The organism is Bombella apis, from assembly GCF_018221685.1.
Classification (GTDB): domain Bacteria; phylum Pseudomonadota; class Alphaproteobacteria; order Acetobacterales; family Acetobacteraceae; genus Bombella; species Bombella apis.
Window position 1 is genome coordinate 114,425 of record NZ_JAGJTM010000004.1, and the last position, 114,942, is coordinate 229,366.

The window sequence follows — 114,942 nt, forward strand, 5'->3', positions numbered from 1 at the left end:
AGGAAGAAAGGTGCATGATGAGCGGGCAGGATTCTGGCCGCCGTCTGGAGCGTGGCAGCGAGATTGTTCTGGCAAGTCACAATGAAGGCAAGCTGCGGGAATTTTCTCTCCTGCTGGCAGAGAGCGGCATCACGGTTCGCTCGGCTGCCGAACTGAACCTGCCAGAGCCTGAAGAGACGGCTGCCGACTTTGAGGGCAATGCGCTCATCAAGGCGGAAGCCGCTGCCAGGGCAACGGGCCTGCCGGCACTGGCCGATGATTCCGGCTTCTGCGTGGCGGCATTGGATGGCAGACCGGGCGTCTATTCTGCCCGCTGGGCAGGCCCGCAGCGGGACATGATACTGGCGATGAACCGTGTGCATGAGGAGATGCAGGCCAGCGGGTCGGCTGACAAGGCAGCGTCGTTTGTGGTGGTGCTGTGTCTGGCATGGCCGGATGGGACGCATCGCTTCGTACGGGGTGAGTGTCGGGGGCAGGTCTCATGGCCACCGAGGGGGACGCATGGGCATGGTTATGACCCCATCTTCATTCCTGAAGGAGAAAGCCGCACGTTTGCCGAGATGGCCGAAACGGAGAAAAACCGCTTCAGCCATCGTGGGCAGGCGATGCAGCAGTTTCTGAAAGAGTGCGTAGCCTGATTGTAATAGTGGCTGTGTAGGGGATGGGTACGGCACCATTGGTGGCTGTGCCCATCTTTTTTTTGGCCATGGGAACGTGATGGATGAGAGAAAAGTTAATTCACGTCTTCACATGGGTAATAAAATGAGATTTAATAAAAATAACTATTATTTAAAGTAATAAGTGAGCCGCTCATGCAGACAGGCAGGCCATCGTGGCGAGTGACGATGCAGGAAAGACCGGACCTGTCTCTGAGGTGTGTCAGCCTGTTGGGGCGGACGGGCAGGTTTTTGCGGTCCCCGGTAGTTCTTGCCGTACTGTCTGTTGCTGCAGGGCTGGGACAGGCGGAAGCGCAGATCACTGAAAAGGTTCCCCCTGCCGTGGAGACCATGCCGGGAGCCGGGGTGATCGGCCAGCCACGCCGTGTCACGCTGGAGGAGAACCGGTCCCGCAAGCGGCATCAGGGAGACTGGGGAGCCTTCAACTGGGGGAATGGTGAATTTGCCGGGTTCGGGCCGGTTGGTGTCTACGGGGTCGCCCCCTGGGCCGAGGACTGGAGCAGCAAGAAAGACCCCAGGAATTACACGGATTTTCTTGATCCCCTGAAGGCCATCCGCCTCAATGAGTCGGGCAGCATCTGGCTGTCGCTTTCCGGTGAATCCCGGATACGCAACTGGTATGAGTCGAGTCCCATGCTGGGGACGGTGAACAGGCGTCATTCCGGCCGGTTTACGGTACGCAACCTGCTGGGGGCGGACCTTCACCTTGGCCCGCACTGGCGGATATTCGGGCAGCTGAACAATGGTGAGGCGGCCGGATGGAACTATTACGGCTATAATGCGACATGGCGGCGCAGGCTGGGGGTGCAGCAGCTCTTTGTCGGGTATGAGCGTAAACTGTTTGGTGCAAAGACCGGCGTGATGGTCGGGCGGCAGCAGTTTCTCGATGCTCCTTCATGGCTCGTCTACATGCGGGAAACTCCCAACGTCCCGCTTTCGTGGAATGGTGTCCGTGGCTATGCGCTGTGGAACCGGATCAGGCTGGACCTGTACAATTTTGTCGCTACACAGGTGACGAGGGATACCATCATGGGGGGCGGGTTTGATGATGGCACCCGCCTTTATGGGGGGAATGTCGGGATCGCCCTGCGGCCCTTTGCCATTGGGGGGGAGCAGGTCCATTCCTTTCTGGACCTCTTCTGGATGGGTTTCCGTGATGAGGGGAAAACGGCAGCCGTGGCCCGTTACAAAGGGTCGGAGGCGGGAACGCAGACACGACAGAATGGTGGCTTCCGCTGGTATGGTTCGGCACCGTCTTTCGAATATGAGCTGGGGGGCGTGTATCAGGGGGGACGGTTCCATCCCGGCACGTCATCCATTGCCAGCCGCCCCGTGAGTGCCTGGGCCGTGCGGGGCGTGCTGGGCTGGCGTCATTCCTCATCCTTTCTGCATCCCTTTCTGGGCGTGCAGGCGGAGGCTTACAGCGGAGGAGACAATCGCCGGAAAGAGGGAACCGTGGGCACGTTCTCGGCCCCGTTCTCACCCCGTAATGGAACGTTCGACCTGACACGCACCATTGCGAGGGCCAACATCGTGAGTGCCGGCCCGCTGGCCAGCATCGCACCCCGGCCTTTCATGAACATCCGTATCCGGGTGCCTTACCTCTGGAGGGAGAGCATGAATGACGGGCTGTATAATTCATCATCGCCCTTTTCTTTCCTTTCAGGGCCGAAGCTGCGGCAGGCCGGGCGGGCCGTGGGGTTGCAGCCGCAGGGGCAGGTGCAGTTCCAGCTTCAGCAGCACGTCAACTGGCAGATTGATGGGGGAGCGATTCTGCTGACACATCGCATGAGGCAGGCCGGGGGGAAGAACGGGACCTACATGCTCTCGACCCTCACGCTGCGTTTCTGAGCCTTCTGATAAATACGATTTTGTATTGTGAAAAAGAATGGCGGTCTCAGAGGCGATTTTCCGCCGTTTCCTGCCGGAGATCAGGCTTCCTGATTCTCTGGAAAGCTCATAATGACATTCTTATATCCTGAAAAATTGATGATTTATCAAAAATCATCATTGAAGCCCGTTAAATATGTAATTAGTTTCTTTCTTATCGTATTTTCCGAAGGGAGCAGATCACATGGCAATATCGGACGATGAGTTCCAGGCCCTGCCCCGGCAGGAAGACGTGGCTGCCTCGGAGGAGGAAACGGGCCGTGTACTGTCCTCCGTTCTGGCCCGTTTTCCGGGCCGTGTGGCGGTGATTTCTTCCTTCGGTGCCGAGTCTGCCGTGCTGCTGGCGCAGGTGGCGGCACAGGACAGAGCCGTGCCTGTCTTTTTTCTCGATACGGAGCGGCATTTCCCGGAAACGCTGGCCTATCGGGATGAGCTGACCCGTCATCTGGGGCTGGAGGATGTCCGCACCCTGCGCCCTGCCCGTGCCGAGGTGGAGTATCGGGACCCGGAGGGTCAGCTTGTGGCTTTTGACCCCGATGCCTGCTGCGCCCTGCGGAAGGTGGAACCGCTGGAGGTGGTTCTGCCGGAGTTCGACATCTGGGTGACAGGCCGCAAGCGGATGCAGGCGGCCACCCGGGCGGCCCTGCCCGTGGCGGAACGGCAGGAGGATGGCAGTGTGAAGCTGAATCCTCTGGCTGGCTGGAGCGAGGCGCAGATCGCCCGTTTCATGGAGGAGAAAGCCCTCCCGCCGCATCCGCTGGTGGCGCAGGGTTACCGCTCCATCGGCTGTGAACCCTGTACGAGGCCCGTGGGAGCGGGAGAGGACAGCCGTGCCGGACGTTGGGCCGGACTGGCCAAGACGGAATGTGGCCTGCATCGGCCCGTTTCCACACCGCCCGACGCCAATGTGGAAGAAATCTCAGCTGCTGCCCTGATTGCAGAGCGGCCCGCACGATAAGACCGGGCCGCATGGCCCATCAGGAAGGAAAGGGAGCAGTCATGGCTCTGGAAGACGCACATATCATGGATGGTCTGGACCAGCTTGAGGCCCAGAGCATCTTCATCCTGCGGGAGGCCTACCGCAAGCTGAAGCCCCTGGCCCTGCTCTGGTCACTGGGCAAGGACAGCAACGTGATGGTCTGGCTGGCCCGCAAGGCCTTCATGGGGCATGTGCCTTTTCCTGTCATGCATGTGGATACGGGCAAGAAATTCCCGGAGATGTATGCCTTCCGGGATGAGTACGTCAAAAAGTGGAATCTGGACCTTGTTCTCGGGGAGTGTCCCCCGGTCGAGGACATGGACCCCTCCCTGCCACCGGCGGCCCGGTCTGCGGCCCGCAAGACGGCTGGTCTGGCAAACCTGATCGACCAGCACAAATTCCGGGGTGTTGTTGCGGGCATCCGGCGTGATGAGCAGGCCACCCGTGCCAAGGAGCGTGTCTTCAGTCCCCGTGGTGCCGGTCACCAGTGGGATGTCCGCAACCAGCCACCGGAATTCTGGGACCAGTACGCCACGCCTTACGAGGAGGGGATGCATGTCCGTGTCCATCCGCTGCTGGCGTGGCGGGAGCTGGACATCTGGCGGTACATCGAGCGTGAGAAGATTCCGCTCGTGGACCTCTATTTTGCAAAGGATGGCAAGCGTTATCGCTCACTGGGCGATCAGGACATCACCAGCCCGATCGAGAGCAATGCCTCCACCGTGGCGGAAGTGATTGCCGAGCTGGAGACAAGCCGTACCTCCGAGCGTGCGGGCCGTGCCATGGATCATGAATCGGAAGATGCCTTCGAGCGTCTCCGTGTTGCCGGTTATCTGTGAGGGGACTTTTTCGATGACACAGACTCATTCACCATCATCGCAGGTCCGTCACGGTGTCAGCACGCCGATCGTGATCGTGGGCCATGTGGATCACGGCAAATCCACCCTGATTGGCCGCCTTCTGTATGATACGGACAGCCTGCCGGATGGCCGCCTCGTCCAGATCGTGGAAAGCAGCCGGAAGCGTGGTCTGGCCGTGGAGTGGAGCTTCCTGCTCGATTCCCTCCAGATCGAGCGGGATCAGGGTGTGACGGTGGATTCCACCCGCATTCCGTTCCAGCTGGATGGCCGGGATTTCGTCATCGTGGATGCGCCGGGCCATCGGCAGTTCCTGCGCAACATGATTACCGGTGCTGCCGATGCCGAGGCCGCCGTGCTGGTGGTGGATGCCGCCGAGGGTGTGCGGGAGCAGACACGCCGCCACGCCATGCTGCTGCGGCTCATCGGCATCAATCATGTGATCGTCCTGCTGAACAAGGCCGACAGCATCGGGTTTGATGAAGCCAGACTGAAGCAGGTGGAAGGTGACATCCGCCAGCTGCTGGGGCGGCTGGAGATCAACGTCAACCAGGTCATTCCGGCCTCGGCACGGGATGGCGACAATATCGCCACACGTTCTGAAAAGGCCGACTGGTACAGGGGGCCGACCCTGCTGGAGGCCCTGTCTCTCATCCAGCCTCCGGCATCCCGTCATGCCCTGCCATTCCGTATGCCGGTGCAGGACGTGTACCGTTTCGAGGGCATCCGCTATGTGGCGGGACGCATCGAGCGTGGCACGGTGCGGGAAGGAGACCTGCTGGAAATTGGCGGGCAGGGGCAGGAGGCCACCGTGGCCGAGGTCTGCCGCTGGCATGCTCCGCATCATCCTGTGGCCGGAGCTGGTGAATCCATCGCCCTGCGGCTGGAGCCTGATCTGGTGCCGGATCGTGGGGACCTGCTGTTCCCTGCCGGTGATGAAGCCGCAGCCCCGCTGAAGGCCGCCCGTCTCAGGACACGGCTGTTCTGGCTGCGTGGTGAGCCGCTGCGTGTGGGGGAGAGTTTCCGGCTGCGTCTGGCCACGGCAGAACATGATGTCACCGTGGCTTCCATTGATGCCGTGGTGGACCTTGATGATCTCAGCCTGAGTCCGGCGGATGAGGTGCCACCGGACGGCTTTGCCGAGATCACCCTCGCCGTGGCCCGCAACGTCCTCTTCGATCCCTTTGCGCCGGGAATGCCGGACGGGCGTGGTGTTCTGGTGGACCGCCATCAGAAGATCGTTGGCGGTGCCCCGCTGATCGGTCCGGCGGCCCTGCCGGAGGGAGCCAAGGCCATCCATCCGACAGCCAGCGGCGTGAGGGATGCCGTCCGGGCTGGCCTGCGGGGGCATGGTCGGGCCGTGTTCTGGATGACCGGTCTGCCCGGTGCCGGAAAGAGCACCATCGCCCGCCATGCCGAGGAGGCCCTTAGCCGTGAGGGGCTGCATGTTACCGTGCTGGATGGCGATACGGTTCGCTCCGGCCTGTGTAGCGATCTTGGCTTTTCGCCGGAAGACCGGCGGGAGAATATCCGCCGTGTGGCCCATGTGGCCCGTATTCTGGCGGATGCCGGGCAGATCGTGCTGGTGGCTCTGGTCTCTCCGCTCATCCGGGACCGGGCGATGGCCAAGGCGATCATCGGGGAAGACTGGCACGAGGTCTTTGTGGATACGGCCCCCGAGCTGTGCCGCCGCCGTGACCCGAAGGGCCTGTATGCTCAGGCGGAAGAAGGCCGGATTGCCGAGTTTACGGGTGTGTCTTCGGCTTATGAAGCACCGGAAAAGCCGGATGTTGTCGTCCCCGGTGATGGTGACGTGGCCCGGAGCGTACGGCACCTGACGGACGCCGTTCATAAGGTCGTGCGCTGACAGACGGTTCTGCCGGGCCTTCCTCCATGAGGTGAGGCCCGGCGGGTCCCGGTTTCTGAAAGAACATGGAACAGGAACCCGGTTTTTCCAGCAGGAAAAGGCCGGTGGGGGAGGCTTTGTCTGAAAAAGGCTCTTTCCGTTCTGGGAGAAGGATAAGGTGATGGGGCATCTGGCTTATGTCATCTCCGGCGCATTGGTCGGGTTTCTGGTCGGCATGACAGGCGTGGGTGGCGGATCGCTGATGACGCCGCTGCTCATCCTGCTGTGTGGGATCCACCCCAAGGCTGCCGTGGGGACGGACCTCGTCTATGCCGCCGTGACGAAACTGTTCGGGACAGTCCTGCACAGGCGGTGCGGGCCGGTACGCTGGTCCATCGTGCTGTGGATGATGGCAGGCAGCCTCCCCGGTGTGGCGGTGGCTCTGCTCTGGCTGCGGCATCTGGGGTCGCCGCAGGAGATGGCGCATGTCATCCGCCTGTCGCTGGGCATCTGCCTGCTGGTGACGGCCCCGGCCATCCTGTTCCGTTCGACGCTTAAAGCGTGGGTGCTGCGGCATCAGCTGGGGGGACCGGTACAGTCACGGGTTCTGACGGTCGTGCTGGGTTTCGTGCTGGGCTGCATGGTCAGCCTGTCCTCCGTCGGGGCCGGGGCCATCGGCATGGCCGTGCTGGTGATGCTGTATCCGACCCTGCCCCTGCGTGAACTCGTGGCCATCGACATTGCCCATGCCATTCCCCTGACACTGATTGCCGGGGCAGGCCACTGGGTGGAAGGGGACGTCATGGTGCCGACCCTGCTGCTCCTGCTGAGTGGCTCCCTGCCGGGCATCTGGCTTGGTACCCATTGCGCCGGGCGATGCCCGGAACGCTGGCAGCGGCTCATTCTGGGAACTCTGTTGTTGCTGATTGGCGTGAAGATGATCTGAGGAAAGGCCGGGACATGTCCCGGCCTTTTTTATGGGCACCGGAAAAGAATGGCTTCACATATGTTATGTTATAACATAACTTGCGATGAACAATCAGACCAGCATGACGAGGACTGGAGAACATCATGGTGATGATGGGACGGGGTGGAGCCATTTATGCGGTGTTGGCCCTGGTGGCGTCTGGCACGCTGTCTCAGGCAGCCCAGGCTGGTGATGTGGAGACGGGCGGGAAGCCGTCAGTCACATCCACGGGAGACCAGCCCCAGAATGGGGGGGATGGGTCTGTCCGTAAGGCGGACAGCAGGGAGGAGCATATTCACGTCACGGCCCGGCGGCTGGATCAGGCCCGTGCGGCTCTTCAGCCTGCCATCGGGGCCACGCAGACGAATTTTTCCCGCAAGGCCATCGAGGCCAATCCCGGTGCCGACAATGCCCCGCTGAACAGCATCCTGTTGCAGGCTCCCGGCGTGGCGCAGGACAGTTACGGGCAGATTCACATCCGGGGAGATCATAATGATGTCCAGTTTCGGCTGGATGGTGTGGCCCTGCCGGAAGGTGTGAGCGTTTTCGGGCAGGCTCTGATGACCCGCTTTGCCCATTCCATGAGCCTGACGACCGGTGTCCTGCCAGCGGAGTACGGCTTCCGGCAGGCCGGTGTGATCGACATCCAGACGAAGAACGGCGTGTCGGATGAAGGCGGAACCCTCTCCGGTTATGGTGGCGTGCGGGACTATGTGCAGCCTGCCATCCAGTATGGCGGGCATTGGGGGCAGTGGGATGGCTTCATCACGGCAGATGCCGTTCACAATCGGGTGGGGATCGAGAACACGACCCCCAGTTACAATGCCATTCACGACCTCTCCAACCAGTATCATGTTCTGGGGCATCTGCGGTATACTCTCCGGCCGGAAACACGCTTCAGCCTGACGGCGGGGCTTTCCAATGCCTGGTACCAGCTGCCCAACAATCCCGGCCAGCAGCACCAGTTTGCCACGCCGCTTTTCAAGGCGGACAATCGGCCTGTGCAGGAGGATGCGCCAGACAGCAGCCATCTGGATGAACACCAGCAGCAGATCACGGATTTCGCCATCCTCTCCTGGCAGGAAGACCATGAGAAGGTCAGTGCACAGACATCCGCCATCCTGCGGTACAGTTCCATGCGCTACTCACCCGACTGGGTGGGGGACCTTGTCTATAACGGCCTTGCCCAGCAGGCAGCCCGGTCGGTGTTTTCCAGCGGTGTGCAGAGTGATGTGACATGGCACGTCAATCGCACGCATACCGTGCGGGGAGGTGTGCAGGCTTATGGCGAGCGTGCTGTGAGCAAGAGCAGCTCACTGGTCTATCCGGTTGATGAAGAAGGGACTGTCAGCCCCCAGACCGTGAAAGTGCATGATTCATCGGGCAAGACGGGTGCTTTGTACGGGGTCTATCTCCAGGATGAATGGCACCTTGCACGGTCTCTTGTCTTCAATGGAGGGGTACGGTTTGATGGTGTGGAGGAATATGTTCATGCCCATCAGCTCAGCCCCCGTGTGTCGCTGGTCTGGACACCATGGCATGGCGGGCGGTTCCATGTGGGATATGCACGTTATCTGACACCTCCGCCTTTCGAGACGATTGGCACGACATCTCTGGACCGTTTTGAGGGGACATCCGCCGCACCGGCCAACTATCAGAATGATCGTGTGAAGGCGGAGCGGGACAATTATTATGATGTCGGCTTCATGCAGCAGCTGACACGCCATTGGCATGTCGGGCTGGATGCGTACTGGAAGCAGGCGAAAAACCTGATTGATGAAGGGCAGTTCGGCGCCCCTGTCATTCTGACAGCGTTCAATTATCACCGGGGCCGTGTCCGTGGTGTGGAGCTGACGACTGATTACAGCACAGGCCCCCTGACCCTCTACGGCAATCTGGCGGTGTCACGGGCCACGGGCAAGGAGATTACGTCAGCTCAGTGGAATTTTGACAGTGACGACCTCCATTACATGAGGAATCACTGGGTCCATCTGGATCATGACCAGCTGATCACGGCCTCTGCCGGTGGCTCCTATGCTTTTTTCCACAGGACGAATCATCCCCTCCAGTTTTCGGGCACCATGATTTATGGCAGCGGCCTGCGGAAGGACAGGGAAACAGCCGAAGGTACCATCCCTAATGGGGCGCATGTGCCGCAATATGTCACCTTCAATCTGGGGCTGGTGCAGGCGTTACGGCATATGCCCTGGCTGGGCGGACACACCATGCAGCTGCGGCTGGATGTCATCAACCTGTTCGACCGGCGATACATGTTGCGTGATGGCAGTGGGGTCGGTGTTGGTGCCCCGCAATATGGTCTGCGGCGCAGCGTGATGGGGGGCGTTGCCTTGTCACTGTGACGATGGAACATCATCACAGGGCTGCCATCCTGTAGAGATATGGTTGGGTGGTTTCTTTTTGGTGGGTTAGCCCTTACCCTTGGCATGACGCCATAGCGGCCGGAGTGTCAGGGACAGGGATTGCATGAGGAAGATACTTTTTACATCGGGCATCGTACTGGCCTTTCTGGGGTATGCGTTTTTTTCCATCAGTGATGCCTGCTCCAAGGGGTTGGCCGGGCGGCTGGACCCGTTCGAGGTAGCTTTTTTCGGCGGTGTGTTCGGCCTGTTGATCGTTCCGCTGCTGAAGCGCCCGAATGAGTCTTATCGGGCGCTGGTGTTGTCCAGTCATCCGTGGCTCTGGCTCGTGCGGGCGGCGGCGGTCTTCGTGGCCACGGCAGGCAGTGTGGAGGCCTTCATGCTTCTGCCCATGCCAGAAGCCCTCTCCCTGATGTTCCTGATGCCGTTTTTCGTCACCATCGTCTCCGTGCTGTTCCTCAAGGAACAGGTGACGGGATGGGCGTGGCTGTCTGTCCTGCTGGGTTTTGCAGGTGTGATGATCGTGCTGCGCCCCGGTGTGAAGGCGCTTCAGTTCGGGCATCTCTGTGCCATTGTGGTGGCCATGGCTTCGGCTGTCAGCGTGATTGCCTACCGTTTTGCGGGCAAGGAAACATCCCGCCTGACGCTGTACGGCTCCAGCCTGTGCGGGCCGCTGGTGGGGGATGGCATCCTGATGGTGCAGCATTTTGTCGTGCCACATGGGGTGAATGAATGGCTGCTGCTGTTTGGCTACGGGTTTCTGGCCGCAGCCGGGCAGCTGCTGCTCATGCTGGCCGCCTCCATTGCTCCGGCCAATCGTGTGGCCCTGCCGCAATACAGCCAGATGGCCTGGATCGTGGCTTTCAGCTACTTCATTTTCAACCAGCCCGTGGACATGTGGGATGGTATAGGCATTGCCGTCGTTACCCTGTCCGGAATGTTGAACTGGCTGCGGCAGAAGATCCGTTTCGAGAAGATGCTGCATCGTGGCTGGTGGTGGCGGCGCAAGCCTACACCGGAGGTCATTGCCGCCACTCCTGCCGCCGTCATCACCCCGCCGCTTGAGGACAAGCCCCACGAGTGAGGGGAAGCGGGGCCTTGTGACAGGCCCCGGTGACCGGGATTACTCGTGGAAGGTATCCAGGTCTCCAAAGCGGGTGAATTCACCTTCAAAGTAGAGATGGACAGTGCCGGTCGGCCCGTGGCGCTGCTTCTCCAGAATCAGCTCGGCCTTGTTGTGGACGAGCGACATCTTCCGCTGCCATTCTTCCAGGGCGATCTGGTATTTGTCCGGACTGGGGAAGGAGGCTTCCTTGGGTTTGCGCTGTTGCAGGTAATATTCGTCACGATAGACGAACATGACAGCATCGGCATCCTGCTCGATGGAGCCGGATTCACGCAGGTCGGAGAGCATCGGGCGCTTGTCGTCACGGGATTCGACCTGACGGGAGAGCTGGGAGAGCGCAATGACGGGCACTTCCAGCTCTTTGGCGATGGCTTTGAGGCCCTGCGTGATCATCGAGATTTCCAGCACGCGACTGTCCGGTCTTGTGCCAATGGCCGGGCGCATGAGCTGGAGATAGTCCACCACCACGAGGTTCAGCCCATGTGTGCGGGCCAGCCGGCGGCAGCGTGTCCGCATGGCGGAGAGGGAGATGGCTGGTGTGTCGTCAATATGCAGGGGCAGGCGTTGCAGCTCCGTGGCAACACGGACGAACCGGTCGAACTCCTTCGGCCCCACATCGCCACGGCGGATGCGCTCGCCTGAGACCTCGGCCTGTTCGGAGAGGATACGGGCGGCCAGCTGTTCGGAGGACATTTCCAGTGAGAAAATGGCCACACTGCCACGGGGTGGCTCACCTTTTTCTTCTGCCTCCCGCAAGAGGGACTGCGCTGCGGAGAAGGCGATTTTCGTAGCAAGGGCGGTCTTGCCCATGGCAGGACGGCCAGCGAGGATCAGCAGGTCGGACGGGTGCAGGCCACCGGTTTTCTTGTCGAAATCCCGCAGGCCAGAGGTCAGCCCGACAATGTCGCCCGTATGCTGGTAGGCCTGGTCGGCAATGTCGAGAGCCTTCTTCAGGGCCTGGGAAAATACGAGAAAGCCGCCTTCCTGTCCCTTGTCCGTTGCCAGGTTGAAGAGGGCTTCTTCCGAAGCGGAAATCTGTTCCGGCCCGTCCAGATCAGGTCGGGCACCGTGAGCGTTATTGACGATGTCCGTGCCGATGCCGATCAGCTGGCGGCGGACCCAGCAGTCATGGATGACCTTGCCATAATCACGGGCATTGACGATGCCCACCATGGCATTGAGCAGTTTGGCCACATAGTCGGCCCCTCCGGCCGCAGCCAGAATGGGGCTGGCCTCGAAGTCGCCCCGCATCGTGATGATGTCGACGCCTCCCTTGCCGCCATTACGCTCGATGCGTTGCGTGATCATCTCATAGATGTGGGCATTGACGGCATCGGCAAAATGGGAGGGGTGCAGGAAGTCCGAGACGCTCTCATAAGCCTTGTTGTTGGTCAGGATGGCCCCCAGAAGGGCCTGCTCCGCTGGCAGGTTGGCAGGTGGAACACGCTGGAGCATTTCATGGAGGCTTCCGCCGGGTTCCGCTGCGGGGCTGGGTTGGGGGGCAGGGGACTGGTCGCTCATGCTGGTCCGTTTCGCTCTGTCATTGGGGTGTGTCCACACAGTGGCAGGGTGCGGACGGGGAAGGGGAAAAGTGTGATCCCCTATTCAGTGTGGGGAGGCGCCATCCAGCGCCAGGGCGCACCCTGCCAGATAGAGGCTGCCGCAGATCAGGACTCGGGCTGGTCTGTCCGTGGGGTTGGCGCTGTCACGCAGGCGTTTCAGGGCGGTGCGTATGTCCGGCCCGGGCAGGGCTGTGCCGCCTGCCGCCGCTGCGGCTTCCAGAATGGTCTGGACAGGCATGGCCAGGTGCTGTCCGTCTTCCGCCACGGCCTGTATGGAGGTGGCATGGGGGATCAGGGGGCGCAGGAACCCCTGCACGTCCTTGCTGTCCTTCAGCCCGACGATGAGATGCAGGGGCCGGTCCTGCCATGTTTTGAGAACATCGGCCAGAACGGTACCGGCCCCGGGGTTGTGGCCACCATCCAGCAGCAGTTCCCAGCCTGGGGGCATGTCATGGGTAAGGGTGCCATGCAGCGTCTGGAGGCGGGCAGGCCAGCATGTGCTGGCAATGCTGGCAAAGGCCGTGTCTGGCAGGTTCAGGCCGGCATGGCGGAGAGCTGCCACGGCCAGGGCCGAATTCTGTGCCTGATGGGGACCATGCAGGGCTGGAGCAGGCAGTGTCAGCTTTCCGGCCTCGTCCTGATAGAGCAGGCCGTCCTGTCGCGGCGTGATGGTGAATTCATGGCCCAGCCGGTAAAGTGGGGCTTCGTGGGTTCTGGCAATCTCTGCGATGGCTGCCATGACATCATCCGGCTGTGGAGCCACGAAGACCGGTACGCCCCGCTTGATGATTCCGGCCTTTTCCCGGGCAATGCCTGCCAGATCATCGCCCAGAAAGGCCTGATGGTCCAGGCTGATGGAGGTAATGATGCAGGCCCGGGCCGTGGGGATCACGTTCGTGGCATCAAACCGGCCACCAAGCCCGACCTCCAGAACCAGAAGGTCAGCCGGAACACGGGAAAAGAGGAGGAACCCGGCGGCTGTCAGTACCTCGAAGACGGTGATGGGGGCTCCATCATTGACCTGTTCAATTTCTTCCAGAGTGGCCACGAGCTGATCTTCACTGACAAGCTGTCCGGCCAGACGGAAGCGCTCCGTCACGTCCAGCAGGTGCGGGCTGGTCATGACATGGACCTTCAGTCCCGCAGCTTCTCCAATGGCTCGCAGATTGGCACAGGTGCTGCCTTTGCCGTTGGTCCCGGCAACATGGATGGTCGGTGGCAGGGACCGTTCAGGATGGCCGAGGCGGGCGAGCAGGACTTCCAGCCGGTCCAGAGAGAGGTCGATCAGCTTGGGGTGCAGTTCCTGGAGGCGGCGTACTACCGCCCCGGTCCGCCCGTGGAATTCACTTTGCGGGGTGCTGGTCTGCTGGCCTGTTGCCATGATTGCGTAATCCGGTTGTCTCAGGGGGGGACGGCAGGAGAGAGGCATCGTCCCGCCCTGCTGTCAGCCGCGGGGCAGCAGGGCAGGGACACGTTCAGGAAGCCCGGGCAGCCTTGGCGTCCCCGTTGGCGGCGGGGGACAGCATCCCGATCAGACGCCCCAGAAGGGCGGGGAGTTCGGCACGGCTGGCAATGATGTCCACCATGCCGTGGTCTTTCAGATATTCGGAACGCTGGAAGCCTTCCGGCAGTTCCTCACGCACCGTGTCACGGATGACACGGGGGCCGGCGAAGGCGATCAGGGCATTGGGTTCAGCGATGTGGATGTCGCCCAGCATGGCGAAGGAGGCGGACACGCCACCCGTCGTCGGGTTGGTGAGGACTACCAGATAGGGCAGCCCGGCCTCACGCAGCATTTCCACGCCGATGGTGGTGCGGGGCATCTGCATCAGGCTGACAACCCCCTCCTGCATCCGGGCCCCACCGGAGGCCGTGAAGATGATGAGCGGTGCCTTGCGCTGGATGGCCTCCCGGCAGGCTGTCAGGAAAGCCTCCCCAAGGGCGCTGCCCATCGTCCCTGCCATGAACTCGAAGGCCATGACGGCCACGACGGCTTCCCGCCCGTCGATCCTGCCATGGGCGACAAGCAGGGAATCATCAAGACCCGCCTTGGAGCGGGCAGTTTTCAGGCGGTCCGTATAGCGTTTGGAGTCCCGGAAATGCAGCGGGTCGGCCGGGACGGCGGGCAGGTCGATGGTGGTATACTGGCCATCATCGAAGGTCCATTTCATCCGCTCATGGGCTGTGGCACGCATATGGTGCCCGCAATGGGGGCAGACCTTCTTCTTGCGGACCAGCTCCTTGGTGAGCATCATCTGCGAGCATGATTCACAGTTGGTCCAGAGATTGTCTGGCACATCCCTCTGTAACAGGCTCCGCAGTTTGGGACGGACATGTTCGGTCAGCCAGCTCATGGTGTTCTGTTCACTCTCCAGCAGTGGTGCATCATCAGGCGGACCCGGGCCTGCCGGAGGGCCATCGGAGTGGTGCATCCCGGTACGGGGGCACCATGGCACTGGCCGGAAGGGGGGCTTCATGGTCGGGCGACTTTATCCGGGCTTGCCTGAAGATGCCAGCTTTCTCTTCACCGGCTGTGTGACTTCCTGCCCAGCGGGAGGGTTTTCAGGGCTGGAATGGCGGTAGAGGGCTGTCTGTCTTCAGGGGGCGGAGGGCGATGTAGGATTTCACGTGGCCGATCGTGTCATGCGCCAGCAACTGGTCTGTAACGAAAGTGGAGAGGCTCGGCAGGTCTTTCGTCACGACTTTGAGGATGTAATCGGCATCACCGCTGACGGCATGGGCTTCCTGGATCATGGAGGTACTGTTTATGAGGGCCTGGAAGCGTTCGAAGGCCCCGGCAGCATGGCCCTTCATGATGACCTGGACGAAGGCCATCACGCCCAGCCCCATGGCCTGCCGGTCCAGCGTGACACTGTACCCCCGGATGACACCGGCCTTCTCCAGCAGGAGTCGGCGGCGGGAACACTGGGACGGTGAGAGGCCGATGGCCTCGCCCAGCTCCCGGTTGGTCAGACGCCCGTTGCGGTGCAGGGCGGACAGGAGCTTCCAGTCAAGATGGTCCATGATGTGCGCTTTCATGCGTGATCCGTGCGGAGAAGGGGGCATGATAGATCATATTTGCACACAGATTGCATATATATTGCAGTATGATCGAGGGCCGAACGGGGTTTCGTGCGAGGCGGGTATTCTGCCTGTACGGGAGTACGCCCTCTTCACAGGTTTTAGGAATTTGTTCATGCGCATGCAGATCGGGGCCTATCTGGCCCGCCGCCTCGTCGAGGCAGGAATCAGCCATCTTTTCGGTGTTCCGGGGGATTTCAACCTTTCTTTTCTGGAGCAGGTGGAGGCTGATGCGTCCCTGACCTTCGTGGGAAACTGCAACGAGCTGAATGCCGCCTATGCCGCCGATGGCTATGCCCGCACCTCCGGCCTGTGCGGCCTGGTGACGACCTTTGGCGTGGGTGACCTCGGGGCCATCAGTGGCATTGCCGGGGCCTATGCCGAGCGTGTTCCGTTCGTGCACATCACCGGGATTCCACCGCTTCATGCGGTCGAGGGGCGTGCCCTGCTGCATCATACGCTGGGTGATGGCGGGTATGGCAACATCGGGCGGTGCATGGCGGAATATACGGTCGCCCAGGCCCGCCTGACGCCGGAAAATGCCGTGGAAGAAATCGACCGTGTCCTCCAGACCTGCTGGCGGGAGCGGCGGCCTGTCCATCTCCAGCTGCCATCCGACATCACCCATCTGAACATCGAGGTGCCCGAAGAGCCGTTCCGTTTTGCCCTTCCGCAGGGTGATGCGGAACAGGTGGCCCTGGCGGCCGGGCACATCGCCACACGTCTGGCTGCGGCCCGCTCGCCGGTGATGATTCTCGATTCCGATGCCGACCGCTTCGGCGTGGCCGGGCAGATTGCCGTGCTGGCGGAACGCTGTGCAATCCCCTGTGTGGCGGCGGCTCCGGCCAAGGCCGTGCTGGATGAGACAGCCCCCTACTATCTGGGTGGCTATGTGGGTGGGGCCAGCCGCCCGGACATCAGGGAGCTGGTCAGCCAGTCAGACTGCGTGATCGGGGTCGGCCTGCGTTTCACGGAGCTCAACACGGGCTTCTTCACGCATGAGATCCGCCCGGAGGCGTTCATCAATCTTCAGGCCCATGATGTGAGCCTTGCAGGCCGGTCCATTCCGGCTGCCCCTGTCGGGGCCGTGCTGGAGGCCCTGCTGGCGCAAGTGACGCCGTCTTCCCGTACGCTGCCTGCCCGTCCGGCGGATTCTGCTGCGTCCCTGCCCGGTGAGGCGGCGGACCGGCTGACCCATGCGACCCTCTGGCCCCGTGTGGCCCGTTTCCTGAAGGAAGGGGATGTCGTGGTCGGTGAGGCGGGGACGAGCAACACCGCCCTGCTGGGCACGCCTTTCCCCCGGAACAGCCATTACATTTCCCAGCCCATATGGGGGGCCATCGGCTATACCCTGCCAGCCCTGTTCGGCTCCCAGCTTGGCAGCCCGGACCGGCGGCACCTGCTCTTCATCGGTGATGGTTCCTTCCAGCTGACAGCGCAGGAGCTCTCCACCATCCTGCGGCATGACCAGAAGCCCATCATCTTTCTGCTCAACAACAGGGGCTATACGATCGAGCGCCTGATTCTGGGGGAACATTCCCGGTACAACGACATTGCCAACTGGCGTTATGCTGACCTGCCCCGGGCGTTCGACCGGGAGGACAGGGCCCTGTCCCTCGTGGTGGAAACGGTCAGCGATCTGGAGCAGGCCCTGAAACAGGCAGAACAGGCCGACCGTGCCGTGTTCATCGAGGTCCTTCTGCCGGAGATGGATGCTCCGGATGCCCTGAAGAGATTTGGCATGGTCGTGGCGGATTATGATTACGGCCCGCAGGGCCCGCGTAATGCCAGCATGAAGACCAGTGCGAAAAAAGGATGAAGCAGTCCATGTTCCAGTCTGTTGAACTGTCTCCGGGAGATCCCATCCTGTCGCTGGTGGAGGACTTCAAGCGGGATGACCGGGTGAAGAAGGTCAATCTCAGCATTGGCCTGTATTATGATGAGGCAGGTCATGTCCCGCAGCTGGCCTGCATCCGCAAGGCGCATGAAAGGCTGGCCACCCAGCAGGACAGGCCGGACCTCTACCTGCCGATGGAAGGTCTGGCTTCCTACAGGCAGGCTGTCCAGCACCTGCTGTTTGGCTGTGGCAGCGAGCCGGTGCAGACCGGCCGCATCGCCACGGTCCAGAGTCTTGGTGGGTCTGGCGCACTGAAGGTCGGGGCAGATTTCCTGCACCGCTATTTTCCGCAGGCCGAACTGTGGGTCAGTGATCCGACATGGGAAAATCACATTTCCATTTTTGCCGGAGCCGGTTTCAGGACACAGGCCTATCCCTATTTTGACCCGGCAACGGGTGGTGTGAATTTTGAGGCCATGATGGCCTGCATCCGCCAGATTCCGGAACATCATGTCGTCCTGCTTCATCCCTGCTGCCATAATCCGACAGGGGCCGATCTGACGGCTGACCAGTGGGATGAGCTGATCCCTGTCCTGAAGGACCGGAAGCTGATCCCGTTTCTGGACCTTGCCTATCAGGGGCTGGGTCATGGGCTGGAGGCAGACGTGTATGCCGTGCGGGCCATGGTGGATGCGGGGCTGGAGTTCCTGCTCAGCAATTCGTTCTCCAAGATATTTTCCCTGTACGGGGACCGCATCGGGGCCCTGTCGGTCGTCTGTCGGGATGGTGATGCGGCAGAGCGGGTGCTGAGCCAGCTCAAGGTCACGGTGCGGCGGAATTATTCCAGTCCGCCCGTCCGTGGGGCGCAGCTTGTGGATGCCGTTCTGGGAGATCAGGCCTTGGCGCAGCTCTGGCGGGAGGAAGTGGCAGCCATGGGGGCCCGCATCCGTGTGATGCGCCAGAGGCTTCATGAGCAGCTTTCCGCCCGTCTGCCGGGGCAGGATTTCCGGTACCTGCTGAAGCAGCGTGGCATGTTCAGCATGATGAAGCTGTCACCCGCTCAGGTGGACCGTCTGCGGGAGGAGCATGGTGTCTATGTTCTTCGCAGTGGCCGTGTCTGCATGGCGGGGCTGAATGAGCACAACCTGCCGCCTGTTGTGGAGGCTCTGGCCGCCGTTCTGGCTGGTGTGTGAGGAGGAGAGGCCGGGGGCAGGGCATGAAGGCCCCGCCCCCGGCCAGGGTCTCAGACTTCCGTGCTGGTCTCGGTTTCCACGACCGTGCGGAGGCGTCGCAGCCGTAACGTGTTGCAGAGCACGAAGATGCTGGAGAGCGCCATGGCCCCTGCGGCGAAAGGGGGGGACAGCAGCGTGCCAGTGAATGGGTAGAGCACCCCTGCGGCAATCGGCAGCAGCACGATGTTGTAGGCGAAAGCCCAGAAGAGATTCTGCCGTATGATGGTCATCGTGGCCCGGGACAGGGCAAGGGCATTGGGCACGGTCATCAGGCTCTCGCCCGTCAGGACGAGGTCTGCGGCCTCTATGGCGATATCTGTTCCATGGCTGATGGCAAGCCCGGTGTCAGCCTGTGCCAATGCCGGGGCGTCATTGATGCCATCGCCCACGAAGGCCACGGAACCGTGTGTCTTCTGGAGGGTCCGTATGGCCTCACCTTTTTCATGCGGCAGGACCTGGGCGATGACTTCCTCGATTCCGGCCAGGCGGGCGATATGCCGGGCTGTAGGTTCGATGTCCCCGGTAATCATGGCTGTCCGTATATTCTGGGCCCGCAGGGCTGCAACGGCTTTCATGGCGGAGGGGCGGATGGGGTCCGCCACGCCCATGAGGGCCACGATCTGCCCCCCATGGGCCATGAAGAGGGGGGACGTGCCTTTCTGGCTCAGCTCTGCAGCAAGCCGGTTGGCTTCTGCATTATGGAAGCCCAGAGCCCTCATGCAGGCCTGGCTGCCAAGATGGATGCTCTGCCCGTCTTCATCCTGCGCTTCTATGCCCAGTCCGGGCATGATGCGGGCATGACGGGTCTTTACGGAAGGCAGGTCCCGTTCCTGCGCAGCTGTGACGATGGCCCGGCTGACAGGGTGGTCGGACTGCGTTTCGACCGAGGCGGCAAGAGCCAGCAGGGTGTTCTCGGCCTGCTCAGGATGGTCGGAGGTGTTCTTGTCCAGCAGGTAGAATTCTGTCATCCGGGGCTGGCCGGCCGTCAGGGTGCCGGTCTTGTCGAAGGCAACCAGAGTGGTGGATTCCAGCGTCTGGAGGGCTTCGCCCTTGCGGAAGAGGATGCCCATTTCCGCCGCTTTGCCCGTACCGACCATGATGGCTGTTGGCGTGGCGAGGCCCATGGCACAGGGACAGGCGGCGATCAGTACGGCAATGGCATTGACGAGAGCATGGCCCAGCGCCGGGGCAGGGCCCAGAAACAGCCAGATGAGGAATGTCAGCACGGCCAGCAGAATGATGGCTGGGACAAACCACAGGGTCACTTTGTCCACGAGGGACTGGATGGGCAGTTTGCCACCCTGGGCCTGTGCGACCATGCTGATGATGCGGGCCAGCATGGTGTCGGCTCCAGTGGCCGTGGCCTGGACCGTCAGTGTTCCTTCCTGGTTGATGGTCCCGCCGATGACGGTATCGCCGACCTGCCGGAGGGCTGGCATGGGCTCGCCTGTCAGCAGGGATTCATCCAGATGGCTTTCCCCTTCCAGTACGATTCCATCCAGTGGAACCCGCTCGCCGGGGCGGACAAGAAGCCTGTCGCCCGTCTGTATCTGGGCGACAGGGACAATGCGGCATGTTCCTTCAGTCAGCAGATGGGCATGCTGCGGTTGCAGATGGGTCAGTTTTTCCAGCGCTGCGGATGTGCGGCCTTTTGCTCTGGCCTCCATCATGCGTCCCAGAAGAACGAGCGTCAGGATGGCCAGGATGGTGTCAAAGTAGAGATGCTGTGTACCGGCTGGCATCAGGGTGGGGCAGAACACCACGAGGCTGGAGTACAGATAGGCGGCTCCGGTCCCCAGTGCGACCAGTGAGTTCATGTTTGGTGCCCGGTGCAGCAGGGCCGGTATCCCGGCCTGGTAGAAGCGCCGGCCCGGCCCCAGCAGGGCGACACTGGCCAGTGCCCATTGCAGCAGGGGCTGTATGGCAGGTGGAATGAGACCAAACCCGTGTCCCATAGTCATGAACAGGATGGCCAGCCACAGCAGGGCAGACATCATCAGGTCCCGCCACTGGGTTTTCATGGCCTGCTTCATGCGTTGTTTCTGTGTCAGGGCATTTTCCAGCCCTGTCTCTCCCTCCAGCAGCGAGGCGGCGAATCCCATTTTCTGGATGGCGCTGATGAGCGCCTGATGTGTGGCTGTCCCGGTTACCTGTGCGGTGGCGGTTGCCAGATTGACGCTGGCCATCCTGACGCCGATGACGTCCTGAAGGCTCTTCTCCACCCGTGTGGAACAGGCAGCGCAGCTCATCCCTTCAATGCGTAATGTGATGGGCGGGGACGGGACATCATACCCGGCCTGTTCGACAGCCTGGATGAGAGCCGTGCGGGAGGCCGTGCCTGTGACGTGGGCCGTGGCAGTTGCCAGATTGACGCTGACCTGTTCAACGCCTGGAACGGCCCGGAGGGCTTTCTCCACCCGTGCGGAGCAGGAGGCGCAGCTCATCCCTTCTACGGGAAGCGTCTGGGATGATGGTGAAGCAGGCATGGGGCTCCCCTGTATGGTGGTGTCAGGCTGGCATATCGTGCAGTAGCATGTGGAACAAAAGTAGCATTTGCTGGGCATGGATGAAGAAAAAACGTTTTTCTGCATGGGAGTTAGACGGACATATGCAGAAAAGACGAGGCTCCCATGAGAGAAATTTGCTGAATGGTAAAATGATCAGTGGTATGTTTACCGGCAGTCAGTAATTTTCTGGCGCAAATGCAAGATTTGATCTGCCAGACCGGTTGTTCCGGTACAGTGGCGGATTCAGGGAGGAATATCCATGGCGGACGCTATCAATGTTGATGAGCTCAAGTCCAAGGCTGAGGAAATCGTCAACCCCGATGAACTGAAAGCCAAGGCTGAGGAATATGCCAGCCGTGCCCAGGAGGCATTCCAGTCCATCAGCAAGGACCTGAAGCCCAAGAGCCGTTGCCAGTGTGTTGGTCAGACGCTGCTGTGGAGTGGTGCCATTGTGGCCGCTCTGGCTGGCCTGTGTGCCATTGGCCGCTGGCTGAAGAAGTAAGCCTTCAGAGCCAGTTCTGCAAAAAGATGCAATCGAAAAACCCCCAGTCCTGTGGCTGGGGGTTTTTCGTGTCCGGTTTCAGCTGCGCACCGCCCTGGCAAGGGAGCGGATTTTCTCCAGTGCCGTGGGGATGCTTCTGGCCGTGGCGTGGCCGTGTTCATCATAGGTGGCGGCCATCTCCTTGATGATGGCGGAGGCCACGACGGCCCCGTCGCTGATGCGGGAGGCTGCGCGGGCCTGCTCCGGCGTGCTGATGCCAAAACCGGCCACGACGGGAAGGTCCGTGGCGGCCCGAAGGCGGGTCATGGCGGCTTTCAGCTGCTCTTCCGTGGCGCTGCGTGTGCCTGTGATGCCCGTGATGCTCACATGATAGACGAACCCGCTGGCCTTCCTGAGGATGGTCTTCAGCCGGTCATCCGGGGTGGTGGGGGCGGTCAGGGTGATCATGTCCAGCCCTTCCGCTCTGGCGTGGGGGGCCAGCTCCTCGGACTCCTCAGGCGGCAGGTCCACCACGATCAGCCCATCCACACCGGCGGAGCGGGCATCCTTGCAGAATCGCTCCACACCGTAACTGTCGATCGGGTTGTAATAGCCCATCAGGATGATCGGCGTATGGTCATTCTCCTTGCGGAAGTCCCGGATGAGCTCCAGCGTTCCCTTCAGGGTGGCCCCGGCCTTCAGGCCACGCCGTGCGGCTAGCTGGATGGTCGGGCCATCGGCGGAGGGGTCGGAGAAGGGCACGCCGACCTCGATGAGATCGGCCCCGGCCTCGGGCATCTGGCGCAGCAGGGCCAGGGATGTCTCCCTGTCCGGGTCGAAGGCTTCCAGATAGGGCAGCAGGGCACCACGGCCCTCTTTTTTCAGGCGGTCGAAACAGGTCTTGATGCGGCTCATGGTGGCTCTCCTTACAGTTTCACGCCCAGATGGGCCGCAACGGTGGGTACGTCCTTGTCACCCCGGCCGGACAGGTTGACGATGATGGTCTGGTCTCTGGTCATGGTCGGGGCCATGACGATGGCATGGGCCACGGCATGGGCACTTTCCAGCGCCGGGATGATGCCCTCCAGCTTCGTGAGGGTCTGGAAGGCGTCGAGGGCCTGATCGTCCGTGGCGCTGACGTAGTTCACCCGGCCAATATCCTTGAGCCATGAATGTTCCGGCCCGATGCCGGGATAGTCCAGCCCCGCACTGATGGAGTGGGCCTCCGTGATCTGCCCGTGTTCGTCCTGTAGCAGGTAGGTGCGGTTGCCATGCAGGACGCCGGGCCTGCCACGGGCGATGGACGCTGCCGTCTTGCCGCTGTCCAGCCCCAGCCCGGCGGCCTCCACGCCGTAAAGCGGGACATCGGCATCATCGAGGAAGGGGTGAAAAATCCCCATGGCGTTGGACCCGCCCCCGATGGCGGCGATGACGGCATCCGGCAGGCGGCCTGTCTGTTCCTGTATCTGCTCACGGGCTTCCGTCCCGATGACGGACTGGAAGTCCCGCACCATGGCCGGGTAAGGATGTGGCCCTGCCACCGTGCCGACAAGGAAGTAGGTGTTCTCCACATTGGCCACCCAGTCCCGCATGGCCTCGTTCATGGCATCCTTCAGCGTGCCGGCTCCCGCCGTGACGGGATGGACCTTGGCTCCCAGCAGGTGCATGCGGAAGACATTGGGCTTCTGCCGCTCCACATCGGTGGCCCCCATGTAGATTTCGCAGTCCAGCCCGAAGAGGGCACAGACGGTGGCCGTGGCCACGCCGTGCTGTCCGGCCCCGGTCTCGGCCACGATGCGGGTCTTGCCCATGCGGCGGGCCAGAAGAATCTGGCCCATCACGTTGTTCAGCTTGTGGGAGCCCGTGTGGTTCAGCTCTTCCCGCTTGAGGTAGATCTGCGCTCCGCCGAGCGTCTCGCTCAGCCGTCTGGCGTGCCAGAGCGGGCTGGGACGGCCCACATAGTGGCGGAGGTAATAATCCAGCTCTTCCTGAAACCGCGGGTCAGTCTTGGCGTGGTTGTAGGCTTTTTCCAGTTCCAGCATCAGGGGCATGAGGGTTTCGGCCACGAAACGCCCGCCGTGGATTCCGAAATGCCCCCGTTCATCCGGTCCGGTGCGAAGGGAATTGAGCTGGCTGGTGATGGGTTTGTCTACTGGCATGATGTGTGTCTTTACGTCTTGAATGAAGGATCAGTCGATGGATGGGGAGGCGGCCTCCAGCCCCAGGGCCTGCCGGATGAGCGTTTCCTGCTCGGCCTGGTGGATGCCGGGCAGCCCGGTGGCGGGTGAGGCGGAGGCCTTGCGCCCGGCATAATGCGGGCGGGTGCAGGCATGGCCGATCTCCCGCAGGCAGGCTTCGATGCGCCGGTCCACGAACTGCCAGGCCCCGCCATTTTCCGGCTCTTCCTGACACCAGATGACGTCTTCTGCCTGGGGGTGATGACCCAGCTCTTCGGCCAGGGCATGATGGGGGAAAGGATAGAGCTGCTCCAGCCGGATGATGGCGCAGTGTTTCAGTCCGGCGTCTTCCCTCTGCTGGATGAGGTCGTAATAGACCTTGCCACTGCACAGGATGGCCCGCCGTGCGCCACCGGCGCAGGTGGCATCGGCAATGACGGGCGCAAAGCGTGTCTGCGGTCCCATCTCGCTGAGCAGGGAGACGGCCTGCTTGTGCCGCAGGAGCGACTTGGGGCTGAACACGACCAGCGGCTTGCGGCAGCGGCGGGCGATCTGCCGCCGGAGCAGATGGAAGAAGCTCGCCGGGCTGGAGGGCATGCAGACCCGCATGTTGTTCTCGGCACAGAGCTGGAGGAAGCGCTCCGGGCGGGCGGAGGAATGTTCCGGCCCGGCTCCCTCATAGCCGTGGGGCAGGAGCAGGGTCAGGCCGGATGTCCGCAGCCATTTTGTCTCTCCGGCTGCAAGGAACTGGTCGATGATGATCTGCGCCCCGTTGGCGAAGTCGCCAAACTGGCCTTCCCACAGCACCAGCGCATCCGGGTTGCCCAGAGAATAGCCATACTCGAACCCCATCACGCCATATTCGGAGAGGGGGGAGTTCCACACGTTCACGGGAGCCTGCCGGGGGGCGATATGGGCCAGCGGCGTGTAGTGATGGCCCGTATGCTGGTCCGTCAGCACGGCATGGCGCTGGCTGAAGGTTCCCCGGCCGCAATCCTGCCCGGAGAGGCGTATGGCGTGGCCATCAAGGGCCAGCGTGCCAAAGGCAAGGGCCTCTGCCGTGGCCCAGTCCACCGGGCCGCCCTCGGCCAGCGTGGCCTGCTTCGCCCGAAGCTGCCGGGCTAGACGGGGATGGACGGTGAAATCCGCCGGAATGGCTGTCATCGCTTCCCCAACCTGCTGGAGCCGGGGCAGGGGCACGCCCGTCATGGGCTGGATGCGTTCGGGCGTGTCCAGCAGGCGGGTGGGGTCCTGCGGGCTGTAATCCAGCCAGTCGGTCGGGTCCGGCTGGTAGGTGTCGGCATCCTCGAAGGCCTGATGGAGCTGGGCCTGCACATCATCCCACAGGGCCTCCACCTCGGCAGGGTGGATGTCCGTCTCGGCCAGAACCTTCTCGGCATAGAGGCGGCGGAGTGTCGGGTGCTGGCTGATGGTCTGCACCATCGCAGGCTGCGTGAAGGCGGGGTCGTCCGTCTCGTTATGGCCGTGGCGGCGGTAGCTGATGATGTCCACCACGATGTCGCTGGCAAAGGTCTTCCGCCATTCATGGGCAAGGGCGGCACAGCGGGCCACGGCCTCGGGGTTGTCGCCATTCACGTGCAGGATGGGGGCCTGCACGGTCTTGGCGATGTCGGTGTTCCAGATGCCGGAATGGGCCGAGTCCGGGCTGGTGGTGAAGCCCACCTGATTGTTGATGATGAGATGCACCGTGCCGCCGGTACGGTATCCTTCCAGCCGGGACAGCTGGAGTGTTTCATACACCACGCCCTGCCCGGCGAAGGCGGCGTCCCCGTGGACGAGAATTCCCAGATGCTTCTGGCGGTCCTCATCCCTGTCCCTGTCCTGGGCGGCCCGGACCCGGCCCAACACGACCGGGTCCACCGCTTCCAGATGGGACGGGTTGGGGAGGAGGGAGATGCGGATCTCGTGGCGGCCCTGCCGGATGGTGGTCGTGGTGCCCAGATGGTACTTCACGTCCCCGGAGACCCGGATGCCTTCCGGGTAGAAGGCCTTGCCTGCGAATTCGCTGAAGATGGCGGCATAAGGCTTGCGCAGGATGTTGGCCATGACATTCAGCCGCCCCCGATGGGGCATGCCGAGCGAGATGGAGCGCACGCCGTCCCGTGCCGCCTCATTCAGCAGGGCCTGAAGGGCGACGATGAGGCTTTCTCCGCCTTCAAGGCCGAAACGGCGCATCCCGGTGAAACGCTGCTGGCAGAAGGTCTCGAAACCTTCGGCACGGGTGAGCAGGCTCAGGATGCGTTCCTGCGAGAGGGGCAGGGCGGTGGCCGGTTTTTCTTCCAGATGGTCGATCCACCACTGCCGCTGCTGGCTGTCCTGAAGATGCATGAACTCCGCCCCGATCGGCCCGCAATAGGTCCGTTTCAGGCGGGCCAGCAGGGTGGGGTCGGTCTGGCTGTCGGGGGTGAGGGCATCGATCTGGCGGGCAGGGCGCAGGCCCAGCGGGTCCAGCTCTGCCTGGAGATGCCCGCAGAGGCGGAAGGCCTCCTTCAGCCGTTCATCCCGCAGGCTGACGTCCGGGACCGTGGCGTGCGGGCCTGTCTCATGTCTGGCAGGGTCGCCCATGGTGGCGAACAGCGTGTCATAGTCGGAAGGGACGGAGGCCGGGTCCTCCAGCCACTGGGTGTACAGCTCACCGAGATAGGCGATGTTTTCGCCATTGATCGCATTCTGGTGGTTCGGTGAGCCCGTCATGATGGCATCTTTCCTTCTTGCCTCGCTGGGAGGGTATTTTTAACCGATCGTGCCGGGAAGGCAAAATCTTCCCTCACCTTGTCGTCAGAGGGGCCGGGACGGCTTGCCTGCCCTGCCGGAGGGCGGTAGCGTGACTGTCACCATGAGTACGATTTCTATCAATTACGAGGCTGTCAGGCGGGCCGTGGTCAGCCGGGTGCCATGTCCGCACATTGTGGTGTCGGATTTCCTTGCAGGGCCGTCGCTGGCCCGGGCCGTGTCCCTGCTGCCGGAGATACGGGCGGGCGGGTCTTTCCCCATCGGGGCGCTGGAGCTCCATCCCGAGCTCAAGGCCATGATGGAAGACTTTGCCGGGCCCCGGCTGAAAGAGATCGTCTCTGAGAAATTCGGGCTGGATGTCCGTTCTGCGCCCAGCATGGTGACCATGCGGGGCCAGACACGGGCCAAGGATGGCCGCATACACAGGGACAGTGCCTCCAAGCGTGTGACCATCCTGCTTTATCTCAATGACCCGGAAAAGGATTGGGATCACAAGGGGGGGTGCCTGCGTTTTCTCAACGGGCCTGACGATGTGGAGGATTATGCCAGCGAGATTCCGCCTGTTGGTGGCACGCTGGTCATTTTCCCCAATGGGCCGGACACATGGCACGGCCACCGCCCCTATGTGGGGGCACGCCACACGGTCCAGCTCAATTACATGGCGCGGGATGGCCGTGCCCGGTATGAGCTGGTGCGCCATCATGTGTCCGCCTTCTGCAAGCGGTTGCCTTTTTTCGGGTAGAGACAGCTCTTATAATGAGGCCCGGATGGGTTTCTGAATGAAACGGGGCGGGGTTGGGCCCTGCCCGAGGGAGAATGAGAGAATGGGTTACAGGGTTGCCGTCGTTGGAGCGACAGGGGCTGTTGGGCGTGAGATTCTGAAGACACTGGCGGAGCGTCAGTTCCCGGTGGATGACATCGTGGCACTGGCCTCCGCCCGGTCTGCCGGGCGTGAGGTGTCCTTTGGTGAGAAGAAGGTCCTGAAGGTCCAGAATCTGGAGACGTTCGATTTCACGGGCTGGGATATCGCCCTGTTTTCTCCCGGTGGGGCGGTATCTGCAAAGTATGCCCCCAAGGCTGCGGCAGCGAAATGTCTGGTCGTGGACAACACGTCCCATTTCCGCATGGAGCCGGGCGTGCCGCTCGTGGTGCCGGAGGTCAATGCAGCTGCCCTGAAGAAGGCCCGCAAGGGCATCATCGCCAACCCCAACTGCTCCACCGCCCAGATGATGGTGGCCCTGAAGCCGCTGCATGACCTGTTCCGCATCAGGCGTGTGGTGGTGTCCACCTATCAGGCCGTGTCGGGAGCCGGGAAGTCAGGCATGGATGAGCTGTTCAGCCAGACGAAGGGCAGCTTCGTGAATGACGCACCGACCATTGCCCAGTTCACCAAGCAGATCGCCTTCAACCTGATCCCGCATATCGACCGCTTCATGGAGGATGGTTCCACCAAGGAAGAATGGAAGATGGCGGTCGAGACCCGCAAGATTCTGGACCCGGACATCAAGGTTCTGGCCACCTGCGTGCGTGTGCCGGTCTTCATCGGTCATTCCGAGGCCATCAGCATCGAGTGTGAGAAGCCGGTCGATCTGGAGAAGGCCCGTGCCGCCCTGCGGAAGGCTCCGGGCGTCGTGCTGCGGGACGAGCGGGAAGATGGCGGTTACGTCACTCCGATCGAATGTGTGGGTGAGGATGACACCTATGTGTCCCGCCTGCGCATCGACCCGACCGTGGAGAATGGTCTGGCCTTCTGGTGCGTGTCGGACAATCTCCGCAAGGGAGCAGCCCTCAATGCCGTGCAGATTGCCGAAAGCCTGCATGAGCAGCATCTGATCGGCAAGGACTCGCCGCTCTGGCAGCCGGTTGCCCGCCCGGAAGAGCCGGCGTAAAAGGCGTTACTTTCTGGAAAAGGTTCTGCCTTGCTGGTGGAACCTTTTCATAAGTTACGCCTGTAAAAGAGTGTAAGTGAAATCCTCTTCCCAAAAGGTGGTGCTGTCTCCATAGTGGATGAGCTATGTCTTATTTCACTTACACGCCTCCTCGCACGCCTGTTCCCTCCGGGGGGCGGGTTGGTGTTCTTCTCGTCAATCTCGGCACGCCGGATGATACGGGGTATTTCTCCGTCCGCCGCTATCTGAGGGAGTTTCTTTCAGACAGGCGGGTGATTGAGGCCCATCCCCTCATCTGGCAGCCGATCCTCAACACGCTGGTGCTGGCCCGTCGGCCCTCGGCCAGTGGGGCCAACTATGCCCGCATCTGGGACAGGGAGGAGAATGCCTCCCCTCTGCGTGTCTTCACCCGCAAGCAGGCGGAAGGGCTGGCCGAGCGTCTGGCCCCGGATGGAATCCCGGTGGCCTGGGGGATGCGCTATGGCCAGCCCTCTGTGAAGCAGGCCGTGGCGGAGCTGATGGACCAGGGTTGTGACCGTATCGTCAGCATTCCTCTCTATCCGCAATATTCCGCCACGACGACCGCAACGGCCAATGACCAGCTGTTCCGTGCCCTGATGCGCCTGCGGCTTCAGCCTTCCGTGCTGACGGTTCCTTCCTTCCCGGATCATCCACAGTTCATTGAGGCCCTGGTGGCTTCCGTGCGCCGGGTTTATGAGGGACTGTCTTTCACGCCGCAGCGTCTGGTGGCCTCCTATCATGGCCTGCCGAAAGAGTTCGTGGAGAAGGGCGACTCCTACCGGGATGAATGTGTCCGCACGACGAAAGCTCTGGCGGCGGCTCTGGGTCTGAGCGAGGAGGAGGTTCCGCTGACCTTCCAGTCACGCTTCGGCCCCATGGAATGGTTGCAGCCTTATACGGCCCCTTACATCTCGGCCCTGCCGAAACAGGGGATCACGAAGATTGCCGTCATCATGCCCGGTTTCATGGCGGACTGCATCGAAACGCTGGATGAAATTGGTCGTGAGGTGCGTGAGGAATTCATGGAAGCAGGTGGTGAGGAATTTGCTTTCATTCCCTGCCTGAATGATGCGCCAGAGGCTGTCACGTTGCTGGAGACCCTCTCCCGGCAGGCCATGAAAGGGTTCCAGTTCTGACTGGGTGAAGGAACATTCCGTTCAGGCATGAAAAAACCCGGCCATTTCTGGCCGGGTTTTTCTGTTCACACAGGAACGGTCAGGCATCAGTGAGCCGCAGGCTGTGCGTTACTTTCCGGATGTTCGGCATCGTACCACTGGGCCTTCTGGTTTGTCGCAGCAGCAGAATGGTTGTTCTGCCACCAGCCGGAACCATTCTGCTTGCTGTCGACAGGATGTTCCTTCTCCCACAGGGCAGCTTTCTCGGCGATGCTCTTGCGGTATTTGTGGCGCTGATACATGCCGACGGCGCAGCCGCCTACAGCACCGATTACGCCATGCTTATGGGCAACATGGCCAGCTACGGCCCCGGCGGCACCATATTTCAGGCAACCACCCGGCTCGGCCATGGCTGGAGCAGCAGAACCGGCCAGCATGGCAGCAGCGATGAGAGAGTAAATCTTGCGGGTCATGATCTGATCCTTGCAGAAAAATGAGACTGGCCTGTTGGTCATGGATGAGTGGCGTCCGGTTTCGGCCATCATGATGAAAGGCACGCCCTCTTATTGCTCATAATGGAGAGAGCGTCCATTGCCCCTTCATGATATGGGGAGAGGGACAGGGCTGGAAAGGATGCTAAAGGTTAATCTTTACTTTAATGATACGATCACACTATGGGGAGCGCCAACATGACAAAGGAACCACGCCGGGAAAGACAACCTGCCTGGCCAACGAAAGAAAATGGAATTGTCAGGGGATGAAATGGTCGGAGTGAGAGGATTCGAACCTCCGGCCCCTGCGTCCCGAACACAGTGCTCTACCAGGCTGAGCTACACTCCGACTTTGTGGGGCTATTCCTACCCTTCATCAGGGAAAGGCGCAAGGGGCAAACGGACTGTTTTTATAGAAAAATGAAGCCTTCTTTACAGAAATGGGCATGACACGCAAAAAAACCCGCCTCCCAGAAGGAAGAGCGGGTTTTTGCAAAGAACCGGGCAAAGGGGCGTGTCTGCCTCGCCTGCCGGGTGCCTCAGAGGGCTTTTTCCAGAGCGGGGAGAAGCTCGAAGAGATCCCCGACCATGCCATAATCGGCCACTTTGAAGATCGGTGCTTCAGGGTCGATGTTGATGGCAACGATCACACGGCTGTCCTTCATCCCGGCGAGATGCTGGATGGCCCCAGAGAGGCCGGTGGCGATATAGAGTTCGGGAGCCACGACCTTGCCGGTCTGTCCGACCTGCATCTCATTGGGCGCAAAGCCGGAATCAACAGCCGCACGGGAGGCCCCGATGGCAGCGCCCAGCTTGTCGGCCACTGGTTCCAGCAGGGTATGGAAGTTGCTGGCATCCTTGAGGCCCTTGCCGCCAGAGATGACCACACGGGCCACTTCCAGCTCCGGCCGGTCAGACTGGCTCTGCTCCAGTTTTACGAAGCTGCTTTTGCCGTCATCTGCCGGAGCGTCCAGCACGTCGATGGGGGCACTGCCACCTTCTTCTTCCACGGGGTCGAAGCTGGAGGAGCGGACAGTCATGATTTTGATGCTGTCGCTGGACTGCACGGTAGCCAGTGCATTGCCCGCATAGATGGGCCGCACAAAGGTGGCATCATCCTTGATGGCCACGACGTCGGAGATCGGCTGGGCGTCCAGCAGACCAGCGAGGCGGGGCAGGATGTTTTTGCCAGTGGAGGACGCTGCGGAGAGGATATGGCTGTAAGACTCTGCCAGGCTGGCCAGCAGGGCAGCCGCAGGTTCGGCCAGAGCATGGTCCAGTGCGGGGACATGCAGGACCTTGCGGATGCCCGGCAGTTTGCTGGCGGCCTCTGTTCCTGCCTTGCCCAGAAGCAGGGCATCGACATCGCCAAAGCGGGAGGCAGCGGCAACGGCGGAGCGGGAGCCCTGACGGATCCTGCCGTTTTCGGCTTCAATCAGAACAAGTGCGGTCATCAGATCACCTTCGCTTCCGTCTTGAGCTTTTCGACCAGCTCTTCCACCGTTTCCACAATGACACCGGCCTTGCGTTCCGGCGGCTCCGCCACGCTGACGATCTTCAGGTGCGGCGTCAGGTCCACGCCGAGGGAGCCGGCCTCGATCGTTTCCAGCGGTTTCTTGCGGGCCTTCATGATGTTGGGCAGGGAAGCATAGCGTGGCTCGTTGAGGCGCAGGTCCGCCGTGATGACGGCTGGCAGGCTCAGGGAGACGGTTTCCGTTCCGCCATCGACCTCACGGGCGACCTCGACCCTGCCATCGGCAATTTCCACCTTGCTGGCGAAGGTCCCCTGTGGCCAGCCCAGACGGGCGGCCAGCATCTGGCCTGTGGCGTTCATGTCGTCATCAATGGCCTGTTTGCCCATGGAGACAAGACCCGGCTGTTCTTTCTCCACAACGGCCTTGAGAAGGCTGGAGACGGCACGGGGTTCGACTTCGGCATCGGTCTGGATGAGGATGGCCCTGTCGGCACCCATGGCCATGGCCGTGCGCAGAACATCCTGAGCGACCTGTGCCCCGATGGTAACAGCAACCACCTCGTCAGCCTGGCCTTTCTCACGAAGGCGGAGGGCCTCCTCCAGTGCAATTTCGTCGAACGGATTCATGGACATTTTCACGCCCTGCGTTTCGACACCACTACCATCAGCCGCGACACGCGGCTTGATGTTGTAATCAACAACCCTTTTGACGGGGACAAGAACCTTCATGGTCATCCTTTGTTGCTGTCGCGGCTCAAAGTGAAACTGTCTTCAGACTATCCCCTTTTGTCTCAAAAGTCACATCCCGGAAGGATAGTTGGGCCCGCTGCTGCCCTCTGGCGTGCACCAGGTGATGTTCTGGTCCGGGTCTTTGATGTCGCAGCTCTTGCAGTGCACACAGTTCTGGGCATTGATGACCAGCTCGTCCGTTTCGCTGGTCTCATAGACACCAGCCGGGCAGTAGCGGCTCTCCGGTGCGGCGAAGCGGGTCAGGTTGACCTCTTTCCATGTGGCCATGTCCTGCACTTTCAGGTGTACGGGCTGGTCCTCATCATGGCTCAGATTGCTGAGGAAGACGGACTCGGCCCGGTTGAAGGTCAGTGTCCCGTCCGCCTTGGGGTAGCTGATTTTTGGGGCCTTTTCTGCCGGGATCATCGTCTCGTTGTCGGCATGGCGATGGCGCAGCGTCCACGGGGCCTGCCCGCGGAAGATCATGCTGTCGATTCCGCTATAGAGGGCCCCGCCCAGCATCCCCCAGTGCGAGAAGGCCGGACGGATGTTGCGGGCGGCGTGCAGTTCCTTCCACAGCCACGAGCTTTTGAGGCGGTCCATGTAGGAAGACGCTTCGGCCTGCTCATTCTGGATGGCGTCCATCACCGCCTCGGCAGCGATGATGCCGGATTTCATGGAGGTATGGATGCCCTTGATCTTGGGCATGTTGAGGAAGCCGGCACAATCGCCTGTCAGCACCCCTCCGGGGAAGACCGGATGGGGCAGGGACTGCACGCCTCCCTCAGAGATGGCCCGTGCCCCGTAGATGATGCGCCGGCCACCCTCGAAATGCTCCCGGAAGGCCGGGTGCTGCTTGGTGCGCTGCATTTCCTCGAACGGTGACAGCCACGGGTTGCGGTAATCCAGGGCCGTGATGAAGCCGTAGGAGACGAGATTTTTCCCGAAATGGTAGAGGAAGGCCCCGCCGTAGGTGTGTGTGTCCAGCGGCCAGCCGAAGCTGTGCTGCACGAAGCCGGGGCGGTGTTTTTCTGCCGGAATTTCCCAGACTTCCTTGATGCCAAGGCCGAAGGTCTGCGGGTCGGCCCCCTTGCGGAGGTCGAAGGTGTTCATGGCCTTCTTGCTCAGGGAGCCACGGGCACCTTCGGCCAGAATGGTCTGGCTGGCCCGCAGGATCATGCCCGGCATGTAGTCCGGTTTTTCTTCTCCCTTCCGGTTCACGCCCATGTCCCCGGTGATGATACCGCAGACCCTGCCATTCTCGATGAAGAGGTCAGCTCCGGCGAAACCGGGATAGATTTCGACTCCCAGAGCCTCGGCCTGTTCTCCCAGCCAGCGGCAGAAGGCTCCGAGAGAGATGACGTAATTTCCCCGGTTGTCCATCTGCGGCATGAGCAGATGCAGGGCCGGGACGGGGAGAGCGGCCTTTCTGGTCAGGAACAGCAGCTTTTCACTGCTGACGGGCGTATCCAGCGGGGCCCCCCGTTCTTTCCAGTCCGGGAAGAGTTCGGCCAGCGTTGTGGGCTCCAGTACGGCACCAGAGACGATATGGGCGCCGACTTCGCTTCCTTTTTCCAGCAGACAGACGGAGAGGTCCGGATTTTCCTGTTTCAGCCGGATGGCCGCCGTCAGTCCGGCAGGCCCCCCACCCACGATGACAACATCAAAAGCCATTTCTTCCCGTTCAATGGCGGTGTTATCGCTCTGTGGCTGCGTCATGGCGTACTCCTGCTGGCTGCCTGAAACATGAAGCTGTACGGGGGACGTATCTCACCCTTTCCGTGTGAAGGTCCAGTAAAAAGGCTGCCGTCCTTCACGGAAGGCCTTGGCCTCATAACGGGTGGGGGACCAGCCCTCAGGCCGTTCCAGTGCAGGGGCTGGAGCCTCGAAGAGGTCCTGCTGGCCCATCACTTCTGTGACCCACTCCTGATAGACGGGATGGTCGCTGGCCACTCGCCAGTGGGCACCGGGCTTGAGGAGTCTGGCCATCTGCCGGATGTTTTCGGGATGGATGAAACGCCGTTTGGCATGGCGTGCTTTCGGCCACGGGTCCGGGAACATGAGGTAGGCCCGGTCCAGGCAGCCATTGGGCAGGCCCTTCAGCAGCTGGCGGCCATCTTCCGCCCAGAGGCGCAGGTTGTCAGGACCGGTGGCCGTGGCCTCTTCGCCTTCGGGAATGATGCGGGAGAGGAGGGAGCAGACGCCGTTATCGAACACTTCCGAGGCGATGTAGCCTGTCTCGGGGTTCCGGGCCGCCTGATCGAAGGCATGTTCACCGCCACCGAATCCGATTTCCAGATAGAGCTTTGAAACCGGCTTCCCGAAGCCCTTCAGCGGGTCGGCCATGTTGCGGAAATGCACACGGGGCAGGGCCTCATCCAGCAGGCGCTGCTGGCGGGGGCGGAGAGGATGGCCACGCTGGCGGCCATAGAGACGTTCGGGCTGGGGTTTGATGTCGTCAGGCAACGGTCGATACACAGTCTGAAAATGGCAAAAAGCCCCCACCCTCAACGCATGGTCCATGCGGGTCGGGAGAAGGGGCCTGAAGGGTGGAGGGGGACAGCCCCCTCCATGGAGACAGACTCAGCGGTTGAGCGCGCTCTTGAGCTGCTCGGCCAAGTCGGTGTTCTCCCATGTGAAGTTGTCCAGAGCGGGGTCTGGAATACGGCCAAAATGCCCGTAGGCAGCCGTCTTGGCGTAGATGGGGCGGTTCAGGCGCAGGCGTTCACGGATGCCACGGGGAGAAAGGTCCACCATCTCGTTCAGCAGGGAGCCGAGGCGGACCTCATCCACATCCTTGCCGGAGCCGTCGAGATCGACATAGACGGAAAGCGGACGGGAGACGCCGATGGCGTAGCTGAGCTGGATGGTGCAGCGGTCGGCCAGACCGGCAGCTACCACGTTCTTGGCGAGGTAGCGGGCGGCATAGGCGGCGGAACGGTCCACCTTGGTGGGGTCCTTGCCGGAGAAAGCCCCGCCACCGTGAGGGGCGGCACCGCCATAGGTGTCCACGATGATCTTGCGGCCTGTCAGACCGGCATCACCATCCGGCCCACCGATGACGAAGTTGCCCGTCGGGTTGACGTAGAATTCGTGTTCCGGGCACATCCAGCCTTCCGGCAGGACTTCACGCACGGTCTCACGCACCATCTCACGGATGGTGTTCTGCCGCATTCCTTCGACATGCTGCGTGGAAACGACAACGGAGGTCGCACCGACCGGCTTGCCATCCACATAGCGCAGCGTGACCTGGCTCTTGGCATCTGGCAGCAGGCCGACGCCACGGGCATCACCCTGCTTGCGGTAGTCCCGGATGCGCTCGAGGATGTTCTGGGCATAGAACAGGGGAGCAGGCATCAGCTCTTCTGTTTCACGTGTAGCGAAACCGAACATGATGCCCTGGTCACCGGCCCCTTCATCCTTGTCGCCTGCGCTGTCCACGCCGACGGCAATGTCAGCGGACTGGGCATGGAGGAAGGAGGTGATCTCGGCCTTTTTCCAGGAGAAGCCTTCCTGGTCGTAGCCGATGTCCTTGATGGCCTGACGGGCACGGTCGATCAGGGTGTCCTCCACGGCCTTGGGGCCACGGACTTCACCGGCCAGAATGACACGGTTGGTGGTAACCAGCGTTTCACAGGCTACACGGGCTTCCGGGTCGGCTTCAAGGTAAGCATCGAGGACGGTATCGGAGATACGGTCTGCCACCTTGTCGGGATGACCTTCGGAAACGGATTCAGACGTAAAGAGAAAATCGCCGTGATTGCGCACTCAGGGACCTCACAGGGAATGAGTGGTGAAAAGAGGCTGCCCCTGCCCCCCGAAAGGCACAAGTGACAGGAAGTAAGAATTCTACCGCTTGGCTGAAAATACCCTCGAGGTCAAGAGCGGGCTTACTGCATGGCCGGGATGTGCTGTATGGGAGGGGGATGGTGAATATGAGAGGATAGGTTTCAGAGTGACTGGATGTGCAGGGGAAAATGAAATCCTGTTCCGGGAAGAAGAGGATTTTCTCAGAACCCAGCTGATTACCTATCTGGGAAATAAAAGGGCGCTTCTGGATTTCATCGAGGCAGCCATCGTCGATGTGAAAACAAGGCTTGGCAAGGATCACATTGATTTTCTTGACCTTTTTTCAGGAACAGGCGTCGTGGCCCGCATGGCCAGACGCCATGCCAGATGTATCCACTGCAATGATCTTGAAGAGTACAGCTTCGTTACGAATACCTGCTACCAGACGAACAGGGGGGCTCTTGATATTCATGAGCTGGATCATGAAATCCGGCGGATCAGACGGGATGTTGAAACGAATTTCGAGCCGGGCTTCATTGCGGAATTATATGCTCCGCAGGATGATCGCACCATAAAATACGGAGAAAGAGTTTTTTACACGAGACGGAATGCCATTTTTCTGGACAGTTTTTGTAGAGCTCTTGCCCAGACACCGGATCATCTGAAACCGTATGTTCTTGCTCCGGTCATTGCCCAAGCTTCCGTGCACACGAATACATCTGGTGTTTTCAAGGGATTTTACAAGAATCGGGCCGGATTTGGTCAGTTTGGAGGAGATTCCCGCAATGCCTTGTCCCGCATCATGCGGAATATTGAGGTGGTTGCGCCGGTTCTGAGCCATTTTTCCTGTGAGTCGTTCATTCATAAGGGCGATGCGAATGACGTTGTAAGGGATGTTGGGAAGGTGGACATTGCCTATTTTGATCCCCCTTACAATCAGCATCCTTATGGATCGAACTATTTCATGCTGAATATCTTATGTGATTACAGGAGACCGCTTGATATCAGTCGGGTTTCCGGCATCCCGAAGGAGTGGAACAGATCTTTCTACAACAAGGCACGACATGCAGAGACACGTCTCTTTGATGCCATTGACAATGTGAAAGCCGATTTCGTGCTTATTTCCTATAATTCCGAAGGGTTCATCAAGCGTGACCGTTTCATATCGGAACTCTGGTCCTTGGGGAAGGTGAGTGTCATGGATACGTGTTACAACACGTTCCGTGGCTGCCGGAATCTGTCTGACAGGGACAGATATGTAACAGAGAATCTGTATCTGGTGGACAAAAGGTAAGGATACACGACCAGAAAGGACGGGATGGCATGCGGGACCTGCCTGTTGGCAGCTCCCACATGATGCAGGGGGCTCAGGGTGTGTTCAGTACGTCCTGCATCCCGTAAAGGCCGGGGGTGCGGCAGGGATCAGCCAGCCAGAGGGCGGCTTTCAGTGCCCCACGGGCGAAGACACGGCGGTCCAGCGCCCGGTGGGAGAGGGAGATTTCCTCATCAGCGGCAAAGAAGCGCAGATCATGCTCGCCAACAACCTGCCCGCCTCGCAGGGAGGCAAAGCCGATGGCACCATCAGGCCGTTTCCCGTTCTGATCCAGCCGCCTGACAGCCTCGAAGTCATCATCCCGGCCTGCGGCTACGGCTCGACCGATGGCCAGTGCCGTGCCAGAAGGTGCATCCAGCTTCTGGCGGTGATGGACTTCCAGAATTTCAGCATCGTAGTCCGGCAGGGCGGCGCCAAGCTGACGGGCCAGGGAAAGCAGCATCGTCAGGGCCGGGGAGAAATTGGCCGCCTGTAGAACGGCTACCTGTCCGGCGGCTTCATGCACGGCCTGCTGGGCTGCTCCGTCCAGCCCTGTTGTGCCCAGAACCCAGGCACAGCCTGCCGCAGCGAAGGCTTTGGCATGGGCGGGGACAAGACTGGCATGGCTGACATCAATGATGACATCGCATCGGCTGGCCAGTTCTGATGCGCTGGAGACGATGTTGCGGGCAGGGTCTGCCGTGCGGGACAGGCCGCCAGCCAGAAGGGCCCCGGCCTCCTCGGCGCAGAGATGGCCAAGACGCCCTGTGATGCCAGCAATGCCGATGCTGGGGGAGGTGTTGCTCATCGTTGGTGTCCTTTACCGGTCAAGGAGCTTTTTGACACGGGCAAAGAAGCCGGTATGTTCCGGGCTGCCTTTGCTGTGGTCACCGCTTTCGGCCTCAAACTCCTCCAGCAGCTCACGTTGGCGCTTGGTCAGATGGCTGGGTGTTTCCACGGTGATGCGGATATACATGTCACCTCGTGCCTTGGAGTGCAGGACGGAGAAGCCCTTGCCACGAAGGCGGAAATTGTCGCCTGTCTGTGTCCCGGCAGGGATTTTCACCATTGTCCGGCCACCATCAATCAGCGGCACTTCGATCTCGTCGCCCAGAGCGGCCTGTGTCATGCGCAGGGGCACACGGCAGTGGATATTGGCTCCTTCACGCTCGAAGATGCTGTGACTGTCCACCGTGACCAGAACATAAAGGTCCCCGGGCTGGACACCTTCACCTCCGGCTTCGCCCTTGCCTGCCACACGGATGCGGGTGCCATCTTCGATCCCAGCCGGGATGTCGATTTTTACGGTCTCTCTGGCGGCTTCCGTACCGCTGCCGTGGCAGCTGTGGCATGGATTGCTGACAGTCTGGCCTGCGCCGTTACAGGTGGGGCAGGGGCGCTCCACCACGAAGAAGCCCTGCTGTACCCGCACGGCACCCTGCCCGTGACAGGTCTGGCAGGTCTGCCGGCTGGCGTTGGGATCGGCCGAACCTGAACCATGACAGCTGGAACATGCCTTGCGTGTGGCGATTTCGATCTCCCTGCTGATGCCTGAGAAGGCTTCCGTCAGGGAAATGTCGACCTGGACCTGTACATCCTCGGCCTGACGCAGCTGGCGGCCACGACGTCCGCCCATATTGAACATCTGCTCGAAAATGTCGCCCAGACCGCCAGCATCAAAACCGCCGAAGCCGCCACCAAAACCACCGGCTCCACCGCTGCCGCCCATACCGTTCTGGAAGGCATCATGGCCGAAACGGTCATAGGCGGCCCGTTTCTGGTCGTCTTTCAGCACTTCGTAAGCGGCGTTGACTTCCTTGAATTTCAGCTCGGCCTTTTCGTCCCCCGGATTGCGGTCGGGATGGTAGCGCATGGCCAGTTTGCGATAGGCCTTTTTGATCTCTTCACCGCTTGCGGAGCGGGAGACACTGAGTGTCTCGTAATAATCCATCTGTGTAGCCATAGTGATCCTCAGTCACGCAGGAGAGCGGACACCCGGACAAGGCGTGCGGGGTGTGGCCTGCCGGAGCCGGACAGGTGCAAGGCCCTCAATGTAAAAAGGGCGCCTGTTCCCCGCAGAGAGAGGGAAACAAGACGCCAACCGCAGGAAAGGAGCCCGGCCTGCCGGCACGGACTCCGTCCCTTTTCAGCGATTATTTCTTTTTCTTGTCGTCAACATCTTCGAATTCAGCATCGACGACATCTTCGTCAGTCTTGCCACCGGCCTGATGTTCCTCACCGGCGGAGGCACCGGCCTGATGGACGGCCTGACCAACCTTCATGGCAACCTGTGTCAGATTCTCGCTGGCGCTCTTGATGGTCTCGGCATTGTCGCTTTCCAGAGCTTCGCGGGCCTTCTTGATGGCTTCCTCGGCTTCGGTCTTGTCAGCGGCCGGAACCTTGTCACCATTTTCGGAGAGGGTCTTCTCCGTCTGATGGATCATGGCTTCGGTGCTGTTACGCAGGTCCACCAGCTCACGGCGGGCCTTGTCAGCAGAGGCGTTCTCCTCAGCTTCCTTGACCATGCGATCAATGTCGGCATCGGAGAGACCACCATCGCTCTTGATGGAGATGTTCTGCTCCTTGCCTGTGGCCTTGTCCTTGGCGGAGACGTTCACGATACCGTTGGCGTCAATGTCGAAGGTCACTTCAATCTGCGGCACACCACGGGGAGCCGGAGCGATGCCTGTCAGGTCGAAGTTGCCGAGCAGCTTGTTGTCCGCAGCCATTTCGCGCTCACCCTGGAAGACCTTGATGGTCACGGCAGGCTGGTTGTCTTCGGCTGTGGAGAAGGTCTGGCTCTTCTTGGTCGGGATCGTCGTGTTGCGGTCGATCAGGCGGGTGAAGACACCACCCAGCGTCTCGATACCGAGGGACAGCGGGGTCACGTCCAGCAGCAGCACGTCCTTCACGTCACCCTGGAGCACGCCACCCTGCACGGCGGCACCGATGGCAACCACTTCGTCCGGGTTCACGTTGCGGGCGGGTTCCTTGCCGAAGAACTCCTTCACGCTTTCCACGACCTTCGGCATACGGGTCTGGCCACCGACAAGGATGACTTCCTTGATGTCAGCCGGTGTCAGATCAGCATCCTTGAGGGCCTTGCGGCAGGGCTCCAGAGAGCGCTTGATGAGGTCTTCAACGAGGCTTTCCAGCTTCGCACGGGTCACCTTGACGACCAGATGCTTCGGACCGGAGGCATCTGCCGTGATGAAGGGCAGGTTGACTTCCGTTTCCTTGGCGGAGGACAGCTCGATCTTGGCCTTCTCGGCGGCTTCCTTCAGGCGCTGGAGGGCCATCTTGTCCGTGCGCAGGTCCAGACCCTGCTCACGCTTGAACTCGTCAGCCAGATAGTCGATCAGCTTGTTGTCGAAGTCTTCACCACCGAGGAAGGTATCACCATTGGTGGACTTCACCTCGATCACGCCATCGGAGATTTCGAGGATGGAGATGTCGAATGTACCACCACCAAGGTCATACACGGCCACGTTGCCGGAATCGCCCTTCTCGAGCCCGTAAGCGAGAGCGGCGGCGGTCGGCTCGTTGATGATGCGCTTGACGTCCAGACCAGCGATGCGGCCAGCATCACGGGTGGCCTGACGCTGTGCATCGTTGAAGTAGGCCGGAACGGTGATGACGGCCTCGGTCACCTTCTCGCCCAGATAGGCCTCTGCCGTCTCTTTCATCTTGCCGAGAACGAAGGCGGAAATCTGGGACGGAGCGTAGTTCTCACCACGGGCACGCACCCATGCATCGCCGTTGTCACCCTTCACGATTTCATAGGGAACGGTCTTCTGGTCCTTGGCGACGGTCGGGTCATCGTAGCGGCGACCGATCAGACGCTTGACGGCATAAAGCGTGTTGGTGGGGTTGGTGACGGCCTGACGCTTGGCGGCCTGACCGACCAGACGCTCACCGCTATCTGTAAAGGCAACGACAGACGGCGTGGTGCGGGCACCTTCGCTGTTCTCGATCACCCTGTTCTCGTTACCCTCGCGGACTGCAACGCAGGAGTTGGTGGTCCCGAGGTCAATACCAATAATCTTGCCCATGGATATCTGTCCCTTTTCAGCGGCTTCCCACAACCCCTCAAGGCATTGGGAGAAGCCCTATTGCGACGTTATCAGGTCTGGGGGCAGGCCAAGGCCTGCAACACCCTTGCTGTTCGATCTGGGGAGGGGTGTCTTGTGTTTCAAGAGCAGGAATGGAAAAGATTTACAGTGTCCTGCTGGAGGTGTGAGGAGTTTCTTTTTGGTCAAGGTCTTCTTTTTCGGGTAAGGTCCCACCTTTACCCTGCAACCGGTTTCATCCGTGGGAGCCTGTCTTCTGTCCTGTCTGTTTTCCCTGTTCCGCAAGGCGGGCCGTCTTCTGCCCCTGTTTTCCGAGCCGGGGCGGGGCCCGACCCGGTGTTCGGTTCTTTTTCTGCCGTCTGCTACTTTTCTGCTGCTGTGTGCCTGCCAGCCCATAGGGCCGGAACATCTCCAGAATGATCAGCTGGCTTATTCCCGGGCACTGGGGGAAGTGCAGAAGCGTGAGATGCTGCTCAATATCGTGCGGCTGCGTTATGGCGAGCCGCCTGCGTTTCTTGACACGACACAGGTGATTGCCGGTTACAACTTCTCCCGCAGTGTTTCGGGGGGGTACTATGGCTATCCGGCTTCTGCTGTCAGCAATTACCTGTTTGGAACGGGGACACTTTCCCAGGCGGAAAATCCGACCATCACCTATCAGCCTCTGACAGGTGAGCAGTATGCGGAAAATGTGGTGCGTCCCATTTCGCCCACGGCCATCATGCCGCTCAGTCTTGGTGGCATGGCCATCGACACTCTCCTGCGGCTGACGGCACAGTCCATTGATGGATTGTCCAATGTGCGGGGTGTCGGGCCATTCGGGGGTGGGTCCGTGCGGTTCTACCTGCTTCTGCATGACCTGCGCCAGCTTCAGCTGGCCGGGGCGATGACGGTACGTATTTCTACCGATGACCCGGCTGCCTCCGGCAAGGGGGGGAAATCGGGTGCCAGCAGTGCAACCGGTCAGGGGAATGGCAATGCCGGGTCCGGCAATGGTGGCGGGGGATCAGGCAATACGTCTGGCGAGCATATCTATCTTGTGCTGACAACCACGGCGGACAGCAATCTTCAGGCCATACAGGGGGAGGTACGCCGCCTGCTGCATCTGGAGCCCAATACGGCGGAGGCGGAGATCGTCTATGGGCCATATCCGAAGAAACAGGGGCAGATCGCCATTCTCACACGGTCCATGCTCGCCATGCTGACCCAGCTTTCCTATGAGATGGAAGTGCCGGAGAAGGATGTCCGCTCTGGCAGGACCCTGCCGACCATCGGGCAGGTTGGCATCGAGAGCCGCCCTGAGGTTGCCATTCATTCCGGCAGGAATGAACCTGGGGAAAGCTATGTTTCCGTTTTCTATAAAAAGTGCTGGTACTGGATTTCCGATACGGATTTCCGTAGCAAGGAGGCATTCACCATGGTGCAGGTCCTCAGTACCCTTGCGGCAACTAGTCATGGCGGCGGTGCCGTCGTGACGATTCCGGCAGGGTGACCGGGCACGGGATGGGTGTGGACATAGCGGAAAAATGGTCATGAAGCAGAAACCGGTGATCCTTCAGATTCTGCCGGCATTGGGTATTGGCGGCCTTGAGCGTGGCGCCATCGACATGGCCGAAGCCATAAGTCAGGCCGGTGGCCGGGCGCTCGTGGCGGCGGAGAGTGGAGCTCTGCTGTCCCGTCTGCGGTATGTCGGTGGTGAGCATGTGGAGCTGGCGTTTCGCAAGAGGATGTCCCTGCGGTATTTTTTCAGCCGGGTGAAGGCCTTGCAGATGCTGATCCGGCAGGAGGGGGTCGATCTTGTCCATGCCCGGTCCCGGTATCCGGCTCTTGTGGCGGTTGTGGCCTGCCGCCGGGAGAAAGTGCCGTTGGTGACGACCTGGCACGGTGACCACCAGACGAATTTCTGGCTCAAGAAGTTCTATAATTCCGCTCTGGTACGGGGGCAGCGTGTCATTGCCGTTTCCGAGCATATCGGCGAGAGACTGCGGCATGATTACAGGGTTGGGGAGGACAGGCTGCGCATCATCCCCCGTGGCAGTGATCCGGAGATTTTTTCCCCGGGGGCGGTGAAAGGCCTCCAGATGCAGACGCTGCTGGAGCGCTGGCGGATTGGTGAGGAAAGCCGCATCATTCTCATGCCCGGCCGTATGACCCGCTGGAAAGGACAGGAATGTCTGATCGAGGCTCTTGGCTATCTGGCCACCCATCATCCGGGGCTGGACTGGGTCTGCGTCATGGTCGGGCCAGGGGAGGACAGCAGCTATGCCCGGATGCTGCACAGGATGGCCGAGGAGCGGGGCATAGCGACTCGTCTGCGTTTTGCTGGTCCCTGCCGGGACATGGCAGCGGCCTACCGGCTGGCGCATGTTGTGACGGTGCCTTCTCTCCGGCCTGAGCCCTTCGGGCGGGTGCCGGTGGAAGCACAGATGATGGGCTGCTGGGTGATCGGCTCGGCCCGTGGCGGCCTGAAGGAAACCATACAGCATGGTGAAAGCGGGACGCTTGTTCCGGCGGGGGACCATCGGGCGCTGGCCGGTGCCCTGAGGGAAGTGCTGGACGTGCCACCAGAACTTATGGCAGAGCGGCAGGACGAGATCCGTGCCCATGCTCTTGCCCATTATACCAAGCAGCACATGCAGCGGGCGACGCTGGGCGTGTATGATGAGCTGCTTCCTGCTGGCTTGCGGGAAGCGTTTGTGCGCTTTCATGAGGAGAGGGATGCAGGTTCATGAAGCCTGAACAGGAGAGAAAGACCGGCGAAGCCCCCATGACAGCACGGCAGGAGCGCCAGCTGCGGGAAGCCCAGGCCCTGCGGGCCAACCTTCTGCGTCGCAAACAGCAGCAGCGCAGCCGTCCGGCCGTGTCTGGGCGTGTAACAGCCTCTGCCAGCCAGGGGGATCGCTGAGTGACCAGCCCGCGTCTGCCACTGCCATCGCGGCAGGAGGTTGCCCTCGGTATCATCACGGTGTTGTGGGGGGGGACCTACTACATCATCCAGATGGCGCTGAAGACTAGCGGTCCTCTGTTTTTCATCGGGGTCCGGTTCCTCATCGCTGCCTTGTTTGTGGTCTGTTTTGTCGGGCGCAAGCATATCATGCAGGGGATTCCACGTTCGGAGATATGGCGTGGCGGGCTGATCGGTATCGTGCTGGCTTTCGGTTACATCTGTCAGACGATCGGGCTGATGAGCATCACCAGCAGCCGTTCTGCCTTTTTGACAGCTCTCTATGTGCCGTTGGTGCCGCTGCTTCAGTGGATCATCCTGCGCAAGGCTCCGAGCAGGAGTGGGATTGCCGGCATTTTTCTTGCCTTCGTTGGGCTGGTTCTGCTGGCCGAGCCGTGGAAGACCGGCCTGACTATGAGCACGGGTGACGGCCTGACCCTGCTGGGGACTTTTTCTTACGCTTTTGAGATCATCTGCGTCGGGCTGTTCGCTCTTCACACGGATAGCCGCCGTATGGCGTTTGTCCAGCTTGTGGCGGGTGGACTTTTTGCTTTCTGTGCCATGCCGGTAATGGGAGAGCATGTGCCCGCCTTCAGCTGGGGCTGGATGGGGTGTGCGCTGGTGATGGGCATTGTGAGTGCGGCTACCCAGCTGGTGCTCAACTGGGCGCAGAAAACGGTCTCTCCCACCAAGGCGACCCTCATCTATTCCAGTGAGCCGATCTGGGGGGGGCTGGTTGGCTGGGTGACGGGTGACGTGTTGACGATGACCACGCTCATTGGGGCTGGTTTCATTGTGGCTGGTGTGCTGGCCAGTGAGGTAAAACCCCGCTGGCCCCGCTTCCGTCGGACGTTGCGTGGTGGTGCCGTGCGTGAACTGCCTTCGGAGAGGAAGCGTCGCCGTCGGCTCAGCATGTCTGAGCTGGTGATCCGTGGTTCATCGGGGGATTGACCTCCTCCGGGCCGTTCCTCCGCTTTGCGCCGGGGCAGACAGATGATATGACAGGGCAGGCCCGGCTGGTCGGGTCTGTCTCTGTCCGGGGGCGGTCTGTCCCTGTCAGGTTTTTGTCGATTTTCAGTAAGACATCACCATCCACAAGGGAGAACGGCCATGTCGATCATGCCTGACCACTGGATACGCCACATGGCGCAGGAACACGGCATGATAGAGCCGTTTGTCGAGGCGCAGAAGCGTGAGAAGGTCATTTCCTACGGGTTGTCCTCCTATGGGTATGATGCTCGTGTCGCTGATGAATTTCACATCTTCACAGATGTTGACAGTGCCGTGGTGGACCCCAAGAATTTCTCTGCTGACAGTTTCGTGACACGCCGCGGGGACATCATCATCCCGCCCAACAGTTTTGCACTGGCCCATACGGTGGAATATTTCCGCATCCCCCGTGATACGCTGGTCGTGTGCCTTGGCAAGTCCACCTATGCCCGCTGTGGGATCATCGTCAATGTCACACCGCTGGAGCCGGAATGGGAGGGGCAGGTGACCATCGAGATCAGCAATACCACCCCCCTGCCAGCCCGTATCTATGCCAATGAGGGCATCTGCCAGTTTCTGTTTTTTCAGGGAGCCAGTCCTTGTGAAGTCAGCTATGCTGACCGTGCCGGAAAGTATATGCGCCAGTCCGGTGTAACGCCCCCGCGGCTTTAAAATTCAGACAAGCAGAGAACCTCATCCAGCCTGTGAGGCACGGTGATGGGATGAGGTATGGAGAGAGACAGATGGATTATTTCCTGATCGAAGGTGGCCACCGTCTTGAGGGGCGCATTTCTGTTGGTGGGGCCAAGAATTCGGGCCTGAAACTGATGGTGGCCGCCCTGCTTTCCGAAGGGCCTCTCATCCTTTCCAATATTCCCGATATTGCGGATATCCGTACCATGCGGACCCTGCTGGGGCAGCTGGGTTATGACGTGGTGGAGATTGATGGTCCCCGGCAGCTCAGCCTTGGTGGAACCATCCAGTCGGTAGAGGCTCCTTACGACATCGTGTCCCGGATGCGGGCCTCCATTCTTGTTCTGGGACCTCTGCTGACCCGTATGGGAGAAGCCCGTGTCTCCCTGCCGGGTGGGTGTGCCATCGGGACACGCCCGGTGGACCTTCATCTCAAAGGACTGGAGGCCCTGGGCGCCGAGATCACGCTGGAGGGGGGGTACATCAATGCCAGAGCGCCCAATGGCCTGAAGGGCGGGCGTGTCGTGCTGCCATTCCCCAGTGTGGGGGCGACGGAGAATGTTCTCATGGCAGCCACGCTGGCCCGTGGCACGACGGAGATCGTCAATGCTGCCCGGGAGCCGGAAATTCTGGACCTTGCCAACTGCCTCAATGCCATGGGGGCGAAGATCACCGGGGCACATTCCGGCACCATCATGGTAGAGGGGGTGGAGCAGCTTCATGGTGCTCGTTACTCCGTCATGCCAGACCGCATCGAGTGTGGCACCTATGCCTGCGCCGTGGGCATGACGGGTGGGGATGTCCTGCTGGAAGGTGGCCGCATGGTAGATCAGGAAGCGGTTGTCTATGCGCTCCAGCAGGTTGGCGTGGATGTTACGGAAGAGGCTGATGGCTTGCGGATACGGAGTGAGGGAAAGCTGCGGGGGCTGGACCTGACAACCGAACCTTACCCCGGTTTCCCGACCGACATGCAGGCGCAGTTCATGGCCATGCTCTCTGTAGCGGAGGGAGCGTCCATGATCACGGAAACGATCTTCGAGAACCGTTTCATGCATGTGCCGGAACTGAACCGCATGGGGGCCAACATCACCATCCAGGGGCGGTCAGCCGTGATCCGTGGGGTGGAACGCCTCTCTGGTGCCAAGGTGATGGCCACGGATCTGAGGGCATCTTTTTCACTGATCCTGGCTGGCCTCGTGGCCGAGGGTGAGACGGAACTGAGCCGTGTCTATCATCTCGACCGTGGGTATGAGCATGTGGAGAAGAAGCTCTCCGCCTGCGGGGCCAAGATCAGGCGTGTGAAGGTTTCTTCAGACGCCGCATGACGCTGGGCACGTCCGTTACGACCTCGTAGAGGGTTTCTGCCCCTGCATCGGCGAAACCCTGTGCCTGCGTGGCCTGCAGCAGGGCGATGAGCGGGTCGGCCCAGCCATTGGTGTTGAGAATGATGATGGGCCGCTGGCTCAGCCCCAGCTGGCGGTTCACGAGAACCTCCATGAATTCGTCGAATGTGCCAAACCCTCCGGGGAGGATGACATAAGCGTCAGCTTCCTCGAATAGCCGGGCTTTCCGGCTGGGCATGTCTTCTGTCACTTCCAGGTCTGTGACGCCTTCATGCAGGATTTCCTGCGCTTCCAGAAAGCGGGGAATGATGCCTTTTACGGTACCGCCGGCCAGCAGGGTAGCATCGGCCACGGCGCCCATCAGGCCAGCAGTCCCGCCCCCATAGACGAGAGTGAGACCCGCTTCCCCCAGGGCTGTTCCGAGGGCACGGGCTACCTGCATGTGGGCCGGATCGTGCCCGGGGCGTGACCCGCAGAAGACGGAGCAGGAGCGGATGGTCATGATGGACTGTTTCCTCCGAACAGAAAAATGCCGGGCAGAGAAGACTGTGCCCGGCATTCTGGCAACTGGCAGCCCCGCTGGGGAGGAACCGGGAAAGGCCCCCACCCAGCAGGCGGCTGTTGGTCAGGCAGCGTTTTTCGGCACACCACATCCCGGAATACGGGAGAAGATGGCACTGAAGGCGATACCACTGATGCAGAGCACACCAGCCACGGCAAACATGACACCCCAGCCCATGTGGTCACGCAGACCGCCCATGAACCAGCTGGAAATCACGATGGTCAGGTCGGTGAAGATGGAGTAGGCGGCGATCAGGATACCGTGGAACTCCGGCCCATCGGTACGGACGGCCATGGTGCCCATGGCGGGGAAGAGCAGGGAGAAGCCCGCACCCGTCAGTGCAGCACCGATCAGGCCACCCGTGGGGTTGTGCACCAGGCAGAAGACGGCCATGGCAATGGCTTCCGTCACCAGGGACATGTAAGCGATCGGCACACCGCCATGCTTGTCGATCTGGCCGGAGACGAAAATACGCATGAAGATGAAGCAGGCAGCGAAAACGCCGAAGGCCACACCCAGGCCAGTCCAGTGGTTATCCGTGTAATACAGGGCCAGGAAGCTGTTGACCGTACCAAAGCCGACAGACCCGGCAGCCAGAGCGGCACCATACGGCAGCACTTTCTTGACGGCGAGGGCGAAGGACATCGGCTTGCCTTTGCTCGGCAGCGGCTTGATGGCTTTGTAGAAGGTCAGCAGGATGATGCCGCCAATACCCAGCAGGGTGGCAAAAATGCCGACGGGCAGCAGCCGGATGTTCGGCAGGAGGCCGCTGAGGAACTGGCCGACGGTCACGCCAACGGCGATACCACCGTAGGAGGTGACACCGTTCCAGGAGATGGCGACGGAGGAGTGCGCAGGGCCGACGCGGCGCAGGTTCCATGTCGTGACGGAGGTGGAGGTGCAGCTCTCGGACCAGCCGATGAAGAGACGGCTGATGAGGGCAATGCCCAGGGCCACATAGCGGGACGTGTCATTCAGGCCCATGAAGCTGGGGATCAGAGCCGCAAGGCACATCAGCAGGCCGGAGATGGTGCAGAAGATGAGACCATACCGCAGAATGGCCTTGGGGCCATGCACGTCAATGCGATGACCGACGATCACACGCCCCATGGCGGTACCGATGTACTGCAGGGAGATGGTGCTGGCGGCAATGGCTGTGCTGAAACCCAGCGTGTTGTGCACGAACTGGGCACCAATGATGGCATTGGGCAGCCCGATGACAAAATAGACAAGGAGGTTGAACAGGACTACGGGCATGACCCGCATGGTCGGCGAGCACGTATAGGTTGCGTCTTCATCAGACATGGGCGTCCCCTTTGCAGTTTCCGCAAGCCGTGCCCACCTGGTAACTGTAACCGGCACAGCCTTTCTTGGTTATCGACCATAGGTGAGAAAGCCTTTTGCGTCACGGGGCAATGATTTGCCCAGCTTGCATAGTTATGAATGGCTGCCATGCAGGGATGTCAGTAGGATGATATCTGGCTGGTTGGGGTAAAGCGTTTCACTTTTTCTTCTTCACCATGATACAGGGCGGCCTGATCACGATGATGAGCGACCGGCCATTGCTGCGAAGGAGCCGATGATGATTGATGATGCGGTAAAGAAAGCCTGTGAGGATGCAGGCTACCAGATTCTTTCTTCCGAGATGGTTTATGAAAACCCATGGACTGCGGTGCGGGAAGACAGGATCATCCATCCTGGTGGCAGGAAGGGTCTGTACGGCGTTGTCGAACGGGGGACGTTTGCCGTCATCATGCCCATGCATGCTGATGGTCGCCTGACACTGGTCCAGCAGTTCCGCTACCCGGTGGGAAAGCGGCTCTGGGAGTTCCCCATGGGCATGTGGGAGACACGGCCGGATGCAGATGCCACGGAGCTTGCCCTTGGTGAGCTGCGGGAGGAAACGGGCCTGCGTGCCGGTGAGTTGATCCATGCAGGGACACTGTATCAGGGAGCTGGATACTCCACGCAGATGGGGCATGTTTTTCTGGCCCGGAATCTTGTCCGTGGTGAGGCCGAGCGGGAAGCGACGGAAGCCGACATGAAGGTGAAAGACATCCCGCTTGCCGAGTTTGAGCGCATGATCGTGGAAGGGGAGATGACCTGCATGGTTACGCTGGCCGCCTATGCCCAGATACGGGCCCGGGGTCTGCTCTGAGGAGTCCCGTTCCGTTGCGGGCGGCAGTCCGCCCCGCTCTTCTGGTCCTGCTTCTGGTGGGAGGGCCGCTGCTTTTGTGGCGGATTCCGGCCATCCAGCATGGGCTGGGACTGATGCGGGAGTGGGCCGGGCAGCCTTATGCGGCCCTGCGGGTCCTGCCGCTGGCCGTGCTGTATTGTGCTTTTGGTCTGCCCCGGCAGGCACTCTGTTTCGTGCTGGGAGCGGGGTTTGGCATTGGCATCGGGGTGGTGGAGGCCAGCCTGGCCTATGGGGCCGGTGCCCTGCTGGGCTATGGCTGGGGGCGGCTCTGGCGGTGGAAATGCCCGGTCAGGGCGGTTAACGTGCCGTGGTTCATCCGGGCTGGACAGCGGGCTCCATTCCGCATGGTGGCCTGTGCCCGGCTGCTGCCGGTCGGGTCTGCCCTCCTGGTATCGGTCTCGTCTGGCATGGCGGGGCTTGCAGTTGGCCGGTTCCTGCTGGCGACCATGCTGGGAGGGTTGCCCCAGAATCTGGTTTTTCTTCTGGCTGGCAGGAGTGTAGAACTACGCCATGGCTGGGCACTGGTTACCGCCGCCGTGCTGGCACTTCTTTCCGCCGTGTTGGGAGGCTGGGTATTACGCGGGTTTCACAAAGAGATGAGATGGGAAAGGCAGGATAGCGGAGCATGAAGACGTCACAGCATGGCTTTTTTGAACATGCCCTGATTGGCAAACCGCTTATCAAGGGTGGGAAGATGCCTTTCTGGCTGCCGATCCTTCTGGGAACGCTGACGGCGGTTGGCCCTGTCTCGACAGATATCTATCTGCCGGCCCTGCCAGAGATGGAGCAGCAGCTTGGTTCCGCACCGGGAACGGGCAGCCTGACGATGGCGGCCTGGGTGGCGGGGCTGGCCATCGGGCAGATCATTGTCGGGCCGGTGACGGACCGCTTTGGTCGTCGTCGTCCGCTGCTTGTGGGTACCCTGTTCTATGCTCTGGCCGCAGCAGGCTGTGCCCTTTCGACCTCCATGCCCATGCTCTGTTTCTTCCGGGCTTTTGCCGCCCTGATGGGGGCTGCCAGCCTCGTGGTGCCCAATGCCTGCGTCAGGGACCTGACAGTCGGCGACGCCACGGCGAAGATGATGTCCCGCCTTATTCTCATACAGGGTGTCGTGCCCATTCTGGCGCCGGCTCTGGGTGGTTTTGCTCTCCAGTTCATCAGCTGGCGGGACATTTTCTGGGCAACGTCCCTTTATGGTGTAGTGGGGCTGCTGGCGGTCTTCCTTTTCCTGCCAGAAACACTGGATGGCGAAGACCGTCACCCCATGCGTCTCTGGCCCATTATCGTTCGGTATGGGCAGACCCTGAAGGACAGGAACTACCGCTTCAATGCGCTCATCTGGATGGTGCAGGGATTCGTCATTTTCACCTATCTGACGGCTGCACCCTTCCTCTTCGAGAGCGTGTATGCGTTCACGCCGTTCCAGTATGGCGTGCTGTTTGGCGTGATGGCGGTGTGCATGATCGGTTCGTCCCAGATCAATGCCTGGCTGCTGAACTACTATCACAGCCGGACCCTGCTTCGGATCGGGCTGGGTGTCAGCTGTTTCGGGGCGGTTGTACTGCTGGGGCTGGCCATCTGGTCCGCACTGGATGTCGATGCGGCAGGGCATCTCAGGCACATCTATCTCTGGCCACTGTTCGGGGCGATGCTCTGTGCGCTGGGGCCGGGGGGATGCATTGGCCCCAATGCCATGGCCGGTGCCCTGCTGACACAGGGGCGCAATGCCGGTGTCGCTACCGCTCTGGCGGGGACGGGGCAGTATGTGTTCGGTATTCTGGCCAGTGTCATGTTCTCATGGCTGCCGGTGGGTACGGCGATCCCGATGGGGGGAATGCTGCTGGCGGCTTTCCTCCTCATGATCCTGTTTGCCCGCATGGCTCCCTGATGGCAGCAAGGAGAGCCTTCCCTTTCAAAAGGACGGCACAAGGGCCTATAAGGGGGGCTTCGTGCATATCATGACCTGCAATGTGAAGGCCTGCCATGTCCTTTGAAGACCCCGCTCCGCTGGATTTGAAACAGTATATCCGTGAAGTTCCGGATTTTCCGAAACCGGGCATCCTGTTCTATGACATTTCCACCCTGATCCGGAATCCGGAAGCGTGGCAGGTGGCTACGGGGCGTCTGGCGCAGGCGGTGGCCCGCTTCCAGCCAGACCTTCTGGCAGGGATCGAGAGCCGTGGCTTCCTCACGGCAGCTCCGCTGGCAACCCGCCTCGGCTGTGGTTTCACCATGCTGCGCAAGCCGGGCAAGCTGCCGGGCAAGACCATTTCCCACAGATACAGCCTCGAATATGGTGAGGATGAGCTGCACATCCAGGCGGATGCCGTCCGTCCCGGCCAGCGTGTGGTGGTGCTGGATGATCTTCTGGCAACCGGCGGTACGCTGGCTGCCTCCATCGACCTTCTGCGCAAGGCTGGGGCCGAGGTTGTCGGGGCTTCCGTGATGATCGAGCTGCTGGCTCTGGGAGGCCGTGGAAAGGTTGACGTGCCGGTCACGTCCCTTCTGACATACGAGGACTGAGCCGGGACAGGGCCTACAGGAGGCAGCATGAGGTCGGATTCCCTGCCCGTGACGGCGGTCCTGCCGGCTTTGCTGGAGGCACTGGCTGCTGGCTCCAATGCCGTGCTGGTGGCGCCGCCGGGTGCCGGAAAGACTACGGCCGTGCCGCCTTTTCTGCTGGAGGTTGCGCCTGGCTGGCTGGGGGATGGCCGTATCCTGCTTGTGGAGCCACGGCGTGTGGCCGTACGGGGAGCGGCCCAGCGCATGGCGGCCTTGCGGGGTGAAGCCCCCGGCGGGGTGATCGGCTATCGCACCCGCATCGACAGTGCCGTTTCGGCCCGGACCCGTATTGAAGTCGTCACGGAGGGTCTGCTGGTCCGCCGCCTGCTGGCAGACCCCCTGCTGGATGGCGTATCTGCCGTCCTGTTTGATGAAGTGCATGAGCGGTCACTGGATGGCGACACGGCTCTGGGGTTCTGCCGGGACATGCAGCAGAGCCTGCGGCCGGAGCTGCGGCTCGTGGCCATGTCCGCCACGCTAGATGCGGGCCTTTTCACGACCGCCCTTCAGGCCCCGCTGATCGAGAGTGACGGACGGCAGCACCCGGTGGAGGTCCGCTACCGGCGGGACATTGCCCATCTGCGTGATCTGCCGGAGAGCTGTGCCCAGGCCGTGGCACAGGCCTGGCGGGAGGAAGAGGGCTCCATTCTGGCGTTCCTGCCTGGGGTAGGAGAAATCCGCAGGGCGCAGGCCAGTCTTCAGGGACTTCTTGGGGACCATGTGCCCGTCTATCTTCTTTACGGGGAGCAGTCGGTGGAGGATCAGGCCCGTGCGCTGGCTCCGGAGTCCGGGCGGCGTATCGTGCTGGCGACATCCATTGCCGAAACGTCCGTGACGGTTCCCGGTGTGCGTGTGGTGGTGGATGGTGGCTGGCGGCGTCTGCCCCAGCGTGATGCCGGTACGGGCCTGCCCCGCCTTCATACACGGCGCATTTCCCGGGCAACGGCGGAACAGAGGGCAGGCCGTGCGGGGCGTCAGGCTCCCGGTATTGCCATCCGTCTCTGGTCTGAAATGACCCAGCGTAGCCTGATCGTGCAGGAAGTCCCCGCCATAAGGGAGGCGGACCTGTGTGATTTTGCCCTCGTGACGGCAGCCTGGCAGCAGGCGATGGGCACGGCCCCGGCGGCTCTGCCGCTCATCGAGCCAGCCCCGGAGGGGGGACTGGCCGCAGCGCAGTCCCTTCTCCAGTTTCTGGGGGCTCTGGATGGTCAGCGGGAGCTGACGGCTCTGGGGCAGCGGATGGTCGGGTTTGGTACGCATCCCCGGCTGGCTGCGATGCTCTGCGCTGCCCGGACGGTGGAGGAGATGGCCGTGGCGGCCTGTCTGGCGGCCCTTCTGGAAGAACGTGATCCGCTGGGCGGCCGTGGGGGCCGGGGAGGAGAGGCCTCCGCTGACCTCCGGCTGCGTCTGAAACTCTTCATGCAGGATGATGCCCGTGTTCCCAGGCATGTGTTGCGGCAGCTCCGCCATGCTGCGGGGCGGTTCCTGCGCCGGGCCGGGCAGGGGACAGGGCCGGATGGTCTTGCGGACCTCGTGAGCGATGGGCTGACGGGTCACGTCGCGGGACGTCTGGTGGCGGCGGGGTTCCCTGACCGTCTGGCACAGCGGACCAGTGCCGATGGACGGTACCGTCTGGCAGGAGGTGGCAGTGCCCGCTTGGGGGCGACAGACCCGCTGGTGCGGGAGGACCTTCTGGCTGGGGCGGCCTTCCATGTCCGCAAGGGGACGGACATGACCCTTGCGGCTCCGGTCACGCTGGAGACCCTGCCCGATTCCGTACAGGCCAGCCTGAAGGAACAGCGGGAACCGGCCCTTGATGGTACATCGGGCAAGGTTATTGTCCGGCAGAGGCTGCGGCTGGGCAATCTGGTGCTGAAGGATCGTAATGTCCTCCCCGAGGCGGAAGACATCACGGTGGCCCTTCTGGCGAAGGTGCGGTCTGATCTGGCCCGGCATCTGGACTGGTCGGCGGCGGCCCGCCAGTTTCAGGCCCGTGTCGCTCTGGCCCGGACGCATTATGCGCCCCATCTGCCTGATCTGTCTGACGAGGCTCTGGCCGAGGACATGGAGTGGCTGGAACCGTGGCTTGCGGGACTGGACCGGCTCACACAGATTCAGGAGCTGGACCTTGTGGCCATTCTGGCCAGCCGTCTGTCCTATGAGGACAGGCAGGAGCTGGACCGCCAGCTTCCGTCCCATGTGGCTCTGAAGGTCGGGCGCAGGCGCATTGATTACACGACGGTCGTGCCATCCCTTTCTGCCCGGGCGCAGGACTTTTATGGCACCACGGCCCTGCCGCAGCTGGCAGGTGGCCGGGTGCCGCTCCATGCTACCCTGCTGTCCCCTGCCGGACGGCCACAGGCCGTGACGGCGGACCTTGCCCAGTTCTGGACGTCAGGCTGGCTGGACATGCGGCGGGACATGCGGGGGCGCTACCCCAGACATAAATGGCCCGAAAATCCCGCCGAGGAGGCTTGAGGCCGTTCAGTCTTCGGTTTTCTGTCCCCGGTGGTTCGAGCATGTGCTGCTTCGGGGAGGAGAGGCCATCATATGGTATCGCCTACACGGGTGGATTGTATGACGAGGGGCAGGACCTGCTCGTGATATTGGTCCTTGCGGTAAATGTTCTTCACCATGTGGGGATTGAGGCCCTTCGCCAGAATGTTTTCCATCCTGATGTCGAATTTGTTCAGGTTGTTGAAGACGACTCTTGTGAACAGGATGGGGCCGGTCACTTTCAGTGTTGCCACGCTGCCCGTGCTGTGCAGGTTGGGCGTGTAAAGGAAGATGTTAGCGATCAGCTGGTTGATGACCTTGGCCATAAGAGGATGGCCCGGCGCACAGATGAGACACCATATGGGGAATTCGCCCCCTTCAATGTGGGAAAGTTCGGCTTTTTTGCCCCATTCGAAGTATTGGGGCAGGCTCCAGTCCCATTGTGAAATGATGAACTGGTCGTCATCACGGATAATGGAGGATAATGGCCGGCTGCTGCCCGATTTCATGTCCAGATAGACGCCGCCATGCTGATACAGACAGAGATATCTGAAAAAATCCGCCTGTGCTGCGCCATAGAGGCGGTTCAGCCGCAGATAGACACTCAACACGTCCCATCCATAATGGGTATGGATGAAGTCAATGCGGTCTTTTTCTGAATAATACCGGTACTCCCAGTCCTTATTCATTGTTTTCAGGGACGTTATGTTTTCAAGATAGCCTGTTTCCGGGTGAAGGGCATTGTCTGTCTGGTGGATGATGTGCGGTATATGGGGAGAAAAAGGTTTTTCCTGAACGAATTTGAAAGGAATGCTTGAGAGGCGTTTGAACTCTTCCCACCAGTTGGCCTTGTTGGCGAAGCCGAAGGTGCCTTCGGGGCGGGCGGACAGGAAATTGCCGTCTTTCAGCAGGACGAACGTATCATCCTTCGGGTTCAGGACGGTGATGCCATGTGCCCTCAGCTGTTCATGGGTGGGGAGGCAGGCCCTGTAATGTTCGATGTCGCAGAAATCGACATGCCTGAACTCATCATTCTGGATGATGAGAACCGTAAAGAAATACGTCACGAAAATCGGGTGATGCAGGGCAATTGCATTACGTTCGCTGTGGGCTGTCATGTATCCGTCCTTCTGGCGCATCCGGCATGTCTTTTTCAGGTCTTCAGGAGGTGGGGGGAGCGATGGTGAGGCCATGTCACCATGGCTGTTTTCAGCCCGTGCTGTCTGAATGCTGGGTCTTTCCTGACCTGCCCTACCTGCCCTGAAAATGAAAGAAAAGTAAACTGCCACGGAGACCGGGTCCCTGCAAGTATTTTGCAAGGTGGAGACGGGGTGTTTTCTGCTGGGGCGGGCTGATATGTGGTACAGCCTGAAGGTCAGGAAGGTGCTTTCAAACGGGATGGAGTGTGGTAGGGAGTGGAAGACTTGAAGAGACATTGCGGCAGCCGTGCCGCAGTGAGGGGAGCGCATGTGAATGCAGCCGGTTATGAGGCACTTGGTCTGGTCTGTCCTGCTGCCGGCGGCCGTGGGGAGCATGGTGGCTGCGGGCGTATGCCTGTGGTGGGTGCCTGGTGGGGAAAAAGTTCCCGAGCCGATAAAGAATACGAGCCTGTATAAGGCGGTCCGTCATCCGCCTGTTCCGGTATCGTCTCCGCTTGTGCTGCCGCCTGCTGCCACGCCGGTGGGGGCCCTGCCCGTGGGTGTGAACCATGAAGCGCCCGTTTTGCGGGAGGCGTTGAATCTGCCCAGTTTTGCGCCTCTGGTCCATCAGGTCATTCCGGCGGTGGTGAATATTTCAATCTCTCATGCGTCATCCTCGGCGGATGAGGATGATGAGGGAGAGCCTGATACGGCCTCTCCGCCTGCCAGCCAGGAGCAGCGCCGCGCTTCACCGGCCCCCCGGAAGAAGCATCGTCTCCGGCATCATGTGACGGGCAAGGGGCATCACATGCTGCATCCGGCTGATGACGAGCTGACAGGGGCGGGATCCGGTTTCGTGGTGGATGCTTCTGGCATCATCGTGACGAACCGGCATGTCATCGGCCACGCCACGAGGATCATGGTGTCCCTGTCTGACGGCCGCTCCCTGCCCGCTCACAGCCTGGGGGATGACCCGATGACGGATATTGCCGTCATCAAGGTGGATAGCCCGACACCGCTGCCCTGCGTTTCCTGGGGGGACAGCCGGCAGGTGGAAATCGGGGACTGGATACTTGTGGCAGGCAATCCGTTCGGGTTCGGGTCGTCAGTGACGGCGGGCATTGTTTCTGCTGTCGGACGAGATCTGGGCAGTGGGGCGCTGGATGACTTCATGCAGCTGGATGCCCCCATCAATCCGGGCAATTCTGGTGGGCCTGCTTTCAATCTCCAGGGGCAGGTCGTGGCAATGAACGCCGCCATTGCGTCCCCCAGTGATGGTTCCGTGGGGATTGGCTTTGGTATTCCGTCGGAAATTGTGGCGCCTGTCGTGGAGGCCATCCGCCAGACGGGCCATGTGGAACATGGCTGGCTGGGTGTGACGCTCAACGATTCCAGTTTCCCCATGTGGGTGGAGGATGTGGATCCTCACGGAGCGGCATGGCGGGGAGGCCTGCGGAAGAAGGATGCCATCCTGGCGATTGGCAACATCCCGGTGCATGATGCCCGGACGGTGTTGCGCAGTGTTGCGGCAGCCCATCCCGGGACGGTTTTCAATTTCACCATAAGGCGGGAGGGCAAGATCATCACCCTCCCGGTTGCGCTGGGCAAGCGCCCCACGACGGTTTTCTAGGGCTGGCTGCCCCTCCATCAGGGTGCAGTCGGGGGTTCCCTGTCTGCCAGACGGGCCTGAGCGCTGACGGTGACACGGACGGTCTGCATTTCTGCCGTGCTCTCCGGTGCTGCGGCAGCGCTGCGGGCTTCGGCCATCATGAGCATCGGACCTGCGGGGTGGAGCGGTTCAAAACCATCTGCGCCGTGGCTCCCGATACGCACACGTTCCAGACCAATCAGGGTCTGGCCCAGAGCGGCGGCATCTTCCTCGGCCTGCTGGCGGAGCTTTTTCAGGGCCCCCAGACGGGCCTGCTTTTCCAGCTTTTCACGGGTCTCGGGGTTGAGAGTCCATTGCATGTCCTCAAGGCCCAGCCCCAGTTTCTGAAGTTTTTCGGCCAGAGCAAGCAGGCCGTCACGGTTCTGGCTGCTCAGGGTCAGGCTCTGGCGGGCAACCCAGCTGCGTTTGTCATGAGGACCATATTCCTGCCCGACCGTGTAAGTCTCCGCCGTACTTTTCACGTCCGGCTGATCTTTCAGGATGGCCATGGCACTGCTGACAAGCTGGTTGAGGTGCTGCTGGGTGCCGGTGGGAGAACTGCCCTCCGTTCTGGCTGAAAAGCGTATGGAGAGCGTATCTGCCTTTGCCTGTGCTTCATCAGAAACGGCAAAGGCGAGCAGCGTACCATGTGGGTGTGGCGGCTCTGGCGGGATCATGGCAGGGGGTTCGCCATCGGGGATGGTTGGTGCCGGGGGTGCTGCCATGGCCACGCTGCCTAGCAGACATCCGGTGGCCAGTGCAGTCAGGCCCGTGAATTTCAGCGAACGATGGAGGGTCATTGGTGGGAGCCTTCCTGATTTTTCAGCAGAACAAGTGCGCGCCGCAGGCGGCCTATGCCTGCCCGTATGTGGTTCTGCTGGCAGAGTTCCTGCCCTTCTTCCTGAAGATGCCGTGCATCATCCATGGCCCCGACGGGAACATCATGAGGCATGCGCATCTTTTCTGCCAGATGCTCGCTGAGCTGGGCGCAGTAAGCCTGGCTGTCGCTGGTGATGACAAGGTCCTGCGCAGGGGTGGAGGGTTCTTCTTCCGGCAGTAGTGACCCCCAGGCGTGCCCCGGCCGGAGCGGCATCTGGGCCAGCAGGAGAAGGACAGTGAGGAAGAAAACGGTGCGCATGGTCATCAGACTATCACAGCTTGTTTGCCCGGAAGATGGGCGAGGAATGAAGATTTGGTAACAGGCCTGACGGGACGGTGTCTCATGGTGTGGTTTCCGCCGGAGTGGTGCTTCTGCCGGTCCGTTCTGCTTCTGGCAGAAGGGGCAGGAAGAGTGTGACTTTCAGGCCGGGATTGGCCTGGGTAAGGGTCAGACGGCCATGATGCAGGCTGGTGACGGCCTGTACCAGAGAGAGGCCAAGGCCGGAGCCTGGCGTGTTGCGGGCGCTTTCAGCCCGGAAGAAGCGCTCGTGGGCGCGCAGTATGTCGGCATCATTCATTCCCGGCCCCTGATCCCGGACGCTGATCTCGAGTCCCTGTGGTTTTTTCTCTGCGCCGCTGCCCGGGGCTGTTCCGGCCATGACGGGATGGGCGCTGAGGGTCAGCATACTGTTTGGTGGGGAGAATTTTATGGCATTGTCCAGCAGGTTGGCCAGTGCCTGCTGGAGCATTCTTTCATCACCAAACAGGGAGGGCAGAGGGGTGACATCCAGTGCCAGGCTCAGCCCGGCATCCTCGGCCGAGGCTTCGTAGAGTTCAGCCATGTTGGACAGGAGCTGGTTGAGGTTGACGGTCGTGAAGGCCGAACGGCGTGCTCCTGCTTCTATCTGGGCGATCCGGAGGAGGGCCTCGAAGATGCCGGTAATGTGGTCCAGGTCCCCGATGGCCCTGTCCACGGCCGTGCGCAGTTCATCGGGTGAGGTGGCAGAGAAGAAAGCTTCTTCCAGCTGGTTGCGGGCCCGGGTTATGGGGGTGCGCAGGTCATGCGCAATGGCGTTGGAGACCTGGCGGACGCCCTCCATCAGCCGGTTGATCCTGTCCAGCATGGTATTGACCGTTTCGGCGACGAGATCGGTTTCACTGCCTGTCAGGGCGATGCGGTGGTTGAGGTCGCCATTGGCTACGGCAGAGGCTGTACGGGCGATGGAGCCAACCATGCGGCGGAAGAGGTCCCGTACCACCAGGGCGCCGCCCACGGCCAGCAGGGAGATCATGACGGCACACCAGATGAGCGTGCGGGTGATGACAGTGCTGAGGAGGGTGCGGCCCCGTATGTCGTGCCCGACAATCAGCTTGAAGCCATGCGGCAGGGTATAGGCCTTGAACTGGGCAGGCGTCGTGAAGGTGTAGCGGCGGATGGTCAGCTCGTAAAAGTGGTTCATCTTTTTGACGGCCACCGGCCAGCCCGGCAGGTTGCCCGCCATTCGCCGCCCATGGCGGTCTATCAGCAGATAGAGGGCGTCATCATCAATGTTCTGTTCCAGCCTGTCATTGATGGCCTCACTCAGGGCGGGGGCCCCGCCGTGCCCCCAGCGGTGCCGGAGTTCCTGCGCATCCGTCTCGATGAAGGCACGGACATGGTCGTTCAGCAGGTTTGTGCTGCTCCACCAGATGAAAGAGAGAAACAGCGTGGCCGAAATGAGGAACAGGACACCATAGCCCAGAGCAAAATTGATGCCCGCCGAGCGGATGGGCCAGCGCCGTTTTCCGTTCCGGCTGTGGAGGAGAGGGAGTCGGAACAGGTGGCGGCGGGACAGACGGCGGTATAGGGGTGTCCTTTCCTCTGCCATGGTGTTGGCTGTCAGTCCTGCGTGGGGCGGAGGATATAGCCTGCATTGCGGACCGTGTGGATGATGGCCGTCTCAAACGGCTTGTCCACTTTCTGGCGCAGGCGGGAGACATGGACATCAATCACGTTCGTCTGCGGGTCGAAGTGATAGTCCCAGACTTTCTCCAGCAGCATCGTCCGGGTGACAACCTGCCCCGCATGGCGGACGAGAAACTCCAGAAGGCGGAATTCACGGGGCTGGAGATCGATTTTCTGCCCATCACGGCGGACTTCGCGGGAGAGGAGGTCCAGCGTCAGGTCGCCTACGGTCAGGGATGTTTCCGGGGCGGATTCATTGTGGCCCCGGCGCCCTAGGGCTTCCACACGGGCCAGAAGCTCGGAGAAGGCGAAAGGCTTCGTGACATAATCATCCCCGCCGGCCCGCAGCCCATCCACCCTGTCATCCACGTCGGAAAGAGCGGAGAGCAGCAGCACGGGGGTGTTGTTCTTCTGGCCACGCAGGGTTTCAAGGATGTTCAGCCCGTCAATGCCACCGGGGAGCATCCTGTCGAGGATGATGATGTCGTATTTCTCGCCAATGGCCAGATACAGCCCATCCTTGCCGTTGTCGGCCTGGTCCACGTTATGGCCAGCTTCTTTCAGCCCCTTGAGGACAAAGGAGCGGACAGTCGGATCATCCTCAACCAGTAGAATACGCATTGGTCCTGCCTGTTTTCCTGATATGCTGCGTGGTGTATCGTTGTGGGGCAGGATAGCGGCAAGCCGGGGCAAAAGGGAAGCAGGCCCTTGCCTGGTGGTCGGGCCCTACATTACGGGCATGTCAGGATGCCCGCCATATAGTGACCATGACAGGAAGGAATGCCCATGCAGTACAGAACACTGGGACGGACTGGCCTGAAGGTGAGTGAGCTCTGCCTTGGCACCATGACGTTCGGCCAGCAGAATACCGAGGCAGAGGGTCATGCCCAGCTCGATATGGCGCTTGAACATGGCGTAAATTTCATCGACACGGCTGAACTTTATTCGATTCCACCGCGTGCGGAGACGCAGGGTTCGACCGAGCGGATCGTGGGAAGCTGGCTGAAGGCCCGTGGCAACCGGGACAAGGTCATCCTTGCCAGCAAGGTTGTTGGACGCAGCCAGAATGACTGGTTTCGCCCCGATGGTGAAAAGCCACGTCTGACACCGGTACAGATACGTTATGCCATTGATGAGTCCCTGAAGCGGCTGAACACTGATTATCTGGACCTTTACCAGCTGCACTGGCCGGACCGGGTGGTGAACATCTTTGGTGAGGGCGGCACGACCTTCCGCACGCTCTCCGATGCTGATGAGATACCGATTGCCGAGACACTGGGCGCTCTGGGTGAGCTGGTGAAGGAAGGCAAGGTCCGTCATGTAGGTCTCTCCAATGAGACCGCTTGGGGCGTGTCCGAGTTCCTGCGTGTTTCCCGGGAGGAAAAGCAGCCTCGCATTGCTTCCATCCAGAATGCCTACAATCTGCTGAACCGGACCTATGAGATCGGTCTGGCCGAGATGGGTCTGCGGGAAGATGTCGGCCTGCTGGCCTATTCCCCTCTGGCGCAGGGCTATCTGACCGGCAAATATCTGGATGGTGCCCGCCCGCCGGGAGCCCGGACGACCCTGTTCAACCGGGGCCAGCGTTATGAAAAGCCGGGTGTGGATGATGCCATCCGGGCCTATCAGGCTCTGGCGAAGGAATCCGGGCTTGATTTCGCCCAGATGGCCATTGCGTTCGTCACGTCACGCCCGTTCGTGACATCCAACATCATCGGTGCCACGACGATGGAACAGCTTGAGACGGCTCTGACCTCCATTCAGGTGGAGATCACGCCGGAGCTGGAAGAGAAGATCAACGCCATCCACCAGCTGAACGCCAACCCGGCTCCCTGAAAGTATTTTCTGATGGCTTATGACAAAAACTGACATACTAGGCTATTCAGTGACGTACAACAGACCATGTCTTCGTCATAAAGGCATGGCCTGTTGCGGAGGGATATGCTCGTTATGGTGGTTTATATGCCTGACAGGTACATGAAGCAGATATGCAATATTTGTGGTGCTGTCGTGTTTTTTTTTAGATATTTTTAATTTAACTTTTTATTTAAAATTGCCTTGTCATGTAGAACTTTGAAGGAATGTATAATGTCTCTCTCCCAAACACAGATCATCCGTTCATTGGGTAATGCTCTTACATGGTTGGAAAGTGAACTTCAGTGGGGTGTAGAGCCTGGCGAGTTGAATCATCTGATAGGGCGTATTGGTGAGCTTTATGTAGCCATGAGAACCTGCGGGCAGATGGCTCTTGCAGTCAATCAAAAAGGTTATGATGTCGTATCGGCAACCGGTGAACAGATTTCAGTCAAGACTGTAACTACAAGTAAAAGTGTTATATTGAATAAAAATACTTTTGATCAAGTTCATAGAGTTGTAGTTCTTCGTATAAATTATGGAGATGACCTCTCTGAGGGAGATAATATTTCAGTTGATGATGTTTCAATAGAAGAAATTATTGATGAGGAGGCTTCGAAGTTTTTATCTCTCTGTAAGGAGCAGGGAGGGAAATATAAATATAGTCTTCCTGGTAAGAGGAAGGTGGTTCCATTGGAGCAGCAGAAGCCTGTGAAGCAGGTGGTTTATGGTCCATATGAAGTTGTGAAATATGAGAGTGGGAGCATTCAGGTTAAAGAAAATGGTGTTCCTGTAAGAGTTGTGAAACCTGCTTTGAGAGACATCGCAAAGAAGATTGGCATGAGTATTGTCAGGGAAAATGGACGGTCTTTGCCAACCCGTCAGCTTGGTTCAAAAATTATTGATACGATTAATGAATTGAATGAATCATAAGCCTTGTGATTCGGTCTGGATTGTAAAAATGGAGCAGACAGTTTCTTTTGGCTGGGCCTGTTGCAGGTGAAAACCCCGCCTGGAAAGTTTCCGGCGGGGCTTTTCCGTTTCAGGCTTCTTTTTTCAGCAGTCGCCAGAGCGCAAGCAGTATTCCGCCCAGCAGGGCGAGATAGAGCAGGACGGCCGTGCCGATGAAATGGCGGGTGCTGCGGTGGGAATCATCAGCCCACTGGAGAAAGGCCGTCACGTCGCTGGCCATCTGGGGAATGGTGGCCTGTGTACCGTCCGGGAAGGCGATCATGCCCTCATGCAGTGGGGGGCGCATCTTGAACCTGTGATGATGCGTCAGGGCGATGGGGTTGTAATAGGTATTCGGTGCCAGGGTGACGCCGGGCGGAACGGGGCGGTAACCTGCCAGCATCTGGCGGATATAGTCCGGGCCGCCCCGGATGGTGCGGGCAATGTGGGAGAGGTCCGGTGGATAGTCCCCGCCATTATTGGCCTTGCCTACAGCCACACTGGGATAGGGGGAGGCGATGGGGCTTTCCAGCCCGGCATGACGCTGCTGTGCCCAGTGTTGCAGGGCCGTGACGGAGGGCTGGAGGTCAATCATGTCCCCATAATGGGCACGCTCCATGCTGTGGCAGGAGCTGCATACCTGCTGGAAGATCATCAGCCCCCGTTCTTCCGGGCGCATGGTGGTTGGCGGGACTGCCGCAGGGGCCGCCACCTGCGCAGCGGCAGGGGCCTGTGTTGGGGCAGGGTCATCCGCTCTGGCCGTGGCGGGGAGATGGGCCAGGGACAGGGCGGCCAGAAAGACCATGCCCGTTGGGCGGAGGCATGAACGCATCATGGTGCATCTCCCTGTGTGGAGGCGTCACTGGCTTGCCGTTCCCTGTAGGCTGCCAGAGGGAGCAGCCCCAGAAAGGTGAGGAACCAGACCAGCATGGCGCCCCGGCTGAGCCAGACCCAGAGGGGGGTAGCTCTGTTCATTCCTGCCAGAATGAGGATGATGAAGGCGATGAAGAACAGTCCCAGCCCCATCCGGGCCAGCGGGCGGTAGGTGGCGTTATGGCGGGGGGACTGGTCCAGCCAGGGCAGGATGAAGAGGACAAGCAGGCTGGTGGCTGCTGCAATCAGCCCGCCCAGACGGGAAGGGACAGCCCGCAGCATGGCAAACCACGGGGCCAGATACCATTCCGGTGTGATGTCTGTCGGTGTTTTGAGGGGATTGGCTGGGATGATGTTGTCCAGTTTGCCCAGCAGCCCCGGCAGGAAAAAGATCAGCCCGGCAAACAGGGCCAGAAACACGCAGACGGCCAGACAGTCCTTCACCACATAAAATGGAGCAAAGGGGCGGGTCGTGCGGTCCGGGTGGGGGCTGTCCAGCGTGGGGTTGCTGGAGCCTGTACCATGCAGGCAGAGTATATGGAGCCCGACCACCGCAGCGATGATGAAGCCAAGGGTGAAATGCAGGATGAAGAAGCGGTGCAGGGCCACACCGCCCAGCGTGTCTTCTCCCAGAAGATAGACGAGCAGCCCGTGACCGATGCCGGGTATGGCCTCCACGGCATGGGTGATGACGGTGGCCCCCCAATAGGACATCTGCCCCCATGGCAGGACATAACCTGCAAAGGCGGTCGTCATGAACAGAAGCATCAGGAACAGGCCGGAGAGCCAGACAAGTTCCCGTGGGGCCTTGTAAGACCCGTACCAGAGGCCTCGGCCGACATGGAGATAGAGCGCAGCAAAGAGCAGGCTGACCCCGCCTGTATGGATGCTGCGGATGAGCCAGCCGGAGGGGACCCGCCGTTCCATGGCTTCCACACTGTCGAAAGCCTGGGCGAGATCGGGTTGGTAATGCAGGGAGAGGAACAGACCGCTTACGACCATCAGCCCGAAAGCAACCATCAGACAGGCACCAAGTGTCCAGAGCAGATTGACCGGCGGCATGGGGAAGCGGGTCATGTGCTGGCAGAAAGGCCGCAGGAAGGGCAGGCGGGAGTCGAGCCAGCTTCTGGTCGGGTGTGTGTTGTCGTTCATCGTGTGGACCGTCCCTCAGAGCTGCTGGATGCTGTTCATGCCGTAATGGGGTGAGAGAAGGCTTTCTCCCAGCCTGATTGTATGGTCATCCACGAAATGGAGTGGGGGAACCGGGAGATTGTAGGGGGCGGGCATGTTGCGAAGGACCCGGCCAGCTCCATCAAACTGCGACCCATGGCAGGGGCAGAAGAATCCGCCAGAGGCGGGCAGGCTGGTGATGTTCTGATAGTCCGGTACGCAGCCCAGATGGGTGCAGATGGTGACATACACGCCATAGTCGGGCCGGAGGGACCGGTGGGCATTTTCAGCCTCACGGGGCTGCTGCCGGATGCGGGATTGCGGGTCCAGCAGCTGGGCGAGCAGGGCGGGGTCCTCCAGCGCACGGATCATCTCTGGTGTGCGGCGCTGGATGGCAACGGGCATCCCCTGCCAGACGACGATCTTGTGCGCACCGGGTTCCAGGTCCTGTACGGAAATATCCAGGACCGTTTCTTCCTGTGTGCTGGCAGCAGAGCTTGCCCGGGTGCGGCGGAGACTGTCCAGAAAGGGTGCGGCCAGCGTACAGGCCCCGGCCCCTCCCAGCGCCACGGACCCAGCCGTCAGGACCGTGCGGCGTGTCGGGCGGGGCAGGAGGGACTCTTCATCAAGGGATGGATGGGCCGTGCTGGCATCATGGTTCCGGGTCATGGGCGGGCGTTCTCCTCAGGCCCTTTTTATAGAAAGAGCCGCAGCGCGGTGCAATTGGCCCGTGGAGGGGCCGGCTGACCGTTTTTTCCTGTCTGGTTCATAAGGGGCAGGCTTACAGGGCGGCCCGGACCCGCCTCATCAGGGACAGACTGCGGTGTTTCAGCTTTTCCATCAGCAGATAGACAGCTGGTGTGGTGTAGAAGGTGAGCAGCTGGCTGATGGCCATGCCGCCCAGAATGGCCACGCCCAGAGGGCGGCGCAGTTCGCAGCCATACCCCTGGCTCATCAGCAGCGGGATACCGCCGAGGGCTGCGGCCAGTGTTGTCATAAGGATGGGGCGGAAGCGGGTGACAGAGGCATGGCGGATGGTCTCCTCGGCTGTCATGCCTGGATGATGGTGGTGGATGTGCAGGGCAAAGTCGATCACCAGGATGGCATTCTTCTTCACGAGGCCCGTCAGCAGGATGACGCCGATGATGGCCACAAGACTGAACTGCTCACCGGAGGCCCATAGCCCCAGCACGCCCCCCACGCCAGCGGACGGCAGGGTGGAAAGGATGGTGATGGGGTGGAGGAGACTTTCGTAGAGAACGCCGAGGGCAATGTACATGATGGTGATGGCGGCCAGGAAGGCCAGCAGGGCATTGAGCATGAGGTCCGTCGTTTCTCCGGTTGTCCCCGTGAACTCCCCATGAATGCTGTCTGAAGCATGAAGGTTCACCAGTGCCCTGTGTATCAGCGAGATGGCATCATCATAGCTGGTGCCTTCGGCCAGATCGAAGGAGAGTGTCGTGGCATAATAGCCATTATGGTGGGTGATGCTGAGCGGCATGGGCGTTTTGACAATGCTGGCAACATTGTCCAGCGGGATCATCGTTTCCTGGGATGAGGAGACGGCGGCCCCGTTCGAGCTGTTGCCCGAGAGCTTGTTGGCCAGGGAGTTGGTGACGGAATCCCGGGAGAGGGAGGCCTGGGTACTGAGCGTGCCTTTGGTCCTGACCCGGATGAGGTTGGAGGCAATGCCCCCTGCTGCCGTACCAGCCGAGGTGGACAGCCAGAGATGGTGCAGTGTGTTGGAATATTCCCGGAACGGTTCCGCCACCACCATGACCACCCGGTGATTGGTCAGGGGAAGGTGGATGGTGGAGACGATGCTCTGCCCGTAGGCATCGAAGAGCGCATTCTGCACGAGCTGGGGCGTGATGTTGTAGCGGGCTTCCAGGTCACGGTGGATGAGGACATTGGCAAAAAAGCTCAGATCCTCTGCATCGGTGGAGAGGTTGCGGAACTTCCCGCTGGCCCGCAGCTGGGCCAGCAGGGGAGGCATGGTGGCGTAAAGGGGGCCGTTGCTGTCGCTCTGGAGAACATAACGGTAATTGCCCGTGGTGTTGCTGTCGCCCCCTCCCTGGCGGCCATTGTTCAGAGCCCAGAAAAAGGCCTCCGCCCCGGCCTGCTGGGGAATGGCCTTGCGCAGCCGGGCCAGGATGACGGGGATGCTGTCACGCATGCTCTTGGCCTTGAGCGTGACGAAGATGCGCCCCGTATGGCTCGTGCGGTTGAAGGTCACGACGGTCTGCACGGCCGGGTCTTTCTGGATGATGCTTTCCACCTGATGCATCCGGCGTGTCAGGGCCTTGAAGGAGAGGCTTGGTTCGCCATTGATGCTGCCCTGAAGAATGGCAAGGTCCATGGAGGGTATGGCCGTCTTGGGCATGAGAATGATGATGCCGACCATGAGCAGGAAGCTTCCCGGCAGGGTCAGCCCGATGATGATGGGGTGGCGGAGGCTCCAGTGCATTGAACGGTCATAGAGCGACGTCAGGTGGTAAAGTCCCGTTTCCACGGCACGGACAGTCCTCATGGCACCATAGAGAAGCCAGGAGACAGGGTCTGCCAGGGGAGAATAGCGGGGCCTTTCGGGAATGGCCGGCGTGCTGCCTGCTGGTTCTATCGTCAGGAAATGGGCGCAGAGCATGGGCGTCAGGGTCAGGGACAGGACCATGGAGATGGCAATGGTCGCAGCCATTGTCAGCGCAAATTCATGAAGGGCCGAACCAAGCGTACCGGGGATGCAGAGCAGCGGGATGAAAACGGCGATGAGGGACAGGCTGATGGAGATGATGGTGAAGGCGATCTCGGAGGTGCCGACGATGCTGGCCTGATAGCGGTTCATCCCGTTTTCCATGTGGCGGGCAATGTTCTCCAGCACGACAATGGCATCATCAATGACAAACCCGACTGCAATGGTCAGAGCCATGAGGGAAAGGATGTTCAGCGAGAAATTGAACCACGCCATGGCTGTCAGCGTCCCCGAGAGAGCGACAGGGATGGTGATGGCCGGGATGAGCGTGCTGGCCATGTGGCGGAAGAAGAGGGCAATGACCAGCACAACCAGAAAGATGGAAATGACCAGTGTCTGTTTGGCATCTGCCAGCGAGGCCCGGATGGTCAGGGACAGGTCCAGGCCGGTGCGGAGTTCCGCACTGGCAGGCAGGGCCTGCTGGAGCCGGGGAAGACGCCTGACGATGTCGTTGACAATCTCCACCGCATTGGCGTGTGGCTGAGGGATGACAGCGATTGTGATGGCTGTTTTCCCGTTCAGTGTACTGTTTTGGTACACGTCCTGCACGTCATCCCGTACGGTGGCGATGTCTTTGAGGTAGATGGGATTTTTCCCGTTGCGGTAGGCCACGATGAGGTCCCTGTAATGGGCGGCCTCGGTAGCCTGGTCATTCGTCTGGAGCTGGATGCGCTGGTTGCCCGACGTGATGAAGCCCTTTGGCGTGAAGGCATTGGCCGAGGCCAGCGCCGCCCGGACATCCTCGGGGTTCAGCCCCCAGCGGTAGAGAGGATAGGGGTTCAGTTCGACCCGGACAGCCGGGTTGGAGGCCCCGAACAGCTCGACACGCCCCACACCGGCTATCTGTGCCAGTATGGGGCGGACCCTTATGGTGGCGAGGTCATAAAGCTGTGCCCTGGGGAGCTGGTCTGATGTCAGATGGAGCAGATAGATCGGTTTGTCGCCATCCAGCTTGAAGGCCTGCGGGTCTGCTTCCAGCGTGCTGGTGGGCAGGTCGCTTCGGGCGGCATGGAGGGCTGCCTGCACATCCCGCAGGGCGCCATTGATGTTGCGGGATGAGGAAAAATCCAGAAAGATGGACGTCTGCCCTCTGGTCGTGACGGATTCCAGCGTCTGGATGTCTGCAATGGTCGCCAGCCGCCGCTCCAGTGGAGTGGAGACGGAGGTGGCCATCTGCTGCGGGTCCGACCCCGGCTGGTTGGCGATCACCATGATGGAGGTCGCCGTCATGTCCGGCATGGTGGAAATGGGCAGGAAAGGCAGGGCAATCATGCCGGACAGAAAGATGGCGAGTGCCAGAAGTGTTGTCGCCACGGGGCGGTCAATGAAAAGACGACAGAAGACCATCCCTGACTATTAACTCTTTCTTATCGTTTTATTGCAGAACCTGTGCCTCCATAGAGATATTATCCTACTCAAATCAACCAGTTTTTACTGGTTATTCAAGTAATACCATTTTGTTAGGAAAAGGTTAAAATAATCCCCTTTCGTTCGGCCTGCTCAGGGTGTCACGGGCTGGGGCTGTGCCGGAACATAGCCATAGCCCTGTACGTATGTGGTCGTCTGGGCGACATATCCCTGACCGGGCTGAAAATGGGTGTAGCCGGGCACGGGGTAGGGGTAGCCGGGTACAGGCGGAGGAGCCGCAGGCTGCTGGATGACGATGACATTCGTGCTCTGTGGTGGCGGTGGCGGCGGGGCATAGCTCGGGGCCATGTAGGGCATGGCGTAGCCACCATCGTAATAGCCGCCTCCGCCATAGCCGTTGAAGACACGGTCAACCACGTTGTACCCCACACCGGACCCTACGCCGAAGCCAAGCCCCCGGGCGAAGCTGTGGCCGAAACTGTGGTGATGGTGTGCCTCGGCTGGCGTGATGGCCAGACCGCAGGCCAGAGCTGCCAGAGCAAGGCCTGCGGCTGCCCGCTTCATCAGTAGTCCGGAGACATGGATCATCTTGCGTTTCCTTGTACCAGTTCTGTCAGGCTGCCTGCCTGTCCAGCCTCTTTCATGTGGGGCTGTCCGCATGGGAAGATACAGGAGCAGGGTGATAAAATGTTAGTGAAATCACTGTTATGAAATGGTCATGTCTGTGGGGGGTGAAGACCGGTCATTCGGCAATGCTGGCAAAAATCCCCTGCGTCACCATCTGCACATCCTGGGGTGTCAGGCAGGCCAGAAATCCCCGGTCCCCGGCATTGATCCAGATTGTCCTGTGTTTCTGTGCGCTGCGGTCGATGACGGTGGGCAGGGTTTCACGGGAGCCGAAAGGCGTTGTTCCACCCGAGACGAATCCCGTGCGGTCATGGGCCTCATCGGGCTGCATCATCTTGGCATTCCGGCCACCCAGAGCCGCTGCCAGTGCCTTGAAGTTGACCCGTCTGTCCACCGGGATGACTGCAAAAGCGGGCTGCTTCCTGTCGATCTTGACGGCAAGGGTTTTGAAGACGGCGGAAGGCTTTGCCCCAATGGCGCTGGCGGCCTGCTCGCCGATATGGCCTTTCTGTGGGGCATAGTCGTAGCGGCATGTCCTGTATGAAATGGCGGCACTGTCGAAAAACCGGGTGGCGGCGGTATCCTGCCTGTCTGTCATGGGGTGTCTCCTGTTGGATATGCAGGGGTGGATGAGGCTCCAGTCAGAAAACCTTGCGACTCTTCGTCTGGCAAGCCGTCATGATACAGCCCTGCCTTGGCCTCACGGCCGGGATGGTTGCGTCTGGTTCGGTTGCGGGCCATTCTGCCAGAAGGGTGGGTCGGTCTTCATCCATCCGTCATGCAGGAGACGTTCCATGTGCGGACCACTTGTCGTTCTGGCAGAATTCGAGGCCAGAGAAGATACTCTGGAGGCATTCCTTGAGGTCTGCCGTCATGATGCGGCCCGTTCCAGGGCTGATGAGCCAGGCTGTCTGGAATTTACCATTCAGTGCAGTGAGGATGATCCCATGCTTGTTGTGCTGCACGAGGTGTATGAGAGCCGGGCTGCCTTCCGGGCGCATGAGGCTGCTCCGCATTTTGCCGTTTTTTCCAGAGCGTTGCAGGATCTGAAGATTGTCACGAGGCAGATACGGTTCTTTCATCGGCAATGAGAGGGGAGTGACTGGCCCTTGATGGATGATCTTTTCCCGGAGACCCGGGAGCAGCTTGTCCTGTCGCCCGGGGCGGTTCTGCTGGGTGGCTTTGCCCGTGCGGAGGCGCAGGTGCTGCTTCAGGCTGTGGAATCCATCAGCCAGAAGGCTCCTTTCCGTCATTACAGGACGGCTGGTGGAGGGGTGATGGCAGCGGGCATGACGGCCTGTGGTCCATATGGTTGGGTGAGTGACGGGCAGGGCTACCGTTACATGCAGACCGACCCGCTGACGGGCCAGCCCTGGCCGGCCATGCCTGCCCTTTTTGCAGATATGGCAGGGCGTGCTGCACGGGCGGCAGGTTACGAGGGGTTTGTCCCACAATGCGGGCTTGTCAATCGGTATGCCGTCGGAGCGGGAATGGGGCTGCATCAGGATCGTGACGAACGTACCATGCAGGCCCCCGTCGTTTCGGTCTCGCTGGGGCTTTCAGCCCTGTTCCTGTGGGGTGGTGCCCTGCGGGGTTCCCCCTGCCGCAAGGTGCCGCTGCATCATGGGGATGTGGTGGTCTGGGGTGGCCCAAGCCGATGTCATTTTCATGGTGTGGCACCGATACGGGCCGCACCAGCCGTCGCCGGGCTGGACTGTCGGTACAACCTTACCTTCCGGGTGGTGGACCGCCCCTTCAGCGGGACGGGGCTACATTATCCAGATTGATGAGGCTTGTTGCAGGCTGGAACCGCCGGGGAGAATGGGCGGCCTTGTCCATGTTGTTTTCTTCTGCCGTTACGGGGGGCACGTGTGTAAAGCTCAGCTTTACCGTGACGGCCCGGTTGTGCAGGAAGACATTCCCGACTGTTTCATCCTGTGCCCGGCTGATGCCATGGGCAGGCTGGGTCCCCCGCCATGGAACGATGAGACGGGATGACCAGGCGTCTTCACTGGACACGGCATCAGGCTGGTCGGTCTGCTCATCCGAGAAATAGGGCGTCAGCTGGCTGTCGGAGAAACAGGCATGGCCCATGTAGGCAGCTACGGCCTCCCGGTAGGGGCGGGCGCCATGATGGCGGGGCATGTAAAATCCGTTCCATCTGGAGTCGTATCGGCACGCCTTGGCCCGCCAGAGATCGTCCTGCCCTTTTTCCATGCTGCACTGCACACGGACATGCAGCGAGTCGTCACTGCCTGTGGAGGCATAGGTGAGAGGTGTACTGGCCAGCGTCTGGCAGGGAAGGGTGGGAATGAGAAGAGCCGGTGCTGCAGGGCGCTTGTCCACAGGGAGAGGATCACCCGGCTCTGCCCGGGCGGTGGACACGACCGCCATCATGGTGGCGGCAAGCAGAAGAGCGGGCATGTGATGGAGTGTCATGAGGCAAGGATACCGCAGCACGGGGAGAAAAAGGACTCACGATATCGTATGAGCTGTGGTGTGTTCAGGCAAGCGGTTCCAGCAACCATCAGCAGGCCGGGACGTTGACAGCCAGACCGCCCAGGGCGGTTTCCTTGTAACGGTGGTTCATGTCACGTCCGGTTTCGGCCATGGTCTTGATGACATGGTCCAGCGAGACATAATGCGCCCCGCTGTCATCACTCATGGCCAGAGATGAAGCATTGATGGCCTTGACGGCTCCAAAGGCGTTTCTCTCGATGCAGGGGATCTGCACAAGCCCGGCCACCGGGTCGCATGTCATGCCCAGATGGTGTTCCATGGCGATTTCCGCAGCATGTTCGCACTGTTCCGGCGTACCACCCAGGGCGGCCGTCAGCCCTGCTGCTGCCATGGATGACGCCACGCCGACCTCGCCCTGGCAGCCTACTTCCGCCCCGGAAATGGAGGCATTGAGCTTGAACAGCCCGCCAATGGCTGCTGCTGTCAGGAGGAAGGTCCGCAGCCCGTTGGTCGTATATTCGGGGCAGAAGTCCCGATAATAGCGCATGACAGCCGGGATGACGCCCGCAGCGCCATTCGTGGGGGCGGTCACGACCCGTCCACCAGCAGCATTTTCCTCGTTGACGGCAATGGCGAAGAGGCTGATCCAGTTCATCACGCCATGGGGGGACGGGGCAGCATTGGTCTTGGCCTGGAGGCGTGCATACAGTTTGGCCGCCCGTCGCTGGACTTTCAGGGGACCGGGCAGGGTGTCTGTATTGTGCAGCCCGGCTTCAATACAGGCCAGCATCGTGTCGGCAATCCTGTCCATGCCGCGTTCCACGTCCCAGAGAGGGCGGGTGGCGGTCTCGTTGGCCATCATGATGCTGGCAATATCGGTGTTCTGTCGTTTTGTGTGGGCGAGGAGGTCTGCACCACTGCGGAAAGGGAAGGGGACATCCGGCAGGGAGTAGGACATCGTCCGTGCCTGTTCCTCTGGTGTAATGAATCCCCCGCCAACGGAGCAGAAACGCTGGCGGGTTATCAGCGTGCCATCCCGCCCGAAGGCTTCAAACTGCATGGTGTTGGGATGGATGGGCGGGATGGTGGCCGTGTCCAGGCAGATGTCGGTCTGATAATCAAAGGAAAAGCTCGTGCCATTGAGGTTCAGCAGATGCGTGCTTTCAATGTGCTGGACCAGCTTTTTTGCTGCGTCAGGGTCGACATGTTCCGGTGTTTCGCCAGCAAGGCCAAGCAGGACGGCCTTTATGGTGCCGTGTCCTTCGGCTGTCAGGGCCAGGGAGCCATAAAGGGTGACGACAATGCGGGCCGGACTTTTTTCCAGCGGGCCGTCAGGCAGGTCCGCCAGGACATCGGCAAAGCGTTGTGCCGCCCGCATGGGGCCGACCGTATGGGACGATGAGGGACCGATCCCGATCTTGAACAGGTCAAACAGGCTGAGCATGGAAACGGACCCTCATTGCGTAAGACACTCCATCTTTATGGGATAGAATTGTGCCGGAGATAAGCCTTAAAAAATAAATTATTCTGATTATGAAATAAATATCAGACGCTGTTATGAAGGAAACTGTCCGGGGTGCCTGCCATGCACACAGGGTCACGGCAGGAGGGTCTTTCCATGGCCTTGATGGCAGGCTCATCCGGCGCCGGGATGGGTCCAGATATGCTCCAGTGCGGCCCGGCACTGGGTGATCAGGGCAGAGAGGTCGCCTTCATAGAGGCTGTCCGGCACGTCGGAAGAGAAAATCTCCACGGCACAGGCGCCCCGGAATCCGGCATCCCATGTGGCGTGGAGAAGCTCATGGAGGGGGATGCATCCTTTGCCGGGTATGCGCCTGTCTGCGGCGGAACGTGGCGTGCGCCAGTCGCTTATCTGTACGACATTGATGAGTGCCCCTGCACGGTGGATGGCGGCACAGGCCTCTGGCTGCTGCCAGATGTTCCAGTAATCCAGACACAGCCCCAGAGCGGGATGGTCCACGGTCTTGATGATGTCCAGAGCCTGATCGATGGTCCAGATGGCCGTCTCGTAATTGATGGAGGTCGGGTTCAGTGGCTCCAGTGAGAGGGTGATGCCCAGTTCCGCTGCCAGAGGGCAGAGGCGGCGCAGGGCATCAATCGTGCGGGTGATGCACCCTAGAACATCGCCATTCTCAGGGGCCCCGGTATTGACGACAAACGGCACCCCCTGGGTGTAGGGAGCGTAACGGCGCATGCTTTCTTCCAGCCGGGCAAGGCGGCGCCCAGGCTCCTGGGGGTAGGGCATCATTTTGCTGGCCCCAAAGGTACGGACGGCAGGCTGGAAGGAGCTGACCTTCAGGCCGCTTGTTTTCAGCAGCGCCATCTGTTCGTCCACCCGCTGCGGATCCAGCTTGCTTTCACACAGCTCAACTGTCTCCACGCCCAAGGCGGCATAGCGCTGGATGTCTTCCTCAAAGGGCCATGGCTGGGTTGTGAATTCGTTCATTCCGAAGGCGAAGGGGAAACCACTCATGCTGCTGCTCCTTCTTTCATGAAGGTGAGAACCGTCTGATTGAATTTTTCCGTCTCATCGAGAAAGACCATGTGGGAGCTGTTTTCAAACTCCACGGCCTGACAGTGCGGCATGTGCTCGGCGACCCAGCGGGGCCCCGCAGCCGGAAGAACCTTGTCTTTGCCGGCAATCATCATCAGGCAGGGCAGGTCAAGATGGGGCAGGACGTCTCGCCAGTCCTGGGTCGTGTGGTCGGCCATCATGAGAGAGGCTGCCTGGCTGGGACATTTGGCCATTTCTTCCAGAAGCATGGCCTTTTCGTCTTCGGGAAGACTGGTGCTGAGGCAGTCCGAGAGGTTCTGCCTGTCGAAAGCGGACCGGTTGAAAACCAGCTGCTGCTGGAGGAAGGTCAGCCCGGCCCCATCGTAGCAGGTGGCGTGGCCCAGCTTCCAGTCCGGGGCGAAGAACTGCTTTGGTGTCTGCTGCACGAAGATGGCGCTGCGGAGCCGGTGCCGGCCGAACAGCTCCAGATAGGACCATATGATGGGGGAGCCGATGGACCAGCCCAGCACGGTGGCGTCTTCAATCTCCAGTGCTTCCAGCAGGTCCCGGAGGTCTGCTGCCAGACGGGCGATACGGTAGCCGTGGTCCGGTTTCCCGGATTCACCATGCCCTCGCAGGTCCAGCGTGATGACACGATACTGTTTTGCGAATGACCCGACATTGCGGTGGAAGAAGCGGCTGGAAAAGGTCCAGCCATGGATCATGACCAGGGGGCGTCCCTGGCCGTGATCCTCGTAATGCAGTTTCACATGGTCGCTGGTGGTGATGTAGGGCACGCAGGGTCTCCCTGTTTCATGGGCCTGTGCAGGCGGTTGCTGCCTTGTCTTCCAACTTGGGGCTGGCCAGCGTCCGTCTGCAAGGGGGGCTGTCATTTTCCTGCTGTCTGGTCCTGTGGGAGTGGGGCGGCCGGGAGCCAGACGTGGCAGGTTGTTCCCTGCCCAACCGTGCTGGTGAAGTGCAGTTGCCCACCATGTCTCTCCAGAATCTGTCGGACGATGGCCAGCCCCAGCCCCGTACCCTGTCCGGCCTCCGCATGGCTGGAGTCGGATGGCGGCGTGATGCGGTAGAAGCGTTCTGTAAGGCGGGGGAGATGGTGGGCGGCAATGCCAGGGCCGTTATCTTCCACCGTGATCAGGAGTCCCGGCAGGGAGGAGGTCGGTCCTTCGGCCGGGGTGGCCCGTCTGGCGTGAAGGCGGACGTGCAGGGTCCGTTCCGGCATTGTGCCGTACCGGATGGCATTTTCGATGAGATTGAGGAGAACCTGCACCATTTCATCCCGGTTGGCCAGCAGGGTCAGGCTGTCTTCCTGCGTTACGGTCAGCCTGCGGCTGTCGTGCTGGAAACGTGGGGTGACTTCGCCCAGCACAAGGGCGAACAGTTCTTCTGCTTCCAGCTCTTCCCGGGGGTGGTGGTGGCCTTTCATCTCAAGCTGGGACAGATAGAGCAGCCGGTCGATCAGCCGCTGCATCCGTGTTGCCTGCTGGCTCATGATCTCCAGATACAGGGTGCGGGATGTCTGATCGGTCTGGTCGCCTCCCTCTTTCATCAGGTCGATGAAGCCGGTGAGGGAGGCCAGAGGTGTGCGGAGCTCGTGGCTGGCGTGGGCCACGAAGTCGGCTCTCATGCGGTCTACAGCCTGAATGAGACTGCGGTCATGCAGCAGGACGAGGACAAGGCTGTTCCGTCCTGCTGCACCGGGCAGTCTGCGCATGGCGAGATGGACGGAGCATTTTACGGGGACATCCAGCCTGATGGTGGTTGAACAGGGTGCAGGAAGGCCATCATCCATTGGGGGAGCATGAAGGGCGCTATGCAGGGTGCTGTGTGCCGTGGGGTGGCGAAGGAGCGCCCCGAGGCTGTTGCCATAATGGGTCCGTGCCGCCTCGTTGCAGGCCATGATCTGTCCGACGGAGCCGAGAATGAGGGCCATGCCCGGGATGGTATCTACCAGCAGGGTGGCCTCATGGAAGGGCAGAACGCTGCCCGGGGGTGGGGCAGATGGTCTGGGGCTGTCGGGGCGGGTGGTGCCGTGGGGGCGCCGGGACAGGTGCCAGACCATGGCCCAGCCCGTCAGGGCAAGGCAGGCACAGATTGCCGTGATGATCTCTGGCAGGAGCGGAGAGGCCATGAGGCGGATCAGCCGGAGGATGGGCCGTGCTGGCTGATGGTGCCATCATCCAGCGCATAACCGGCGGCCCGTACGGTCCTGATGAGGTCGGCTTCCCCCGTTTCATTCAGCGCCTTGCGGAGGCGGCGGATATGAACGTCCACCGTGCGTATCTCCACATGGACGTTGGGGCCCCACAGACGTTCCAGCAGGGTTTCCCGGGAGAAGACCTTGCGGGGATGGTGGATGAAGAGTTCCAGCAGGCGGTATTCGGTTGGCCCCAGGGCGATGGGACGCCCGGCCCGTTTGACCTGATGATTCTCCGGTTCCAGCGTAAGGGGGCCGAATGTCACGATGTCCTGTACGGGGCGTGTGCGGCGAAGCAGGGCCCGCAGGCGGGCATCCAGCCTGTCGGTACTGCATGGTTTGGTCAGATAGTCATCAGCGCCGTTGTCCAGCCCGGCGATGACATCCTGCTCGTCCGTCCGGGCCGTGAGGAAGAGGACGGGCAGGTCCTTCAGCCCCGGTTTCTGCCGGATGATGCGGCAGAGTTCCAGCCCGGAGAGACCGGGCATCATCCAGTCCAGCAGGGCGACGTCCGGTCGTTCTGTTTCGAGGAAGGCCAGTGCCTGTTCGCCATCCATGACGGTGCTGACCTGATAGCCCCGCTGCCTCAGGCTGTGTTCCAGAAGGACCCGCAGGGTGGGTTCATCCTCCACGACAAGAACAGAGCCTTTCTGGGGGCTGGCAGGGGGTTTCATGGGCTGGGGGACTCCTGTCCGGGTGGGAGTGGCTGGCTGTCATGGCCATGCGGGCGGGTCGGGGGCAACGTAGCCCCCGTGACCATGAAGACCACACGTTCGGCCATGTTGGTGGTGTGGTCGCCGATCCGTTCCAGATTCCTGATGATGAAAAGCAGGGAGATATGGAGGCGGATGGTATGGGGATGACGGGTCATCTGTTCCAGGGAATCTGCCGTCATGGCTTCACAGTATTTGTCCACGAGCTGGTCGGCGGCCCAGATGGCATGGGCGGCATTGGCATCCTTGTGGGCCAGGGCATCCATGATGCGGCGGAGATGCTCCAGCACCAGCCGTCCCATTTCGCTCAGGGCGAGGCGGGCGGGGCGGGGAAGGGGCTGTTCCATCTGGCTGAGACGCCGGGCGATGGAGCTGGCATAATCGCCCATGCGTTCCAGGGCGCCAGCCATGGGGATGCAGGCGACGATCTCCCGCAGATCTGCCGCCATGGGGCTGCGCAGGGCCAGCAGACGGATGGCGAGTGTTTCCACCTTTTGTTCCAGTGCATCCACTTCATCATCCTGCCGTGCTGCCTGAAGGGCTGTCCGGCCATCATTCTCGGCAATGCCTGCAAGGATGAGGGAGAGCTGATGCTCTACCAGTCCCCCCATCTGCTCCATCAGGGACCGTAAATGGAGCAGCTCATCTTCATAACGCTGCACGATATGCTGCTTCTGGCGCATCATGTGTCTGTCCCCTTTCAGGCGGGCTAACCTACCGTAATTCACGGGGAGCGGAAACAGCACCGCCAATTGGGGCACAAGCGGCGGAAGAGTAGGGTTTTTGCCGGGTTCAGGAGAGGTTTCAGCTCTCTTTTACGGAGATGTCATGAATATTTCATGTTTCCGCACGGTGGGGGGTGCAGGTAGGGTTTCCGTGTCGTCGTCAGAAGGAAAAGAGGCCGATAGATGAGCACCCGCTGCCAGTTTCTGCAAGGCTGTTCCGCTCTTTCCCTGGCGGTCTCTGCGGGAGGGGGCAGGCGTGGTCTGGCCCGAGGGACATGCCCTGTGAAGGCCATGCTGCATGATGAGTCTGGCTTTTATCCTCTCTGGCCGGAGGTTGGTACCATGGAGCAGCCCCGTGTTGCGCGGGGAGGGCGTGTTTACGGTATTCATGTGCCGGGTCTGCATGTCATGCGGCCCGTCCATCCGAATGGATCGGCTGTCATCATCGCAGCAGGTGGTGGTTATGGGCATATTGCCGTAGGGCATGAAGCCTTGCCTGCGGCCCGGTGGCTGGTCTCGTTGGGTGTGACTGTTGCCATTCTTCTGTATCGTCTGCCAGGCGAGGGATGGGCTGAAGGCATGGAGGCCCCACTGGCGGATGCCAGACAGGCCCTGCATCTGTTACGGTCCGGGCAGGTTGGTGGAAGTGGTAATGTGCGGCGTGTGGGTTTCATGGGTTTTTCTGCCGGGGGGCACCTGCTGGGTCTGACAGCTTTGCAGGACCATGATGCGCCACCGGCCCTGCTGATGCTGCTTTATCCGGTTGTCAGTGTTGCGCCTCCTTTTACCGGGAGTCGTACCAGTCGGGTGTGTCTGGGGGATAATCCGACAGTGGAACGGGCTGTCCGCTGGTCTCTGCCATCGCATGTCCGGGATGATGCGCCGCCTTTGTTCATGGCTCATGCGCTGGATGACCCGATCGTGTCACCTGAGCAGGAGACGTTGCTGTTGCAGGCCTATCAGCGTCATGGGCGACCTTGTGAAGACCACCGTTTTGCAACTGGGGGTCATGGCTTTGGTCTGGGGCGCAGGAATGGATCAACAGGGCAGTGGCCCATTCTGGCCGAATTCTGGATGAGACGGCAGGGGTTCCTGTGAACAGCCATACCGTCCCGTTGGGGCTGGTGACATTCCTGCGCAGGGTTTCGAATTTGTGCTGCCGTTATCTGTGGGGAGGGAATGGCGTTGCTTTCTTCACGGGGGCCGGCAGCCTCATCGGGAATCGTATGATTTTTGTCCGTAGTGGCCCCCGTGCAGGATTCGGGTGGCTGTTGGCAACATTGACCAGCTGGCGTCAGGAGAGACTGAATCGCTTCGGGCCGATGGTTCAGAAGACTGTATGTGGAGACTTTTGGGGTGTTGAAGAGGAGAGCATGACAATGGTCTGCTGTTTCTTCATCTTTTTCATGAGCGTTTATGAACAGTCATATAGATTAAAATTCATTAATTGTAGGGTGTGATGCGGGTCTGTTTATTGGATGTTCTAAGGAATTTTAGCAAAATTTTTCATAATTTAACTTTAAATTTTGCATTTTAATTTTAATTATTAAAATAAAATGTATATAAATATAAAAATATTATCAAAATGTTAAAAAAAATACAAAGTAAAATTATGAAATAAATTGTGTACTTAAAGTTATTCTAAAGTTAAACGGGAGGAATTTATCATTTTTCTGTTGACTATACTTCGTGAATATGGATTTATGACCTCGGAAGACGCATATGGGGCTTCCAACTCCTTAATAGAAAGTGTGTGGAGACTTGACATGAGAGCTCTCAGCAACCGCGAGCTGGACAGCGTTTCTGGTGGTTTTGGTCTGGGCAACCTGATTGGTGGTCTGGTTGGTGGTCTTGGTGGCGGCGCACAGAACCCGCTGGCCGCTCTGGCCCCGGCTGCCAATACCAATACGATCCCGGCCGTTAGCTACCCGCAGGGGGCTGCTGCTCCTGCTGCCGGTTTCAATCTTGGTGGTCTTGGGCAGCTGCTGTCTCCTATCCAGAGCTTTACCTCTGCTTTTAGCAATTTCCTGCAGCATCCTCTGCGTACGATCCTGTCTCTTGTAGGGACGGGCATTCAGCAGGCTGTGAACTTCGTCACACGTCTGATCTGATCCCTGTCATCCCGCAAGGGATGGCCGTGGGTAGGGTCTCTGTCCAGTCAGGGCAGGCTCTCTGTGAGGGGATGGTCCGTATGGGCCATCCCCTTATGTGTTTTCAGTGGGTTGTCAGGCAAGAGCATAGGGGCCTGCACTGAGTATCTCGAGCTTCAGCAGGCAGCCATTCTGCTGTTTCATGTCAGGCAGTGGCAGATGGGCTGCCCCGGTGGTCCAGCGGCATGGAACAGGCTCTGTAACATCCCATCCTGTGTTCGGGGCGGCTGTCAGGTGTGATGTCAGGGGGATGTCGGTTCCATCAGGCTGAACGAGCGTTATCTCGCCGACAAGAACGCCCAGGGTTCGTCTGTCATCCACGAAAGGGCCAATCTGTCTGTCCGGCCGGCTTGTCCGGGACTTGATGGTGAGAAAGGATGGACTGTTTTTCAGCCAGAACAGGTAGTGTCCGCCATTGCGCTGATACAGGGCGAGTTCGGTCCCCTGTGGGTCCAGCAGGGTCAGGGCCGGGTCGTCTGTGGTGGCTGGTCTGGCGGTTTCCGGTGGGAATCCCAGCCGGGTTGCCCGCTCTGCCAGTGCAGCATGCAGGGGCTCGACAAAGGCCCGATCCACGTTCAGCGGGGCGGCGGCGTCCTGTTGCCAGTCTTTGGGGCGGGAGTGGAAGGACGCTGGGGAGGGAATGGACAGGGCTGCTTCAGGCGTCGTGAAACTGTGGCGGTTGCCCGTGTCCAGATATGTTTCGGACAGGACACCATTGGCACTGATGATGCGATGCTCATAGGTCTCGATGTGGTAAATGTCGTAGCTGTCCCGTTCTTCCCGCAGGATCGTTCTGCCATTGACGAGCATACGGGCGGGAATGAAGCTGCCTTTCAGCAGCAGGCAGTGCTCTTCGGTAATGTAGAGGTCACGGAAGGGGCAGTTCTCCCCGAATGTGTGGCGTCTGATGCGTATTGGCCAGTCGTCAGACGAGGTGGGTGTGACGGATTTCCAGCCACTCCAGCGGAGATGTTCGATGTGTTTGTGACCATTCCGGAAGACATGGATGGCATCACCGGCCCTCAGCTCCTCAATGGGTCTGGGGCCCTGGGGGGTGTCTATCAATGTGCCTGCGAGGTAGCAGACAACATCCGCACTGGTTTGTGGTGGTGCCGGAGGTGTGAACGGGGACCAGCGTCCATCCTGCGGGAGGCCATATGGATTGCCGGGAATGAAGATGTTTGCATGGACCGTGCTGTAGAAGCTGTAATCCTCGTTCATCTGGATGATGGTCTGGTTGGCCGAGGCATCGTAGCGCTGCCGTGTTGTCGTTCTGGATGTCGTCTGGCCGGAAAATGTGAACTGGAATGTGAAGCCGGATGGTGGTGGGCTGACCAGATGGAGGTCCAGGGAAAGATTGGTCTGGAGGGAGGCGCTGCTCAGCCCTCCGTAATCAAGAGCAAGCTGTCCACCTGTTCCGGGGTCTATGGTCAGGGAATGGGGGGCAGCCATGAGAGAAGAGCTGACGGTGCCATTCCATGATGCCGGTGAGATGACCAGTGACCCTCCCTGAAAGGCGAAAAACGTATCCTCCTGTGGCAACGACAGGTTGTCAGGCATGAAAAGCGTGGTGTTGATGACAGCTTTACGGGATTGGGGAGTGTACGTGATGGTCTGGTTCTGTGCGACAATCATGAGCAGCTATCTTGGGCGGTATCCGGTTTTTTCGTGGAAACCGTCTGAAGATAGGGGCTGTTCCCTTATCAGAGATTAAGCCAGTCCTTCATAATTACCTGCACAGGTCCAGTCTGTTACGGTCTGTTCTGTACTGTGGGCAGGCGTATCCCCAGGGGGCAGCTGGTAGGAGCCACACCCAACAAAAAGGGCGGACCATGGTGGTCCGCCCTTTTCTGTCTGCGATACCGGAGATACGGGATCAGAACTTCATCTTGAAGGTTCCCGTTGCACCGCTTTCGGTCGACTGGTTGCCGTACTGGCCAATGTAGGACAGATCCAGATCAATACGATCAGTCAGGCGGGCCGTCATGCCAGCATTCACGACAGCCGCATTGCTGGAGAGCAGAACACCGGCGACGTCCATGTCGCTGGGCCCGCCTGTTGTGGTAAAGGCCTCATGCTGGCGGGACCCCAGGCGACCGAAGCCATGGCGGTAGGCTGCCGTGAGGTGCGGCATGAAGATCGTCCGGCCGATATTCAGCGTCGTGGCGGCACGGAAACCGAAGGTTGAGAAGGTGACCCCCGTATCCGTCCCACGGCTGCGCAGGGCGGCCTCGTTGCCATGCTCATGATAGCTGTTGGTCTGCATGTTCACATACGCCACGTTCATGAACGGCTCGAAGACGCCGCGCCCGGTGCGCATCTTGTAGCCCAGTTCAGCGAATGTCTGTGCAGTTCCACCCAGATAGCCACTGCTGAGGCGCCCGCCATAATCACCAACGGCGACATGCCGACGGGTGTTGATGACATTCCAGCTATAGGCAGCGCCCAGTCGTAGGTTCAGGCGGCCCCAGTGTGTCCCGGCATAGGCCCCAACAGTGATGTTGTTGCTGTTGCCGGAGGAGGAGCGCCCCCGCTGGATGTTGAACTGGGAGTGACCATAGGACAGCAGCCCGCCGACACGCCAGTTGCTGCGGTTGATCGGCGCATCCGCCCCCATGATGAACCCGGCCGTGTTGTGGTGCATGAGGGCAGCATTGCCATCTCCGCTGTTATGACCGAGGGCTCCGTAAGCCTGCCCCCACAGGACAGCATGGTCGGAATAGCAGGCGCCATTCTTTTTATGCGTCTTCAGGTCATAGAGGCTCTGGCCATTATGGCCATAATCGCAGTCGCTGTTTGCCAGACGGTCCATCACCGCATTGCGGATGTAGAAGCTGTCCTGAATCAGCGCCGTACGGATGGAGGCGTGCAGCTCACCGGAGAGATTGTCCAGCGCCCGCCGTGCCTGGTCCCGTGTCAGGCCTGTCATGGCCTGGCTGAGCGCCGAGCTGGGAGCGAGATGGTCCAGCCCCTGGCCGGTGGTAATCTGGTTGCGGGTTTCACCTACCGTGCTGAACGAGCTGGCATTGCGGCGCAGGACGATGTCAACAGCATCGGCACTGTAGGCAAAGGCTGGGTCCAGATAGGCATACTGGGGTGCCAGATTGCTCGACAGTTTTTCGTCAAACTGGCCGTTGACACCGCCGGATGCCGTCAGGACACGGTAAGCCTGCCCATATGTCAGGCCCGCGCCTGCATTCTTCAGCTGGAGGTCCAGAGTCCCGCCCTGCAGATAAGCCGTGCCCGTGACAGCCAGACGGTCTGAGGTGAGTTCATGGAACCCGTTGCCTTTTGCCGTGTCAATGGTCCGGCCCGTCGTATCGCTCGTCCCGCGGATCCGCAGGACAGAGCCCTTGGCCATGGTCAGGTTACCACTGACATGCAGGGTGGAGAGCGCATCAGAGCCGATCGCACCGGGGGCGACCGTAGCACCGGAGACAGCCTGGGTTGAGCTGACGGTGCCGGTACCACGCAGGGTTGCGCCATTGCCGACGGAAACCGGGCTGGAACCATTACGACCATCCACTTCCAGAGTTGCCTGGTTCTGGATCATCGTCGGGCCTGAATAGGTGCTGTCACCTGTCAGGATTTCCGTCCCGCCATCGATGGTCAGGCCACCATTGCCGGAAAGAGACCCGGCGTAGGTGTCACTGGCCTTTGTCAGGATGAGCGTGCCATCCAGCGTGCCGTTGCTGTTTCCTGCGAGGGACCCGGCGGAGGCATTGTTGCTGGTGACGGTCAGGTTCTGGCCATCATGGGTGAGGGTACCGCCGATGGTGCTGTTGTCGAGTGTCAGGGACCCGTTGCCCGTATTGGTGACAGCACCATCCGTTTTGTTGCCCCCGGCGAGGGTCATGACGCCGCTGTTTGTTGCGGAGGCCTGAGACCCGCCCGTGGCGCTGAAGGTGGCATTGGCAGCGTTTGTGATGGTCCCTGCGGAACAACTTGTTGGGATAAGTAATTTTATGGTGTATGCAATATGTGGTTGTGGTGAGGAAGTTTTTGTAAAATTAGCATTGAAGAGAATATAAACATTTGCAATTGAAAATTTATTTTATAATTATCCTTAATTAATTATTCAAGAATGGTTTTTCATGGCTATTTTTCGTTATTTGTAAGTCGTATCGAGCAGAGCGACCCGGCACTCGGCCTCATGGGTTCTTCTGTGCGTTTTTCCACGGAGACTCCATCATTCTACAGAGATAGTATTTTGATACCAGCAGGAAGGCAGTCAGAGATCATGCCGACTGCAGGTTATGATGTAGGTGGAATGTTTGTCTTTTTCATGGCTTTCCTGAACCATGTTTTGGAAAATTGGCCTTGTGTCGGGGAGAGCCGAATGGAGGCCGGAGCATGTTGGTGTTTGCAGGCGTCCCGGGCAGGGGGTCAGGGCAAGCTGGTCTGCAACCAGGTTTCTTCGGCTCTGTTCAGGGGGGTGTTGCGGCGGACAGCGAGTGAAATGGTGATGCGGATGGTCGGGTCCTGCAACGGGCAGCAGTACAGCCCGTCATTCTGGGCCGGATTGTGGAAGGCCGCCGGAATGATGGTGACGCCGACACCCGCCTGAACCATGGTCAGCAGGAGGGTTGTGTCACCCGTGCGCCCGGTGACATGGGGCGCGGCCCCGTGACTGGCAAAGGCTTCCGAGATGAAACGGTTTATCTTGAAGTTCTCATTCATGAGGACGATCTTCTCATCCAGAATGTCCGTGAAGGAGCAGCTCTCCCGGCCTGCGAGCCGGTGTGAGTCGGCCATCAGCAGGCAGAGTTCTGCCTCTGCAAAGGGGATGGTGCGCAGCTGCCTGTTCTGGACAGGCCCTATGAGGGCGGCGATGTTCGTGTGATGGCCGAGAAGCTGGGCCACCAGCCTGTCGGAGGGATGTTCCTCGATGTTCAGCACGACATCGGGATAGAGGCTGCAGAACTGCCGGATGATGGGACGGAAGTAGATCGCCCCCAATATGGGTGGGAGTGCCAGATGGACCGTCCCCTTCAGGGGGCCTGAATCATCCGCCATCGCCCGGTGAAGATTCTGTTCGGCCTCAAGCAGACGTTCAGCATGAAGAAAGAAGGTCTTGCCCTTTTCCGTCAGGGTGATGGTCTTGTGGGACCGCTCGAAAAGGCGGACGTCCAGTTTGTTTTCCAGAGAGCGGATGCCCATGCTCAGGGAAGGCTGGCTGATGTGCAGCTGGTCACTCGCACGGCTGAAGCTGCCCTGTGTGGCAACGGCCATGAAGTAGTGGAGTTCCCGGAGAGTCAGTTGGGGGTATGGCATAGGGAAAAGGCTATAGTCTGTATAGAAATATAATATTATCATATTGAAGATGGGCTGGATAGGCTTTCCTCAGAGGCACGGACTGACGTGCCAATGATGAAAGGAACGTACGATGGCAAAGGTTGTCGATTATCTTCTGGACCAGCTCTCCCGGCTGGGTGTGGAGCATGTCTTCGGTGTCCCGGGTGACTATGCCTTCCCGATTAATGACGCCATCACGGCCAGGGCGGACATGCGCTGGATTGGTTGCTCCAATGAACTGAATGCCGCCTATGCGGCCGATGGCTACGCCCGCATACGGGGGATTGCGGCCCTGAACACGACCTATGGCGTTGGCGAGCTGAGTGCCATGAACGGCGTTGCCGGGGCATATGCGGAGCATCTGCCGGTCATCCATCTGGTTGGCCTGCCCAAGCGGGCCGTGCTGGATGAAAAGCGGCTTGTGCATCATACCCTGGGCAACGGGCAGACCACGGCCTTTTATGATGCTGCCGGTCATGTCGTCTGTGCCCGTACCATTCTGGATGGCCAGAACTGCGTGCAGGAGCTGGAACGTGTTCTGGCCACGCTGCGCCGGGAGCGGCGGCCGGTCTATATTGGCATCCCGTTCGATGCAGCTCATGATGATGTGGTCATGCCTGATGGTGACATGGCTCTTCCGGAAGTGCGGAGCGGGAAACAGGCCGCCATCGTGGCACGGCGCATCATGGCCGAGCTGGAGCGCAGCACGTCTCCCTGTGTCCTGCCGGGTATCCTGACGGCCCGGTTTGGCTGCCGGGAGGCGATGAGACGGTTCCTCAGCCGGTCCGGTCTGCCCCATGCCACCATGTTCATGGACAAGGGCGTGGTGGATGAACAGGCTGAAGGGTTTGTGGGGATGTATGGCGGGCATCTCGTGCAGGAAGATGTCGCCGACTTTGTGGAGCAGGCCGATCTCGTCCTGACGCTGGGTGCTGAAATGACGGATTTCAACACCGGGCTTTTCACCCAGAAGCTGGACCCGGAACGCATCATCAGTGTCATGGCGCATGAGGTGCGCTTTGGTGATGGTGCCGTTCATGCCGTTGATCTGGCCGATGTGATCGAAGCCTTGGCCGATCTGGCCGATACCGTATCCTGCCCCGCCGGTCCCGGCTATCTGGGGATGGAACTGCCCCCTCGGCAGGCTGACGAAGGGGATGCTGGGGTGATCAGAACCCATACCTTCTATGCCGCCATACGGGATCATCTCCGGGCTGGGGATATCGTCGTGAGTGAGACGGGGACGGTCGCCATGGGCATGGGCTTCATCCGTCTGCCTGAAGGGGTCGACTATGAGGAGCAGAGCCTGTGGGGGTCCATCGGCTGGGCCACGCCGGCGGCGTTCGGCATGGCCATCGCAGCCCCTCACAAGCGGATCATCCTGCTGACCGGTGAAGGGTCACATCAGCTGACGGTACAGGCTCTCGGTGAGTTTGCCCGTTTTGACTGTCATCCGCTCATCCTTGTCCTGAACAATGATGGCTATCTGATCGAGCGTCTGCTCTGTGATGACGGGGAACGTTATTACAATGACATTGCCAGCTGGGATTACACGGCTCTGGCCCGTGGGTTCGGCGGCAAGGACTGGCAGTGCGAGCGCATCAGCACACCCAGGGCTCTGCGTCAGGCTCTGGACGCTGTCAGGCCGGGGCAGGGTACCTATCTGGAGGTCGCCGCACCCCGCTATGATGCTCCCGTCATGGCCGAGGCTCTGGGCGAGATGCAGTAAGGTCTCGTTCTGAAACCGGGTGGGCAGGCGCACTCCGTGTCTGCCCACCAAGGGGAAGAATGGTACGTCAGGATGATGTCCAAGAGATGCCTGTCAGGCCGATTGTTCAGAGTTTTCATGAAATGTCTGGCGTCCCGTACGGGATTCGAACCCGTGTTGCCGCCGTGAGAGGGCGGTGTCCTAGGCCTCTAGACGAACGGGACTAAAGGCGTGAGCCCTCTCTAGAGGGAACGGCGGGGAAGTGCAAGAGGGAAAGATACCTTTTGTAAAAAAAGGTTTTCCAACCAGTCCCGAAAGGGGGGGGAAGCCGCCCAGAGGCAGCTTCCCCGGATGGGGCGGTGCCGTTACTGGTCAGCCGCCAGGATGGGGCCGAGCGGGCGCCCACCCAGAAGATGGACGTGGAAGTGCGGCACTTCCTGTCCACTGTCACGACCCACATTGCTGATGAGGCGGAACCCGCTGGGGATGAGGGACTGCTCGGCAGAAATTTTGTCCACCAGTTTCCAGAAATCCAGAATCTCTTCATCGCTGGCACGGGAGATGAAGTCGTGCAGGTCCGTGTAGGCGCCACGGGGGATCACCAGAACATGGATCGGGGCGAGGGGAGAGATGTCGTAGAAAGCGAAAGAATGTTTGCTGTCACAGACACGTTCAGCGGGAATCTCTCCCCGCAGTATCTTGGCGAAGACATTGTTGGGATCGTAAGCGGGGGTAGCGGTCGGCATAAGATGGGTTCCTCCTCTTCCTCCATGATTGGGGAGTGAGGTGGGGGGAAGTCAAGGGAGGGGGAGGCAACCCACCTATGAGCCGTGCCTTCAGAAGGCCGGTTTCGGCCGGGAGGCTTTTTCCTCGATGCCGCTCGTGCCTTCACGGCGTTCCAGCTCGGCCCAGACATCCGCCGGATCAATGCCCGCATCAACCCACATCACGATCAGATGATAGAGGACATCCGCACTTTCGCTGATGAGGCCCTGCCTGTCGCCCTTGATGGCCTCGATGACACATTCGACGGCTTCTTCGCCAAATTTCTGGGCAATCTTGCTCCGCCCCCGAGCCATGAGACGGGCCGAATGGCTGACGGATGGTGAGGCTCCCTTGCGGGCCAGAACCGTATGGTAAAGTCGTTCCAGAACCTCTTTGCGGCCTGTCTCACGGGAGGGGGTATTATTCTGGGCCATATGTTTCCTGTCCTTTGTCATGCCAGTCCCTAGCGGCCCAGCCTGACGGGCAGCCGGGCATCGTGCAGGGCCTGTTTGACCTCACCGATCCTGAACTGGCCGAAATGGAACACGCTGGCGGCCAGCAGACCGCTGGCACCCGCCCGGGCTCCTTCCACGAAATGGGCCAGTTCCCCCACACCACCGGAGGCGATGACGGGAACGGAAACACGTTTGCAGATGGTTCCCAGCAGATCAAGGTCAAAGCCGGACCGTGTACCGTCACGGTCCATGCTGGTGAGCAGGATTTCTCCGGCTCCCCGTGTGGCCATCTGCTCGGCCCAGGCGACGGCATCCAGTCCGGTTGGTTCCCGTCCGCCCTTGGCGTAGACCTCCCATCCGCCATGGCCATCGGAGCGGGCATCTATCGCCACGACGATGCACTGGCTGCCAAACCGTTCCGCTGCTTCATTGATGAGCTCTGGCGTGCGGATGGCGGCGGAGTTGATGGCACACTTGTCGGCACCGCTCAGCAGAAGTCTGCGGATGTCCGCACAGCGTCGCACGCCACCACCAACGGTGAGGGGCAGGCGGACTTCGGCGGCGGTACGTTCGACAACGTCAAGAATGGTGTCCCGATTGTCCGAGCTGGCCGTGATGTCCAGAAAGGTCAGCTCGTCCGCTCCGGCGGCATCATAGAGGCGGGCCTGTTCCACCGGGTCTCCGGCGTCCCGCAGGGAGACGAAATTGACCCCTTTGACGACCCGCCCGTCATGGACGTCGAGACAGGGGATGACACGTAGTTTCAGCATGATCCCTCCAGTACGGACAGGGCTTCCGGCAGATTGATGCGGCCATCATACAGGGCGCGCCCCACGATCACGCCGGTGATGCCGGGTGTTTCATCGGCCGCCTGTCGCAAGGCCCGGAGATGGTCCAGCGTGCCCACGCCGCCGCTGGCGATGACGGGGATGGAGACATGGCGGGCCAGCTCGACCGTCTGATCAATGTCCAGACCTTCCAGCATGCCGTCCCGGGTGATCTCGGTGAAGATGATTCCGGCGACGCCTGCCTCTTCCATCCGGCGGGCGAGGTCGGTGGTGGTCAGCTCGGAGACTTCGGCCCAGCCTTCGGTGGCAACACGGCCCTGCCGGGCGTCGATCCCGGCGATCACGCGGCCCGGCCAGGCACGGGCGGCCTGCCGGACAAGGCCGGGGTCTTTCACGGCGGCGGAACCAAGGATGACCCGGCTGACACCGGCTTCCAGCCAGCGTTCAATGGCTTTCATGTCCCGCAGCCCTCCGCCGAGCTGGACAGGAAGAGATGTGGTGGCGATGATATCCTCCACAGCCTTCACATTGGCCGACCGGCCCGCAAAGGCGCCGTCCAGATCGACAATGTGGAGGTGGCGGCACCCGGCCTGTTCGAACAGCTTGGCCTGGGCAGGAGGATTGTCGGAATAATGGGTGGCAGCATTCATGTCCCCCTGCCGCAGGCGGACACAGGCCCCGCCCTTGAGGTCGATGGCCGGGTAGAGGGTCAACGGTTTGCGGAGGGTTCCGCCCGGTGCGGGGCCATGGTGTGGCACGGAGAGCGGTGTGCCGGCAGGCTGCCACTGCATGGCTCTTTCTTCAGGGACGAGGAGTTTTGAGAAGAATAGTCCGCGCACTGTCCGGTCTCCGATTCGTGCAAAATAGGGGTGTGTGCCCCAGTGGGTGAAGTTGAAGGAGGTGAGCAGGGTTATGGCGTCGTGCAGTGTTTCACGCACACGGCAGTCCAGTACCTTGGCGCCCCGGGTCAGTGCCCTGTTGATGATGGCCTCCATGAGGAGGGCGCCCAGACCTTTTCCCCGCTCGTAAGGAACGATGAAAAAGGCGGTGATGGTGGCGCTGGCACCGTATATTTCGGACCGGGACGTGGCATGAGCGAGAACAGCCGCCCCGCAGATGCTGCCATCCGGTGCCCGGACGATGAAGACGTCCCGGTCCGGTACCAGCAGGAGACCCTCGAAGAAACGCCTCAGGACGGCACTTTCAGGGGGCGTGTGCCAGTCGAACACGCCCTCGGCCAGAATGGCGGCCACGGTGCTTTCCATCAGGCTTTCGAGGTCATCCTCGCTGATGGTGTGGCCCAGCCGTTCGGCCCGGTAACTGTCTGGAGGCTGGTTCCATGGCCGTCCCTGCATCAGCCAGGCTGCCATGTCAGGAAATTGCCCAGGATGGTCAGACCTACATCCTGGCTTTTTTCCACGTGGAACTGTGTGCCGCAGCGGTTGCCCCTGGCCACGATGGCCGGAATGGTCATGCCGTAATCCGCCGTGGCGATGGTTTCTTCTGCCCGGGCGTCCACCAGGGCATAGGAATGGACAAAATAGCCGTGATTTCCCGGCTCAAGCCCTTCTGTCAGCGGATGGGCACCGGGTGTGAAAGAGAGAGTGTTCCACCCCATGTGCGGCAGCCGGAATCCCTGTCGGGTACTGTCATCCATGGGAGCGATGTGGCCATCAATCCAGCCCAGCCCTTCCGTGCGGCCATGTTCCAGCCCGTACTGGGCCATGAGCTGCATCCCCACGCATATGCCGAGAAAGGGCGTGCCTTCTGCTGTTGCCTTTTCCAGCAGGGGGCGGAGAGCGCCCTCGTCCAGCCCTTTCGCACAGTCGGCAAAGGCACCCTGGCCAGGCAGGATGAGACGGTCGGCAGCAAGGATGTCAGCCTCGTTGCGGGAGATGGCGATGTCGGCTTCCAGCCCTCGCAGGGCTGCGGCCCTTCGTGCTGCCTGTGCAGCAGAAGCCAGGTTGCCGCCATTGTAGTCGATTACAACAACACGCATGAACACTCTCCATACTGCAAGCTGCCCGGTCCTGTTTCAGGCAGGTGGGGGAGACAAATCAAGGAAAAACCGTGAGGGAGCTTTACAGCACCCCTTTGGTGGATGGAATCTGCCCGGCGCTGCGGGGGTCGCGGGAGAGCGCCATGCGCAGGGCCCGGGCGAAGGATTTGAAGGCACTTTCGGCAATGTGGTGGGCATTGGTTCCGGCACGGCCATTCATGTGCACGGTGATGCGGGCGGACATGCAGAGAGCACGGAAAAACTCTTCCACCATTTCCGTGGCCATGGCGCCGATCATCTCACGGGGGAAGGTGATGTTCCAGGCCAGGAAGGGACGGCCTGAAATGTCCACGACCGCTTCACAGAGCGCTTCATCCAGAGGGACAAGGGCAGAGCCGAAACGTTCGATGCCCCGCTTGTCGCCGATGGCCTTGTGGAGGGCCTCTCCCAGCGTGATGCCCACATCCTCGATGGTGTGGTGGTCATCAATATGGAGGTCGCCTTTCACCTGTACGGTGAGGTCCAGCCCGCCATGCCGGGCCAGGGCATCCAGCATGTGGTCGAAGAAGCCAATGCCTGTCTGGATGCTGTTCTTCCCGTGTCCGTCAATGGCGAGGGAAAGGGTGATGTCGGTCTCGCCTGTCTGGCGATTCAATGTGGCGGTTCGTGATGTCTGAGTCGTCATGTCTTTCTGCTATACCAATATGGGCTGCTTTCCAAACTTGCTTATTGTGACGCTGTGGGTGAGACTGTCCAGTTAACAGACCATGACAAGATTTTCAGGAGAGCCGTCATCATGGCGCAGGCTTCATCTGTTTCCCCGCTTGATGTGTTGCTGGAGCGTTCCTCGACAGGCGATCTGGTCGCTCCGGCTCCGCAGGGAGAGGTGCTGGCCCGCATCCTCTCCGCCGGGCTGAGGGCTCCGGATCATGGGCATCTCTGCCCGTGGCGGTATGTGGTGATTGCTGGCGATGCCCGCCCGGCCTTTGCCGGACATGTTGTTGCCGCCGTGGCCCGGCAGGAGCCTGATGCCCCGGAGAAGAAGCGTGAGAAGCGGCGCAGGCGTTTTTCCGAGACGCCGATGGTCATTGCACTGGGGATGCATCTCCGGCCGGAGCACAAGGTTCCCGTCATGGAGCAGGAAATGGCTGTGGCCGCCGGGGCCATGAATGTCCTCAATGCCCTGCACATGGAAGGATTCGGAGGGGTATGGATCAGCGGGAGGTTCTGTGAGGACCGGTCCCTGCTCAGCCAGCTGGGGCTGGAGGCCCCGCACCGGCTTGCGGGGTTCCTGCTTGTCGGTACGCCAGAAAAGCCGGAACGGGCCCATGTCCGCCCGGATGTGGGTGATCATGTGGCTTTCTGGGATGGGCAGACACCTGTCACGTTCGGTGCGGATGACAGGCAACGCTGAGGACGGAGACGGGCTGCTTGCCGGGGCATGCCTGGTAGGTTAAAGCCGTGACCAGGGAGAACTGGGGGACAGGGGCTGCATCATGACACGACATGGTAATGATCATCAGGCAGAGGGGCCAGAGCGGAAGGGGGGGGCCGCCTGTGATGTGGTGGTCGCTGGTGGTGGTCCTGCCGGTCTGGCAGCCGCCCTGTCTTTTGCCCGGGAAGGCTGGCAGGTGAGCGTGGTGGAAAAAGTTCCCTGCAGCGTGCTGGAGGCTCCGTCCTTCGATGGGCGGGAAATTGCCCTGACCCACCATACCGTGCATTGGCTGAAACAGCATGGCGTTTGGGACGAGATTCCGGCAGAGGCCATCTGCCCCCTTGATGTCGCCCGGGTAGAGAGTGGCAGTCTGGGCGGCCCTCCTCTCATTTTCCATGCGCCGGATGGGGGAGGGGCTGCCTCGTCCGATGCGGGGCCAGAAGGGGAACCGCTGGGCTTCCTGGTGGCCAATCATCTCATCCGTCGTGCCCTTCATCGTGTCGTGAGCCGGACAGAGGGCATCACCCTGCTCTGCCGGACAGGCGTGACAGGGTATCAGACCGGGCGGGATGTCATGCAGGTCCGGCTGTCGGATGGGCGGGCCATGCAGGCCCGTCTTCTGGTCGGGGCGGATGGCCGCTTCTCCCAGATACGGGAGCTGGCCGGGATCGGGGCCATCGTGCATGATTTCGGCATGAGCATCCTTGTCTGCCGGATGCGGCACCTTACACCGCATGACAATACGGCCCTGCAATGGTTTGATGAACGCCAGACGATCGCCCTCCTGCCGGTCGCCCCGGATGGGGGTATGGGCGATATTTCGTCTCTGGTGCTGACCCTGCCGCCGGATGATATTGCCCGACTTCGTGTAGCGGCCCCGGATGATTTCAATGCCGAGATCACCCGTCGGACGGATGAACGGCTCGGCCTCCTGCGGGTGATGAGCGACCGTATCACCTACCCGCTCAAGGCCGTCTATGCCCATCGCTTTCAGGCTCCCCGTGTGGCCCTGATTGGTGATGCTGCCGTGGGTATGCACCCCATTACGGCACATGGTTTCAATTTCGGCATCCGGGGGCAGGAAACACTGGTGCAGGAGTTGAGCGCTGGACCTGGGGACCCGGGTGATGCGGCGTCGCTCCAGCGTTTTGAGCGGCGACATCGCAAGGCAACTTTCCCGCTCTTTACGGCGACCAATGCCATTGCTGTGGCCTACACCCGGGATGACGGACCATTCCCTCTGGCCCGCCGGGCCGGACTTATGCTGGCCAACCGTCTGGCCCCTTTCAAGAAGGCCGTGACACGGATGCTGATGGACCCCGTGTGAGGTTCATGCCTGTTCAGGGGATCAGATTCCCTCTGTGGGAATGGTTTATTTTTAATTAACAAAATGACTTGCCTGATATGGCTTTCCACGGTGATACTGGTCGTGGGAGTAATCCGGTGAAGGAAGCTGTCCCATATGACAATGTGGGATGAACGGATCGGGACAGCCCAGTGTATCTGATTGTCAGGTTCCAGAAGCTGGCAGTTGCGTCATGTGTGGAGTACAGGGTGGGTTGTGATGTATGACGTCCTTATTATTGGTGCGGGATTTGCTGGACTGACACTGGCCTATCAGCTCAGGAAAAAGTCCAGTGACCTGCGCATTGCCATTGTGCATGATTCTTCCTTTCCCCTCGATGACATATCAGACAAGGTCGGTGAGTCCTTCAATGAAATAGGGGCTGTTTATTTTGATCAGATGCTCGGGCTGAAGGAATTCATGAAGGAGCGTTACCCGCGGAAGCTGGGAATGCGTTTTTTCAAGATCAATGAATCATCCTATCAGGAAATGGGTTACAATAATTTCACTCCCAACCATGCCTTTCATTTCGAGCGTGGGAAGCTTGAGAATGATCTTTTTGACCTTGTCAAAGACAAGGTGGATTTTTACCTGAACCATAAATATCTTGATTTCGAAACGGTTGATGGTGAAAAGCACGTTCATGTTCTGGACAGGAATGATAAAAGTTCCAGAACGTTGAAAGCGCACTGGCTTGTTGATGCTGCCGGGCTGAAGAAGCTGCTGGCCCGTAAATTCGACCTCACACACAGGTTGCCACTCAACCATTCGTCTGTCTGGTTCCGGGTTGGGGGTGGTGTCAATGTGGATGATTTTCTGCCACTGACCAGCGACAACCCTTTCACGACGGAGAATCGGTCATGGAGCTCCATTCATCTGGAAGGTGTAGGATACTGGGTATGGATCCTGCGTCTTTCCGAGAACGTGACAAGTGTCGGCATCATTTTTGATGAGAACATGTACGAGTTCCAGGATCTCGCCACATGGGAGAAGACAAAGCTCTGGTTGAGAGACAATGTCCGGGTCCTGATGGATTATCTTGATGAGGAACAGTTTCCCATCATGGACTTCAGGATCTTGAGGCGGTTTGCTACCCAGTCTGATTATTGGGTGAGTGATGAGCGCTGGGCTCTGGTGGGGGATGCCTACGGAATATGGGACCCCTACTATTCCAATGGATTTGACCTGATTGGCATGCAGAATACGATCCTGACAGAGCTGATCCTCGCAGAACGTGCTGGCCAGGAGATCCATCAGCGCATTCAGGGGGCCAACCGGTTCATAAGCGATGTCATGAGGGGGTTTGCCGCCACCTTCACGGATTTCTACTCACGGAAAGACCGCTGGTACTACATCTGTTCAAAATATAACGTCGACATGGCCGTCTATTTCCCGATATTGGCCACCATCGTGCATAACTCCTTGGAGTCCATGTTTGTGGATGAAGACCCGGTATTCCGGGACAGGGTCCTGTTTTATCTTGAGGAGGGTGGAGGTATCTATTTTCAGCTGATCCAGCTCCTGGCGTCTGACGAGTTCAAGAACAATGGGGTGGACGGGTACGATTACATGCCGCTCAATGCGGATACATATCATGCCTTCGTCCCGGAAATGGATATCCCCTATCATGAGAAAGAGCGGGTATTTCCCATTCTGGAAAAGAACTGCAATCTGCTCTGGTGCGTTTTCCATTATCTGAAATCAGGCCGCAACTATATGGATTTCATAAAGAACGGGGCCTATTTTGCCATTACGGAACAGACGGACCCCGAGCGTTACAGGGATAACCCGGACCAGCTGGAAGCTGATCTGTTCCATTCTGCCTGAGGATATTACGGTCTGGCTGGGATGGCGTGGGCCTGGAGGAACCGCTCCAGTTCCACGTCTCCTGCTGTGGCCTTTATGCGGCATGAGCTGGCGAGCCGGGGGACGGTTCTGTCCGTTTCCGGTGGAGAGACCAGCCTGACGGGCACTTCCAGGGAGCGGGCGAGCAGACGCGTCCGGCCTGCATCATGGCGGCTGCCATAAAGACCATCCCCGATGATGGGCGTGCCCAGTGCGGCGCAATGGACACGGGCCTGGTGGGTCCGTCCTGTATGGAGGGTCAGCTCCAGCAGGCTGGATGTTCCGTCACTGGCCAGAACACGCCATGATGTCTGGGCCAGACGGCCCTGGTCAGTCTGGGAAGGGTGTACTGTTTCGGGCATGGGGTCGGAGACCATTTTCCATCCCTGCCGGATTGAGGAAACACGTCGCAGCAGGGTTGTGAGAGTGCCCTGCTGTCTGGTGGGATGTCCTTCAACCAGTGCCCAGTACCGTTTGATGGTTTCATGTGTGGCAAAGGCCTTCTGTGCAGCAACAAGGGCTGATTTGCGTCGGGCTATGAGAAGGCACCCTGCCGTATCAGCATCCAGCCGGTGGACCAGCCACGGGCCGCCCCGCTTCTGGGGGAGCAGACGGCTCTCGACACTGTCCTGGACTTTGGGGCCGGGATGGGCGGCAAGTCCTGCCGGCTTGTTGATGACGACAAAATGACGGTCCTCCCAGAGGAGGGGCAGCTCCTTTCCGGGCTGGAAGAGGGGAGGGGGCGCCACGGGTCAGTCCTCGTCATCAGGATCGTGCCGGTCCAGCCCCAGAGAGGCCTTTGTTGCCAGAACATCCCGTTTTCCCACATGGTTGGCAGCGCTGATGATACCTTCTCTCTCCATCTGGTCGATGATGTTGGCAGCCCTGTTATAGCCTATGCGGAGATGGCGCTGCACGAAGCTGGTGGATGCCCTCTGGGCCCGGACGACAAGTTCCGTTGCCTGTTCATAAAGGGCACTGTCCTGATCTTCATCAGAACCTTTGCCGCCCCCTTTGCCGCTGGAGGATGCATCTTCCTCTTCCTGTTCGTCAGCCAGCACCTCGGTGTTGTAGACAGGAGAGCCTTTGGAGCGCAGGTCGGCCACCACGGCTTCGACCTCTTCATCACTGATGAACGGCCCATGCACACGGGTGATGCGGGCACCACCCTGCATGAAGAGCATGTCACCCCGGCCAAGAAGCTGTTCGGCCCCCTGCTCACCCAGAATGGTGCGGCTGTCGTATTTGTTGGTGACCTGGAAGGAAATGCGGGTTGGGAAGTTGGCCTTGATCGTTCCGGTGATCACATCAACAGAAGGACGCTGCGTGGCCATGATGACATGCACGCCAGCGGCACGGGCTTTCTGGGCCAGACGCAGCACGGAAGCTTCAATCTCTTTACCGGCCACCATCATCAGGTCAGCCATCTCATCAATGACGATGACGATGTAGGGGAGGTGTTCCAATGGCAGGCGATGTTCGTCAAAAACGGGGCGGCCCGTTTCCGGGTCGTAGCCTGTCTGGATGCGGCGGGTAGGTGTTTCACCGGAGGCTTTCAGGTGGCGTATCCGGTCATTGTAACTGCTGATATTCCGCACACCATGATCCGCCATCAGGCGATAACGGCGGTCCATTTCCTGTACGGCCCATTTCAGAGCACTGACAGCCTTGGGTGGTTCGGTCACCACCGGGGTCATCAGATGCGGGATGCCGTCATAGATGGACAGCTCCAGAATCTTCGGGTCGATCATGATGAGGCGGCAGTCTTCCGGGCTGAGCCGGTAGAGCAGCGAGAGGATCATGGCGTTGATCCCGACTGACTTGCCGGACCCGGTCGTTCCGGCCACGAGCAGATGCGGCATCCGTGCCAGATCGGCCATGATGGGCTCCCCGGCAATGTCCTTGCCAAGGGCCAGTGGCAGCTTGCTGCGGTTTTCTTTCCAGGCCGGTGAGAGCAGAAGCTCAGGGAAATAGACTGTCTCACGGGTCTTGTTGGGGACCTCAATCCCGATGACATTCCGGCCCGGCACTGTGGCGATGCGGACGCTCAGCACGGCAAGGGTGCGGGCGATGTCATCAGCCAGTCCGATCACCCGGGAGGAGCGCACGCCAGGGGCTGGCTCCAGCTCATAGAGTGTGACGACTGGCCCGGCCCGGTAATCGGTAATGGTTCCCTGTACGCCGTAATCATCCAGCACTTTTTCCAGCATCTGGGCATTGGCCTGGAGAGCCTCTTCGGAAGGACCAGTTTCGTTCTGGTCTGGCAGCGGGTTGAGCAGGCCAATGGAAGGTGGCAGCCAGGCGGAAGGGGCTGTCATGCCGGGCAGTGGTCCCAGAGCCATACCGGGTGGTGGCGGAACAGGGCGTGGTGGCATGACAGATGCCCCGCCCGGTTGCATGGAGCCTTCATGGGCCGGAGCCCCGTTCATGCCGACTGCATGATCCGTAGCTGCCTGCATGGTGGGAGCAGCATTGTAGGCTGTTTCTTCTACCATGCCGGAAGAGCCCGACCCGGCACCAGTCGCCGGGCTGGTGGCGGCCATGAAGCGCTTCAGGAAGCCGGGCTGCTGTGCCGGACCGGAAAGTTCCTGTGGCTGGATATCCAGGGGGGCGCCGGAGATGTCGTCATGGGTCTCTTCCGCATGGCGGCGCTGGACCGTGCTTGTCCGCCCGGGGTCGTGGCGGATATGGGCCAGCATACGGGCATAGGGATTGTCGGCTTCGTCTTCCGGCTGTGTGGCCTGAAGGGCGTCTTCTTCCTGGACAGGGACCGGGTCAGGCCGGGGAGGGGGTTGTGTCTGGGCGGAAGAGGGCTTCTGCCAGGGGGCCGCCCCCTGCTGCATGGGGGACCATGGCGTGGTGCCGGTGGGGGCTGGTGCTGTCCGCTCTGCCTGTCGGCTGAGGTTGCGCATGATGAAACCGGATGGAAGAGGGGCATTTCCCATGGCCGGGCGTCCATGGCGGATGGGACCGCCAGAGCCTGAAGGATAAGCGACATGCCGTTCTGCCTCGGGGGTTGCTCTGCGGGAGCGGAGCAGGGCCCTGACAGGGAGGCGCACCAGGGCGCTGAGGCCGCGGCCAACGGAGCGCCACTCCCGCCCCTGCAGCCCCATGGACAGGGGACAGAAGACGGCCAGTATGGCAAGGCTGATCAGGATGGAGAGAATGCCCCCCATGCTGCCAGTTTCACCCGAGACAAGATTCAACAGCTTCTGGGCAAAGAAAACGCCGGTTTCCCCTCCCAGCCCGCTGCTGGTGGGCCAGGCAATGCCCAGCCCGGGAACGGTCAGCTGTAACAGGCCGATCGTCATTGCGGCGGCCGGACAGAACAGTGCCGCAGCTACGAGGCGGAGCAGAGGCAGGCCAAGATGGTGATGGCGCAGGAGCTGCCACGTCCATGCCAGCAGGACGAGGACAGGGACAATGCCTGCCAGGCCGAGCAGCTGCATCAGCCCATCGGCAATGGTGGCTCCGAAACGTCCGAGCAGATTGGTCGGTTCAGTGCCTGTGGCGGTGTTGAAGGAGGGATCATGCGGGTTGAAGCTGAAAAGGGAAGCCGCAATCGCCAGTGCCATGATGAGGAGAATGACAGCCAGTATTTCCATCATCCGTGCCGAGAGGATGCGGGAAAAGGGGGAGTCATGCCATGCGGGAATGTCCAGGGTGTCGTCCGCCATGTCATGCCCGGGAAATGGGTCAACGGTGCTGGCATGGCTGTGCCGTGAGGCAGGCAGGATGGCACGCAGCTTGGCGGGAAGGCGGAAGCGGGAAAGCACAGGGGCAGATCCTCTGGCGGGTCAGGAAGGCATGATCGGCCCGCAATATAGCCTGTCCGGACTGATTCTGGAAAGCGGAACCACCCGTTCGCCCGGATCAGGGCACAGGGCGGCTGCCTTTGACACTGCCATCATGGCGCCAGACATGCAGCGTGGCAGCGCCGAAACTGCGCTGTGCCAGCAGTTCTGGCGGGGGAGCCGCAAGGCTGGGCAGGAGATGGGCATGGAAGGGCTGGAAGGGCTCTTCAGGGTCCCGGCCATCATTCTGGAGGGGCGTGGTTTCCGTTTCTGCAACAATCAGGGCTCCGTCAGCCACCCAGCCTGCACGCCACAATGTGCGCAGGCCCTTCTGCACCAGCCCTTTGTGATAGGGAGGGTCGAGAAAAATGAGCGTATGAGGCTGAGGCGCCTTGGGGGGATGGGTTACGTCACAATGGCGCAGGCGGGCACGGTCCGCCATGCCGCAGCTGCGGAGATTGGCCTGGAGGGAGGCAATGCCGGGACGGCTTCCTTCCATGAAGGTGGCAAACCGTGCCCCACGGGAGAGGGCCTCCAGCCCCAGGGCACCCGTACCGGCGAAGGCATCCAGTACCAGCGCTTTTTCCAGCTCATCCCGGCCAAACCAGGGAGCATGCATGAGCATGTCAAAGAGGGTCTGCCGGGCGCGCTGGGCTGTCGGGCGGGTGGTCATCCCTGCGGGGACCTGAAGGCGACGGTTGCGGGCTGTACCGGCAATGATCCTCATGGTGTCAGGACCGTGTCCTGCCGGTCCTGCCGGACTTCAGGCCCGGAATCTGCTCCAGCAGGGTCTTGTGCGAGACCTCTTCCAGCTCATGGGGTTTGAGAGTGCCAAGGCTGAAGGGGCCGTAGGAGAGGCGGATGAGGCGGCTGACATGGAGGTTCATGCCCATCATGACCTTACGGATTTCGCGGTTCTTGCCCTCCCGCAGGCTGACGGTCAGCCATGAATTGTCCCCTTTGGAGGAATCCAGCGTTGCCTCGATGGGACCATACTGCACACCATCCAGCACACAGCCTTTTGCAAGCTCTTTCAGCCGCCGTTCATCCACAAGACCGAAAACACGGACACGGTAACGGCGGATCCACTGGCGGGAGGGTAGTTCCAGCTCACGGGCCAGGCCGCCATCATTGGTCAGCAGCAGCAGTCCCTCGGAGTTCAGGTCCAGCCGTCCCACGCTGACAACACGGGGCATGGCGGCGGGCAGGGAGTCGAAAACCGTGCGGCGTTCTTCCGGGTCGTGATGGGTCGTGACCAGCCCGGCGGGCTTGTGATAGCGCCAGAGGCGGGTCCGCTGGGGTGGGTCCACGGGCTTGCCATCCACGCAGACAACATCACCCGGCTGGATGAAAGTGGCTGGATGGGTGACCGGGCTGCCACCAAGGGTGATGCGGCCTTCCCCTATCATCCGTTCGATGTCACGGCGGCTGGCCACCCCGCGGCGGGCCAGAGCCTTGGCAATGCGTTCACCACGCTGTGTTTCGGAGGAAGGGGATGCAACATCTTTCATAACCTGCGGACATACAGTGTCCGGCCTTTCCTTGGCAATCCATTTACGGCTCTATAAAGCAGTCAGGGAGGGATTTTGTGGTTGGTTTTCCAGTATCAGGGGTGCGTGTGCATGTCTTTTCCCGCCGTCATGACAACACAGCAGGCCATGCAGCAGGCCCTGGCCCTGGCGGATGAGGCTGCCCGCATGGGGGAGGTGCCTGTCGGGGCCGTAGTGCTGAATGGGCAGGGGCATGTTCTGGCCATGGCCCGCAACCATGTCGAGGATCATCACGATGCCAGCGCTCATGCCGAGCTGCTGGCCATGAGGCAGGCAGCACGCCATTGTGGCACGGCCCGGCTGGAAGGCTGCACGCTGGTCGTGACGCTGGAACCCTGCCCGATGTGTGCTGCGGCCATCACCCATTTCCGGCTCAGTCGCGTGATCTATGGCGCTTACGACCCCAAGGGGGGTGGGGTGGACCATGGGCCCCGTCTTTTTGCCCGGCCGGGCTGCCTGCACCGGCCCGGGGAGATCATCAGTGGTGTGCGGGAACGTGAGGCCGGAGCGCAGCTTCGGCGTTTCTTCCGGGTGCTGCGGCAGAGGGACTGATTACCCCAGCACGGCCCGGAGCAGCCCCGTCGTGATGATTCCGCAGAGCATGGTGGGCAGGAGGGAGAAACGTGTGGCGGCCAGAATGGTGGCGAACAGTCCCAGAATGTCCGCCGGGCGGCCTGTGGCGAAGTCCGGGGCAATGACGGCTACCAGCACGCAGCCGGGCACGATGTCCATGATGGCCTGCATGCGGGGCGAGAGGCAGCGGCCTGCGAGCAGCAGATAGCCGCTGATGCGTGTCAGGTACGTCACCAGAGCCATGACGATAATGGCCAGCAGGGCAGGGAGATGGAGGATCATGCGCCCCTCACCACCAGCAGGGCCGTGATGATTCCGGCCAGCGTTCCAGCCGGGACATACCAGGCTCCGGGCAGCAGGTGATAGACCAGCACGGCAACGCCAAGGCTGACACACCATGGCAGGGCATTGCGGGCCCCTTTCCACATGCCCTTCAGCAGCATGATGAAGACGGCGGGAAAGGCCATGTCCACGCCGTAGCGGGTCATGTCACCCAGCAGGTTGCCTGTATAGCCGCCCATAAAGGTGAAAATGAGCCAGCAGAGATACAGGCAGACCGTGATGCCGCCATAGAAGCCGGTGCTGAAGCGGCATCCCGGCCTGTCATGCAGGTCAGCCAGCGTGAGCGCCCAGACCTCGTCACACATGAAGAAGAGCAGCAGAAAGATCTTCCAGCGAGGCAGGTGGCGCAGATGCGGGGCCAGCGTTGCCCCCATGAGAATGTGGCGGCTGTTGATGAGGAAGGTCACCCCGGCCAGCAGCAGGATGGCAGGGGGAATGGACCAGAGGCCGACAGCGGCGAATTCTGACCCACCAGCAAAGTTGAGGCCTGTCAGCAGGGGAACTTCCACAATGGAGAACCCTTTCTGTACGGCTCTGCTGCCCAGAAGGAGGCCGAACGGCACGAAGGCGATGAGCAGCGGCAGGGATGTCTTCATGCCCCGGAGAAATTCCGGCCAGAATGTGCCCTGCCTGATGGGGGGGGATGTGGTCTGCATGGTGCCTGTTGTAAAATCATGCCGCCCTGTCAGCAAGAGCCTTGGGAAAGGGCCGGAGAGGGACATGGCTGGCCATGCCTTACATTTCTTTTATGTGGCACTTGCTTGCAGAGCGGCCTGCCCTGTTCCTATCTAGTAGGACAGTTCCAGTTGATAAGAGTTTAACATCTAGCGTCAGGAAATCTCTGCGATGAAATCGCCTTCCCGTCTGTCTCTGGCATGCATGGCCATGCTGCCCGTGTTGGGTCTGGCCAGCCTTCCGCTGCCTGCCGTGGCCCAGAATGCTCCCATCCGTCCGCAGATGTCGGGCGGGCAGGGGATTCCCGACTTTGTGCAGATCGTAAAACAGGTCAAACCGGCAGTCGTGTCCATCACGGCCCATATCCGCGAGGGCGCTGATGATGAAGAAGGGGGACCATCCGGAGGGAATGGCGGGCCGCAGGGGTTTTCATTCCCGTTCCCGTCCTTTCCCTTCCCGTTCCAGATGATGCCAGGTATGCCGTCCAACCGCATGGTGGAGGCTCGGGGGTCGGGTTTCATCATTTCGGCTGATGGCTACATCGTGACCAACAACCATGTCATCAATGGTGCCACGAAGGTCAGCGTGAAGCTGGATGACGGGACGACCATGCCAGCAAAGGTCATCGGTCATGACGCCAAGACGGACATTGCCCTGCTGCGTGTGAAGGCCGACCATCTGCCTTATGTCGAGCTGGGCAATTCCGACGACGTGCAGCCGGGGCAGTGGGTCGTGGCCGTCGGCAATCCGTACGGTCTGGGCGGTACGGTGACGGCGGGCATCATTTCCGCTCTGGGGCGTGACCTCCATTCCGGTGCCTATAACGACTTCATACAGGTGGATGCGCCCATCAATCACGGCAACTCCGGTGGCCCGCTCATCACGCTGGATGGCAAGGTGATTGGTGTCAATTCCATGATCATGTCGCCCAATGGTGGCGGGTCCATCGGGATTGGTTTTGCCATTCCGTCCGCCACGGTGCGCTCGGTGGTGGATCAGCTGCGGGCTACTGGCCATGTGGTGCGTGGCTTCATCGGTGTGGAGACGCAGGACATCACCCCGACCATGGCCCGTGCTCTTGGGCTGGTCAGCAGCGACCATCCCGGTGCCCCGTCCCATGGGGCGCTGGTGGCCAATCTCATCAAGGGAGGACCGGCAGACAGGGCCGGGCTGAAGAGTGGCGATGTGGTCCTGTCGCTGGATGGTCACGATGTCCGCAGTGCGCACGACCTCGCCGTGAAGGTCGTGTCCATGGCGCCGGGTTCCAAGGGGACATTTACCGTGCTGCGGGATGGCAAGACGGTGTCCCTGACCGTTACGGTCGGCAATCAGGCCCGCAGCGGGCAGGAAGGGGCCGGTACGGATGGCAGCACGGCAGAAGCGCCGTCTGGCAAGCTCGGGCTGGCTCTTGGCGTGCTCACGCCCAAGATCCGTCAGGAGCTGGGGCTGGATGACAGCGTGCAGGGCTGTGTTGTGGCCGATGTGGGGCAGGGCAGCCCTGCCGACCATGCGGGCATCCGTCCCGGGGACATCATCGTGGCGGTAGGCAACCAGATGACAGCCAATCCCCATGCCGTGGTCGCGCTGGTGCAGAAGGCGCTCAGGCAGCATCAGCCTCCGCTGCTGCGGATCCTGCGGGATGGCCAGCAGCTCTTTGTGGCCGTTTCTCCGGATGGTTCGGGGGATGGTGATGAAGATGGCGAGGACAGCCAGTAAGATACCGGCCCGGTTTCTGCTGTCTTTCTGAGACTGTCGTGCAAATCCTGCTCTTCCGTAACGGGAAGGGCAGGATTTTCCGTATGGTCTGCTCCAGTCCCGGCAGCGGGGACCATTTACCAGAATGGATGGCCATGTGGCCCTCTGGCTGGACTTCCCGTAAATCCAGCGACCCAGTGCCGTGATGGCCTGTCAGGGCGCTGCTGCTTCCGGGCTCCGGTTCATGGTCGTGCTGTCTGGCGGCCTGTCAGCTGATGAGACTTTCCAGCAGGGCATCCACATCTTCAGGGCGTGTGTAGAAGCTGGTGACAAACCGGACCAGCTGCCCCGGGACTCCTTGGGGAGTGGGGTAGGTGTAGAATGCGTAGCCCTCGGAGTGGAGCTGCTTTACCTGTGCTTCTGGCAGGACAGCAAAGATTTCGTTGCTCTCCGTGGCAAAGGGCAGGTTTACGGCAGGGTGTTTGTACAGCCCGTGGCGCAGACGCTGGCACATGGCATTGGCGTGGCGGCAGTTTCCCAGCCAGAGGCCGTCATGCAGCAGGGCCAGAAGCTGGGCTGAGAGAAACCGCTGTTTGGACCATAGATGCCCTCCCCGTTTGATGCGGCGGGTCATGGTATCCACCATTGGGCGGGTCCGGTCATTGAGGAAGAAGACAATGGCTTCAGCGGCCATGGCTCCTGCCTTGGTGCCGCCAAAGCTCAGGACATCGATGCCCGCCTTCCAGGTGGTGTCGGCGGGGCTGCATTCCAGATGGGCAATGGCATTGCCCAGTCGGGCACCGTCCATGTGAACGGTCAGCCCGTGGTCATGGGCACTTTCCGACAGGGCGGCAATGGTCTCGCAGGAATAGGTCGTACCCCATTCCGTGGCCTGTGTCAGGGAGAGGGCCGTAAAAGGGGGGGCCAGAACACCCTTGCTGCGGTTCAGCTGGAGAGTGGGGGGCAGACTGGCCGGGTCCATCCGTCCCTCTGGAGAGGGAAGGCCGACCAGCTTGGCCCCCTGCATGAAGAATTCCGGCGCACCACCTTCCTCGGTGTTGATGTGGGCGCTCTGGTCGCAGAGGACACTGCCATAGGGTGGCACCATGGCCGAGAGGGCCAGTGAATTGGCCGCCGTCCCTGTCGTGACGGGGAAAACGGCAACTTCTGCCTCGAAGACATCTCCGAAACGCTGGTTCAGGGCCAGGGAAAGATCGTCGTGACCGTAGGAAGGAACATTGCCGGTATTGGCTTCAGCGATGGCCTGCATGACAGCCGGGCAGGCAGGGGTCACATTATCGCTGGCAAAATTCTTGCGTAGATCGTCACGCACGGGGTGAGTTCCTTCGTCTTTGGCTGGAGAGGCTGTCCATTTCCGTTTTCCAGTCTCTAGCGGAAAGATCGGGTCTTGTCATGTCTTGTCCAATGGGCATAGAGAGGCGGGAATACGGGTTTGGCAGAGGGTTACTGAGCATGACGGCAGCATCCAGCGTACACGCAGATGGCGGGGCGGCACTGATTGATGGCAAGGCCATGGCCGCCAGCATGACGGCCGGGATCCGGGAGCAGGTTGAACATCTGGTCGAGCAGGGGCATGAGCTGCCCGGTCTGGCCGTTGTTCTGGTTGGCAATGACCCGGCCTCGGAGGTGTATGTCAAGAACAAGGCGATCCAGACACATCGGGCGGGGATGAAGTCTTTCATGCAGATGATGCCGGAAAGCACTTCGCAGGAGGAGCTTCTGGCCCTGATCGAGGAGCTGAATGCCAATCCCAAGGTGGACGGGATTCTCGTCCAGCTGCCGCTGCCACCGCAGATTGATGCTGCTGCCGTGACCAACGCCATCCATCCTGACAAGGACGTGGATGGTCTGGGTGAGGTCAATACGGGCCGTCTGGCGCTGGGAATGGAGAATGGCATCGTGCCCTGCACACCGCTGGGCTGTCTCAAGCTGTTGCAGTCCGTCCATGAGGACATGACCGGGATGCATGCGGTTGTCATCGGTGCCTCCAATCTGGTTGGCAAGCCGATGGCGCAGCTTCTTCTCCGGGCCAACTGTACGGTCACGGTGGCGCACATCCATACCCGCAATATCGAGGCATTGGCCCGGGAGGCGGACATTCTCGTTGTGGCTACCGGCAAGGCGGGGCTGGTGAAGGGAAGCTGGATCAAACCCGGTGCCACGGTCATTGATGTGGGCATCACCCGTGTGCAGACCCCGGAGGGCAAGAGCCGTCTCGTCGGGGATGTGGTGTTTGAGGAGGCAAGCCAGATTGCCGGGCATATCACGCCTGTTCCGGGTGGGGTCGGGCCGATGACCATTGCTTGCCTGCTGCACAATACCTTTCAGGCAGCGAGTCGTCGCAGGGCTTCTTCAGAGGGCTGAACAGGTTCTGCTGGCCTGGCTGCCGCATGGTCTTTTCGCCCTGCGCAAGGCAGCCATGGCTGGGCAGATGATGGCACTGTCGTGGCAATTGCCCAACAATTGCTTGATTGTTCCACATGGATGGGATATCGCCTGTTCATGCACAGAATGACCGACTGGTCATTTTTCTCCCACAGCATTGCTGGTCCCATCATGCCACGAGGTTTCTGGCCGGGCAGGACGGGGGACGGATGATTTTCATATTCCAGAGGTGACCATGGCACAGTCCGCTACACAGTCTGATACGCAGTCTGCCACACAGGGTGGACAGGAGCAGCAGGCGGGCAGGCCGTTCAGGGACCGTGGGGCACGGAAGCTCATTCTGGTCCTTATTCTGGTCATGGTCGTGCTGGGGATCGGGCTGTATCTCTTTTTCAACCGGAACAAGGTCGAGACGGATGATGCCTATGTGACAGGCCGCAAGATTTCCATTGCGGCGCATGTCAGCGGGTATGTTTCCCGCCTGCTGGTGGATGACAACCAGTTTGTGCACAAGGGTGATCTCCTCGTGCAGATTGATGGCCGGGACTATCTGGCACAACTGCATCGGGCTGAGGCTGCCGTGGCACAGGCCGAGGCGGACATGGTGTCCTACAACCTTTCTTACGCCGTGGCGCAGAAGAATTATCCCGGCCAGTTGATGGCTGCCCAGGGTGCCCTGAAAGAAGCCAAGGCCCGCCTCTTCCGGGCGCAGACGGATTATGTCCGGCAGCATCGTGTGGAACGTGCTGCTACGACCCAGCAGAATATCGACTATGCCCGTGCTGCGCTGGATGAGGCGACAGCCTCCGTTCTTCAGGCACAGGGGCAGCTGACACAGGCTGAGCCGGTGGATGCGAACATTGGCAATGCCTATGCCCATTACACACAGGCACAGGCCACGCTGAAATCAGCCCAGGCCGAGCTGGAGCTGGCCCGCCAGAATGTGGACTGGATGGACATCCGGGCCCCACGGGATGGCTGGGTGTCGCAGCGTACGGTGGAGCAGGGCAATTTCGTGCAGACAGGGCAGGAGATGTTCTCCATCGTGGCCAGGGATGTCTGGATCGTCGCCAATTACAAGGAGACCCAGCTTGCCCACATGCGGCCGGGCCAGAAGGCCGAGATTGAGGTGGATGCTTACCCCCAGCTGCATCTGAAGGGCCATGTGGACACCATACAGAAGGGGTCCGGTGAATCTTTCAGCGCTTTTCCGCCTGAGAATGCAACGGGGAACTTCGTGAAGACCGTGCAGCGCATTCCCGTGAAAATCCTGATCGACAGCGGGCTTGATGATGAACGGCCCCTTTCCCTGGGCATGTCGGTCGAGCCAACCGTCCATGTGGATGAGTGAGGCCGGCGATGGCTGACACATCGACAGAGGAGCATCACAACTGGAAGCCCAGGCACAACCCTTGGCTTGTGGCGGTTGTCGTGACGCTGGCAGCCTTCATGGAAGTGCTGGATACCACAATTGTCAACGTGGCTCTGCCGCATATCGCAGGTTCGCTGGGCAGCTCTTACGATGATGCCACATGGGCGCTGACCTCCTACCTCGTGGCCAATGGGATCGTGCTGACGATCTCGAGCTGGTTGGCGAAGCGGTTTGGAAGGAAACGGTATTTCCTCATCTGCGTGGCGATGTTCACCATGTCCTCCTTCCTCTGCGGTCTCTCCACCTCTCTGCCAATGCTGGTAATTTTCCGCCTGATGCAGGGTTTTTTTGGCGGTGGATTGCAGCCGGTGCAGCAGGCCATCATTCTGGACATTTTCCCGCCAGAGAAACGTGGCGCAGCCTTCGGTCTGACGGCCCTGGCCATCGTGGTGGGGCCGGTTCTGGGGCCGCTGGTAGGAGGATGGCTCACGGACACCTATTCATGGCGATGGATTTTTTACGTCAACGTGCCCTTCGGCATCATGACGGTCATGGCCGTGATTGCACTGGTGGAAGACCCGCCATGGGTGAAGGCCGTGAAGGAGAGGGTGGATGTTGTCGGCATCAGTCTGATCTCGCTGGGTCTTGGCTGCCTGGAGATCATGGCGGACCGTGGTGAGGATGACGACTGGTTCGGCTCGTCTTTCATCACGACCATGGCCATTATCGGGGGGCTGTGCACTCTTGGGGCCATCATCTGGCTGCTCAAGGCCAAGAATCCTCTTCTGCGGCTCAGCGTGCTGAAGGATCGCAATTTTGCCCTCGGAACATTCATGATCGGGGCTGTGGGTGTGCTGCTCTATGCGTCCGCCGTGATTGTGCCGCAGTTCGCCCAGCAGGTGCAGGGTTACACGGCCACCATTGCAGGGCAGCTCATGGCACCGGGTGGCATGGCTGTGATGGTGCTGATTCCCTTTGTGGGAATGCTGATGAAGCATGTGCAGGTCCGGTATCTCATCGGGCTGGGTTTCTTCTTCATGGCCCTGTCCTGCTTCTTCGCAGCCACGCTCTATTCCGATGTGGACTTCTGGTATCTGGTACTTTGCCGCATGAGACAGACAGCCCCACTGGCTTTTCTGTTCGTGCCCATTTCCACCATTGCCTATGCGACCTTGCCGAGGGAGCTGAACGGCGATGCTTCGGCCCTGTTCAGTATGGTAAGGAACTATTTCGGGTCACAGGCCATTTCGCTCTCTACAGCGGCGTTGACGGAAATGCGTCAGGTTCAGCAGACGGATGTGTCCTCACACGCCATTGCCTCACGGCCAGAGTTCCGAAACTATCTTTTCCATGTCCAGCAGCTGGCGGAAGCGCATGGTCTGGCCCCGCTGCGTGCGCATGCTTTTGCCGTTGCCCATATGTATCAGGAGTTTCTGCGGCAGGTGGCCATGCTGGCCTATAATCAGCTCTTCAATGTCCTGGGGATCATGGCTCTCTGTATCGTGCCGTTCTGCTTCCTCATGTCCCCGATGAAGGGCGGTGGCCAGGGGGGAGGTGGCCATTGAAAGCGGAGCAGCCCCGCCGGATGATTGTTTCAGGGAGCGTACATCCTGAGAAAACTTTCCGCCACCATGGTAGCCACGCCGTCTATGCTGTTCTGGCTGGTGTCCACGGGCAGGGAGAGGCGGCACCGGTGGATGATACGGGTCTGGCACATCGTGAGAAACTGCTCGGCAGCAAGGTCGATGTCAGAAATGACCAGTTGGCCGCCTGCATGTTTTTCTGCAAACCAGTCGGCAAGGCCGGTCAGTGTCCGGGAGACACCGTAATGCCAGAGCGTGTCTGCCAGATTGGGGAACTCGTTGGCCTCTGCCACGACGATGCGGTAGAGGCCTATGGCCTCCGGGTCGATCATCAGGGTGATGATGGTGGCTGCTGCCTGCCTGAGGGCCGTGCGCAGGTCAGGCTGAGGCGCCCGGGATACGGATTTCAGCGTGTTGAGGCGTGTGCGGCTGCGTTCTTCGAAAAAAGCCGTGAACAGATCAGCCTTGTTCTCGAAATGGTTGTAGAGCGACCCTTTGGAGACACCTGCCAGATGAGCGATCTGCGACATGGAGGTTCGCTCATAGCCCTGTTGGAGGAAAAGCTGTCCAGCACTCTGGAGGATCTGCTCGCATTTGCGGGAAGCCGCTTTGCTGTTGCGGGGCGGACAGGGGGCCGGGTGTTCGGTCTGGGTCATCGTTTTGTGGAAGGGTTGCTCCTGCGTATGGAGGGGCATGATAGGCTGCTGGGGCGGCATGGTCCATATGGGCGATCTGTTTCTGGCCCGTTTTATGTTGATAATTCTACAGGAGCTTCACAGTGAAAGACGCTCATTTGTTCCGTTCCGTCCGTAAGGGAGTGGGAAACCTGTCTTCACGCGGTTTCAGCTGGCAGCTTCTGTCTGGGGTGGCTCTGCTGGGGCTGGGGGGGTGCCTTATGGTCGGCCCTAAATATCATCAGCCGAAGGATTGGGCCCCGCCGCATTATGACCTGCATAATGGTAGCAACCAGCCGTCCGGCAAGGGGGCATCTGCTAAAGGAAATGGCCCTCATGGGGCCAATGCAGCGCCGGAGGACAGAACCAGTAAACAGGCCTCTCCCGCTTCTGTCGTGACAGAGCTGCCCATGGCGGATGCCTGGTGGAAGAGTTTTCACGACCCTGAGCTGACATCTCTGGAAGACCGTGTGGCCACGCAGAACCTGTCTTTCCTTCTGGCTACACAGAATCTGGCGCAGAGCCGGGCCCAGATGATCATTGCCGGGGCGGAGCGGTTCCCCAGTCTTTCAGCGTACGGAACCTATGTGCGCTCGCAGCACAGCTCCAAGCAGCTTCAGGAAATCTTCAAGCGTGTAGGCAAGGGGTTCCCAGACCTGCCAGCGCAGGAGGCCAATTTTCTTCAGGGCTCCCAAGAGGCCCAGGTCCCGCTGCTGAACCAGTGGCAGGACAAGATTGATGCAACCTATGAGATCGATCTCTGGGGGCGTGTGGCCTACCAGTATCAGGCGGCAAAATATCTGATGAAGATGAGCGAGGAGGAACGGCGCAGCATTCTCATTGCCCGTCAGGCCGACATGGCCCGTGATTATCTCCAGCTGCGGGGTGATCAGAAACGTCAGCGCATTCTGGCAGATAGCCATGCCACCGTGCAGAATCTGCTTTCGTTGGCGCAGAGCCGCTATAAGAGCGGGCTGGTTACGGAGCTGGATGTGGACAGCATGAAGGCCCGTCTTCATGGAATTGAGGCCCAGCAGGCCAATCTGGATGAGACGGTGGCGCGGGAGCAGAATGCCATAGCCCTGTTATTGGGCATGCCACCGCAAAGCCTGAATGAGGAGCTTGGACAGACGGCGGGTGTGCCGACTGTTCCCCCCTTCGTTCCGGCTGGTCTGCCATCGGAACTGGCCCATCGTCGCCCGGATATCCGGGAGGCGGAAGAGCATCTGCGGGAAACGGTAGCAGAAGTTGGTGAGGCCACAGCGGATTTCTATCCCAAGGTGACCGTGACGGCAGATTTCGGGTTCCAGACCCTGTCTTTCCGGGACCTTGGGTTCTGGAATGCCCGTGCCTGGAATGTCGGGCCCAGCATCTCTCTCCCCATTTTCCAGGGCGGGCGGCTTTATGGTCAGCTTCGTCTGAAAAAGGCAGCACAGCGTGCTGCAGCCGTGGAATATCGGCAGACGGTTCTTCAGGCCTGGAATGAGGTGGATAATGCCTTGCAGGCCTATCATGATGAGCAGATTCATCATGAAGGATTGGCAAAGACCGTGGATGACGAGAAGCGGGCTCTGTCTCTGGCAACCAGCCAGTATCGGGCTGGTCTGGCGACTTACCTGTCCGTTCTGGAAGCGCAGGAGAAACTGCAGGAAGCCCAGCTTGATCTGGCTGCCAGTGACAGTGCGTTCGCAACGGATCTTGCCCGTCTCTACAATGCGTTGGGTGGGGGCTGGTCTGATACCCTGCCTGATAAGGAGCAGGTCAGCCAGGCAGCGCAGCCAACGACACACTGAAAAAGGGCGGGGAAACAGCCATGCAGGCGGGGAGGTTGTGCTGGCCTGCCAGCAGTGGCTGTGCATGGTTTTTTCCTCATGATCCTGCGACTCCACGGTCTTGCTGATGAGACTCGCTGTCAAGGGGAGCCATCTCTTGCCCACAGAGTTTTCCACAGGTGCGAGGGCGCAGAAAATGGCCACCTTCACTGTATTGTGTGAGTGATTATCCACACCTCTTTTCGGGGGTGTGGACTACGTGGATACCTTGTTGTGGGGCAGGATCAGGGGGGATGAATACAAGAAAACCGGCATGAATACATGCCGGTTTTCTTTTGGGGCAATCCCGTCTCCAGCAGAAACAGGAGAAAGCCTTATTTGGTTTTCTGGGCTGCAGCAGTGGCTTCGGTCACGACATTTTCGGAGACGAAGACCAGCGTGTTCAGGGCATCGTTCAGGGCCACGTTGGCAGCCTGGGGATTGTGACCCTGTGCAAAGATCAGGGCACGGTTCACAAAACCCTGGAGCTGGTTCAGCGGAGCCAGAGCAATGATGAAGTCGATGTCCTGCCCGACGAGTTGAAGGGTCTGGGCGGCCTGATCGGTCTGTCCGGCCTTCAGCTGGGCATTAGCCGTTGCCACGGCACTCTTTTTGCTGGGTTCCAGCATGTCTGTTGCGATGACCTCACCCCCGACCGGGACCCAGTCCGTCGGACCGTTCTGGGGTGTGTGGCTGCTGGAGACAGGATGCTGGGGAGCGGGGTGCAGGTCGGCTTCGGCGGCTGTGAACTGTTCACGGGCCTTGGCGGCTGCCTGGAGGTGGGGCACGGCAGCGTTGAGAGCCGGCAGGGCCTGCTCGCTCTGCCCGGCTGCGAGAAACTGCTGGGCCTGCACGATGTTCGCCATGGCCTTCTGGCCGTGTTCGGAGAGATGATGGAAGGCGCGATGCTCTTTTTTGCGCACGCTTTTCACATGCTTGCTGGAGACGGCGGCAGGGGCATTGTTGCTGGCCGGTGCGGCATCATCGGCGAAAGCGGATGTGGTCAGGGCGCCCAGGCCGAAAAGGGAAAGGGCCAGGCCCTTGTGCAGTGTATTGAAGCGCATGGAAATATCCTTGTTCATAGGATGGAGGATGCCCTCCCATGCAGATGGTTGCAGCCCTCTGCGCAGGATGCAGGTCATCCCGATCACAGTGATAACAGCTTAAAAACAGCTCATGTGCAACTGTTATGATCGGGCTGAAAATTCTCAGAAAATCTCGATATGGCTTTTGAAGCCAAGCAGAGCCGCATCCCGGAGATTGCCCTGGCCATTGGGGCGGAAGAAATATTCCAGCAGTGGCTGAAAAATGACACCCCGATAGACATGGATGGCGTAGTTGACTTCAAACACTGCGGCATGACGCTGTACGCCAGTTGCATGGTCCGGGAGGCGGCTGAACTGCTGTGTGTCCAGCATCATCGTCTCGGTGGCCTGCACACCGGGGGCAATTTTCTCGTAGGTGAAGGAAAGACCAAACGTGTCAAAGGGGCGGGAGCGGAAAATTCCACGGTCTATGAGAGCCCCATAGGCTTCCCATTCCCGCAGGGCGATCCGTTTATCATTATAGAGGAACCCTCCCAGCAGCGTGATGCCCCGTTTGCTGCTGTGGTAATGGTTCAGGATATGCTGGTCGGCCATGAACCAGGCGCCGTAACCGTCATGCCGTGTGCGGGGTCTGCCATGGGTCAGGGCGTAGGGACGTCCCTGCTCATCAAGATAATTGTCGGGGCTGGGGGCGGTCATCATCACGCCGCCGATCTTGTAATGCCCGGGATGGTTTTTGCCGAAGAGGGGCTCCCATCCCATTTCAAAGGGGAGGCG

100 protein-coding genes and 2 tRNA genes (2 of these 102 only partly in view) are annotated in these 114,942 nt (G+C 60.4%); 44 read left to right on the plus strand and 58 right to left on the minus strand.

Annotated elements, in window-relative coordinates:
• The 9 genes from rph to J8Z04_RS03770 all read left to right on the plus strand — a co-directional run.
• Positions 1-18, plus strand: the 3' end of a protein-coding gene (rph, locus tag J8Z04_RS03730) for a ribonuclease PH (protein ID WP_086431706.1). 705 nt of this gene lie to the left of the window's left edge; only the last 18 of its 723 coding nucleotides appear in the window; its start codon lies beyond the left edge, outside the window; the stop codon is at positions 16-18.
• Complete coding sequence (gene rdgB, locus J8Z04_RS03735) at positions 18-638, plus strand: RdgB/HAM1 family non-canonical purine NTP pyrophosphatase (protein ID WP_154981003.1); 621 nt, start codon at positions 18-20, stop codon at positions 636-638. Before rph ends, rdgB begins: the two co-directional genes overlap by 1 nt.
• Positions 639-908: 270 nt before the next feature.
• The gene (locus tag J8Z04_RS03740; RefSeq protein WP_192848543.1) at positions 909-2,528 is read left to right on the plus strand and encodes an alginate export family protein; all 1,620 of its coding nucleotides are present in this window, start codon (positions 909-911) and stop codon (positions 2,526-2,528) included.
• Between the two features lie 223 nt (positions 2,529-2,751).
• Positions 2,752-3,525, plus strand: a complete 774-nt coding sequence (locus J8Z04_RS03745) for a phosphoadenylyl-sulfate reductase (RefSeq protein WP_081847662.1) — start codon at positions 2,752-2,754, stop codon at positions 3,523-3,525.
• A 65-nt stretch (positions 3,526-3,590) separates the two neighbouring features.
• Positions 3,591-4,385, plus strand: coding sequence for a sulfate adenylyltransferase subunit CysD (gene cysD / locus J8Z04_RS03750; RefSeq protein WP_043558821.1), 795 nt, complete (start codon positions 3,591-3,593; stop codon positions 4,383-4,385).
• 13 nt (positions 4,386-4,398) lie between these two features.
• The gene (cysC, locus tag J8Z04_RS03755) at positions 4,399-6,270 is read left to right on the plus strand and encodes an adenylyl-sulfate kinase (protein ID WP_192848544.1); all 1,872 of its coding nucleotides are present in this window, start codon (positions 4,399-4,401) and stop codon (positions 6,268-6,270) included.
• Positions 6,271-6,430: 160 nt separating this feature from the next.
• The gene (locus J8Z04_RS03760; RefSeq protein ID WP_081562498.1) at positions 6,431-7,195 is read left to right on the plus strand and encodes a sulfite exporter TauE/SafE family protein; all 765 of its coding nucleotides are present in this window, start codon (positions 6,431-6,433) and stop codon (positions 7,193-7,195) included.
• A gap of 131 nt (positions 7,196-7,326) precedes the next feature.
• Entirely contained in the window at positions 7,327-9,576 is a 2,250-nt protein-coding gene (locus J8Z04_RS03765) for a TonB-dependent receptor (RefSeq protein ID WP_192848631.1), read from the plus strand.
• A 124-nt stretch (positions 9,577-9,700) separates the two neighbouring features.
• Positions 9,701-10,678, plus strand: a complete 978-nt coding sequence (locus J8Z04_RS03770; protein ID WP_052348948.1) for a DMT family transporter — start codon at positions 9,701-9,703, stop codon at positions 10,676-10,678.
• 39 nt (positions 10,679-10,717) lie between these two features.
• Here J8Z04_RS03770 and J8Z04_RS03775 read toward each other — a convergent pair whose 3' ends face one another.
• The 4 genes from J8Z04_RS03775 to J8Z04_RS03790 all read right to left on the minus strand — a co-directional run bounded on the left by J8Z04_RS03775 (position 10,718) and on the right by J8Z04_RS03790 (position 15,321).
• Positions 10,718-12,175 (minus strand): replicative DNA helicase, encoded by a 1,458-nt coding sequence (locus J8Z04_RS03775; RefSeq protein ID WP_227431429.1) that lies wholly within the window; start codon positions 12,173-12,175, stop codon positions 10,718-10,720.
• A 150-nt stretch (positions 12,176-12,325) separates the two neighbouring features.
• Positions 12,326-13,663 carry a bifunctional folylpolyglutamate synthase/dihydrofolate synthase gene (locus tag J8Z04_RS03780; protein WP_192848546.1) on the minus strand — a complete coding sequence of 446 codons (1,338 nt, stop codon included), beginning with the start codon at positions 13,661-13,663 and terminating at the stop codon, positions 12,326-12,328.
• A gap of 94 nt (positions 13,664-13,757) precedes the next feature.
• Positions 13,758-14,636, minus strand: a complete 879-nt coding sequence (gene accD, locus J8Z04_RS03785) for an acetyl-CoA carboxylase, carboxyltransferase subunit beta (RefSeq protein WP_081563350.1) — start codon at positions 14,634-14,636, stop codon at positions 13,758-13,760.
• Positions 14,637-14,844: 208 nt separating this feature from the next.
• A complete protein-coding gene (locus J8Z04_RS03790; RefSeq protein WP_197981631.1) occupies positions 14,845-15,321 on the minus strand; it encodes an Lrp/AsnC family transcriptional regulator in 477 nt (158 codons plus the stop codon).
• 157 nt (positions 15,322-15,478) lie between these two features.
• Here J8Z04_RS03790 and J8Z04_RS03795 point away from each other — a divergent pair, with 157 nt between their 5' ends.
• The gene (locus tag J8Z04_RS03795) at positions 15,479-17,182 is read left to right on the plus strand and encodes an alpha-keto acid decarboxylase family protein (protein ID WP_081562496.1); all 1,704 of its coding nucleotides are present in this window, start codon (positions 15,479-15,481) and stop codon (positions 17,180-17,182) included.
• A gap of 8 nt (positions 17,183-17,190) precedes the next feature.
• Positions 17,191-18,393, plus strand: coding sequence for an amino acid aminotransferase (locus J8Z04_RS03800; protein WP_192848547.1), 1,203 nt, complete (start codon positions 17,191-17,193; stop codon positions 18,391-18,393).
• 50 nt (positions 18,394-18,443) lie between these two features.
• Here the strand turns inward: J8Z04_RS03800 and J8Z04_RS03805 are convergent, their stop codons facing one another.
• Positions 18,444-20,918, minus strand: a complete 2,475-nt coding sequence (locus J8Z04_RS03805) for a heavy metal translocating P-type ATPase (RefSeq protein ID WP_192848548.1) — start codon at positions 20,916-20,918, stop codon at positions 18,444-18,446.
• 280 nt (positions 20,919-21,198) lie between these two features.
• Here J8Z04_RS03805 and J8Z04_RS03810 point away from each other — a divergent pair, with 280 nt between their 5' ends.
• Positions 21,199-21,441 (plus strand): hypothetical protein, encoded by a 243-nt coding sequence (locus J8Z04_RS03810; RefSeq protein ID WP_043558707.1) that lies wholly within the window; start codon positions 21,199-21,201, stop codon positions 21,439-21,441.
• Positions 21,442-21,519: 78 nt separating this feature from the next.
• On the opposite strand, the gene trpA is transcribed toward J8Z04_RS03810, so the two are convergent.
• The 3 genes from trpA to J8Z04_RS03825 are packed head-to-tail and all read right to left on the minus strand — an operon-like array spanning position 21,520 to position 26,312.
• The gene (gene trpA, locus J8Z04_RS03815) at positions 21,520-22,335 is read right to left on the minus strand and encodes a tryptophan synthase subunit alpha (protein ID WP_192848549.1); all 816 of its coding nucleotides are present in this window, start codon (positions 22,333-22,335) and stop codon (positions 21,520-21,522) included.
• Positions 22,336-22,346: 11 nt separating this feature from the next.
• Positions 22,347-23,579, minus strand: coding sequence for a tryptophan synthase subunit beta (gene trpB, locus J8Z04_RS03820; protein WP_192848550.1), 1,233 nt, complete (start codon positions 23,577-23,579; stop codon positions 22,347-22,349).
• 30 nt (positions 23,580-23,609) lie between these two features.
• The gene (locus tag J8Z04_RS03825; protein ID WP_212125574.1) at positions 23,610-26,312 is read right to left on the minus strand and encodes a 2-oxoglutarate dehydrogenase E1 component; all 2,703 of its coding nucleotides are present in this window, start codon (positions 26,310-26,312) and stop codon (positions 23,610-23,612) included.
• A gap of 142 nt (positions 26,313-26,454) precedes the next feature.
• Here J8Z04_RS03825 and J8Z04_RS03830 point away from each other — a divergent pair, with 142 nt between their 5' ends.
• The 3 genes from J8Z04_RS03830 (at position 26,455) to hemH (ending at position 29,397) form a co-directional block, all read left to right on the plus strand.
• A complete protein-coding gene (locus J8Z04_RS03830; protein WP_192848552.1) occupies positions 26,455-27,093 on the plus strand; it encodes a 2OG-Fe(II) oxygenase in 639 nt (212 codons plus the stop codon).
• Between the two features lie 82 nt (positions 27,094-27,175).
• Entirely contained in the window at positions 27,176-28,240 is a 1,065-nt protein-coding gene (locus J8Z04_RS03835) for an aspartate-semialdehyde dehydrogenase (RefSeq protein ID WP_081562491.1), read from the plus strand.
• Between the two features lie 125 nt (positions 28,241-28,365).
• Complete coding sequence (gene hemH / locus J8Z04_RS03840) at positions 28,366-29,397, plus strand: ferrochelatase (RefSeq protein ID WP_192848553.1); 1,032 nt, start codon at positions 28,366-28,368, stop codon at positions 29,395-29,397.
• 86 nt (positions 29,398-29,483) lie between these two features.
• Here hemH and J8Z04_RS03845 read toward each other — a convergent pair whose 3' ends face one another.
• From J8Z04_RS03845 to metK, 7 genes are all read right to left on the minus strand, one after another.
• Complete coding sequence (locus J8Z04_RS03845; protein ID WP_192848554.1) at positions 29,484-29,849, minus strand: hypothetical protein; 366 nt, start codon at positions 29,847-29,849, stop codon at positions 29,484-29,486.
• A 290-nt stretch (positions 29,850-30,139) separates the two neighbouring features.
• Positions 30,140-30,216: transfer RNA gene (locus tag J8Z04_RS03850), tRNA-Pro, on the minus strand.
• A 190-nt stretch (positions 30,217-30,406) separates the two neighbouring features.
• The gene (locus J8Z04_RS03855) at positions 30,407-31,321 is read right to left on the minus strand and encodes an electron transfer flavoprotein subunit alpha/FixB family protein (RefSeq protein ID WP_086431715.1); all 915 of its coding nucleotides are present in this window, start codon (positions 31,319-31,321) and stop codon (positions 30,407-30,409) included.
• Positions 31,321-32,070: an electron transfer flavoprotein subunit beta/FixA family protein gene (locus tag J8Z04_RS03860; RefSeq protein WP_043558796.1), complete on the minus strand. Its 750-nt coding sequence runs from the start codon at positions 32,068-32,070 to the stop codon at positions 31,321-31,323. The genes J8Z04_RS03855 and J8Z04_RS03860 overlap by 1 nt, the downstream gene beginning before the upstream one ends.
• Positions 32,071-32,139: 69 nt before the next feature.
• The gene (locus J8Z04_RS03865) at positions 32,140-33,789 is read right to left on the minus strand and encodes an electron transfer flavoprotein-ubiquinone oxidoreductase (protein ID WP_227449753.1); all 1,650 of its coding nucleotides are present in this window, start codon (positions 33,787-33,789) and stop codon (positions 32,140-32,142) included.
• 51 nt (positions 33,790-33,840) lie between these two features.
• Positions 33,841-34,593 carry a tRNA (guanine(46)-N(7))-methyltransferase TrmB gene (trmB, locus tag J8Z04_RS03870; RefSeq protein WP_192848555.1) on the minus strand — a complete coding sequence of 251 codons (753 nt, stop codon included), beginning with the start codon at positions 34,591-34,593 and terminating at the stop codon, positions 33,841-33,843.
• 60 nt (positions 34,594-34,653) lie between these two features.
• Complete coding sequence (metK, locus tag J8Z04_RS03875; RefSeq protein ID WP_081562489.1) at positions 34,654-35,838, minus strand: methionine adenosyltransferase; 1,185 nt, start codon at positions 35,836-35,838, stop codon at positions 34,654-34,656.
• 187 nt (positions 35,839-36,025) lie between these two features.
• Here metK and J8Z04_RS03880 point away from each other — a divergent pair, with 187 nt between their 5' ends.
• Positions 36,026-37,153, plus strand: coding sequence for a DNA adenine methylase (locus tag J8Z04_RS03880; protein ID WP_197981632.1), 1,128 nt, complete (start codon positions 36,026-36,028; stop codon positions 37,151-37,153).
• A 73-nt stretch (positions 37,154-37,226) separates the two neighbouring features.
• On the opposite strand, the gene dapB is transcribed toward J8Z04_RS03880, so the two are convergent.
• The 3 genes from dapB to dnaK form a co-directional block, all read right to left on the minus strand.
• A complete protein-coding gene (dapB, locus tag J8Z04_RS03885) occupies positions 37,227-37,979 on the minus strand; it encodes a 4-hydroxy-tetrahydrodipicolinate reductase (protein ID WP_192848556.1) in 753 nt (250 codons plus the stop codon).
• A gap of 12 nt (positions 37,980-37,991) precedes the next feature.
• Positions 37,992-39,134 carry a molecular chaperone DnaJ gene (dnaJ, locus tag J8Z04_RS03890; RefSeq protein ID WP_192848557.1) on the minus strand — a complete coding sequence of 381 codons (1,143 nt, stop codon included), beginning with the start codon at positions 39,132-39,134 and terminating at the stop codon, positions 37,992-37,994.
• Positions 39,135-39,324: 190 nt separating this feature from the next.
• Positions 39,325-41,223, minus strand: a complete 1,899-nt coding sequence (gene dnaK, locus J8Z04_RS03895; protein ID WP_192848558.1) for a molecular chaperone DnaK — start codon at positions 41,221-41,223, stop codon at positions 39,325-39,327.
• Positions 41,224-41,707: 484 nt separating this feature from the next.
• On the opposite strand from dnaK, the gene J8Z04_RS03900 reads away from it, so the two are divergent.
• The 6 genes from J8Z04_RS03900 (at position 41,708) to murA (ending at position 47,193) form a co-directional block, all read left to right on the plus strand.
• The gene (locus J8Z04_RS03900) at positions 41,708-42,733 is read left to right on the plus strand and encodes a hypothetical protein (RefSeq protein WP_043558785.1); all 1,026 of its coding nucleotides are present in this window, start codon (positions 41,708-41,710) and stop codon (positions 42,731-42,733) included.
• Between the two features lie 40 nt (positions 42,734-42,773).
• Complete coding sequence (locus J8Z04_RS03905) at positions 42,774-43,973, plus strand: glycosyltransferase family 4 protein (RefSeq protein WP_086431746.1); 1,200 nt, start codon at positions 42,774-42,776, stop codon at positions 43,971-43,973.
• Positions 43,970-44,146, plus strand: coding sequence for a hypothetical protein (locus J8Z04_RS03910; protein ID WP_166651588.1), 177 nt, complete (start codon positions 43,970-43,972; stop codon positions 44,144-44,146). Before J8Z04_RS03905 ends, J8Z04_RS03910 begins: the two co-directional genes overlap by 4 nt.
• A complete protein-coding gene (locus tag J8Z04_RS03915; RefSeq protein WP_227431401.1) occupies positions 44,147-45,136 on the plus strand; it encodes a DMT family transporter in 990 nt (329 codons plus the stop codon).
• A gap of 159 nt (positions 45,137-45,295) precedes the next feature.
• On the plus strand, positions 45,296-45,847 hold the full coding sequence (gene dcd, locus J8Z04_RS03920) for a dCTP deaminase (protein WP_043558674.1): 552 nt from the start codon (positions 45,296-45,298) through the stop codon (positions 45,845-45,847).
• 71 nt (positions 45,848-45,918) lie between these two features.
• Positions 45,919-47,193, plus strand: coding sequence for a UDP-N-acetylglucosamine 1-carboxyvinyltransferase (gene murA / locus J8Z04_RS03925; protein ID WP_043558672.1), 1,275 nt, complete (start codon positions 45,919-45,921; stop codon positions 47,191-47,193).
• On the opposite strand, the gene J8Z04_RS03930 is transcribed toward murA, so the two are convergent.
• Together J8Z04_RS03930 and J8Z04_RS03935 are read right to left on the minus strand one after the other, a co-directional pair.
• A complete protein-coding gene (locus J8Z04_RS03930; RefSeq protein WP_043558779.1) occupies positions 47,159-47,713 on the minus strand; it encodes an LOG family protein in 555 nt (184 codons plus the stop codon). The genes murA and J8Z04_RS03930 overlap by 35 nt on opposite strands.
• A gap of 123 nt (positions 47,714-47,836) precedes the next feature.
• Positions 47,837-49,078 (minus strand): MFS transporter, encoded by a 1,242-nt coding sequence (locus J8Z04_RS03935; RefSeq protein ID WP_192848559.1) that lies wholly within the window; start codon positions 49,076-49,078, stop codon positions 47,837-47,839.
• A gap of 274 nt (positions 49,079-49,352) precedes the next feature.
• Between J8Z04_RS03935 and J8Z04_RS03940 the strand changes: the two genes are divergently transcribed.
• From J8Z04_RS03940 to hrpB, 5 genes are all read left to right on the plus strand, one after another.
• The gene (locus J8Z04_RS03940) at positions 49,353-49,931 is read left to right on the plus strand and encodes an NUDIX domain-containing protein (RefSeq protein ID WP_043558668.1); all 579 of its coding nucleotides are present in this window, start codon (positions 49,353-49,355) and stop codon (positions 49,929-49,931) included.
• A 14-nt stretch (positions 49,932-49,945) separates the two neighbouring features.
• The gene (locus J8Z04_RS03945) at positions 49,946-50,599 is read left to right on the plus strand and encodes a TVP38/TMEM64 family protein (protein WP_192848560.1); all 654 of its coding nucleotides are present in this window, start codon (positions 49,946-49,948) and stop codon (positions 50,597-50,599) included.
• Positions 50,596-51,858 (plus strand): multidrug effflux MFS transporter, encoded by a 1,263-nt coding sequence (locus tag J8Z04_RS03950; protein WP_192848561.1) that lies wholly within the window; start codon positions 50,596-50,598, stop codon positions 51,856-51,858. The genes J8Z04_RS03945 and J8Z04_RS03950 overlap by 4 nt, the downstream gene beginning before the upstream one ends.
• Positions 51,859-51,953: 95 nt before the next feature.
• A complete protein-coding gene (locus J8Z04_RS03955; RefSeq protein ID WP_043558665.1) occupies positions 51,954-52,493 on the plus strand; it encodes an adenine phosphoribosyltransferase in 540 nt (179 codons plus the stop codon).
• 27 nt (positions 52,494-52,520) lie between these two features.
• On the plus strand, positions 52,521-55,010 hold the full coding sequence (gene hrpB / locus J8Z04_RS03960; RefSeq protein ID WP_192848562.1) for an ATP-dependent helicase HrpB: 2,490 nt from the start codon (positions 52,521-52,523) through the stop codon (positions 55,008-55,010).
• 68 nt (positions 55,011-55,078) lie between these two features.
• On the opposite strand, the gene J8Z04_RS03965 is transcribed toward hrpB, so the two are convergent.
• Positions 55,079-56,146 carry a glycosyltransferase family 32 protein gene (locus J8Z04_RS03965; RefSeq protein ID WP_192848563.1) on the minus strand — a complete coding sequence of 356 codons (1,068 nt, stop codon included), beginning with the start codon at positions 56,144-56,146 and terminating at the stop codon, positions 55,079-55,081.
• Positions 56,147-56,513: 367 nt separating this feature from the next.
• Between J8Z04_RS03965 and J8Z04_RS03970 the strand changes: the two genes are divergently transcribed.
• On the plus strand, positions 56,514-57,797 hold the full coding sequence (locus J8Z04_RS03970; RefSeq protein ID WP_232086389.1) for a S1C family serine protease: 1,284 nt from the start codon (positions 56,514-56,516) through the stop codon (positions 57,795-57,797).
• Positions 57,798-57,814: 17 nt separating this feature from the next.
• On the opposite strand, the gene J8Z04_RS03975 is transcribed toward J8Z04_RS03970, so the two are convergent.
• From J8Z04_RS03975 to J8Z04_RS03990, 4 genes are all read right to left on the minus strand, one after another.
• On the minus strand, positions 57,815-58,615 hold the full coding sequence (locus J8Z04_RS03975) for an SIMPL domain-containing protein (protein WP_156878796.1): 801 nt from the start codon (positions 58,613-58,615) through the stop codon (positions 57,815-57,817).
• Entirely contained in the window at positions 58,612-58,959 is a 348-nt protein-coding gene (locus tag J8Z04_RS03980) for a hypothetical protein (RefSeq protein ID WP_227449758.1), read from the minus strand. The genes J8Z04_RS03975 and J8Z04_RS03980 overlap by 4 nt, the downstream gene beginning before the upstream one ends.
• A 76-nt stretch (positions 58,960-59,035) precedes the next feature.
• The gene (locus tag J8Z04_RS03985; protein ID WP_086431722.1) at positions 59,036-60,562 is read right to left on the minus strand and encodes a sensor histidine kinase; all 1,527 of its coding nucleotides are present in this window, start codon (positions 60,560-60,562) and stop codon (positions 59,036-59,038) included.
• A gap of 11 nt (positions 60,563-60,573) precedes the next feature.
• On the minus strand, positions 60,574-61,260 hold the full coding sequence (locus tag J8Z04_RS03990) for a winged helix-turn-helix domain-containing protein (RefSeq protein ID WP_043558662.1): 687 nt from the start codon (positions 61,258-61,260) through the stop codon (positions 60,574-60,576).
• A 165-nt stretch (positions 61,261-61,425) separates the two neighbouring features.
• On the opposite strand from J8Z04_RS03990, the gene J8Z04_RS03995 reads away from it, so the two are divergent.
• Positions 61,426-62,475 (plus strand): NADP(H)-dependent aldo-keto reductase, encoded by a 1,050-nt coding sequence (locus J8Z04_RS03995; protein WP_192848565.1) that lies wholly within the window; start codon positions 61,426-61,428, stop codon positions 62,473-62,475.
• A gap of 252 nt (positions 62,476-62,727) precedes the next feature.
• Positions 62,728-63,426: a DUF6998 domain-containing protein gene (locus tag J8Z04_RS04000; protein WP_192848566.1), complete on the plus strand. Its 699-nt coding sequence runs from the start codon at positions 62,728-62,730 to the stop codon at positions 63,424-63,426.
• A 109-nt stretch (positions 63,427-63,535) separates the two neighbouring features.
• Here the strand turns inward: J8Z04_RS04000 and J8Z04_RS04005 are convergent, their stop codons facing one another.
• From J8Z04_RS04005 to ybaK, 6 genes are all read right to left on the minus strand, one after another.
• Complete coding sequence (locus tag J8Z04_RS04005; protein ID WP_192848567.1) at positions 63,536-64,279, minus strand: cytochrome c1; 744 nt, start codon at positions 64,277-64,279, stop codon at positions 63,536-63,538.
• Entirely contained in the window at positions 64,276-65,469 is a 1,194-nt protein-coding gene (locus J8Z04_RS04010; RefSeq protein ID WP_154980925.1) for a cytochrome b, read from the minus strand. The genes J8Z04_RS04005 and J8Z04_RS04010 overlap by 4 nt, the downstream gene beginning before the upstream one ends.
• A gap of 15 nt (positions 65,470-65,484) precedes the next feature.
• Positions 65,485-66,156 (minus strand): ubiquinol-cytochrome c reductase iron-sulfur subunit, encoded by a 672-nt coding sequence (gene petA / locus J8Z04_RS04015; protein WP_086431725.1) that lies wholly within the window; start codon positions 66,154-66,156, stop codon positions 65,485-65,487.
• Between the two features lie 112 nt (positions 66,157-66,268).
• Positions 66,269-69,583: an efflux RND transporter permease subunit gene (locus J8Z04_RS04020; RefSeq protein WP_192848568.1), complete on the minus strand. Its 3,315-nt coding sequence runs from the start codon at positions 69,581-69,583 to the stop codon at positions 66,269-66,271.
• A gap of 153 nt (positions 69,584-69,736) precedes the next feature.
• Positions 69,737-70,192: a hypothetical protein gene (locus tag J8Z04_RS04025; protein ID WP_043558645.1), complete on the minus strand. Its 456-nt coding sequence runs from the start codon at positions 70,190-70,192 to the stop codon at positions 69,737-69,739.
• Positions 70,193-70,346: 154 nt separating this feature from the next.
• The gene (gene ybaK / locus J8Z04_RS04030; protein ID WP_192848569.1) at positions 70,347-70,829 is read right to left on the minus strand and encodes a Cys-tRNA(Pro) deacylase; all 483 of its coding nucleotides are present in this window, start codon (positions 70,827-70,829) and stop codon (positions 70,347-70,349) included.
• A 196-nt stretch (positions 70,830-71,025) separates the two neighbouring features.
• On the opposite strand from ybaK, the gene J8Z04_RS04035 reads away from it, so the two are divergent.
• Both J8Z04_RS04035 and alkB read left to right on the plus strand, forming a co-directional pair.
• Positions 71,026-71,322, plus strand: coding sequence for a putative quinol monooxygenase (locus tag J8Z04_RS04035; protein ID WP_043558639.1), 297 nt, complete (start codon positions 71,026-71,028; stop codon positions 71,320-71,322).
• A 21-nt stretch (positions 71,323-71,343) separates the two neighbouring features.
• On the plus strand, positions 71,344-72,018 hold the full coding sequence (gene alkB / locus J8Z04_RS04040; protein WP_086431728.1) for a DNA oxidative demethylase AlkB: 675 nt from the start codon (positions 71,344-71,346) through the stop codon (positions 72,016-72,018).
• Here alkB and J8Z04_RS04045 read toward each other — a convergent pair.
• From J8Z04_RS04045 to phoU, 7 genes are all read right to left on the minus strand, one after another.
• Positions 71,987-72,670 (minus strand): hypothetical protein, encoded by a 684-nt coding sequence (locus J8Z04_RS04045; RefSeq protein ID WP_192848570.1) that lies wholly within the window; start codon positions 72,668-72,670, stop codon positions 71,987-71,989. The genes alkB and J8Z04_RS04045 overlap by 32 nt on opposite strands.
• Before the next feature lie 88 nt (positions 72,671-72,758).
• A complete protein-coding gene (locus J8Z04_RS04050) occupies positions 72,759-74,135 on the minus strand; it encodes an L-serine ammonia-lyase (protein ID WP_043558632.1) in 1,377 nt (458 codons plus the stop codon).
• A 192-nt stretch (positions 74,136-74,327) separates the two neighbouring features.
• Positions 74,328-75,185 carry a sugar phosphate isomerase/epimerase family protein gene (locus J8Z04_RS04055; protein WP_192848571.1) on the minus strand — a complete coding sequence of 286 codons (858 nt, stop codon included), beginning with the start codon at positions 75,183-75,185 and terminating at the stop codon, positions 74,328-74,330.
• Complete coding sequence (locus tag J8Z04_RS04060) at positions 75,182-76,003, minus strand: alpha/beta fold hydrolase (protein WP_192848572.1); 822 nt, start codon at positions 76,001-76,003, stop codon at positions 75,182-75,184. Before J8Z04_RS04060 ends, J8Z04_RS04055 begins: the two co-directional genes overlap by 4 nt.
• Before the next feature lie 92 nt (positions 76,004-76,095).
• Positions 76,096-77,355, minus strand: a complete 1,260-nt coding sequence (locus J8Z04_RS04065; RefSeq protein ID WP_192848573.1) for an ATP-binding protein — start codon at positions 77,353-77,355, stop codon at positions 76,096-76,098.
• Between the two features lie 8 nt (positions 77,356-77,363).
• Complete coding sequence (locus tag J8Z04_RS04070) at positions 77,364-78,095, minus strand: response regulator (RefSeq protein ID WP_086431730.1); 732 nt, start codon at positions 78,093-78,095, stop codon at positions 77,364-77,366.
• Positions 78,092-78,820 carry a phosphate signaling complex protein PhoU gene (gene phoU, locus J8Z04_RS04075; protein WP_232086390.1) on the minus strand — a complete coding sequence of 243 codons (729 nt, stop codon included), beginning with the start codon at positions 78,818-78,820 and terminating at the stop codon, positions 78,092-78,094. Before phoU ends, J8Z04_RS04070 begins: the two co-directional genes overlap by 4 nt.
• A 222-nt stretch (positions 78,821-79,042) precedes the next feature.
• Between phoU and J8Z04_RS04080 the strand changes: the two genes are divergently transcribed.
• Positions 79,043-79,957, plus strand: coding sequence for an alpha/beta hydrolase (locus tag J8Z04_RS04080; protein ID WP_192848574.1), 915 nt, complete (start codon positions 79,043-79,045; stop codon positions 79,955-79,957).
• A 668-nt stretch (positions 79,958-80,625) separates the two neighbouring features.
• The gene (locus J8Z04_RS04085) at positions 80,626-80,970 is read left to right on the plus strand and encodes a hypothetical protein (RefSeq protein ID WP_192848575.1); all 345 of its coding nucleotides are present in this window, start codon (positions 80,626-80,628) and stop codon (positions 80,968-80,970) included.
• 114 nt (positions 80,971-81,084) lie between these two features.
• Here the strand turns inward: J8Z04_RS04085 and J8Z04_RS04090 are convergent, their stop codons facing one another.
• The 3 genes from J8Z04_RS04090 to J8Z04_RS04100 all read right to left on the minus strand — a co-directional run bounded on the left by J8Z04_RS04090 (position 81,085) and on the right by J8Z04_RS04100 (position 86,325).
• Positions 81,085-82,644 carry a Hint domain-containing protein gene (locus J8Z04_RS04090; protein ID WP_192848576.1) on the minus strand — a complete coding sequence of 520 codons (1,560 nt, stop codon included), beginning with the start codon at positions 82,642-82,644 and terminating at the stop codon, positions 81,085-81,087.
• Between the two features lie 241 nt (positions 82,645-82,885).
• On the minus strand, positions 82,886-84,865 hold the full coding sequence (locus J8Z04_RS04095) for an autotransporter outer membrane beta-barrel domain-containing protein (protein ID WP_232086391.1): 1,980 nt from the start codon (positions 84,863-84,865) through the stop codon (positions 82,886-82,888).
• Positions 84,866-85,395: 530 nt separating this feature from the next.
• Positions 85,396-86,325 (minus strand): LysR family transcriptional regulator, encoded by a 930-nt coding sequence (locus J8Z04_RS04100; protein ID WP_332067168.1) that lies wholly within the window; start codon positions 86,323-86,325, stop codon positions 85,396-85,398.
• 70 nt (positions 86,326-86,395) lie between these two features.
• On the opposite strand from J8Z04_RS04100, the gene J8Z04_RS04105 reads away from it, so the two are divergent.
• Positions 86,396-88,033 (plus strand): alpha-keto acid decarboxylase family protein, encoded by a 1,638-nt coding sequence (locus tag J8Z04_RS04105; protein ID WP_192848578.1) that lies wholly within the window; start codon positions 86,396-86,398, stop codon positions 88,031-88,033.
• Between the two features lie 127 nt (positions 88,034-88,160).
• Here J8Z04_RS04105 and J8Z04_RS04110 read toward each other — a convergent pair.
• From J8Z04_RS04110 to hisB, 7 genes are all read right to left on the minus strand, one after another.
• A tRNA-Glu gene (locus tag J8Z04_RS04110) sits at positions 88,161-88,236 on the minus strand.
• 141 nt (positions 88,237-88,377) lie between these two features.
• Positions 88,378-88,758: an HIT domain-containing protein gene (locus J8Z04_RS04115; protein ID WP_043562011.1), complete on the minus strand. Its 381-nt coding sequence runs from the start codon at positions 88,756-88,758 to the stop codon at positions 88,378-88,380.
• Between the two features lie 90 nt (positions 88,759-88,848).
• The gene (locus tag J8Z04_RS04120) at positions 88,849-89,211 is read right to left on the minus strand and encodes a phosphoribosyl-ATP diphosphatase (protein WP_052349243.1); all 363 of its coding nucleotides are present in this window, start codon (positions 89,209-89,211) and stop codon (positions 88,849-88,851) included.
• A gap of 29 nt (positions 89,212-89,240) precedes the next feature.
• Positions 89,241-90,002: an imidazole glycerol phosphate synthase subunit HisF gene (gene hisF, locus J8Z04_RS04125; protein ID WP_103765784.1), complete on the minus strand. Its 762-nt coding sequence runs from the start codon at positions 90,000-90,002 to the stop codon at positions 89,241-89,243.
• A complete protein-coding gene (gene hisA / locus J8Z04_RS04130) occupies positions 89,996-91,390 on the minus strand; it encodes a 1-(5-phosphoribosyl)-5-[(5-phosphoribosylamino)methylideneamino]imidazole-4-carboxamide isomerase (RefSeq protein ID WP_227449767.1) in 1,395 nt (464 codons plus the stop codon). Before hisA ends, hisF begins: the two co-directional genes overlap by 7 nt.
• Positions 91,375-92,019, minus strand: coding sequence for an imidazole glycerol phosphate synthase subunit HisH (gene hisH / locus J8Z04_RS04135; RefSeq protein ID WP_043562021.1), 645 nt, complete (start codon positions 92,017-92,019; stop codon positions 91,375-91,377). The genes hisA and hisH overlap by 16 nt, the downstream gene beginning before the upstream one ends.
• A gap of 82 nt (positions 92,020-92,101) precedes the next feature.
• On the minus strand, positions 92,102-92,704 hold the full coding sequence (hisB, locus tag J8Z04_RS04140) for an imidazoleglycerol-phosphate dehydratase HisB (protein ID WP_086441412.1): 603 nt from the start codon (positions 92,702-92,704) through the stop codon (positions 92,102-92,104).
• 111 nt (positions 92,705-92,815) lie between these two features.
• Here hisB and J8Z04_RS04145 point away from each other — a divergent pair, with 111 nt between their 5' ends.
• From J8Z04_RS04145 to J8Z04_RS04155, 3 genes are all read left to right on the plus strand, one after another.
• Positions 92,816-93,433, plus strand: coding sequence for a nitroreductase family protein (locus tag J8Z04_RS04145; RefSeq protein ID WP_043562027.1), 618 nt, complete (start codon positions 92,816-92,818; stop codon positions 93,431-93,433).
• A gap of 82 nt (positions 93,434-93,515) precedes the next feature.
• Entirely contained in the window at positions 93,516-94,781 is a 1,266-nt protein-coding gene (gene ubiM / locus J8Z04_RS04150; RefSeq protein ID WP_192848579.1) for a 5-demethoxyubiquinol-8 5-hydroxylase UbiM, read from the plus strand.
• Between the two features lie 237 nt (positions 94,782-95,018).
• Positions 95,019-96,626: an NAD(P)/FAD-dependent oxidoreductase gene (locus J8Z04_RS04155; protein WP_081562670.1), complete on the plus strand. Its 1,608-nt coding sequence runs from the start codon at positions 95,019-95,021 to the stop codon at positions 96,624-96,626.
• Between the two features lie 5 nt (positions 96,627-96,631).
• Here J8Z04_RS04155 and J8Z04_RS04160 read toward each other — a convergent pair whose 3' ends face one another.
• The 4 genes from J8Z04_RS04160 to J8Z04_RS04175 all read right to left on the minus strand — a co-directional run bounded on the left by J8Z04_RS04160 (position 96,632) and on the right by J8Z04_RS04175 (position 101,949).
• A complete protein-coding gene (locus tag J8Z04_RS04160) occupies positions 96,632-97,393 on the minus strand; it encodes an RluA family pseudouridine synthase (protein ID WP_192848580.1) in 762 nt (253 codons plus the stop codon).
• A gap of 3 nt (positions 97,394-97,396) precedes the next feature.
• Positions 97,397-100,420 carry a DNA translocase FtsK gene (locus tag J8Z04_RS04165; protein WP_338123636.1) on the minus strand — a complete coding sequence of 1,008 codons (3,024 nt, stop codon included), beginning with the start codon at positions 100,418-100,420 and terminating at the stop codon, positions 97,397-97,399.
• 97 nt (positions 100,421-100,517) lie between these two features.
• Positions 100,518-101,165, minus strand: coding sequence for an RsmD family RNA methyltransferase (locus J8Z04_RS04170; RefSeq protein WP_192848581.1), 648 nt, complete (start codon positions 101,163-101,165; stop codon positions 100,518-100,520).
• A gap of 4 nt (positions 101,166-101,169) precedes the next feature.
• Positions 101,170-101,949, minus strand: a complete 780-nt coding sequence (locus J8Z04_RS04175; RefSeq protein ID WP_043562036.1) for a pseudouridine synthase — start codon at positions 101,947-101,949, stop codon at positions 101,170-101,172.
• Positions 101,950-102,060: 111 nt separating this feature from the next.
• On the opposite strand from J8Z04_RS04175, the gene J8Z04_RS04180 reads away from it, so the two are divergent.
• Positions 102,061-102,540, plus strand: a complete 480-nt coding sequence (locus J8Z04_RS04180; protein WP_227656459.1) for a nucleoside deaminase — start codon at positions 102,061-102,063, stop codon at positions 102,538-102,540.
• Here the strand turns inward: J8Z04_RS04180 and J8Z04_RS04185 are convergent, their stop codons facing one another.
• A complete protein-coding gene (locus tag J8Z04_RS04185) occupies positions 102,541-102,843 on the minus strand; it encodes an AzlD family protein (RefSeq protein ID WP_197981633.1) in 303 nt (100 codons plus the stop codon).
• Entirely contained in the window at positions 102,840-103,559 is a 720-nt protein-coding gene (locus J8Z04_RS04190) for an AzlC family ABC transporter permease (RefSeq protein ID WP_052349255.1), read from the minus strand. Before J8Z04_RS04190 ends, J8Z04_RS04185 begins: the two co-directional genes overlap by 4 nt.
• A gap of 190 nt (positions 103,560-103,749) precedes the next feature.
• Here J8Z04_RS04190 and J8Z04_RS04195 point away from each other — a divergent pair, with 190 nt between their 5' ends.
• Positions 103,750-105,294, plus strand: coding sequence for a Do family serine endopeptidase (locus J8Z04_RS04195; RefSeq protein WP_043562042.1), 1,545 nt, complete (start codon positions 103,750-103,752; stop codon positions 105,292-105,294).
• A gap of 247 nt (positions 105,295-105,541) precedes the next feature.
• Here the strand turns inward: J8Z04_RS04195 and J8Z04_RS04200 are convergent, their stop codons facing one another.
• Positions 105,542-106,606, minus strand: coding sequence for a threonine aldolase family protein (locus J8Z04_RS04200; RefSeq protein WP_086431761.1), 1,065 nt, complete (start codon positions 106,604-106,606; stop codon positions 105,542-105,544).
• A gap of 140 nt (positions 106,607-106,746) precedes the next feature.
• On the opposite strand from J8Z04_RS04200, the gene folD reads away from it, so the two are divergent.
• The 3 genes from folD to J8Z04_RS04215 all read left to right on the plus strand — a co-directional run bounded on the left by folD (position 106,747) and on the right by J8Z04_RS04215 (position 110,616).
• On the plus strand, positions 106,747-107,658 hold the full coding sequence (gene folD, locus J8Z04_RS04205; RefSeq protein ID WP_086431762.1) for a bifunctional methylenetetrahydrofolate dehydrogenase/methenyltetrahydrofolate cyclohydrolase FolD: 912 nt from the start codon (positions 106,747-106,749) through the stop codon (positions 107,656-107,658).
• 256 nt (positions 107,659-107,914) lie between these two features.
• Positions 107,915-109,030, plus strand: coding sequence for an HlyD family secretion protein (locus tag J8Z04_RS04210; protein WP_043562047.1), 1,116 nt, complete (start codon positions 107,915-107,917; stop codon positions 109,028-109,030).
• Between the two features lie 8 nt (positions 109,031-109,038).
• Complete coding sequence (locus J8Z04_RS04215; RefSeq protein WP_043562050.1) at positions 109,039-110,616, plus strand: DHA2 family efflux MFS transporter permease subunit; 1,578 nt, start codon at positions 109,039-109,041, stop codon at positions 110,614-110,616.
• 29 nt (positions 110,617-110,645) lie between these two features.
• Here the strand turns inward: J8Z04_RS04215 and J8Z04_RS04220 are convergent, their stop codons facing one another.
• The gene (locus J8Z04_RS04220) at positions 110,646-111,329 is read right to left on the minus strand and encodes a TetR/AcrR family transcriptional regulator (protein ID WP_227449770.1); all 684 of its coding nucleotides are present in this window, start codon (positions 111,327-111,329) and stop codon (positions 110,646-110,648) included.
• 83 nt (positions 111,330-111,412) lie between these two features.
• On the opposite strand from J8Z04_RS04220, the gene J8Z04_RS04225 reads away from it, so the two are divergent.
• Positions 111,413-113,101 (plus strand): efflux transporter outer membrane subunit, encoded by a 1,689-nt coding sequence (locus J8Z04_RS04225; RefSeq protein ID WP_248630302.1) that lies wholly within the window; start codon positions 111,413-111,415, stop codon positions 113,099-113,101.
• A 353-nt stretch (positions 113,102-113,454) separates the two neighbouring features.
• On the opposite strand, the gene J8Z04_RS04230 is transcribed toward J8Z04_RS04225, so the two are convergent.
• Together J8Z04_RS04230 and J8Z04_RS04235 are read right to left on the minus strand one after the other, a co-directional pair.
• On the minus strand, positions 113,455-114,183 hold the full coding sequence (locus tag J8Z04_RS04230; RefSeq protein ID WP_212125576.1) for a YfdX family protein: 729 nt from the start codon (positions 114,181-114,183) through the stop codon (positions 113,455-113,457).
• 144 nt (positions 114,184-114,327) lie between these two features.
• Positions 114,328-114,942: the end of a carbohydrate porin gene (locus tag J8Z04_RS04235; RefSeq protein WP_192848582.1), read on the minus strand. The gene runs 930 nt beyond the window's last position; the window shows 615 of its 1,545 coding nt (coding positions 931-1,545); the start codon falls outside the window, past its right edge — the gene reads right to left on this strand; the stop codon is at positions 114,328-114,330.

Bases quoted from the DNA above. Each gene is read 5' to 3' on its own strand.
- rdgB (WP_154981003.1), top strand. From the start codon at position 18: ATGAGCGGGCAGGATTCTGGCCGCCGTCTGGAGCGTGGCAGCGAGATT.
- J8Z04_RS03745 (WP_081847662.1), top strand. From the start codon at position 2,752: ATGGCAATATCGGACGATGAGTTCCAGGCCCTGCCCCGGCAGGAAGAC.
- cysD (WP_043558821.1), top strand. From the start codon at position 3,591: ATGGATGGTCTGGACCAGCTTGAGGCCCAGAGCATCTTCATCCTGCGG.
- cysC (WP_192848544.1), top strand. From the start codon at position 4,399: ATGACACAGACTCATTCACCATCATCGCAGGTCCGTCACGGTGTCAGC.
- J8Z04_RS03760 (WP_081562498.1), top strand. From the start codon at position 6,431: ATGGGGCATCTGGCTTATGTCATCTCCGGCGCATTGGTCGGGTTTCTG.
- J8Z04_RS03765 (WP_192848631.1), top strand. From the start codon at position 7,327: ATGATGGGACGGGGTGGAGCCATTTATGCGGTGTTGGCCCTGGTGGCG.
- J8Z04_RS03770 (WP_052348948.1), top strand. From the start codon at position 9,701: ATGAGGAAGATACTTTTTACATCGGGCATCGTACTGGCCTTTCTGGGG.
- J8Z04_RS03775 (WP_227431429.1), bottom strand. From the start codon at position 12,175: ATGCTCCAGCGTGTTCCACCTGCCAACCTGCCAGCGGAGCAGGCCCTT.
- J8Z04_RS03780 (WP_192848546.1), bottom strand. From the start codon at position 13,663: ATGGCAACAGGCCAGCAGACCAGCACCCCGCAAAGTGAATTCCACGGG.
- accD (WP_081563350.1), bottom strand. From the start codon at position 14,636: ATGAGCTGGCTGACCGAACATGTCCGTCCCAAACTGCGGAGCCTGTTA.
- J8Z04_RS03790 (WP_197981631.1), bottom strand. From the start codon at position 15,321: ATGAAAGCGCACATCATGGACCATCTTGACTGGAAGCTCCTGTCCGCC.
- J8Z04_RS03795 (WP_081562496.1), top strand. From the start codon at position 15,479: ATGCGCATGCAGATCGGGGCCTATCTGGCCCGCCGCCTCGTCGAGGCA.
- J8Z04_RS03800 (WP_192848547.1), top strand. From the start codon at position 17,191: ATGTTCCAGTCTGTTGAACTGTCTCCGGGAGATCCCATCCTGTCGCTG.
- J8Z04_RS03805 (WP_192848548.1), bottom strand. From the start codon at position 20,918: ATGCCTGCTTCACCATCATCCCAGACGCTTCCCGTAGAAGGGATGAGC.
- J8Z04_RS03810 (WP_043558707.1), top strand. From the start codon at position 21,199: ATGGCGGACGCTATCAATGTTGATGAGCTCAAGTCCAAGGCTGAGGAA.
- trpA (WP_192848549.1), bottom strand. From the start codon at position 22,335: ATGAGCCGCATCAAGACCTGTTTCGACCGCCTGAAAAAAGAGGGCCGT.
- trpB (WP_192848550.1), bottom strand. From the start codon at position 23,579: ATGCCAGTAGACAAACCCATCACCAGCCAGCTCAATTCCCTTCGCACC.
- J8Z04_RS03825 (WP_212125574.1), bottom strand. From the start codon at position 26,312: ATGACGGGCTCACCGAACCACCAGAATGCGATCAATGGCGAAAACATC.
- J8Z04_RS03830 (WP_192848552.1), top strand. From the start codon at position 26,455: ATGAGTACGATTTCTATCAATTACGAGGCTGTCAGGCGGGCCGTGGTC.
- J8Z04_RS03835 (WP_081562491.1), top strand. From the start codon at position 27,176: ATGGGTTACAGGGTTGCCGTCGTTGGAGCGACAGGGGCTGTTGGGCGT.
- hemH (WP_192848553.1), top strand. From the start codon at position 28,366: ATGTCTTATTTCACTTACACGCCTCCTCGCACGCCTGTTCCCTCCGGG.
- J8Z04_RS03845 (WP_192848554.1), bottom strand. From the start codon at position 29,849: ATGACCCGCAAGATTTACTCTCTCATCGCTGCTGCCATGCTGGCCGGT.
- J8Z04_RS03855 (WP_086431715.1), bottom strand. From the start codon at position 31,321: ATGACCGCACTTGTTCTGATTGAAGCCGAAAACGGCAGGATCCGTCAG.
- J8Z04_RS03860 (WP_043558796.1), bottom strand. From the start codon at position 32,070: ATGAAGGTTCTTGTCCCCGTCAAAAGGGTTGTTGATTACAACATCAAG.
- J8Z04_RS03865 (WP_227449753.1), bottom strand. From the start codon at position 33,789: ATGACGCAGCCACAGAGCGATAACACCGCCATTGAACGGGAAGAAATG.
- trmB (WP_192848555.1), bottom strand. From the start codon at position 34,593: ATGGACCATGCGTTGAGGGTGGGGGCTTTTTGCCATTTTCAGACTGTG.
- dapB (WP_192848556.1), bottom strand. From the start codon at position 37,979: ATGAGCAACACCTCCCCCAGCATCGGCATTGCTGGCATCACAGGGCGT.
- dnaJ (WP_192848557.1), bottom strand. From the start codon at position 39,134: ATGGCTACACAGATGGATTATTACGAGACACTCAGTGTCTCCCGCTCC.
- dnaK (WP_192848558.1), bottom strand. From the start codon at position 41,223: ATGGGCAAGATTATTGGTATTGACCTCGGGACCACCAACTCCTGCGTT.
- J8Z04_RS03900 (WP_043558785.1), top strand. From the start codon at position 41,708: ATGCTGCTCAATATCGTGCGGCTGCGTTATGGCGAGCCGCCTGCGTTT.
- J8Z04_RS03905 (WP_086431746.1), top strand. From the start codon at position 42,774: ATGAAGCAGAAACCGGTGATCCTTCAGATTCTGCCGGCATTGGGTATT.
- J8Z04_RS03910 (WP_166651588.1), top strand. From the start codon at position 43,970: ATGAAGCCTGAACAGGAGAGAAAGACCGGCGAAGCCCCCATGACAGCA.
- dcd (WP_043558674.1), top strand. From the start codon at position 45,296: ATGTCGATCATGCCTGACCACTGGATACGCCACATGGCGCAGGAACAC.
- murA (WP_043558672.1), top strand. From the start codon at position 45,919: ATGGATTATTTCCTGATCGAAGGTGGCCACCGTCTTGAGGGGCGCATT.
- J8Z04_RS03930 (WP_043558779.1), bottom strand. From the start codon at position 47,713: ATGACCATCCGCTCCTGCTCCGTCTTCTGCGGGTCACGCCCCGGGCAC.
- J8Z04_RS03935 (WP_192848559.1), bottom strand. From the start codon at position 49,078: ATGTCTGATGAAGACGCAACCTATACGTGCTCGCCGACCATGCGGGTC.
- J8Z04_RS03940 (WP_043558668.1), top strand. From the start codon at position 49,353: ATGATGATTGATGATGCGGTAAAGAAAGCCTGTGAGGATGCAGGCTAC.
- J8Z04_RS03950 (WP_192848561.1), top strand. From the start codon at position 50,596: ATGAAGACGTCACAGCATGGCTTTTTTGAACATGCCCTGATTGGCAAA.
- J8Z04_RS03955 (WP_043558665.1), top strand. From the start codon at position 51,954: ATGTCCTTTGAAGACCCCGCTCCGCTGGATTTGAAACAGTATATCCGT.
- hrpB (WP_192848562.1), top strand. From the start codon at position 52,521: ATGAGGTCGGATTCCCTGCCCGTGACGGCGGTCCTGCCGGCTTTGCTG.
- J8Z04_RS03965 (WP_192848563.1), bottom strand. From the start codon at position 56,146: ATGACAGCCCACAGCGAACGTAATGCAATTGCCCTGCATCACCCGATT.
- J8Z04_RS03970 (WP_232086389.1), top strand. From the start codon at position 56,514: ATGAGGCACTTGGTCTGGTCTGTCCTGCTGCCGGCGGCCGTGGGGAGC.
- J8Z04_RS03975 (WP_156878796.1), bottom strand. From the start codon at position 58,615: ATGACCCTCCATCGTTCGCTGAAATTCACGGGCCTGACTGCACTGGCC.
- J8Z04_RS03980 (WP_227449758.1), bottom strand. From the start codon at position 58,959: ATGACCATGCGCACCGTTTTCTTCCTCACTGTCCTTCTCCTGCTGGCC.
- J8Z04_RS03985 (WP_086431722.1), bottom strand. From the start codon at position 60,562: ATGGCAGAGGAAAGGACACCCCTATACCGCCGTCTGTCCCGCCGCCAC.
- J8Z04_RS03990 (WP_043558662.1), bottom strand. From the start codon at position 61,260: ATGCGTATTCTACTGGTTGAGGATGATCCGACTGTCCGCTCCTTTGTC.
- J8Z04_RS03995 (WP_192848565.1), top strand. From the start codon at position 61,426: ATGCAGTACAGAACACTGGGACGGACTGGCCTGAAGGTGAGTGAGCTC.
- J8Z04_RS04000 (WP_192848566.1), top strand. From the start codon at position 62,728: ATGTCTCTCTCCCAAACACAGATCATCCGTTCATTGGGTAATGCTCTT.
- J8Z04_RS04005 (WP_192848567.1), bottom strand. From the start codon at position 64,279: ATGATGCGTTCATGCCTCCGCCCAACGGGCATGGTCTTTCTGGCCGCC.
- J8Z04_RS04010 (WP_154980925.1), bottom strand. From the start codon at position 65,469: ATGAACGACAACACACACCCGACCAGAAGCTGGCTCGACTCCCGCCTG.
- petA (WP_086431725.1), bottom strand. From the start codon at position 66,156: ATGACCCGGAACCATGATGCCAGCACGGCCCATCCATCCCTTGATGAA.
- J8Z04_RS04020 (WP_192848568.1), bottom strand. From the start codon at position 69,583: ATGGTCTTCTGTCGTCTTTTCATTGACCGCCCCGTGGCGACAACACTT.
- J8Z04_RS04025 (WP_043558645.1), bottom strand. From the start codon at position 70,192: ATGATCCATGTCTCCGGACTACTGATGAAGCGGGCAGCCGCAGGCCTT.
- ybaK (WP_192848569.1), bottom strand. From the start codon at position 70,829: ATGACAGACAGGCAGGATACCGCCGCCACCCGGTTTTTCGACAGTGCC.
- J8Z04_RS04035 (WP_043558639.1), top strand. From the start codon at position 71,026: ATGTGCGGACCACTTGTCGTTCTGGCAGAATTCGAGGCCAGAGAAGAT.
- alkB (WP_086431728.1), top strand. From the start codon at position 71,344: ATGGATGATCTTTTCCCGGAGACCCGGGAGCAGCTTGTCCTGTCGCCC.
- J8Z04_RS04045 (WP_192848570.1), bottom strand. From the start codon at position 72,670: ATGACACTCCATCACATGCCCGCTCTTCTGCTTGCCGCCACCATGATG.
- J8Z04_RS04050 (WP_043558632.1), bottom strand. From the start codon at position 74,135: ATGCTCAGCCTGTTTGACCTGTTCAAGATCGGGATCGGTCCCTCATCG.
- J8Z04_RS04055 (WP_192848571.1), bottom strand. From the start codon at position 75,185: ATGAGTGGTTTCCCCTTCGCCTTCGGAATGAACGAATTCACAACCCAG.
- J8Z04_RS04065 (WP_192848573.1), bottom strand. From the start codon at position 77,355: ATGGCCTCTCCGCTCCTGCCAGAGATCATCACGGCAATCTGTGCCTGC.
- J8Z04_RS04070 (WP_086431730.1), bottom strand. From the start codon at position 78,095: ATGAAACCCCCTGCCAGCCCCCAGAAAGGCTCTGTTCTTGTCGTGGAG.
- phoU (WP_232086390.1), bottom strand. From the start codon at position 78,820: ATGATGCGCCAGAAGCAGCATATCGTGCAGCGTTATGAAGATGAGCTG.
- J8Z04_RS04080 (WP_192848574.1), top strand. From the start codon at position 79,043: ATGAGCACCCGCTGCCAGTTTCTGCAAGGCTGTTCCGCTCTTTCCCTG.
- J8Z04_RS04085 (WP_192848575.1), top strand. From the start codon at position 80,626: ATGAGAGCTCTCAGCAACCGCGAGCTGGACAGCGTTTCTGGTGGTTTT.
- J8Z04_RS04090 (WP_192848576.1), bottom strand. From the start codon at position 82,644: ATGATTGTCGCACAGAACCAGACCATCACGTACACTCCCCAATCCCGT.
- J8Z04_RS04095 (WP_232086391.1), bottom strand. From the start codon at position 84,865: ATGACCCTCGCCGGGGGCAACAAAACGGATGGTGCTGTCACCAATACG.
- J8Z04_RS04100 (WP_332067168.1), bottom strand. From the start codon at position 86,325: ATGATAATATTATATTTCTATACAGACTATAGCCTTTTCCCTATGCCA.
- J8Z04_RS04105 (WP_192848578.1), top strand. From the start codon at position 86,396: ATGGCAAAGGTTGTCGATTATCTTCTGGACCAGCTCTCCCGGCTGGGT.
- J8Z04_RS04115 (WP_043562011.1), bottom strand. From the start codon at position 88,758: ATGCCGACCGCTACCCCCGCTTACGATCCCAACAATGTCTTCGCCAAG.
- J8Z04_RS04120 (WP_052349243.1), bottom strand. From the start codon at position 89,211: ATGGCCCAGAATAATACCCCCTCCCGTGAGACAGGCCGCAAAGAGGTT.
- hisF (WP_103765784.1), bottom strand. From the start codon at position 90,002: ATGCTGAAACTACGTGTCATCCCCTGTCTCGACGTCCATGACGGGCGG.
- hisA (WP_227449767.1), bottom strand. From the start codon at position 91,390: ATGGCAGCCTGGCTGATGCAGGGACGGCCATGGAACCAGCCTCCAGAC.
- hisH (WP_043562021.1), bottom strand. From the start codon at position 92,019: ATGCGTGTTGTTGTAATCGACTACAATGGCGGCAACCTGGCTTCTGCT.
- hisB (WP_086441412.1), bottom strand. From the start codon at position 92,704: ATGACGACTCAGACATCACGAACCGCCACATTGAATCGCCAGACAGGC.
- J8Z04_RS04145 (WP_043562027.1), top strand. From the start codon at position 92,816: ATGGCGCAGGCTTCATCTGTTTCCCCGCTTGATGTGTTGCTGGAGCGT.
- ubiM (WP_192848579.1), top strand. From the start codon at position 93,516: ATGACACGACATGGTAATGATCATCAGGCAGAGGGGCCAGAGCGGAAG.
- J8Z04_RS04155 (WP_081562670.1), top strand. From the start codon at position 95,019: ATGTATGACGTCCTTATTATTGGTGCGGGATTTGCTGGACTGACACTG.
- J8Z04_RS04170 (WP_192848581.1), bottom strand. From the start codon at position 101,165: ATGAGGATCATTGCCGGTACAGCCCGCAACCGTCGCCTTCAGGTCCCC.
- J8Z04_RS04175 (WP_043562036.1), bottom strand. From the start codon at position 101,949: ATGAAAGATGTTGCATCCCCTTCCTCCGAAACACAGCGTGGTGAACGC.
- J8Z04_RS04180 (WP_227656459.1), top strand. From the start codon at position 102,061: ATGTCTTTTCCCGCCGTCATGACAACACAGCAGGCCATGCAGCAGGCC.
- J8Z04_RS04185 (WP_197981633.1), bottom strand. From the start codon at position 102,843: ATGATCCTCCATCTCCCTGCCCTGCTGGCCATTATCGTCATGGCTCTG.
- J8Z04_RS04190 (WP_052349255.1), bottom strand. From the start codon at position 103,559: ATGCAGACCACATCCCCCCCCATCAGGCAGGGCACATTCTGGCCGGAA.
- J8Z04_RS04195 (WP_043562042.1), top strand. From the start codon at position 103,750: ATGAAATCGCCTTCCCGTCTGTCTCTGGCATGCATGGCCATGCTGCCC.
- folD (WP_086431762.1), top strand. From the start codon at position 106,747: ATGACGGCAGCATCCAGCGTACACGCAGATGGCGGGGCGGCACTGATT.
- J8Z04_RS04210 (WP_043562047.1), top strand. From the start codon at position 107,915: ATGGCACAGTCCGCTACACAGTCTGATACGCAGTCTGCCACACAGGGT.
- J8Z04_RS04215 (WP_043562050.1), top strand. From the start codon at position 109,039: ATGGCTGACACATCGACAGAGGAGCATCACAACTGGAAGCCCAGGCAC.
- J8Z04_RS04220 (WP_227449770.1), bottom strand. From the start codon at position 111,329: ATGCCCCTCCATACGCAGGAGCAACCCTTCCACAAAACGATGACCCAG.
- J8Z04_RS04230 (WP_212125576.1), bottom strand. From the start codon at position 114,183: ATGCGCTTCAATACACTGCACAAGGGCCTGGCCCTTTCCCTTTTCGGC.